An 84,870-nucleotide genomic window follows, 5' to 3' on the forward strand; every position below is an offset into this window, starting at 1 on the left:
CACGCCCGCCGCGCCGCTTGCTGAGTCGCGGTTTACGAGACGGCAGGTCGTTCATGATTTCAGCGCGTTCGCTGCTGTCCATCCTGGACCAGCGAGAAATCTCGTCAATCGTGCGGTAACATCCGGTGCAGATACGCTCGGCCGGATGGACAACACAAATCTGGACACAAGGGCTTTCGACCTCATTGCGCTTCCAAACCATATTCGTCATCGATCGGTCTCCGACCTGTTACAAAAAGCGCAGTCTGTCCAGTGCTCCCTGCAAGATATAACCTGCTGCAACGTGATCAATAACCTGTCCGCGACGTTTTCGTGACGTATCCGCCTCAAGCAGTGCTTTTTCTGCCGCAACCGTACTCAGCCGTTCATCCCAGAATCCGATTGGTAAATCCGTCAGACGGGACAGGTTTCGCGCAAATGCCCGCGTAGACTGGCAGCGCGGACCCTCTGTGCCGTCCATGTTTTTGGGAAGACCCAACAGAATGCCGCCAATATCGCGATCCGTAGCAATTTCGATCAACCGGGCGGAATCGAGTGTGAATTTCTTGCGCCTTACGGTCTCCAACGGGCTGGCCACGCCCCGCATTCGGTCGGAAACCGCGACGCCGATGGTCTTTTCACCCAGATCCAGCCCTATCAGCGCTTGCATCGGGGGAAGCGCATTGGCGAAGTCTTCGAAAACGTCGTGGATCATTGCGCAATCCCGGCCTGGAGGGCTGCGGCATCAATGATCTGCAACGCCTCGGTGTTTCCGGCAAACACCTCCAGCGCCTCATTGTGGATATCCATGGCCCGTTGGCCCTGGCCCAGAACACCCAGAGCGGAGATCAGACGAGCCCATTCTTCGGGCGCGCCGCCTTCCGTCGCCAGGCGGTCGGACAACTGATTCACCATTCCCTGAATCATCTGTTGCCGTTCCTCGGGGCTCATTTCCGCTGCTGCAGCCATGTCTTCGCGACTTGGACCAGACGGCGCGCTCAGGTCCGGTGGATTGAAAACCCCTGCCCGAAAGGCCAACTCATCAATCTGATCCCGGATCGCCCCCGCCCACGGCGCGCCTGCCGGGGCTTCCCTCAGCGTTTCGACCCAAATGCGGTAGGCAAGGTCCGGTCGACCTGTCTGAACCAGCATTTGCCCCCAATAATATCGTGCCGGGCCGTGATGGGGATCGCGATTCAAAGCTTCGGCAAGGGCCTTTTCAGCTTCGGGCGACACATATCCGCCCGCAGCCAGGATCATCATCTCGGCAAAATCCGCGTAGTGCTCGGCTGTGGCTGCGTCGCCTGACAGTTCGATCACCCTTTGTTGCGCGGTATATCCATCCTTGAAGTTCCCCGAATTGGTCTCATGCTGCGCCAAAAGCATCTGCCCTTGCAAATCATCCGGGCGGGCCGCAACGGTCTCTCGCAACTGCTTGAGAAGAGACGCGTAATTTTCGTCAAGCTGCGCCGTTTGAGGTGGGGTCGCCAGCTCTTCTGCGGCGCTCTGGGACGGACGATTGGCGCGCACCTCCTCGGCCAGTTCCAGCCGCGTGGTCAGGGGCATGTCGGGCAACCCGACGGCACCAATACGATGATACATCGCCATCGCGCCCCCAATGATGATCAGCATGACAACCGGGATCGTCACAATCGAGACGGTCCGCGATGGCCCAGCACCCGAGCCACCCTTTTTCATCTGTTCATCAGCGGCAAGAATTCGTCGAGAGATTTCGGTGCGGACCCGTTCCGCATCGGCCTCACCAATCACCCCGCGCGCCAGATCCCGGTCCACACCGGAGAGCTGTTCGCGATACACACGCAGATCGTAAGCCGCCGCAGGTTCATCCCCACGGCGTTTGCGCAGCAGTGTGAAACTCAAAAACACCGCGATCAACAGCGCGACAAGAAAAATCAGAACCCAGAACGTCATGGTCCCTCCGAAGATGCTGTCCTGACTTAGACCTGTGCGACGTCCAACAAAAGGGACAAATGGCCGCGAATGAACGACATGTCGCAATAGTGCGATATTGCGGCGTTGCGCGGCGCGGTTAAACTGTCGCCGCGCGGCATATCTGCGCGCAATCACCGAACCGGATGGATTCGCTTATGAAACACTACTCAGCCTTTGCTGTCGCGCGGGAGGCCCTGCGCTATCACACCGGATGGGAACGCGCTTGGCGTTCGCCCGAGCCCAAGAAACGTTATGACGTCATCATCATCGGTGCTGGCGGGCATGGTCTTGCGACCGCGTATTACCTTGGCAAGAACTACGGCATTCAGAATGTCGCGGTGATCGAAAAAGGCTGGCTGGGTGGTGGCAACACAGGTCGAAACACAACGATCATCCGATCGAATTACCTGCAGGACCCTTCGGCGGCGATCTATGAAAAGGCGCGTGGCCTATACGAGGATCTGAGCCAGGATCTGAACTACAACATCATGTTCAGCCCGCGTGGCGTGATGATGCTGGCGCAGACCCAGCACGAGATTCGCGGTTACCAGCGAACCGCACACGCTAACGCCCTGCAGGGTGTAAAGACCGAATGGATCACCCCCGAACGTGTCAAGGAACTGGTGCCAATCATCAACCTGGACGGCCCCCGCTATCCGGTTCTAGGGGCGCTGTGGCAGGAACGCGGCGGTACTGCCCGTCACGATGCCGTCGCGTGGGGCTATGCGCGCGCCTGTTCAGCCATGGGTATGGACATCATCCAGCAATGCGAAGTCACGGGTGTCCGATCTCAGGATGGCCGTGTCGTCGGCGTAGACACCACCAAGGGTGCCATCGATTGTGACAAGCTGGGTATCGTCGTTGCGGGCCACTCCGGTCAACTGGCCGAGATGGCGGGCTTCCGCCTCCCGCTGGAAGCCATTGCATTGCAGGCGCTGGTATCCGAGCCGATCAAACCCTGCATGGATGTGGTTGTCATGGCCAATACCGTGCACGGCTACATGTCGCAGTCCGACAAGGGCGAGATGGTGATCGGGGGGGGGACCGACGGGTTCAACAACTTCACCCAGCGCGGCAGTTTCCATCATATCGAGGAAACCGTCCGCGCCCTCGTCGAAACCTTCCCGATGATTTCACGCCTCAAGATGCTGCGCCAATGGGGCGGTATCGTCGACATGACCGGTGACCGCTCACCTATCCTGTCGAAAACTCCGCTGGGCGGGTGCTTTATCAACTGCGGCTGGGGCACCGGCGGTTTCAAGGCGATTCCCGGGTCCGGCTGGGGCATGGCACAGCTGATGGCCACAGGTCATTCGCCGTTGACCGAGGCCTTCTCGCTGGACCGCTTCAAGGAAGGCCGCTTCATCGACGAAAGCGTGGCCGCCGGGGTGGCACACTGAAGGTGGTTCCGAGGTTGCCAAATAACAGAATTCCGGTTGGCCGCTGCGCCAACCAACCGCCAAAAGGATGACAACATGCTGATCCTGAATTGCCCTTACTGCGGCGTTGATGCCGAAGAAACCGAACTGGCCGCCGGTGGCGAGGCGCATCTGAAGCGTTTTGGTCCCGGCTCGTCGGATGACGAGTTCCACGACTACCTGTTCATGCGCGAAAACCCCAAGGGCGTGCACTTTGAACGCTGGCGCCATGCCAATGGCTGCGGCAAGTGGTTTCATGCGGCACGATGCACAAGCACGCTGGAAGTGTTCGGCACTTACACGGCTCAGACCTCTGAGCCGCCGCAGGACATCAAAGAGGCCATCGCCGCAAAGCGCCCTGGATGGACCTGGAGAGAGTTCTCCTGATGCTTCATCTTTTCAAAAATACTCCCGCCGGAGGCTCCGACGCCTCCACCCGCGAAAGGTCCGCACAATGAGCACCCGTCTCGCAAAACAAGGCCGGCTGATTGATCGGTCGAAAAAGGTCACGTTTACCTTCAATGGAACTTCGATGCAGGGCTATGAGGGCGACACGCTTGCCTCGGCACTGCTGGCCAACGATCAGATGATGATGGGCCGGTCGTTCAAGTACCACCGCCCCCGCGGTGTCGTTGCAAGCGGCGCCGAAGAGCCGAACGCCCTGGTCGGGCTGGGGCAGGGCAACCGGTTTGAACCGAACCAGCGCGCCACCACGACCGAGTTGTTCAACGGTCTGACTGCGATTTCGCAAAACCATTGGCCTAACTTGGACTTTGATATTGGGGCAGTGAATACAGCCTTTGCCCGGTTCCTGCCGGCTGGCTTCTACTACAAGATGTTCATCCACCCCAAACCGTTCTGGAAGCATGTCTACGAGCCGTTCATCCGTCAGTCTGCCGGTCTGGGCAAAGCGCCCGACAAGGACAGCCGCGATGCCGATACCTATGAGCACTTCTATGCCTTCACCGATGTTCTGGTCATCGGTGGCGGCGTGGCTGGCCTACAGGCGGCAAAGGCGGCAGCAGCTTCGGGTGCCAAGGTTCTGCTGATTGAGCAGAGCGCACATTGGGGCGGTCGCGCTCCGGTTGACGGCGGCACGGTCAATGATGAGCCTGTGGATAAGTTCGTGGAGCAATTGGTTTCCGAACTCGAAACAATGGACAACGTCACCATGCGCTCCCGCTGCATGGGTGCGGGCGTATATGACCATGGTTACGTGCTGGGCTATGAACGCCTGACAGACCACACGCCGGGCGTGCAAGGCCCGCGCCACCGCCTCTGGCGTATCCGTGCCAAGCAAATTGTGACTGCAACCGGCGCAATTGAACGCCCGTTGTCCTTTGCTGGTAACGATGTTCCGGGTGTGATGCTGGCTTCTGCTATGCGCGATTATGCCGTGAACTGGGGTGTCACCCCGGGCGAGCGTGTCATCGTCGCCACCAACAATGACGACGCCTATCGCACCGCGATTACGCTGAAGCAAGCGGGTGTGGATGTTTTGCGTATTGTTGACGCACGGGCAACGGCTGGACCTTTGGCAGAGGAAGCCCGCCAGTTGGGGATCCGCGTTGATCCGGGCAAGGCCATTGCCAAGGTCAAGGGCGGCAAGCGCGTCAAAAAAGTCGCCATCTGCAACCAGGAAGGTGTTGGCGGCGCACGTGAAGAGGTTGAAGCAGATGCAGTGGCCATGTCGGGCGGCTGGTCGCCGGTCGTTCATATGTGGTCTCATTGCGGTGGCAAGCTGACCTGGGATGACGCGAATGCCTTTTTCCGCCCCGATCCCTCGCGCCCGCCGCTGGGCGCAAACGGTGAGGGCTTTGTTCTGGCCGCCGGGGCATCGAATGGTGCGTTGGCGCTGGGCGATGTTCTGACCGACGCCCACACGGCGGGAAAAGCCGCAGCCAAGGCCGCAGGTTTCAAGCCGAAAAACATCAAGGCTCCTGTTGGCGAAACCACTGCAGAAGCTCCTATGGAGGCTGTCTGGCTGATGCCAGCAAACGCAGAAATCCAGCTGCGCATGAAATCCTGGCTCGACTTCCAGAATGACGTCAAAGTCTCGGACGTCCAACTGGCTGCGCGCGAGGGCTATGAGAGCGTTGAGCACACCAAGCGTTACACCACACTTGGTATGGCGACGGATCAGGGTAAGTTGAGCAACATCAATGGTTTGGCAATTCTTGCTGATGCGTTGGAGTCCGAAATCCCGAAGGTCGGCACCACGACCTTCCGCCCGCCTTATACACCCATCTCGATGGGCGCAATCGGCGGTGAAGCGCGGGGTGAAGTGTTCCAGCCGATCCGACAGACACCAATGCACAACTGGCACGACAAGAACGGCGCCGATTGGGAGCCGGTCGGCCACTGGCGCCGGACCTACGCCTATGTCCGTCCCGGTGAATCCGTGCATGACGCCGTGAACCGTGAGGTGAAGAACACCCGCGAAAACCTTGGCCTGCTGGACGCCTCGACGTTGGGCAAGCTGATCGTCAAAGGCCCTGACGCAGGCAAGTTTCTGGACATGTTGTACACCAACATGATGTCCACGCTGAAGGTCGGAAAATGCCGCTATGGCCTGATGTGCTCGGAAAACGGCTTTCTGATCGACGACGGCGTGGTCGCACGCATCGATGAGGACACATGGCTGTGCCACACCACCACCGGCGGTGCCGAGCGTATCCATGGTCACATGGAAGAATGGCTACAAACCGAATGGTGGGACTGGAAAGTCTATGTCGCCAACGTGACCGAGCAATATGCTCAGGTCGCTGTAGTCGGCCCGAACGCCCGCAAGGTTCTAGAAAAGTTGGGCGGCATGGACGTCAGCCGCGAGACGCTGCCCTTTATGGAATGGCGAGATGGCAAGATCGGCGTGTTCGACTGCCGCGCCTATCGCATCTCGTTCTCGGGCGAGTTGTCCTACGAGATCGCCGTTCCCGCCTCGCAGGGTCAGGCGTTCTGGGATGCCCTGATGGAAGCAGGCAAGGAATTCGGTGTGATGCCTTACGGCACCGAATGTCTGCACATTCTTCGGGCCGAGAAGGGCTTTATCATGATCGGCGACGAAACCGACGGCACCGTGATCCCGCAGGATCTGGGGCTCCACTGGGCACTGTCGAAAAAGAAAGAAGACTACCTTGGCAAACGCGCCCATTCGCGCAGCCATATGGCCGACCCAGAGCGTTGGAAACTGGTCGGGCTTGAGACTGTGGATGGTTCTGTTCTGCCTGATGGCGCATATGCAGTGGGCGAGGGTGTAAATGCCAATGGTCAGGGCAACATGATCGGGCGTGTCACTTCGACCTATTTCTCAGCGAACCTTGGCAAAGGGATCGCTATGGGCCTGATCAAGCACGGCCCGGACCGGATGGGTGAAATCGTCGAGTTCCCGGGCACCGACGGCAAAACGTACAAAGCCAAGATCGTGGACCCGATCTTCTTCGACAAGGACGGGGAGAAGCAGAATGTCTGAACCCATCAGCGCACTGAACCACGCCAGCTATGATGGCATCGCTAATGTCAGGGAATGTGGCCTGCAAGGCATGATCACCCTGCGCGGCGACTTGTCCGACAAAAGCCTCGCCAAGGCCGTCAAGGACGCGACTGGGCAGAATGTGCCCGGTCAGCGCGCGGCGCTGGTCAGCGGCGATACCGGCGTATGCTGGATGTCACCAGACGAGCTGCTGGTGCTGGTCCCTTATGCCGAGGTCGAGGCCAAACTGGCCGCAATGATCAAAGCGTTGGGAAAAACTCACGCACTGGCCGTCAACGTCTCGGATGCCCGCGCGGTCTTCACGATATCAGGCGCCAGCGCACGAGAAGTGTTGGGCAAAGTCGCTCCGGTTGATCTGTCGACCGAGGCCTTCCAACCCGGCCAAATCCGCCGCTCGCGCCTGGCGCAAGTGGCAGGTGCGTTCTGGATGGACGATGCCGAAACCTTCCGCGTGGTCTGCTTCCGTTCGGCTGCGGATTACGTTTTCAAACTGCTGAAGGTTGCGGCGCAACCGGGCAGTGAGGTTGGCGTTTACTGACCAAAACTATTGCGCGTTAGAATTGAACCGTTCGCGATATGCGGGCGGTTTTTTCACGCTTACAGCCTACCATACAAAATCTGTAAGTTAGTGCTTTCCGTTGGTTCAGTGTTGAATTTGTGAGCGTCACACTCATAATCAGAGAAAGTTAACTAAAACTCGCGTATTGCATGTGGACAGCCTGAACTCTAAGTGTTTTTAAGCTAATCAAAAAAGTATACAGGAGTTTGACGTTTAATGAATTTTATCAAGGCAGTCGCATTTTGCGCCTCGATCGTTATTGCATTCCCCGCAGTTGCTATTTCCGAAACGTACAAAGAAAGCTTTGAATGTAATTTTGGCAAAGGTATTGCTAATCGCCCGACCCCTGAGCGCGTGGTCTTCTCAATAGATAGGCTTGGCCGTTCAGCGTTGTTGCAGGAAGTAGACATCCCCAAGATTGACACCAAGTTCAGCACTGGTGAAGTGAAACGCGACTCCCCAAAAGTGCTTTTGATTGGATGGGGCGCACAGAATTATGTTTATACAGCCAGTGGGCGAACATACGCGACGAATGAATCGCGATACGATGCGATTGACCTGCTAAATTTAACATTTACGCTGAATCTGAATCGGAACACAATGAAAGCCATTGTTAAGTCTACCTCCACTTCCAGCTACCTGCCACGTGACGGCTTTGCGAAAGGCAAATGCAAAGTAATCGTGGTACCGGCCTCTTGAAACGTGGGATTGGTATGATGAAGCTTTCTGTTTTTGTTCTGATCGCGGGGATGTTTGCGGCGACTGCGCAGGCTGATGTCAAGAACTACGCATGTGATCTCCATAGCATTGAAGGAAGGGGATGGATTCCTCCCAAGGTTTATCTGAGTGTGGATAGCGAAAACAAACGCGCCCGAGCTTTCGATGGTGCAATACGCGCTTCGAATGAACTAGCAGGCATTTCCCCAGAAACCCCGGCTAACACGAAATTCAAAGTAACGCGAAATGGTGAATATCATTTGTCTTGGCACTTGACCCTACAGGCTAAAGTGTCGGGTAGCTACAGGGTTGCTTACACGGCAACATTCGATCCCAATACCAGCAACTTAAAGCTCCGCGCCAGTTTCCCGCAAGCGAACGCGTCAAACCGACCAAGCGGCAGCGGGGCGTGTAAGCCCGTCTCGTCGCCGAGTTTGTACTGAGAGGCAGATCGGTTGAATCTCTGTTCGAGGGTTTCAACCGGTTAGCAAAAAAGTTTTGAACCCGGAGAGTGCGGAGGCGTCGGTAAAGCACTGTGATCCGGTTCCGGTCGCTTCACTGGTTCGGCAGGTTGGGTAAAATGTAAGAAGCTCTGCCAATTCCTCCATACGATCCAACCGCGTCTTCGAATCCAACAGTCCCGCATGTGTTGAAAGATAAAGGGCTGGGCGCTGTTCCTTCAGCCATGGCACCAGCGTCGGCAGCACGGAAAATTCGGCACCTTCGATATCCATCTTCACCAAAGACACGGCGGACAGATCGTTCACTGCGGCGAACTGATCCCAGGCAATCGTCAGGGTATCGGTTCCGTGCGCGCCGTCGTGCAGAAGGGAGCTGGTAGAATCTCCGGGCTCTCCACGAACCGAGGCCATGCGGGCGACACCGAACTTATCCGACAGTGCGACACCCAAAGCGGAAACGTTATGAATGTCATTCAGGTCGAGGTTCCAAGCCAGGTGACGGAACGCTGTGGGGTCGGGCTCAAAGCACCAGACATGGCGTGCCTTACGCGCACCATAAAGAACTGTGGGCCCGATCCATGCGCCGATATCCAAGTAATCGTTTTCAGGCGAGAGATACTGGTCCATCACGGCAAAGGTTTCAGGCTCCCACTGGCCAGTGGAGGCTTTACGCCAGAACTTTGAATGATAAGGGTCCAGACGAAACGGCTCGCCGTTCAGGTTGCCCGCATAGTAACCGCGGGCGCGGTAGAACATCTTGCGCGCCTGTGTCAGCATCGCCTGCCTCCGGGTTTTCTTGTCTCGGCCCTTGACCTGCGGCGGCTGCCAAAGCATTTAACCTTGGGAACCGCAACTCAAATTTAAACAGGGGGCCGACATGGCTTTTGAACTTCCTGATCTTCCTTATGCACATGACGCGCTGGCAGCCAAGGGTATGTCCGCGGAAACACTGGAATATCACCACGATCTGCACCACAAAGCCTATGTCGACAATGGCAACAAGCTGATCGCCGGCACCGAATGGGACGGCAAGTCGCTGGAAGAGATCATCGTTGGCACATACGACGCAAATGCCGTCGCGCAGAACGGTATCTTTAACAACATCAGCCAGCTGTGGAACCACAACCAGTTCTGGGAAATGATGGGCCCCGGCGACAACGCCATGCCCGGTGAGCTTGAGAAAGCTCTGACCGAAAGCTTTGGTTCGGTTGACGAATTCAAATCGCAGTTCAGTGCGGCGGGTGCCGGTCAGTTCGGCTCGGGCTGGGCGTGGCTGGTCAAGAATACTGACGGTTCGCTGGCCGTGACAAAGACCGAAAACGGCGTGAATCCGCTGTGCTTTGGCCAAACCGCTCTGCTGGGTTGTGACGTTTGGGAACACTCATACTACATCGACTTCCGCAACAAGCGTCCGGCTTACCTGTCGAACTTCCTCGACAATCTGGTGAACTGGGAAAACGTCGCGTCGCGGATGTAATGAATTGAACCGACGCTGGTTTATCAAGGGCCTGCTGGCGGTGACGCTGGCAGGCCTAATCACATCAGTCTACGGGTTTTTCATCGAACCCGCCCTACGGCTGCGCGTGCGAAAATGGCGCGTCCGCCGAGAGGATTGGACAGCGCCACCGATCAGGATTGCCGTGCTGGCCGATTTGCATCTGGGCGAGCCTTTGGTCGGGCTGGACCGAATAAAACAGGTGGTACGGCGCACGAATGCGCTTGCGCCGGATATGATCCTGCTTCTGGGTGATTTCTTCGCAAGCCACAAAGGCGTTTCACGTCCTGTCGAAATGAACGATCTGGCACCGGTTCTTGCTAAGCTTGAGGCCAAGAACGGCGTCTTTGCGGTACTTGGCAATCACGACTGGTGGGATGACCGGCAGGCGCAGCGCCGTGGTGCTGGCCCCAACCGATATGTCGATGCGCTGGAACAGAGCGGAATTACGGTTTTGTCGAATGCCGCCATCAAGCTAGAAGCTCTTGGTATCTGGTTGGCGGGTCTTGAAGATCAGCTTGCGATCTGGCGTAACGGTAAACCGCAGGGGCTGGATGATCTGTCGGGGACACTGGCACAAATCACCGACGACGCCCCGGTTGTGATGATGGCGCATGAACCCGACATCTTCCCTCAAGTGCCCGACAGGGTGGCCTTGACGCTGTCCGGTCATACGCATGGCGGTCAGATCCGCCTGTTTGGCTGGTCGCCGATCGTGCCCTCTAAATACGGCAACAGATATGCCTATGGGCATGTACGCGAAGGTGGGCGTGATCTGGTTGTGTCCGGCGGCATCGGATGTTCCATCCTTCCGGTTCGCTTTGGTGTGACCCCCGAGATCACGGTCATCGAACTGTCTGCCTAAAGGCTTGAGGCTTCGCCAAATCGACCAGCCCCATTTCTTACCCGCATATGTGCGGCAACGATGCACCGCAGCGTTCGGTCAAACACCTACGCGACCTGCCGGGTTTACCTCAGCTTGTCGCGCAGGGCTGTCATCGCTGTCTCCGCATCCTCAGCCCAGATAACAAAGTCGCCCAGTGACCGATCTGCAAATCCTTGGCCGATCACCTGGTGCAACAGGGTTTTCAACGCGTCCCAATAGCCGTTCACATTGACGATCACGATGGGTTTGTCGTGCAAGCCCAGCTGCCGCCAGGTCAGCGCTTCAAACAGCTCGTCCAGTGATCCTGGCCCACCGGGCAGGACCACGACGGCGTCAGAATTCATGATCATGACCTTTTTCCGCTCGTGCATGGTTTCGGTGATCACGAAATGGGTCAGGTCGGTCTTGCCGACCTCTCGTTTGACCAGGTGTACCGGAATGACGCCAAAGGTCTCGCCACCGGCCTGTTGCGCGGCACGGGCAACTTCTCCCATCAGCCCGACATCCCCAGCGCCATAAACAAGTCGCCAGCCTTCCTGTGCAAGCAGGTTTCCAAATTGTCGTGCGGTTTCAGAATAAGCCTTCTCGGCCCCATTGCGTGACCCGCAATACACACAGACGGATTTCTGAGACATGAAAGAGAGGCTCCGGGGTTGTGTCAGAGGTTTTGACCCGTGATAGCGGGATTGATAGATTGGCTCAACTGTCCGCTGGAAGGCTTTTGAAGACAAAGCTTTTGTACGGTGGGGTGAAAGGAAAACAATGGACGCCAAATCGGGAAACGGAAGCTCGGGCAATTTTGTCTGGGGTGTGATTGCGGGCCTGGTTGCCGTGCTGGGCGTTGGGGGTGTGTATCTGTCCGGCGCTTTCACCAAAGCGCCAGAGCCTGAGGCGGGCGCACCGCAGGAACCCGCATCTGTTGCGGCCACACAGCCGCAGGAACAAGTGGCCGAAGCGCCCGCAGGAACCACCACAACAGAACCAGCTGAGCAGGCCGCCGTAACACCGGATGCGGCACCAACCGCTGAACCCGCTGAAGATACGGCTGCAGCGACAGATGTGGTTCCAGACACAGAACCTGCAGCGGCCCCGACGGAAGAGAATGCACCGGCACCCGTGGCCCCCCCGGTTTTGGATCAGATTTTTGTTGAAGAAGACGGAACGGCGCTTTTGTCAGGTGACGCCGAGCCGGGCAGCCAGATTGAGGTTCTGCTGAACGGTGAAACCGTGCACACATTCACGGTGGACAGCAGCGGGCAATTCGCCGAGTTTGTCTCGATCCCCTTCAGCGATTCCGCGCAGGGACTAGTCCTGCACAGCAAAAGCAGCGGGCAAACAACCCGGTCTGATGACTATCTGATCGCCGCCCTGCCCAAGCCGGTCGAGGAAGAGCCGGTTGCGCAGCAAACTGATGCTGCCGATCAGGGCGAAACAGCCGAGAGTGATGAACAAATAGCCGCTGCAGTGGTCGACCCAGAGACCGAAACTCCTGCTGAGACCGAAACATCAGACCCTGTAGCGACCGCGCCGGATACCGGCGAAACGCAGGTTGCCGACGAAGCAGTAGAGACAACTGAAACTGGTCAGCAGATCGCGGTACTGCGGTCGGGCGAAGAAGGCGTTGAGCTCGTGCAGCCGCCCGTGGTTCGGGATACCCCGCCGGAACAGGTCGCGCTGGATACCATCGGGTATTCTGAAACCGGTGATGTCCAGTTGACCGGGCGAGTACAGGACGGCGCGGCCATCAGGGTGTATCTGGACAATCGTCTTGTTGCCGACCTCGCTCCGGAACAGGATGGATCCTGGCGGAGTGATCTGGACGGCATCGACCCCGGTGTTTACACGTTGCGTGTTGACGCGGTGAACACGGACGGGAAGGTCCTCAGCCGGGTCGAAACCCCCTTCAAGCGCGAGCCTGTTGAAGTTTTGGAAGCAGCATCAGGTGGCGGTGACGGAACGGCGGCGCAGGACACCCCGGCAATCCGGTCGGTCACTGTGCAGCGGGGAGACACGCTGTGGGCGATCTCGCGTGACCGCTTTGGCGATGGCATCCTGTATGTGCGCCTGTTCGAAGCCAACCGCGACTTGATCCGCGACCCGGATCTGATCTATCCGGGGCAAATCTTTACGATACCGGAATAATCAACGCGCTGGCCCGTCGCGGGCCAGAGCCTTTCTCTGACCGCAGACAAGGTACGTGATGAGACGAACATCTCCGATGGCCTCGAATGACGGGGTGCAGAGCGGCGGGCGCAGTTCAGGCTGGCGCACAATCCGCAAGGTTGCGCCCTACCTCTGGCCGCAGGACGAGGTTTGGGTAAAGCGCCGCGTGGTTATTGCCATGGCGATGCTGGTTCTGGCCAAACTGATCGCGGTTTATACACCGATCCTTTACAAAGGCGCCGTTGACTCATTGGCAGGTGAAGGCGTGCCGCCGCTAGCGCTGGGCGCAGTGGGTGTGACGGTTGCCTACGGCGTGGCGCGCATGATGACGGTTGGGTTCCAGCAATTGCGGGACGCCGCCTTTGCCCCTGTTGGACAGCGGGCCTTGCGGGCGCTGGCGCTGGAGACGTTCCGACATATCCATAACCTGTCCATGCGCTATCACGTCTCGCGCCGCACCGGCGGGCTGAGCCGTATCATCGAGAGGGGCGTCAAAGGCGTGGAATTCCTGCTGCGCTTCCTGCTGTTCTCAATCGGGCCGCTGATCCTTGAGCTGTTGCTGGTTGCGATCATACTGATGTGGTTGTTCGACGTCTGGTATCTGGTGGTCGTCGCCGTCACCATAGGCCTATATATCTGGTTCACTTTTGCCGTGACCGAATGGCGGGTAAAGCTGCGGCGTGAGATGAACGATCAGGACACCGAAGCCAATCAGCGCGCCATTGACAGTTTGCTGAACTTCGAAACCGTCAAATATTTCAACGCGGAATCCCGCGAAACTGCACGTTACGACGTGTCGATGAAAGCCTATGCCGGGGCGGCGCTGAAAACCGCCTATTCGCTGGCGTTCTTGAATTTTGGCCAATCCTTCCTGATCACCTGCGGCCTGATCGGAGTCATGGTTCTGGCCGCAATTGGCGTTCAGAATGGAAACCTGACCGTGGGCGATTTTGTCATGGTCAACGCGTATATGATCCAGATTACCGTTCCATTGAACTTCCTGGGGACGGTCTATCGCGAGATCAGGCAATCGCTGGTAGATATGGGGCAGATGTTTGATCTGCTCGAACAACCCGCCGAAGTCATCGATCACCCCGATGCACCCGACCTTGCGGTCAATGGTGGCGAGGTAACACTTGAAGATGTGCATTTTGGTTATGACCCTGAAAGGGAAATCCTCAAGGGTGTTTCCTTGACGGTTCCGGCCGGACAGACGGTCGCGATCGTAGGGGCGACGGGGTCTGGAAAATCGACCATCGGGCGGCTGTTGTTCCGGTTTTATGACGTGACCAAAGGCGCGCTGAAGATCGACGGGCAGGATGTTCGGGATGTGACCCAAACCAGCCTGCATGCCGCGATCGGCGTTGTGCCACAGGATACGGTGCTGTTTAACGACACCATTCGCTACAACATTGCGTATGGGCGCGACGATGCCACCCCGGAGGATGTCGAGGCCGCAGCCCGTGCCGCCCAGATTCATGACTTCATCACTTCGCTGCCTGACGGATACGACACCATGGTGGGTGAGCGCGGCCTGAAACTGTCCGGCGGCGAAAAGCAACGGGTTGGCATCGCGCGGACATTGCTGAAGAACCCTCCGATCCTGTTGCTGGACGAGGCGACCTCGGCCCTGGATACCGACACGGAACAGGATATCAAGGATGCGCTGGCGCGCGCTGGGGAAGGGCGGACCGTGATCACGATTGCCCATCGCCTCAGCACCATTGCCGAGGCTGATCGGATCGTGGTTCTGGAAGCTGGCGAGATCATCGAACAGGGCACCCATGACGAGCTGTTGGCGCGGTCCGGGCGATATGCTCAACTGTGGAACCGCCAGCAATCCGACAGTGAGGCCGCCTGAGGGGCTCATCTTGCCCTGCGGAATGTGCTAGGATGCGCCGTGCATGTAGGTGGACGCCATGATCAATGGATTAGCAAGACGATTAGTATCTGTAGCCGTTGTGGTTCTTCTCCCGGCTATGGTCGCGGCTGACCCGATTGAGGGCGTGTGGAAGACCGAACCTGATCGAAAGAACCTGATCTCGCATATCCAGATATCCGCCTGCGCGGACAAGTTCTGCGGCACGATACTTTCGGCTTTTGATTCTTCCGGCAAAGAAGTTCAAACGCCGAATATCGGGAAAAAGCTGTTCTGGGACGTGTCGAGCGAAGGCGGCGGAAAATATGGTGGGGGTGAGTTCTGGGTTCCCCTGATCGACGTTGATGCTGTTCCGCAGATGACGTTGCAGGGTGACAAGCTCATGGTCAAAGGCTGTGAACATTCGATTTGCGCGCACCAGACCTGGTCCCGACTGTGACGACAGAAAACGAAAAGGACCGGAAATCCCGGTCCTTTCATTCTTATTCTGCGGCTTTTAGCGGCGATCCAGGAATTTGATCCGTGGGCTCGTCTTGCAAACCGGTCTCGGATTGGTGCGGCTCATCCCACACAATCTCGGTCGCCTGTAGTTTGCGGGCCGAGCGACCAATAGCCATGTCCTGCGCGATCTTACTGGACCGCCCCGCGGTCATACGGGCAAGCCCGCGGCTGAGCCAGACAGCGTAAGTCGTCACCCAGACACGCAGCGCCAGAAGCGACGGCGTCACGATCAGGGTGAGAACAGTGGCGATGCCAAGACCAAAGACAACCGCTGTGGCCAGCTGTTTCCACCACAGAGCGGTGGGACTGTCGATGGAATAGCCGCCATTGATAAAGTCCAGCGAAAGCCCAAACATCATTGGGGTCAGACCTGCCATCGTGGTCAACGTAGTCAGCAGAACCGGGCGGATACGCGATTCCGCGGTGCGGACGATTGCCTCGATCCTTGGCATATAGGCGCTGTATTCCTGATAGGTATCGATCAGAACAATGTTGTTGTTCACCACAATTCCTGCCAGAGCAACGATGCCGGTGCCGGTCATGATGATCGAGAAGGGTTGCTCCATCACGATCATGCCGATCAGAACCCCGGTGGTCGAAAGAACAACTGCCAACAGCACCAACACCGAATTGTAGAACGAGTTGAACTGGGCGAGCAGGATCACGAACATCAGCCCCAAAGCACCCATGAAGGCATTCACCAGAAATGCGCCGGATTCTTCCTGCTCTTCCTGATCACCGGTCCATTGCCAACTGATCGAGTTGGCGAAGGGGCTGGTTTCCAGCCATTCGGTCAGTACTGCGATCCGCTCATTCGGGTTGATCAGGGCGAACTGCGCGTCTCCCGCGTCAATCACGCTACGTAGCTGGTCTATATTCTTTGCACCGGTCAGTTGAACCAGCTCGTAGGACTTTCCTACGTCGCCGTCCAACACGGTGCCGGTTGGAGTGTAGCCGTCGGTCACTTCGCGCATTATAGCCAGACGTTCTTCTTTCCCGTCCGGCCCTTTGGTCACAACCTTGCTCAGACCCGGTTCAACATCCGCTTTGACGTCATAGTAACGTTGCTGGTCGACACGGTTGATCTGGGCCAGTTTGGCCACGGGTTCCCGGGTCACGAAGTTCGACAGCGGAACCAACCCGTCCGGAGTGCGGACCTTGAGCGTATCCAAAGTCGACAGCACGCGATCCTCTTCCGGCAATCGGACACGGATCTCGATCTCTTCATCCGTATTGTCTGGGCGCATCTCACCCAACAGGATGCCGCGTGTCACAAGCTGCACCATGGCACCAACAGTGGCTACATCAGCGCCGAACCGACCAGCTTTGGCCACGTCGACATCGATCTGCCAATCGATACCAGGCAGGGGCAGGGTATCTTCGGTTTTGATCAGCCCCGGCGTTTCGTCAAAGACCTGGCGCGCGGCGACGGTGGCCGATCTCAATTCGTCCCAACCGTCCCCCTTGATACGCAGGTGAACCGGTTTGGCCGAGGCCGGGCCCTGTTCCAATGCCAGGATTTCAACAACGATACCGGGTATTGTCGCCAGTTTGGCATTAAGTTCGCCGATTACGTAATCGCCATCATATTCGGGTGCCACAAAGTGGCGCTCAAACAATCCCCACAAAGCGGATTCCGAAACGTTCGGACGATCTTCCCATGGGATAATTTCAAACTGGACCCGCCCCACCGTGTCCGCCGGTGCCTGCGCGCCGCCGGTATTCTGGTCAAGACCGCCTTCGCCGGCAAAGGAAAAGACGTTGATTACCGCCGGATGAGATCCAATGATCTGTTCGGCCTGCAGGACCATCTTGTCTTTTTCAGCCAGTGACAGGTTGCCACGGGCACGGACGTAAGCTGTTGCCTGTTCCGGTTCGCTTTCAACGAAAAATTCGACACCTCTTGATTCCTGTGGGAACCAGACGAAGGTCACAAAATACACGGCAGAGAAAACTGCCGCCAGCGACACGATCGGCATGATCGGGTTTCCGACAAGGAACCGGATCACATGCCCGAAAGGTGTGTGTTCGTCAGCGGTGTGGACGTGGTTTTCTTCCGCCCGTTCGAACTTGGCCGCGCTCAGTGTTACAGACCCGGCAAAGGCCCCGAACAGGAACAGCAGGGCACCAGCGACCACTCCTCCGGGCAGTAGATAGTCAGGGTTCAGAACCTGCATCGCACCCAGGAAGATCATATAAAGCGACGGGGGCACCATCACTGCCCGAACCCACCACCGGGTACGCGCACGGAGCCAGTTCGAAGACCGGTCGAAAACGCGGCTCAGACGCCCCGAAACACCGCCCATGACCGGCAGGTAGATCAGCGCCACAATCAGCGACGCCGACAGAACAAAGATCAGTGTGACGGGCAACATCCCCATGAATTCGCCCGGAACACCGGGCCAGAAGAGCATGGGCAGGAAGGCACATAGCGTCGTCGCGGTCGAGGATACGATGGGCCAGAACATGCGTTGGGCCGCCTCAACATAGGCATGCATCGGGCCGACGCCTTCCTTTATTCTCTTGTCAGCATATTCCACGACCACGATGGCACCGTCGACCAACATCCCTACGGCTAGAATGAGGCCGAACATCACAATGTTCGAGATACTGATGCCCATGACCGCCAGAAATGCGAAACACAGCAGGAATGAGGTCGGAATTGCAAAGCCCACCAAAAGCGCTGCCCGCGTACCCAAAGAGGCCAGAACCACGATCATCACCAGAGCGATTGCGGTCAGAACCGAGCCTTCAAGCTGGCTGACCATCGAACCGACAATGCGGCTCTGGTCGTTCGACGTTCCAAGCTCGACCGCGGCCTGAAGCTCGGGCGGCCATTTGGTCTTGGCCTGAGCTATGGTTTCTTTCACCTGCGTAACGGTGTCGATCAGGTTATAGCCCTTGCGTTTGACAACTTGCAGCGCGACGGTCGCCTCGCCGTTGAAGCGGGCGGTACCTTCGCGATCTTCAAATGTGTAGTTGATCTGCGCAAGCTCACCCAGCGTTACAACCCGGTCGCCATTGACCTTGATCGGCAAGCCATAAACATCCTGCGCCGTTTTGAACGACGATGGAATCTTGACCGAGAATGTACCCTGGGCAGTTTCGACCTCGCCTGCCGCGATCAGCTGGTTATTGTTTCGCACGACATTGATCAGCTCGTCTGCGGTCACGTTGTATGCTTCAAGCCGCAATGGGTCGATAACGACCTCAAGCAACTCGTCACGATTGCCCGCGATACCCGCTTCGAGAACGGAATCCAGCGCCTCAAGCTCGTCCTGCAAATCCTTGGCGACACGGGCCATTGTGCGTTCCGGAACGGCACCGGTCAGATTGACGATGACGATCGGGAACTCGGAAAAGTTGATTTCCGTCAGCGAGTATTGTTCCGCACCTTCGGGAAAATCAGCCTGGGCCGTGTTCATGGCATCGCGCACGTCCGCCATGATCGAGGTCTTGTCCCAGCCGAATTCAAACTCCAGCGCGACCCCGGCATAACCTTCGGCCGCAGTCGACGTCATTTCCTTGAGCCCGTCGAGATCCGCCAGTTCGGTCTCCATCGGCTTGACCAAAAGGTTTTCTGAGTCTTCCGCTGAAATCCCGGGAAACTGCACCGAAACGAAAAGGGCAGGGATTTCGATATCCGGCTCACCCTCTTTCGGAAGCGAGACATAGGCAAAGCCGCCTACGACCAGCGAAATGGCGATGAACGCCATTACCATTCGGGCCCTGCCTGCGGCCCATGCGACGATACCCGTCATTGCGAGGCTTCCCGATAAGTTGGTGCAACGGTAACACCGCGGATCACGAATTCCTGCCCGACCACAATGATATCAACCGTTTCCGGCAAGCCATCGATCCAGACACCTTCGGCTGTGTCGCGCAAAATGCGGACCGGCATGAAATCAACCACATTGCCTGCACCAACTGTGCGCACACCCAATTGACCTTCGTTGCTGAGTGTCAGCGCCGATTGCGGCAGCAGGTGGGCTTTCGTACCTTCAGCCGCGATGAGGATGGTGGCTGTCTGACCGTCGCGAATGGTCAAGTCGGGGTTCGGAACGGTGATTTCCACCTCGAATGTACGTGTTGTCTCGTCCGCTGACCGGCTGAGGAACGTGACCCGACCGCCCAATTGCCGACCGGTCACAAGCGTTGCCGAAGCCTCGGACCCGACAAGCACCCGGTTGACCTCGGTCTCGGGAACGAAGCCGACCAGCTTGATCGGGTCCAGTTGAATGACAGTCGCGCAAAGCGATCCGGGTTGCATTAGGCTGCCCAGTTCCGCGGTGTCGCTTTCCAGAAAACCTTTGAAGGGGGCTTTGATGGTCAGGCGGCCAATCTCTCGCTGTGCGGCCTCGACTGCTGCTGCGGCGGCTTCGATGCCCGCGCGCGTGGCCTCCAGCCCGGCTTCGGCGGATTTCACACCGGCTTTTGCAGAGCTCATCACAGCTTCGCTGGAAATCCGGCGGGTTTCCGACGCATATCCGGTTTCAGCCAGCTTGCGTGAGGCTGTCAGATTGATCTCGGCCTCGGCCACAAGCGCATGTGCCTCTATCAGGCGTGCTTCGGCTTCGGGAATGCGGCTTTGGGCTTCCAGCTTGCCCGCCATGGCCTCGGCCAGTTGTGCCGGGCGCGTGCCGGGGTCAAGTTCGCATAATATATCGCCCGCCTCAACAAACGCACCTTTGCGTTTGGGCTCAGAGACAACGGTGGACGTGGTTTCCGCAAGCACTTCGACCTGCCGGTTCGCCTTCGTCTGCCCGCGCAGCAGCACGGCGCTGTCAATTTCGCGCGCTTGCGAGCGCACGGCGACAACGCCCACGGCAGAGATATCGGAGTTTTCGGTTTCCGTGGCTTCGACTTGTGTTGCTTCCACGGCATCACCGCGTCCGGCAAAGGCGAACAAGGTGTCACGTTCAAACACCAGAAAATACAGTGCAACAATCACGAGAAGGGCGTTGATGAATGAAATCAAACGCATAAAGTGTTTCTCCTAAGAATCTGCGCCATTAATACTTGGGCTGTCACGCCATGAAATGGGGTCTGTTCGGCATCTTTTCCATACTGAACTGAATAGTTCGGTTTGCATTTTTTCGCAAGAGGGAAGCAAAGCGGTGAAAATGCGCATATTCGGACCCTTGGCTTGGCGTTGGTGCCGGGGTATGACATGGCGCACTAATACAAGATAGACAGCCCGGGGGCTTGGATGAGCGATATAGACAGTTTCATTGATGAGGTCACCGAAGAGGTGCGCCGTGACCGGATCTATCTGTTGCTGCGTCGCTGGGGCTGGGTGGGTGTCGTCGCCGTCGTGTTGATCGTCGGCGGTGCCGCTTTCAATGAATACCGCAAGGCGCGGGACACGGCGCAAGCTCAGTTATTGGGTGACACGATTCTTGCTGCATTGTCCGAAAATGACCCGGCGGCAAGGGCTGCTGGTCTTGCACAGGCAGAGGCGATGTCACCGGGCGGGAAAGCCGTGCTGGACATGTTGTTGTCTGCGTCACAGGTCGAATCCGGATCCCGAGAGGACGCGGTCACCAGCCTGAACGCGGTTGCCGTTCAGGGCGACCTGCCCGAGATTTACCGCGCGATTGCAAGCTTCAAGTCGCTGCTGTTGCAAGGCGATACCTTGCCTGCCGCCGACCGGCGGCAACAGTTCGAGGCGTTGGCGGCCCCCGGAGCGCCGCTGCGGCTGCTGGCGGAAGAGCAGTTGGCTCTGATTGACGTGGCCGAGGGGAATGTCGATGCTGCGCTGGATCGATTGCAGGCGCTACGGCAGGATGCAGAGGTTGGGATCGATCTGCAACAGCGCGCGGCGCAAATGATCATTGCTTTGGGTGGGGAACCTGAACCATTGGTGGCGCAGCAAGGCTGACCAGGCGGGACAAAAGACTTAACGACAGGCGAGTTCGGAATATCATGGTAACAAGATTTTTTTCCCGTACGGGATTGCCTTTTGCGGCTCTGGCCTTGACAGCACTTGCGGCCTGTGAACCGCCCGAAGCCATTCTGCCCGGTGAACGCGAGGATATTCGCCCTGTTTCAGATCTGGAAACGGTCGAAAAGCGCGGCTCGCAACCGATCAGCCTGCCGGCGCAACAGGTCAACGCCAACTGGTCACAAAGTCCGGGAACGTCCGCATACCGAACCACCCATGCCGCTTTGCGCGCAACACCACAACGGATCTGGTCTGTTTCGATCGGGCAGGGCGACTCGCGCAAGCAACGCATAACTGCCGAGCCGGTGGTTGCGGGCGGATTGATCTTTACACTGGATTCAGGAGCGTCGGTTTCAGCGGTCACCCAGCAGGGGCAGTTGGCATGGGAAACCGATCTGATCCCGCCAAGTGATGGCGACTCGGATGCAACAGGGGGTGGTTTGGCTTATGCCGACGGCGTCCTTTATGTGTCGTCAGGGTTCGGTCGGTTGACCGCGCTGGACGCCAAATCGGGTGCCGTGCGCTGGCAAAAACGCCTGGAAGCGACCGGCAGCGGCGCTCCGCTGGTGAACGACGGGCTGTTATACGTTGTGGCCGGAGATGAAACCGGCTGGGCTGTAAACACCAAGGACGGACGCATAGCCTGGCAATTCGAAGGCACACCCAGCGTCGGGAACGTTCTGGGTGCGCCTGCGCCTGCAATCGCATCTGATCTGGCGGTATTTGCCTTTGGCTCGGGTGACGTGGCGGCCACTTTCCGCCGCGGTGGTATCCGCCGCTGGAACGCGTCTGTTGCAGGGGGGCGTCGCGGGCGCGCCGCGGCGCAAATCGTCGATGTGACTGGTGGTCCGATGGTTGTCGGCAACAGTATCTACATCGGCAATCACTCGGGCCGGACCGTCGCATTTGATGCCGCTTCCGGTGAGCGCCGGTGGACAGCAGACGAAGGTGCGGTCGATACGGTCTGGCCTGCGGGCAACAGCATCTTCCTGATCAGTGATCGCAGCCAGCTGGTGCGTCTGAACGCGGCGGACGGGTCTGTCATCTGGGCGCAGGATCTGCCGGGCTTCGTCAAGGACAAGCGTGGCCGCCGGGGACCGATCTTTGCGCATTACGGCCCAATTCTGGCCGGGGGTCGTATTGTGGTTGCGTCCAACGACGGGTTTCTGCGGTTCTTCAATCCAGTTGACGGAACACTGGTTCATCAGGCTGAGGTTCCCGGAGGCGCGACAGCATCCCCTGTTGTGGCCGGGCAGACGCTGTATGTTGTTTCGACCAAAGGTGATCTACACGCTTTCCGTTGACGGCAAGATGCGTTAAAGGGCGCAACTTGAGTCTTGAAGGTAGAGTATCATGTCGCTGACCCTCGCCATCGTGGGGCGCCCGAACGTGGGCAAATCCACATTGTTCAACCGCCTCGTAGGCAAGCGTCTGGCGCTGGTCGACGATCAGCCCGGTGTGACGCGTGACTTGCGCGAGGGCGAAGGGCGTCTGGGCGATCTGCGCTTTACCGTGATCGATACGGCCGGACTTGAAGACGCGACAGATGACAGTTTGCAGGGCCGGATGCGCCGTCTGACCGAACGCGCGGTAGACATGGCCGATGTCTGCCTGTTCATGATCGATGCGCGGGTCGGGCTGACGCCCACGGACGAGATGTTTGCAGAAATCCTGCGCAAACGGTCCAAGCATGTAATCCTTGCGGCCAACAAGGCCGAAGGCAGCGCAGCGGATGCCGGGGTGCTCGAGGCATATAACCTGGGTCTGGGTGAACCTGTGCGTCTTTCTGGTGAACATGGCGAAGGGATGACAGATCTTTATGCTCGGCTTATGCCTTTGGCCGATGCAGCCGAGGAAAAGCAGGTCGAAGAAGCCCCAAAAACTGATATTGAGCTGGATGAAGACGGTGAGGGCGAAATGCCCCTGATCACGTCTGCCAAGCCGTTGCAGGTGGCCGTGGTTGGCCGTCCGAATGCGGGCAAATCCACGCTGATCAACAAGATCATCGGCGAAGACCGCCTGTTGACGGGGCCCGAGGCCGGGATCACCCGTGACGCTATCAGCCTGCGGATCGATTGGGCCGACCCGGACGGAGAAAGCACTCCGATGCGGATCTTTGACACAGCAGGAATGCGCAAGAAAGCAAAGGTACAGGAAAAGCTGGAAAAGCTTTCGGTGTCAGACGGCTTGCGCGCGGTGAAGTTTGCCGAGGTTGTCGTCGTACTTCTGGACGCGGCCATTCCATTTGAACAACAGGACCTGAGAATTGCCGATTTGGCCGAACGCGAAGGCCGGGCTGTTGTTGTTGCCGTAAACAAGTGGGACGTCGAGGAAAACAAGCAGGAAAAGCTGCGGGAACTGAAAGATGCCTTTGATCGCTTGCTGCCGCAGCTGCGCGGGGCCCCTCTGGTTACCGTCTCGGCGAAAACGGGTCGCGGGCTTGAGAGATTGCGCGCCGCCATCCTGCGCGCCCATGACGTCTGGAACCGCCGTGTGCCAACCGCGGCGTTGAATCGGTGGCTGACTGCCATGCTGGAACAACACCCGCCGCCAGCCCCACAGGGCCGCCGCATCAAGCTGCGCTATATGACCCAGGCGAAAACGCGGCCGCCGGGTTTTGTTGTGATGTGTTCTCATCCCGATAAGATGCCCGAAAGCTATACCCGCTATCTGGTCAACGGGTTGCGTCAGGACTTTGACATGCCTGGCACCCCAATCCGCCTGACGCTGCGCGGGCAGGGCGACAAGAACCCATATAAGGGTCGGCGCAAGAAAAATGCGGGCGCGCTGGCCAAGCATCTCAAGGGCCGCGCGTAACTGCGCCAATTTTCAGCATCTTACCTCACGGGGGCGTGACAGTTTCTGTTCTCCGCGCTAGCATTCATGCGTGTGCATTTGTTTGGGCACGCACTGCTTGCATGCGGACTAGCCGCACCTAGATTTGAACAGAAAACTGAACGGCCATCGTAAGGAGACGGCTGGATGGATTTGAGGGAATATACAAGACATTACGCGGTGCAGGACAACAGATTGGCCGCGGCAAGTTATTTTGGCACATTTGCGGTGTATTTCGCGTCGCTGACCCTTGCGATCACCTTTGTTGATCGCTGGTACATCATGATACCCGCCGGGATAGTGTTCGCCTTTGCCGCAGTACGGCTTTATGTGCTGCAACATGATTGTGGGCATCACTCTCTGTTTGAAACACGGATTCAAAACGAATGGGCAGGGCATGGTCTGTCACCTTTCACTTTCGCCCCGTTCGAGGTGATGAAGCAGAACCACAATCTGCACCATGCGGGCATCGGAAATCTTGAACATCGCGAGACAGGTGAAATTCATACGATGACTCTGCGAGAGTGGAATGCGGCTGATTGGAAAACGCGTTTTTTTTACAGGCTGTATCGCAATCCGTTCATCCTGGTTCCGGTCGGCGCGTTGTTCACCTACTTCATCCGATACCGCTGGCCCAAGAATACGGCGCGTTTTGGCGCTAAAGGTGTGGTGTTGCACAACCTGTCGATCATCGTGTTTCTAGGATTGTTGTATCTGATTGCGGGTATGACCGGCATTTGGGTCTGGTTGGTGTTTTCCTTTTTGGGTGGAATGCTGGGCGTCTTCCTTGTTTATCTTCAGCACAACTTCGAAGATACCTATTGGGATCGCCGCCCCGATCTGAACCCTCAGACAGCAGCGCTTGAGGGATCATCCGCACTGGATTTCGGATGGTGGTTCGATATGGCTGTGGCCTGCATCACGTTGCACGACATCCACCATTTCAACGCGCGTATCCCATCATATCGCCTGCGTGCCTGCCATTATAACCTGCCGCCGGAATACACCCCGCGCCGGATTAAGTTTCCCGAGGCCGTGGCCGCATTGAACCTGAAGCTATGGGACGAAGATGCCAAGCGCCTTGTACCCTTTCCGAGAGACAACCGAGCCGCTAGTCTTGCCCATAACTAAGCTGGCAGAACAGGGGTTATCACTACGCTGCTTGCTGCTTCGTATATCCGGTGTATATACGAAGTTATAGAACGACACAGAAAGGACCCATAATGACCGCAGTGACCGATATAAAAGGTGTAGGAGACTCGCTTGGCCAGGCCCTTGTTGCCAATGGCTTCAAGACCGCCGAGGCAATAGCCAAGGCCGCTCCTGCTGATTTGGTCAAGGTCCCTCGGATCGGTGAGGCGCGCGCGTTGGTTTTGATTGCATCTGCCAAAGAAGCCGTTGCCGCAAATCCGGTTGCTGCGAAGCCAACAACACGCCGAACTGCGGCCCGGACTCCGGCGGTACGCAGGCCTTCCGCACGCAAAGCCGCGTCCCGCAAAACAATCGCCGCAGCCGCAGCCGAGAAACGGGTCGAGGAAGCCGCACGCAAGGCGGCAGAAGAAAAAGCAGCGGCCGAAAAAGCCGAAGCTGCGGAAAAGAAAAAGGCCAAAGCCAAGGCCAAGGCTGAAAAAGCCGCGAAGAAGCGTAAAGAGATGGAAGCCGCCTTTTCAAAGGCGAAGGACAAAGTGAAAGCCAAATCCAGCAAGGACAAAAAGTCCAAGAAGGACGGGAAAAAGAAGGACGGCAAGAAAGGCGGAAAGAAGAAGGACAAGAAAAAAGCAAAGAAGTAAACTTCTTCGCCTTCTGCTGATGTCCTTACCGGTGCCCGACGGCGCCGGTTTTGTTTGTCAGGCCAAAGAACCGTCCGATTGCAGGGTCAGCTTGCCGCCCAGATAGGGGCCAAGTACCTCGGGCAGCGAAACAGTTCCGTCTTCATTCTGCCCATTCTCCAGAACAGCGATCAGGCAACGCCCGACAGCCAGACCGGAACCGTTCAGAGTATGAAGGAATTCGGGTTTGCCACCACTTTCTGGCCGGAAACGGGCATTCATTCGACGCGCCTGAAACGCACCTGTGGTCGAGACCGAGCTGATCTCGCGATAGGTGTCCTGTCCGGGCAGCCAAGCTTCGATGTCATAAGTGCGGCGCGCGCCAAAGCCCATATCACCGGTGCACAAAACAACAGTGCGATAGGGAATACCCAACTGTTCCAGCAGATCCTCGGCGCAGCGCAACATGCGCTTTTGCTCGTCATCTGACGCGTCGGGATGGGTGATCGAGACCATCTCGACCTTTTCGAACTGGTGCTGGCGCAGCATCCCTGCGGTGTCCTTGCCTGCACTTCCGGCCTCGGACCTGAAACAGACGGTATGGGCGGTCATACGGATGGGCAGGGCAGACTCTTCGAGAATGTCACCAGCCACTGAATAGGTCAGTGTAACCTCGGAGGTCGGGATCAGCCACCAGCCATTGGTCGTCTGATAGCTGTCGTCGCCGAATTTAGGCAATTTATCCGTGCCATACATCGCCTCATCCCGGACCAGAACCGGTGTCTGCATTTCTGTCAGACCGTTCTTGTCGATATGCGTGTCCAACATGAACTGGGCCAGCGCGCGGTGGATGCGGGCAACCCCCTTGGACAGATTCACGAACCGGCTGCCGCTTGTTTTAGCGGCGGTTTCGAAATCCATCGCGGCTGCGACGGCGGGAATGTCGTAATGCTCTTTCGGTGCAAAGCTGAAATCACGCGGGGTGCCCCAGCGGTTGACTTCGACATTGTCGTTTTCGTCCGCGCCTTGCGGCACGTCATCGGCGGGCAGGTTGGCGATGCGGGCCAGTTGATCGGTCAGCAAGGCATCCAGATCCTTGGCCTCGGTCTGCATCCGGGCGACTTCGGCCTTTTTCTCGGCGACAAGCGCGCGCAGGCGTTCGAATTCAGCCTCGTCGCCGCGTCCCTTAGCAGCGCCGACTTCCTTGCTGGCCTTGTTTTGTTCGGCCTGTGCAGTTTCGGCAGCCAGAATCTTGGCACGCCGGCTTTCGTCCAGCCTCAGCAGATCTGACGACACCGGCGCGTCCCCACGGCGCGCTAGGGCGGCGTCAAAGGCGGCAGGGTTTTCGCGAATGGCGCGGATGTCGTGCATGTCTCAGATCCTTGAATGCGTGAATCACTGAACCCGCTTATGCACCATCTGCAGGGCAGGGTGTAGCACCGGTTACGACTTATCAGCGTCTTCGTGGGTTTCATGCGTCAGGTGGCCATCCCATGCCCCGGCCGGTATTTTTGGCTCGGGCGGGTCGGCCACATAAGAAGGCGTCATGATCTGCACATTGTTCTCGTTAAATACAGCGACAATGTTTCGATGCAGGTCCGAGCGGATTTTGGGGATGATGCTGCCACGGGTGGTGTAGCCGTTGATCTGATAATTGATCGAGTAATCGGCCAACGCGGTCCACAACACAAAAGGTTCGGGATTGACCTTGATACCTTTGGTGCGGTTGGCGGCCTCGATCAGCATCGCCTCTACCTTCTCAGGGGGTTCTTCGTAGCCGATGCCGACGGTCGTGTGCAATAATAGTCCGTCACCATTGGTTTTCTTTGAAAAGTTAACGACATCTGAGTTCATCAATTGTGCATTGGGGATCGAGATCAGCTCGTTCTTGATCGACTTCAGGTGGGTCTCCATCAGTTTTATCTGAACCACATCGCCGATGTGGTCCCCGATCTGGATACGGTCGCCGATTGAGGTAGACCTGCGGTAAATCACAAACAGCCCGGCCAGCATGTTGGACACGACTGAATTCGCGCCTAAAGACAGCATGGCGCCAACCAGAATGGTCAACCCCTGGAACGCGGCAGAATCTGAGCCCGGAATATAGGGAACCGCAAACACCAGCGCGATCAAAATAACGACGACACGGGCGATGTTGAACGTCGGGTTGACCCAGTGTTTTTCGAAATCACCCATTTCGAACGAACCGGCTTCGACCGCATCAAAGAACACGCGCAGCCCTTTGATGATGTACAACGTGACCCATGTGATCAGGCCCAGCATGATCAGATTGGGGATATAGCTGAGGATGCCCCGGAAGATAAGCAGCACGGGCTCTGTCAGATAGGTCAGCAGAAGCTGTGCGAAATATCTGGTTTCCGCAAAAGCCAAAAGAACAAAGGACAGGTAATAGTAGAAACCGAGAAAGAAGATGATCAGCAGCACGAAGTTCAGACCATAGCGGATAAGGGCCGCGATTGCTTCGGCCTGAACGCTTTTGGCTGTCGCCGTTTCGACATCCTTTAAGTAGCGTTTTACCAGCTTCAATGTGCGACGCCTGATCCGACGGTGCAGCCACAGGATAGTGACAACAAACAGGGCAAATCCCAACGTCCAGGCAGCCGCTTCAATAGCACCGGAAACGCGCGCCTGATCGGTTCGGTTGGCTCGATACGCCTCAATGGATTGTTTGATCGCATTGCCATGCAAAACGCTCAGAACACTTAGTTCCATCTGATCCAGTTCAGCGTCAGCTTTAGTAACGATCGAGATTTTTTGGCCATCGGCCAGAATCCAGATGCCAAACTCGGTCTCTTCATATGTGATCTCGACCAAAGGTGCTTCCGACGCTTCCGCAACCACAATGATCTTGTCCTGTACGCCCTCGGCGCGCTCCGGAGCAGGCAGGGCGCTTGATCCGCGCACCTGAAACAGAATGTCCCCGTCTACTATGACCGGGGCCATGAACGTGTCCGATCCCGCAGTCTCGGACAGGGGGGATTCCGCGGGTGCTTCCTGCGACAAGGCCGCACTGGACAGCCACACGCTCACCGACAGGGCAGTCAGTAAATAAAGCAACGAAAGGAAAGGTTTGAGTGGCCGCGTCATGTGTCCCCCTTCGGATAAACTATACCCGGTATTGGTTATGTTCCTAGGGCATATCTGCAACGTTTTGCCCGTGGTTGCCGGGACATGCCCGTTTTCAGGTGAGTTACATGACCGCCTTTGCTTGCAAACCGACATTTCAAAGCATAGGTTCCGCCCAAATTTGCGGAACTGTGCCGCAAGACTAGAACAAAGGAATGTCCCATGGATGGTGGCGCAATCGCCCAGTTTCTCCCGCTGATCCTAATCTTTGCGATCATGTATTTCCTGCTGATCCGTCCGCAGCAAAAGAAGATGAAGGAACATCAGGCCATGGTTGATGCCGTGCGTCGCGGTGATCAGGTGATCACTCAGGGGGGCGTGATCGGCAAGGTATCGAAGGTCAAGGAAGGCGATAACGAGATCGAGGTCGAAATCGCCGAGGGCGTCAAGATTCGCGTGGTCAAATCGACCATCGCCCAGGTTCTGAACAAGACTGAGCCGGCGAAGTAACTTCGCGCGACAATTCCTTGAAAAGGCAGGGTAATGCTGCAATTTGATACCTGGAAGCGGGTTCTGATCTGGCTGGTCTGCGTGACCGGCCTGCTCATGGCCCTGCCAAACGCATTTTACACGCGGGTCGAACAATCCAACGACGCCAAGGCCGCGATCGAGTTGGGCAACGACACACCCCAGATGCAGGCTGAAGCCGCGCAATGGCCGAGTTGGTTGCCGTCATCCCTGGTCAATCTTGGCCTCGACCTGCGCGGCGGCGCGCATTTGCTTGCCGAAGTACAAGTACAAGACGTCTACGGCTCCCGGATGGAGGCGATGTGGCCGGAAATCCGCGACGCCCTGCGCGATGAACGTGCCACGGTGGGAACCATCCGCCGTCAGGACTCGGCTGCGGATGAGATTCGCGTGCGCATTAGCCAGCCCGAAGGAATGCCACAGGCATTGGAGGTTGTCCGCGGTTTGGCCCGGCAAGTGCAGACCCTGACAGGTGTAGGAGCCACAGATATCGAAGCCCGCGCGGATGGTGACACAATTGTTGTTCAACTGTCCGAAGCAGAAAAACTGGCCTCGGATGACCGCACGGTGCGTCAGGCGTTGGAAATCATCCGCCGCCGGATCGACGAAGTCGGTACACGTGAGCCCACAATTCAGCGTCAGGGGACGGATCGTATCTTAATTCAGGTGCCGGGTATCGGCAGTGCGGGTGAACTGAAGGAAATTATCGGAACAACAGCACAGTTGACCTTCAACCCGGTTGTCGGGCGCGGAACCGATCCGGATGCCGTTGCAGGCGTCGGCGAAAAAATCGTGCCGTCGATTGACGAAAACGGCGTTTATTACACCATCGAATCCGCTCCGGTCGTGACAGGAGAGGAACTGGTCGACGCGCAGCCATCCTTCGATCAGAACGGCCGCCCTGCGGTCAGCTTCCGATTCAACACATCCGGGGCACGCAAGTTCGGGGATTATACCCGTGACAATATCGGCGCACCCTTTGCAATCGTTCTGGATGACGAAGTGATCTCGGCCCCCGTGATCCAAAGCCATATCCCAGGCGGATCGGGTATCATCACCGGTAATTTCACCGTTGAGGAAAGCACCAATCTGGCCGTCCTGTTGCGTGCAGGTGCTTTGCCTGCAGGGCTGGAATTCCTGGAAGAACGCACCATCGGGCCCGAACTGGGGCAAGATAGTATCGACGCAGGCAAAGTTGCCACAATCGTGGCCTTTGTCGCCGTGCTGGTATTCATGGCGCTCAGCTATGGCCTGTTCGGTGTCTTCGCCAACATCGCGCTGATCATAAACGTGGGCCTGTTGTTCGGTTTGCTGTCCCTGATCGGCGCAACCCTGACTCTGCCGGGGATTGCAGGGATCGTTCTGACGGTCGGTATGGCGGTGGATGCCAACGTACTGATCTTTGAACGCATCCGCGAAGAACTGAAATCCGCCAGAGGTCCAGCCCGCGCCATCGATCTGGGCTATGAAAAGGCGTTGTCGGCCATTCTGGACGCCAACGTAACCACTTTCATCACCGCCGTTATCCTGTTTGCCATGGGCAGCGGCCCTGTGCGCGGGTTCGCGATCACTCTGGGCCTGGGTATCCTGACATCGGTCTTCACCGCGATCTTCGTGACGCGCCTGATGGTTGTCATGTGGTTCGAACGCCGCCGACCGAAAACGATCGAGGTTTGATCATGAGACTGAAACTCGTACCGCAGAACACCTCGTTCGACTTTTTCAGTCGCTGGAAGATTTGGTTGGGCATTTCTGCTCTGATGGTGGTCGTGGCCTTTGCTTCGTTCATGCTGCAAGGGCTGAACTTCGGCATCGACTTCAGGGGTGGGACCACGATCCGAACCGAAAGCACACAGCAGATCGACGTAGGCGCCTATCGCGACGCCATCGCGCCGCTGGAGCTGGGCGATGTAACGATCACCGAAATATTTGATCCAAGCTTTGGCCCGGATCAAAATGTCGCGATGATCCGCATTCAGGCCCAAGAAGGTGAGGAAGCAGTTACTGCCGATACGATATCTCAGGTCGAGCACGTGCTTGCCGGTGCGACTGGAAGCAAGATGATCGTGACTTTCGAGGGGCAGAACGGAGGAGCGGTCGATTCCGCTGCGCTGGCCTCAGCTGTTGAAGCTTTGGGTGGTGTCGCAGACGGCGATAGTGAACGACAATTTGTTTTCCCGGCCGGAAGTTCCTTCGAATTGCGTGATCAAATCTCCAATGCAGCAAAATCAGAAGCTGCAATTGGGACGATCACGTATTCTTACGACAATATGAGCTTTCCCTCTGTCGAATCCGTTGGCCCAAAAGTGTCGGGCGAGTTGATCCAGACGGCTGTGATCGCGGTTGTCTTGGCCATCGGTGCCGTCCTTGTCTACATCTGGCTGCGCTTTGAATGGCAGTTTGCACTGGGGGCAGTTGCCGCATTGGTGCACGATGTGATCCTGACCATCGGCATCTTCTCGGAACTGCAAATCCGCTTCGATCTGGCGATCATCGCGGCGCTGCTGACCATCGTCGGCTATTCGCTGAACGACACGGTTGTCGTCTTCGACCGGGTGCGCGAGAATCTGCGGAAATACAAAAAGAAGGACCTGAAAGAGGTTCTGAACGTATCGATCAACGAAACTCTGAGCCGGACGGTGATGACCTCGGTCACAACTTTGCTGGCGCTGATCTCGCTTTATCTGCTGGGCGGGGACGTCATCCGCGGATTCGTCTTCGCGATGATCTGGGGTGTCGTCGTCGGGACCTATTCGTCGGTCTTCGTGGCTTCGACCATCCTGCTTTGGCTGGGGGTCAAGCGCGACTGGTCCAAACCGTCGAACACGGCGGGCAACCAGTTTGCCAATATTGATGCGTGAGGCCCTGCAACAGGCCCTGGCCCTGCCGGGCCTCACTTGGCTGATCCTGACTATCGGAGCCGCGGGACTTGTCCGCGGCTTCACAGGTTTTGGCACCGCGATGATCTTTGTGCCGGTGGCGACCCAGTTCCTGCCTATTGCAGATGTGGTCTTTCTGATGGCCGCCACCGGAATCGCATCAACATTTGCCTTGGCGCCTCAGGCGTGGCGGGATTGCGACAAGGTCGAAATCAGCACTCTGGGCTTTGCTGCAACCGTAACCGTTCCATTGGGGCTGTGGATCATGGTGCAGGTGGACTCGGTTGCGTTGCGCTGGGTTGTCTGTGGCATCACCGGTCTGACCTTGCTGGCCGTGGTTACCGGCTGGCGATGGGAGGGGAAACTGGGACTACCCGGACGTCTCGCCATCGGCGGCAGCGGAGGCATTATCGGCGGCATGACCGGGCTGACCGGTCCGGTTGTCATCGTGTTCTATCTGGCCAGTTCTACAGACGTCCGCAAGATTCGCGCCAACACCATCATTTTTCTGGCATTGCTGGACGTTGTCATCGTTTTCAACATCCTCATCAGCGGTGCCGCAGATTTGTCGATCCTGTGGATTGTGCTGCTGCTGTGCGTGCCTTATCTGATCACTACGCTTATCGGCAAAGCACTGTTCGACCCGAGACTCGAACAGATCTATCGGCTCGCGGCCTATTCGGTCATCCTGATCGCCGTCATTTCCGGGCTGCCGCTTCTGGATTGAAGAAGGGACATCATGCGTCTGAATCAGATTACTTTTACAGATGCCAAACCCGTTGACGGTTATGGCCCCGGTTTTTTCCGAATTGGCGGTGATGTCTTCCACGGCGCTATCCTGACAGGCCCGGCAGGCCCTGCAGAGTGGGGCGGTTATGACGACCGACACCCCCTTCTGGAATTGGTGGGCAGTATCGACGTCCTGCTCATCGGTACGGGCGCGGACATGGCCCACATCCCTCTATCCCTGAGGGTTGAGCTGGAGAATGCCGGACTTGGTGTCGAAATCATGAACTCCCCTGCCGCCTGTCGCACCTACAACGTGCTGCTCGCTGAAGGCCGTCGTATTGCACTCGCGCTGATCCCTGTCTGACGGGATCCTCTTCATCTGGCCGAAAATATCCCGGGGAGTGTGAGGGGCTGGCCCCTCACTCCGACATGAGGCAGCGGTGGTGCGCTGGCATCCTGCGGCAAATCTCGCCTTTTGCCCCTGCTGACAATCCGTTAAGCGGGTCTCATGACTTTGACTGTAACAGATCTGTCGATCACTCGTGGCGGTGTTCCCGTCCTTGAGGGCCTCAGCTTTCAGCTGCCGCCGGGCAAAGCTCTGATCCTGCGCGGCCCGAATGGTATTGGCAAAACGACCCTACTGCGTACGTTGGCTGGCTTGCAGCCTCCGCTGGAAGGCAAGATCGAAGGGGCCGATGACCAGATCGCCTACGCGTCCCATTCAGACGGGCTCAAACCGACGCTGTCAGTGACGGAAAACCTGACATTCTGGGCCTCGGTCTTTGGCACATATGACATCCAGCCGGCGCTGGACGCATTTGACCTGAACGAACTCGCCGACCGTCACGCCGGCAACCTGTCGGCAGGTCAGAAACGGCGTCTGGGGCTGGCGCGGATGCTGGTCACAGGGCGGCCGATCTGGATGCTGGACGAGCCGACCGTCTCGCTGGACAGAAACGCTGTGCAAATGTTTGCCGACGCTGTGTGGGCACATCTGGGGCAGGGTGGGTCAGCCCTGATCGCCACCCATATCGACCTTGGCCTAGATGGCGAGGTTCTGGACGTCGGTCCGAACAAGGCCAAACCCAAACCCATCGACGATTTCGACGGAGGTTTCCTGTGATCGCCCTGTTGCTGCGCGACCTGAAACTGGCTTTCCGCGCGGGCGGCGGGTTTGGGCTGGGTCTGGCCTTTTTCCTGATCGTGACCGTGATGGTGCCGTTTGCGGTGGGGCCGCAATCCTCGCTTCTGTCCACGATTGCGCCCGGTGTGCTCTGGCTGGGGGCCTTGCTGGCCTGCCTTCTGTCGCTTGACCGCCTGCTTGCACTGGACTGGGAAGACGGCTCGCTGGACCTGCTGGCCACGGCACCGCTGCCACTTGAATCGGTTGTCACTGTCAAGGCGCTGGCCCATTGGCTGACCACTGGTTTGCCGCTGGTTCTGGCCGCGCCGTTTCTGGGCGTACTTCTGAACCTGCCGGTGCCGGGGTTCTTCTGGCTGGTCATCTCGCTGTTGATAGGTACCCCGGCCATGAGCGTCATCGGGACATTTGGTGCTGCGCTGACCGTTGGTCTGAAACGTGGCGGGCTATTGCTGTCGCTTCTTGTGTTGCCGCTTTACGTCCCCACCCTGATATTCGGGGCCGAAGTTGCCCGACGCGGTGCAACAGGGATGGAGGTGCAGACACCACTGCTGATGCTGGCCGGGATCACGGCGGCGACCATTGCATTGTTGCCCTTTGCCAGCGCTGCCGTGCTACGTATCAATCTGCGGTGAACCGCGACAAGTTTGATGGATGTCAATTGAGAACCACCCCAACTCGGACTAGATAGGGCCCATGTCAATCGCAGCCAAAGCCAACGCCCTCTGGGAATATGCCAACCCTCGCAAGTTTCTTGAAACCAGCGAACGGGTCCTGCCGTTTTTCTGGATTGTCTCGACCATCTGCATCGTTGTCGGTCTGACATGGGGCTTTTTCTTTACACCGGACGACTACAAGCAGGGGTCGACCGTCAAGATCATCTATCTGCATGTTCCGGCGGCCCTGATGGCGATCAATTGCTGGCTGATGATGCTTGCCACCTCATTGGTTTGGCTGGTGCGTCGCCACCATGTCAGCGCGCTTGCGGCACGCGCTGCTGCACCGATCGGGATCGTAATGACCCTGATAGCGCTGCTGACGGGGGCCATCTGGGGACAGCCCATGTGGGGCACATGGTGGGCCTGGGATCCGCGCCTGACATCGTTCCTGATCCTGTTTCTGTTCTACCTTGGCTATGTCGCCTTGTGGGAAGCTATCGAAGATCCGGATACCGCAGCCGACCTGACCTCGGTTCTGTGTCTGGTGGGGTCGGTCTTTGCGATCCTCAGCCGGTATGCGGTGAATTTCTGGAATCAGGGCCTGCATCAGGGCGCATCGGTCATGCGGGCGGGGGCCGTTACCGGGGCGGATACGGAAGAGAAGGTCAGCAATGTCTTTTTCTACCCCCTGCTGGCCTGCATCATCGGATTTGTTCTGCTGTTCATCGCCTTGGTGTTGTACCGCACCGGAACGGAAATTCGCGCCCGTCGTATCAAGGCGCTACAGGCACGGGAAAGGGTAGGCGGATGATCCCCGATCTTGGAAAATATGCAGACGCCGTTTTGTCGTCTTATGCCGTTTCCATTGCCCTTATCGTGGCACTGGTTGCGTTCAGCGTGATGCGCGGGCGCAAGGTGCGTGCGGAAATGGAGAAGGTCGAACAGAGGATGTCGCGCAATGGCTAAAATCTCGCCCCTGATGATTGCGCCGCCTCTGATTTTTGGCGCATTCGCGGTTCTCGCAGGCATCGGCATGTTTCGCGAAGATCCCAACGCCTTGCCCTCGGCCCGCGAAGGGCAACCGGCGCCGCCCGTGGTTCTCACCGAGTTTCCGGGAAAGACCCTTTTCGACGATGAAACGCTGCGCAACGGAGAGGTCAAGCTGGTCAACTATTGGGCCAGTTGGTGCGCGCCATGCCGCGCCGAGCACCCCAACCTCGAGGCTCTGGCGGCTGAAGGCATCCCGGTTTACGGCATCAACTACAAAGACAAGCTGAGCAATGCCGAGGCTTTCCTGGATGACCTTGGTGATCCGTACACCGCCATGGGCCGCGACGAACAGGGCCGAATGGCGATTGACTGGGGTCTGTACGGCGTTCCCGAGACCTACGTGATCGACGGTGACGGAACGATCATTCTGCGCTTTGCTGGCCCGATTACGCAGCGTGTCATTGCAAGCACCATCCGGCCTGCGCTTGAGAAAGCTGCGGGCGGTTCATAAACGATAGCCTCCCGTTACGGACAAAACTTCACCTGTGATGAACGAGGCCGCGTCCGACGCCAGAAACCTGATCACTTTGGCTATATCCTCGGGCCGTCCGGCCCGGCCCAACGCAGTATCCTTCACGAAAAGTTCTGTCAGTTCTTCCGAACGAGGCGCTTCAGGAATGTTGATCGCACCGGGGGCCACAGCATTGACGCGTATCCCGTTTGGCCCCAACTCTTTGGCCATGGCACGGGTCCACAGGTTCAGAGCCGCCTTGCTGGCACCATAAGTGACAGCATCACGGGGCGGCAACACTGCATTCATCGACGAGATACTGACAATGGCGGCGCCCCGTTCCAAATGTGGCAAAGCTGCAGCCAGCAAAGCAGCGGGGGCTAGCAGATTCATATCCAGAATGGCGCGATGCTCCTCCGCTTGGAACTCCTCTTTTGGCGTCGATCGAACCAACCCAGCATTGTTCACGATCACATCAAGTCGTCCAAACCGCTCCATCACTTGCGCAATCACCGCCGCAGGTTGATCAGGAGCCGTCAGATCCGAACGGATCGCCAAAGCTTCCCCCCGCAATAGCCTCGCCGGAGGGTTGGTGGACAACCAAGTGAACGCCACCCTATGGTCGCGGCTCAACTCCTCTACGATGGCGTGTCCAATACCCCGCGCCCCGCCTGTTACCAACGCCACCTTTTCCATAACCACCTCCTGTTTTCAGAGTGCCGCGTATATCCAACTTCTTCTGCTGAATAAAACTTCGGAGGGCGAGGCAGAGCCTTGCAAAAGAAAGGACGCCCGAAGGCGCCCTCAAAACTTACTTATTCGCTGCGTACCTCAGCCAGCCTTCGCCAGATTTCTCAGCACGTAATGCAGCACGCCGCCGTTTTCGATGTATTCGATCTCAGGCGCGGTATCGATCCGGCATTTCAACTGGATGGTCGTCTCAGCCCCATCTGCATAGGTGATGGTGCAGGGCACGATCTGCAACGGCTCGACCGTATCCAGACCGTGGATCGAGACGGTTTCGTTCCCCTTCAGACCCAGGGTTTTGCGGGTATCTCCACCGGTGAATTCGAACGGGATAACGCCCATGCCAACCAGATTGGACCGGTGGATTCGCTCAAAGCTTTCCGCAATCACGGCTTTGACACCCAGCAGTGCGGTGCCCTTGGCCGCCCAGTCACGGCTTGAGCCCGCGCCGTATTGTTCGCCACCAAACACGACCAGCGGGGTGCCATTGGCCTGAAAGGCCATCGAGGCGTCGTAGATTGATGTCTGTTCGCCATCCGGGCCTTTGGTATAGCCGCCCTCAACTCCGTCCAACATCTCGTTCTTGATGCGGATATTGGCAAAGGTGCCGCGCATCATGACTTCGTGGTTGCCCCGTCGCGAGCCGTACGAGTTGAATTCGCGCGGTTGAACCTGACGGTCGGTCAGGTATTTGCCTGCTGGCGTCGTTGCCGCGAATGACCCCGCGGGTGAGATATGGTCGGTGGTCACCATGTCGCCCAGAATGGCCAGAACTTTGGCGCCTTCGATATTCGAGATCGTGCCCGGTTCCGCCCCCATACCCTGGAAATAGGGCGGGTTCTGGATGTAGGTCGACGTTGGCGGCCAGTCATAGGTTTCCTGTTGCGGAACCTCTACGCTTTGCCATTTCTCATCGCCCTTGAAGACGTCCGCATATTTCGACTGGAACGCTTCGCGGGTTACGGTCGCTTCAACCAGTTCTGCGATTTCGCTTTGGGTCGGCCAAATGTCCTTCATGAAGACGTTGTTGCCGTTCTTGTCCTGACCGATAGGTTCGGACGTCAGATTGATGTCGAGCGTACCTGCCAGCGCATAGACAACAACCAACGGCGGCGAAGCCAGATAGTTGGCGCGGACATCCGGTGAGATACGGCCTTCGAAATTACGGTTGCCGGACAGAACCGACGTGGCGACCAGATCGCCCTCGGAAATGGCTTCAGAGATTTCTTTCTGGATCGGGCCCGAGTTGCCGATGCAGGTGGTGCAGCCGTACCCAACAAGGTTGAAACCGACCTTGTCCAGATCTTCTTGCAGTCCAGCGGCCTCAAGATAGGCCGATACAACCTGCGAACCGGGTGCCAGCGAGGTTTTGACCCAAGGCTTGCGGTTCAGACCCAGCGCTGCGGCTTTGCGGGCCACAAGGCCTGCACCGATCATCACGTAAGGGTTCGACGTGTTGGTGCAGGAGGTGATCGAAGCAATTACAACCTTGCCCGACTCCATGGTGTAGTCTTCGCCCTTGACCGCGACTTCCTTGCCCATCGGGCGCTTGAAGGTCTCTTTCATTTCCTTGGTGAAAGCGGCCTTGGCGTCGGTCAGCGCGACGTAGTCCTGCGGGCGTTTCGGGCCTGAAATTGCTGGAACGATTGTGCCCATGTCCAGCGACAGAGTGTCGGTGTAGATCGGTGCATAATCCGGGCCTCTCCAGAACCCGTTTTCCTTGGCGTAGGCTTCGACCAGCGTGATGCGGTCTTCGTCGCGGCCGGTGTTGCGCATGTAGCGAAGGGTTTCGCCGTCGATCGGGAAGAAGCCGCATGTTGCGCCGTATTCCGGCGCCATGTTGGCAATGGTTGCACGGTCAGCCAGCGGCAGGCGGTCCAGCCCCTCGCCATAGAACTCGACGAACTTGCCCACCACGCCCTTCGCGCGCAACAATTCGACAACCTTCAGAACAAGGTCCGTACCGGTGGTGCCTTCGACCATCGAGCCGGTCAACTCAAAACCGATCACCTCAGGGATCAGCATCGAGATCGGCTGACCCAGCATTGCAGCCTCCGCCTCGATTCCGCCAACACCCCATCCCAAAACGGCCATGCCGTTGACCATGGTGGTGTGGCTGTCGGTGCCAACCAGCGTGTCGGGATAGGCAACTTCTTCGCCGTTCTGATCGGTGTCGGTCCAGACCGTCTGCGCCAGATATTCCAGGTTCACCTGATGGCAGATACCGGTGCCGGGAGGCACAACGCGGAAATTGTTGAACGCGTTCTGACCCCATTTCAGGAACTGATAGCGTTCCATGTTGCGCTCGTATTCGCGGTCGACGTTCATCTGGAACGCACGCGGGTTCCCGAACTCGTCGATCATGACCGAGTGGTCGATAACCAGATCGACCGGGTTCAGCGGGTTGATCTTCTGTGCGTCACCGCCCAGGCCTTTGATCCCGTCGCGCATGGCGGCCAGATCGACCACCGCGGGAACACCGGTGAAGTCCTGCATCAGCACACGGGCAGGGCGGTACGCAATCTCGCGCGGGTTCTTGCCGCCATTGGCACCCCATTCGGCAAATGCCTTGATGTCATCGACCGAGACCGAAAAGCCGCTGTCTTCAAATCGGAGCATGTTTTCCAGCACGACTTTCAACGCGGCAGGAAGGTTGGAGAAATCACCCAAACCGGCCTGCTGCGCGGCGGGGATCGAATAGTAGGAAATGGATTTGCCATTCACGTTCAGGCTGCGGCGTGTCTTGGCGGTATCCTGTCCGACTTTAATGGGCATCTGGTGGCCTCCCTTCTCAAATGGCTTGGATTTCGGGCATCGCTGAGTGTTATCTGCATCACCCAAGCCGTTGGTTCAAGGTTCAATAGCACTGGATTTGCAATTTTGTATACCATTGCACACATTTAGGCGGCGAATTGCAGAAGCCGCCCTCAAGAAACGTTGATTGGCGGTTGAGCGGCAAAACGGCTATCCCAGAGAACACCCGTTCAATCCGAGAGTTTTTATGTTCAAATCCGCTGCTTTGACCGCCCTCGTATCCTGCCTGTTCGCCACCCAAACCATGTCCGGTGAGGATCCTGTGGTGGTTGAGCTGTTCACCTCACAGGGGTGTTCATCTTGCCCGCCGGCGGACCGGATCATGCATGAGCTGGCGAAACGCGACGATGTCATCGGGCTGGCACTGCATGTCGACTATTGGGATTACATCGGCTGGAAGGACGAATATGCCGATCCTGATCACACGTTCCGGCAACGGGCTTATGCCCGCGAAAACGGAAAATCCATGATCTATACGCCCCAGATGATCATAAATGGTCAGCACGATATCGTCGGCGCTCAGGCTCAGGAGCTCGATCGTCTGATTGATGCGCATCTAACGGCCGCCCCCGAGGCAGCGGTGACCGCGACCCGAGACGCAGACGAAGTGACCGTGAGTGTGACACCTGTGGAATTGCCCGAAGGTGAGACCTATGACGTGCGTATCGTTCAGTATTCGCCCCTGCGCCATGCCTCGATCCGTCGTGGAGAGTTAGCCGGGCGGGAGTTGGATTATGCCAATGTTGTCGAAACCTGGCAGATTGCGGGCCAGTGGGATGGGCAAACACCGCAGACTTACTCGGCGCAGCTGGAACCAGACTTGCCAGCCGTCGTGCTTGTGCAAAGGGCCGGTCACGGGCCGATTGTTGCCGCGACATGGGCCAAGTGATCAGGGCAGGTTGTCCGGTTGGACGCCAAGCCCGTTCCAGCTTTTCCAGCGCCGATGGATCCAGAACCACTGCCCCATATGCTGCCGCACTATCTGTTCCAGATCGTCATTGGTGAACTGAGTCATCGTCTTTGGGTCCGTGTGCGGAACGGGATCATGCAGGATGATTTCAAAGTCGATGCCATTAGGCTGGCGCACGGCATAGCACGGTATAAGTACGGCCTTGTACTTGATGGCCAGTTCTGCGTTCAACACGGATGTCACGGCAGGCTTGCCGAAGAATGTCAGCTCTTCGCCCCCCAACGCATGCAGGTCGGATACGATAGCGATAATTCCACCGTTCTTGAGTGACCGGACCATTTCGACCATACCGCGCCGCCCCTGTTCGAACATCGGCGCGCCGGTTTTGTAAAAAGCTTCGACATAGGCGTCGTTGAAATAAGGATTGGCCATCCGCCGGTAAAGGCATCCTATCGGTTTGCCGCTGTGTTTCTGCAGGGCGACGCGTGCGGCCAGATAGTGACCGAAATGCGCCGTGATCATCATCACCGGGCGCCCTTCGGCGATCGCGGCGTCAAATGCAGCAATACCGGGCCCGGATATCTTGGCGTTCACCTGACGTTCGATAAAACCTTCGGGTGAGAAATGCTCCATTATTGCCCGACCGGCATTATCCGACACGTCACGATAGATCTTTGTGATCTCGACGTCAGACAATTCAGGGCAGGTGAGCTTTAGATTCCGGCGGACGCGGGTGCGAAATCCAACGACGGGTGCAAGGGTTTTCATGATTGCACCCATGGTCTCTATGCGCCTTTCATAAGGAAGCAGGCGCATAGCGCTGATGATTCCCTGCAGGAACAGATTGGCGACATAGTATTTTCCAAGCTCAAACCGGCTGAGCTCCGACTTTTCGACGGGCATGGAGGTGTCTCACCGCGTGTTGCGAAATGTTGCCTAAGACATACAACCCGGTACCCGTAACCTCAAGCACCCAAGCGAAATGGCCGCCCCAACGATTTTGTGGGAGCGCCTGTTCCTGCCTCAACCCGTGCTTTCGTCTTCTTCCTTTTCAATCAGCGTAATTGTTCCGGCGTCAGACAGGGCACGAACCGCCCCAACAATCTGGGTCATGGCATCTTCGGCCTCAGATTGCTTGACCCGCCCGCGTTCCGCGATTTCCTCGCGCAGGTTTTCTGCCATACGAGAGGAGATATTCGACAGCAGAAACTCGACAGATGCCTTGTCATCATCCGCGGCGGCACCAGCCAGGGCCGCGACCAGAACAGGCTGATCGACTTCCCGCAATATCGCTGGAACATCACGGGGCGAAATCCGGCTGGAGATATGGGCGAAGGTAAAGATCGACCGGCGCACCAGATCGGCAAAATCAGCGTCGTCCTCATCCAGCGCGTTCAGCAGGTCGTCGCGCGTGGCGGACGCAGACTGGTTCAGGATTGCACCCACCCGCGCGCCCGGACCGTCATTGAAGGCCTGAACAGGCCGCTGATCCAGCTGAGCAGCCAGTGACCAGCCAATACGCTCAACCGCTTCGGGTGTGACATTTGCTGTTTTCGAGATTGCGTAGGTGATCCGCCTCGCCACCGGACCCGGCATGTGGCCCAGCATCTGCGCCGCCTGTGCCGTATCCATTTTCGATAGCATCACAGCGGCCACTTCGGTGCTTTCCGCCTGTGCCATGGCCGCAAGGTCATGGGCTGGAATGTCGCGCAACCTTTGCCAGGGATCACCGATCTGACGAACTCCGGCAATTTTGCGCAAACGTGCCGCTGTTGCGGGTGTGATTTTTCCACTGACGGCATCCAAGGCCCCGGCAAGCCCATGTGGAAAGGCCAGACCGACATTGTTCAGGGCTTCGCTGAACTCCTGTGCCACGGCACCCAGGGTCACGCGATCCACAAGACCCATTTCCCCCAATTGATGTGTCAGTTTTTCTTGCAGGTCGTCGGGAAGCTCCTCCAACGGAAGATCGGCGCCTTCGTTCAACAACAGGCGCACGACGACGGCCGCCTTCTGACGGCTGGTTAAAGTCCGGGGAACAAGGCGCGGGCTGTCGCCACCCCCTGCGGGAAACGGAGCCGAAGCCCCTTGAACCGTTTGAATTAATGCGTTGGTGTTTTGCATCTGCCTGTGGAGCCAAAGTTTTCGAACCACAGGCAGATTAGAGAGAGTCGGGTTAAATAACCCTGAACCTTAATAACTGTATGTCAGACCCGTTCGGATCGCTTCACGCAGCGACGCCTCGGCCCAGGTGCCTTCTCCGCCACGGGCCTTTATTTCGCGCCATTGCTCGATCGCCAGATCGGTTCGGCCTTCGGACACAAACCCCTGCGCCATGTAGCTGCGCGCCATAAGATTGTCTGGGTTGGCATTGATCGCGTTTTGATAAAAGACATTTGCCAGTCCAAGCTCGCCCATCTTGCGATAGGTGAAACCCCAATAGGTCAGGACACGATCGTCGTCCTGATCCATGATGCGCAGAATGTCCTGAGCGTGCCCGTATTGCCCGTCATAGGCCAGTTCGCGGACCGCATTATACAGCTGATCATCTGTCAGGTTTGACTTGTCAGGTTTGACGCATTTTCCACGGGTTTCGTCATATACACGGCCGAACAGGCATTTCTTGGTTGTATTCGTCGGTTTCGGCGGGCTGCTGCTGTCACCGCCTGCAGCATGGACAGCAGGCGCGAAGGCAAAGGCTTGCAAGGCAAGGGCAGAAGCTAACAAAAGGCGCATTTCTTTACTCCGTTCTCGGGGCTCTTATTGAAATCATAGTGCGATCTACAAAAAAGCTAACAGGGGAACGGACGCTTTTATTCACGAACTGGACAAAAATTGTCAGCTGTTGACAGATTTCGCGCAGCTTTTTGTTTCAGTATCCCACGCCGTACCGGGAGCGCAGGATTGGGTCTGTTTGGAATGCTGCTCGCAGGCAAGCCCGGCCGAGGCCACAAGAACCAGTGCCAATGCGCTTAGGATTGTTCGGATCATGATGTTTCCCTCGTATGGAAAAAGCACATGCAGGATACCGCATTTCCGTTGATCTGGCAAAAAGCAAGGGGGTGCTCTGCACGCGGCAGAGCACCCCCGGCTAACAGACTGAAAAGATGTCCGTTATTCTCCAAACACGCGCGCAAAGATCGTATCGACATGCTTGGTGTGATACCCGAGGTCGAATTTCTCTTCGATCTCCGCAGGGCTGAGTGCGGCAGTTACATCAGCATCCGCCAACAGTTCCTCCTTGAAGTCGGTGCGGTGTTCCCAAACCTTCAACGCGTTGCGCTGTACCATGGCATAGGCGTCCTCACGGCTTACGCCCGCTTGTGTCAGTGCCAACAGAACCCGCTGACTCATGACAAGGCCGGGAAACTTGTTCATGTTCTCGATCATGTTCTCGGGGAAGATCAGCATCTTGTCGACCACGCCTGTTAGCCGTGCCAGCGCAAAATCCAGCGTGATCGTGGCATCCGGACCGATCATGCGCTCGACCGAAGAATGCGAGATATCGCGTTCGTGCCAGAGCGCAACATTCTCCATCGCCGGTATTACGGCCGCGCGGACCATGCGCGCCAGACCGGTCAGGTTTTCGGTTAGCACCGGATTTTTCTTGTGCGGCATCGCCGAGGAGCCTTTCTGGCCCATCGAGAAGAACTCAGCCCCCTCCAGCACCTCGGTCCGCTGCATGTGGCGGATTTCGATGGCAATGTTTTCGATGCTGCTGGCGATAACGCCCAGCGTGGCAAAGAAGGCCGCGTGGCGGTCGCGCGGAATGACCTGCGTGCTGATCGGCTCAGGCACCAGCCCCAGCTTGTCACAGACATGTTCCTCGACCGCGGGATCGATATTGGCAAAGGTACCAACCGCACCGCTGATCGCTCCGGTGGCGATTTCCGCACGCGCATCGCGCATCCGGGACAGGTTGCGGTCCATCTCGGCGTAGAAGCGGGCAAAGGTCAAACCCATGGTTGTCGGTTCGGCGTGGATGCCGTGGCTGCGTCCGATACGAACCGTGTTCTTATGTTCCATCGCGCGGCGCTTGAGCGCGGCCAGAAGCCCTTCAAAATCGGCAATCAGGATGTCGGCAGCGCGGGTCAGCTGTACGTTGAAACAAGTGTCCAGCACGTCCGAGCTGGTCATGCCCTGATGCACAAAACGCGCCTCTTCACTGCCGACATGCTCTGCAAGATGGGTCAGGAAGGCGATAACGTCATGCTTGGTGACGGCCTCGATCTCGTCGATGCGGGCGACATCGAATTCCACATCCTTGGCTTTCCAGACAGCGTCCGCATTTTCGCGCGGGATCACGCCCAGATCCGCCATGGCGTCGCACGCGTGCGCCTCGATCTCGTACCAGATGCGGAACTTGGTCTCAGGCGACCAGATGGCGACCATGTCGGGGCGGGAATAACGGGGAATCATAGGCGACGGCACCTTTTTGCAGATTGGATGAGGCGTTGGCGCGGGGTTTAGCTGCGTGCGAGGTAGGGAACAAGATGCGAGAGCGCATATGAGACGGTTTGCCCTGATTCTTGCCGTCTGTTCGGGCTTTTCAGCAGCAGACGGGTTCGGGAAACTGTATTGCAAAGGACTTGGTGTGGCAGTGACGGGCAGGGTGCCGCTACAAGGCAGGTTTTGTACCCGCATTAGTTCTCACCGGATCATGCCGCCAGTTGGGGTTGATGCCCGTCTTGACCTTGCTGCCAAGCGATGCTGGACAAACAGCACATTGACTGTTCAATCTGAAAGGAAGGAAATAATCAGGTTATTGAGATATGCGTTTGTTTTCACGTTCGATACTTGCCCTCTGTGGTGCTTTTTGCGTCGGCGCAGCTGCACCAGCACTGGCTGACACACCCGTGACCTACACCGAGGAAGGCCGAGCGCTTTTTCGGTTTGACGTACCCGACTTCTGGATCCTTCGCACCGGCGGCCCGCGCGAGATTGAGGATACCGAACTGGGCGATGCCCGCGCGGTCGCGCGGGTTATGGGGCTCCGGCCGGTGACAGACGACGCAGTGTGGATGGGTTTCGTATCACCTTCGGGGGTTGGAACAATTCAGGGCGGCGTCCGGTACTTGCAGGATATCGACAAGTTTCTGGTCAAAGACCCGACGACGACCAGCACCAGCGATACCCGTATTGGCGGGTTGCCAGCCCGCGTGTTTCGGGGCACCGGGCACCGGGACGGCAAGGGAGTAAGCTTTTCCGCCACCGTCATTGACCTTCCGCAAGGCCGGGTTGCCATCGCAGTTGCCATTCTGCGGGACGGGGCGGACCCGAGTTATGCAGATGATCTTAACGCCGTTTTCGCGTCGTTCCGGGCACTTCAGTGAGGGAGGGAGCGATGAGTGTTAGACTGATCAAACGGATGTCCCTTGCGCTGGGGTTTGGGATCGCGACTTTGACGCTGTCGGCCTGTGACGGTGTGACGGTCGGGGTCGGGTACGGGTATGACCCGTTTTACGACTCGATGCTGTGGAACGACTATTACCATGACGTTAATGTGGATATTGACGTTGATCGTCCCAACCGGCCTGATCGACCAGTGCGCCCCGAGCGTCCGAAACCGCCTGTGGCCAAACCTCCCGCGCGCCCGCGCCCACCTGTGGCGCGCCCACCGGTTGCCCGCCCGCCCATTCATCGACCGGGCCCGCGACGCTAAGGAACAAAAGGCCGCCTGTCAGGCGGCCTTTCTTATGAAAGAAGCTCGGTCGTTATGTGGGCCGAGCCTTCGAGCGTCCGGTGAACCGGGCACTTGTCCGCAATCTCAAGCAAACGTTGCCTTTGCTCCTGATCCAGCGGGCCGCTCAGGCGGATTTTCCGGCGAAACTGGTCCACCTTGCCGTCATTCACCAATCCGGCATCCTGCGCATGAACTTTGTCATGACACACATCGACGCTGACATTTGTCAGGGGCCAGCCTTTGCGCCTGGCGTACATGCGTATTGTCATCGATGTGCAGGCCCCCAAACCGGCCGAGACAAAGCCATAAGGCGACATGCCCTTGTCCGTACCGCCATAGGATGCGGGCTCATCCGCGACCAGATGGTGGTTTGGACCGGCCTGAATATCCTGCATGAACCCGCCCGGATCTGCTTCTGTTATGCGCACAACGCCCTCTGGCGCACCCGGTGGCGGAGCGGGCGGGCACAGTTTCACATAGCGCGAAACCCAAGCGGCGATGACATCTGCTGCATATTCGGCGTCAGAGGCGCGCGTGATCAGATGATCGGCATCGTCGAGAGTTACAAAGCTTTTGGGGTGTTTCGCGGCCATAAAGATCGCGCTCGCATTGTCGATGCTGACCGTTTCGTCGCGTGGAGCATGAAGGATCAACAGGGCAGCTTTGAGGTCGGCGATTGCAGATGACAGGGCTGATTTGGCAATATCGTCCACAAAAGCCTTACCAATTCGGAAGGGGCGACCACCCAGAGAGACCTCGGCACTGCCGTCCTCTTCGATCTGAGGCAGCGCCGCCTCAAAGTGATGCGATACATGGGCGGGGTCCGCCGGAGCACCCAATGTCACGACGGCTTTTACAGTCGGAATACCAGCCCGCGCCCGCAGCACCGCCGCGCCACCAAGCGAGTGGCCGATCAGCAGTGCAGGTGCCATGTTTCGACCGGCCAGATATTGCGCGGCTGAAATCAGGTCCTCGACATTCGAAGTGAAGGTCGTGTTGGCGAATTCGCCTTCTGAATGGCCCAGCCCGGTGAAATCGAACCGAAGCACCGCGATACCCATGGCAGCCAGACGGGCAGAAATGCGCCGGGCGGCCGGGATATCCTTGGAACAGGTAAAGCAATGGGCGAACAGGGCCGTTGCCAGCACTGGTCCGTCCGGCAAATCCAGTCGCGCCGCCAATTGGCTGCCGTCATGTCCGGCAAAAGTGATGCGTTCCGTGGGCATGTCGGCTCCTTAAGTGGTACGGGGGAACACGCCCAATACTGTGTATTTGACCCTTCGGTCACAACCCTTAAGTCACACGCGTAACGGGAAGGTGAGAACGAATGGGTGTTTCACAGACTGCACAAGATCCCCGCCGTTTTCGTGTTGCACGGCGGCGGAACTCTCACTTTCTATTAATATCAAGAACGATGATGACAATCAGAACAAACATTCGTTTCACTTATGTCTCTGCACATCCCATCTGTAGTTCATGAAAGCTGAAACAGGAGACACAGATGTCACATGCAGATATTGCGCCCCAGATACCCGACCTGCGTTCACGTATGATCCTGGCCATTATTCTGGCCGGCGTTGCCGGGTTCGCGGTCGGCCAATCCTGGCCCGCACCCCAAGGTGGTTCACAGGTTCAGATCAGCCCTGCCACGGAAGACTGGCATGGAAACGTCCGCCGGTCCCATTGGTCGGAGTGAAGGCCCGGCCTTATTCGATCCCCATCAATTGGGGGTCAAAGGGATATCTGGACAGGTTCTCATACCCGGTTTCGGTAATGAGAACCTGATCCTCAAGCTTGATGCTGAAATCGCCACCGACTTCGCCGACACAGGCTTCGACGCACAACACCATGCCTGGCTCCAGCGGATAGTCATAGGCGCCTTCGACGGCTTTGTCCGGATACGCGACCAGCGGCCATTCATCACACAATCCCACTCCGTGCATCAGGCAGCCGTATTTCTGCGCCTGAAACTTGTCGTCAAGCCTGTGCGACATGGCCGTAAGTTCCGGGATCATCACACCGGGCTTCAGCATTTGCATGTTGGTCATGATGTGTTCATGCGCGTGCTGCATGGCATAGATCATGTCAGGGCGGGGCTTTTGGTCACCAATCCACCATGTACGCGAGATATCGATGCAAATCCCGTAAGACCCGATCAGGTCGGTGTCGAAGGCGATGATTTCGTTTTGCTGCGTGATGCGCGGGCCGCATTCCTGGAACCAGGGGTTCGTGCGTTGGCCTGACGCCAACAGGCGGGTCTCGATCCACTCGCCACCGCGCCGGATGTTTTCCGCGTGCAGAACAGCCCAGATATCATCCTCGGTTGTCCTGCCATTGCCGACATTGGCGCGCGCAAAGCTCTCCATTTCCGCTACAGCGGTTTCACAGGCGTGATTGGCACAGCGCATGGCCAGAATCTCATCTGGCCCCTTCACGGAACGGGTCTTTTCGGTCAGCTCTTCGCCTTCCATGACTTCAAAGCCCTGCGCCTCAAGCGCGCGCAGACCGTGCAACATGATCTTGTCGACAGCCAAACGTTTATTGCCGCCGCCATGCGCATCGATCAGCACGCGCACCTCGTTCGAGAAGACATCTGCCGCTATATTCACCTTGTCGCCACGGTCGAAGTAAAACAGATCCGCGCCTGAACGCTGCTCGCGCACCAGCGGATTGAACGTGCTGAGGAAAGGCGAGTTCTTGTAGTCCCAGATCACCATATAGCCATCGGCACATAATAGCACCGCGCGAAACGGGTTATGCGTATTCCACAACTGCATGTTCGTGCTGTCGGTCGCATAGCGGATGTTCAGCGGGTCAAAAACCAGCAAACCACCATATCCGCGATCAACGATGGCCTGCGTTAGTCGCTTCCAGCGGTGTTCCCGCATCCGTGCAAGATTGGGCAATTCCAGACCTGCCGCAGCCCATTCGTCAAAAGCCAGCTGTGTCGGCCCGATCTCGATCCGGTCATTCTCATTTGGCGTGCCATCGCCCAGCGTAGCGCCTCGGCTGGGGTCAATCTTGCGCGTGTCTCGGTAATGCTTGTTCATGACGGACCTCGTTGCTTGTTCGGTCAAACCTAAGGTGCCCATGTGGATCGTCTTGGAAAAATGCGACGGCGAACCTGTCGTTTTCGACCGACAAAAATTTCGACCTATGCTAAGTCGCTGGTATGAATAAAGTTCTGCAGGAAAAAATACCATATGATGTCGGCAACCCGCGTGCTTTACCGGGTATACAGCCTGCAACGATGGAAAACTGGTTGCATCGGGACGAGGCTTTTGCCGGTCAGATGCAACGCCGGGAGAAGCTGCTGACAGAACGCCGCGATGACGTTCTGGCGCTTGATCCGCAGGCTGAATCCGCTGCTCGGGAACTGCTCGACCTTGTGGTGTCGCAGGTCTATCCCAATGCGGGTAAGGAGGTCGTCAGACCCGATGGTGTAACGGTCGCAGTCGACCGGGCGCAGCCGCTTGATACATTGTGCAGGCTGGTTCAGGAGGATTTTTGCATCCTTCAAAAGCGCGGAACTGAACATGTATTGACTGGCGCAATCCTGTGTTTCCCGGCCAGCTGGCTTTTGTCCGAGAAATTCATGCGACCACTGATCGACATCCATGTGCCTGTTGCAAGTTACGACGACAATATCGCCAAGCGGGTGCAGCGCCTGTTCGACGGGATACAGCCCGGTCGTCCGCTCTGGCGCTTTAACGCGCTTTGGTATGAAGACCCCGAACTGTTTCAACCCCGAAGCGCCAGTGACAGGCGGGGCGTCACAGATCGACGTAAAACGTCTTACCTGAGAAGTGAGCGGCAAACCCTGCTGCGCTTGCCGAAAACGGATGCGGTCGTCTTTTCAATCCACACTTATGTTCTGGCGGCGAACGCGGTTCCCATAATGGAAAACCCCGCCTGAAGGCGGGGCATCCAAGGAGGGTCTTCTGTAATTCTCTTATTGGCCCAAGGCGGCCGCAACATCGGCAAACGCGTTTGTTGCGTTCAGGGCAACTATCGCGAAGGTAAAGACAAGCACCTGGGTGTTGAGGCGAAAATCCTCACCCCGGATCAGATTCACTGCAGCCATTGACAGGGCAATCGGGGTCGAAACGCCTGCCAGTACACCCGTCATGCACCAACTGCTGAGACGCAGAACGTCGCTTGGCTTTACGACACCATCGTCGTCATCGAACGTTTCCTGACCTGGCATGTTTGTATCTTCACTGCGAAACGCGATGCTGAGCAATTGTTCATCTGTCAGCTGGATCGGGCGGGACGTCGAAGTATGAAGTACACTTAAGGTGTCACCGTTCTCTGGCACATTCACTGCCGAGAATTGCCCGGTCAGCGACTGAAAAATTTGTTTTCTGTCGCGTGATCGGCTGGGGGCCAGAGTGTCAAAGGCGCTCATAAACTGCTCGACCGTCAGAACCGTGTGTGGCGACAGCCATTCAACGCGCCGGGTCGAACAAATGTCGACCATGCGATACAGAATGACGACCATCATCAGTTCCGAAATCTCGGAGTCATCCAGCAGGGGTGAGACCGGCGTGATTGAAAGAACCAATCTGTTTTGCGGATTTGCGGCGCGGGGTTTTGTTATCGTTTTTAGCCCCGCGGCGCGATCCATACGCTCGTACCGGTCTTCCTGCTCGGGGGTGCCTGTATCCAAGGTCAGTCGCACAAGATACTGACTTGAAACAATGCTGGCTTCAGAATTGCTCAGCAACGCCTTGCGTTCGACCAGATGGCCGTAATCTTCCAGCGTCGTGGCAACGATTGTGCCAAAACGCTCGATCGCGCCATTCGCGTCGCCGTTAAATTGCAGGCCGCCATGGTAGCTGTGCTTCCGAGCCACTGCACTGTCCTTTTTGCGTACTGTTCAGCAAACACTGTAACAACCATTCGTGTGGAGAATTTGGCGGAAAATGCAAAAAAGGTGATTTTACTCCGGTATTGGTTACGCGTTGGAAACCAAGAAACTAAAGGCTTTTGTTTGTCACTGTGGCGGAAATGTGGCGAAAGCGGGTGCGGAGTGTGTTGTTGGTGCGACCGCCTATTGGTCGATTCGGGCGGCCATGATTGCTATGGATTGCTGATAAACAGAGGCCGCGTTCCACTGTTGCAGCACTTGAAAATTCGGCTCCCCTGGCTGATAGCCACGCCCCGGCTTCCACCCTTTCTTGCGAAGATAATTGGCGGTCGAGGCAAGCGCGTCGGTCATGTCATAGAAGTCCACCCGACGGTCGCCGGTGGCATCGACGCCATAGGTCAGGGCGTTGCCCGGCAGGAACTGAGTGTGGCCCAACTCGCCATGTTTTGCCCCTTTTGTCGCCACGGTAATGCTTCCTGCATCGACCAGTTTAAGTGCCCCGATTGCGTGCGGAACAAAGAACTCGGACCGGCGACAATCATAGGCCAGTGTTGTGATTGCGGAAACAACCTGACTGTCTCCCATAAAATTGCCAAAGCCGGTTTCCATGCCGTGAATGGCGATCAGAATGCCCGGCGGAACACCGTATTGCCGTTCAAGCGCAGCATAGAAATCGGGATTTGCAGCCTTGCGTTTGCGCCCCTGCGCGACGATTGCATCAGCGCCTCTGACACGCATGAACTTGTCCAGTGTGTATTTGAAGCTTTTCTGATTGCGGTCTGCCGCAATTGTGCCCGTGGCGTATTGAGCTTGGGCAAGCGCCTGAAGGCCCTTTTTTTTCACACCAGCCTTGCGGGCCTGCTGGGCGAAATCGGCCTTCCAGGCCTCGAACCCCGCGCTGGTATTCCCACAAGGCGCGGCCAGAAGGGGCGAGGACACAAGCAGGGCGAATAATACGTAAAGGCGAAACATGCAGGTAATCCGGTTGTGTTAAAATCTGAGGCCAGCCTACCTTGAGCTTTGAATTGGGCAAAGCAGTTCGTTGGAGTAGCACCAACCGCTCCTGCAAAAGCCTGTTGATTGGTCTGCAGAGCGCCTTTGAAGGGTTTCAGATCCTCAGCATCGGGCAGATAGCAAGGGCGAAGGTAAAAAGTGTGTATTCTGCGTCATGGCGCTCGAAAAGGCTGAACAGCGACAGACCGGCGCAAATGAAACAGGGGCGCCCGTTTGGGCGCCCCTGTAAATCCATGCCGTGCTGCTTAGCAGCTGTAATACATGCCGTACTCAACCGGGTGTGGTGTGTGCTCGTAGGTTTCGACCTCTTCCATCTTCAGGGCGATGTAGCCGTCGATCTGGTCCTTGGTGAACACGTCACCTTGCAGCAGGAAGTCGTGATCAGAAGCCAGCGCTTCCAGAGCTTCACGCAAGCTGCCGCAGACAGTCGGGATACCGGCCAGTTCCTCGGCAGGTAGATCGTACAGGTTCTTGTCCATGGCTTCGCCCGGATCGATCTTGTTTTTGATGCCGTCCAGGCCAGCCATCAACAGAGCGGCAAACGCCAGGTAGGGGTTCGCTGCCGGATCGGGGAATCGAGCCTCGACACGTTTTGCTTTAGGGCTCTCGGTCCACGGAATACGGACACAACCTGATCGGTTGCGGGCCGAGTAGGCGCGCAGAACTGGGGCTTCGAAACCGGGGATCAGGCGCTTGTAGCTGTTGGTTGCGGGGTTGGTGAAGGCGTTCAGTGTCTTGGCGTGCTTCAGGATACCACCGATGAAGTACAGCGCTTCGTCCGAAAGATCAGCGTATTTGTCACCCGCGAACAGTGGCTTGCCGTCTTTCCAGATCGACATGTTCACGTGCATGCCGGTGCCGTTGTCACCTGCGATAGGCTTCGGCATGAAGGTTGCCGATTTGCCGTACGCATGAGCCACGTTGTGGATGACGTATTTGTACTTTTGCAGTTCATCCGCCTGCTTGGTCAGGCTGTCGAAGATCAGGCCCAGTTCGTGCTGGCATGACGCAACTTCGTGATGGTGCTTGTCGACCTTCATGCCCAGACGCTTCATGGTGGACAGCATTTCCGACCGCAGGTCCTGCGCTTCGTCGATCGGGTTCACCGGGAAGTAGCCACCCTTGACGCCCGGACGGTGGCCCGTATTGCCCATTTCGTATTCGGTGTCGGTGTTCCATGATGCGTCAGTTGCATCAACTTCGTAGGATACCTTGTTGATCGTGTTCGAATACCGGACATCGTCAAACAGGAAAAACTCGGCTTCGGGGCCCATGTATGCAACATCGCCGATCCCCGATGCCTTCAGGTAGGCCTCGGCTTTCTGCGCTGTGCCGCGCGGGTCACGCTCATAGGCTTCGCCTGTATCGGGCTCGACGACCGTGCAGTGTACGCAAATGGTTTTCTCAGCGTAGAACGGATCAACATATGCGCTTTCGGTGTCGATCATCAGCTTCATGTCCGATGCTTCGATCGACTTCCAGCCTGCGATGGACGAGCCATCGAACATGAAGCCTTCGTCCAGGAAGTCTTCGTCGACCTGATCGGCCATCAGGGTCACGTGCTGCAGCTTGCCGCGGGGGTCGGTGAAACGGACGTCGACATATTCGGCGCCCTCTTCCTTGATCAGCTGAAGAACTGCGTCCTTGCTCATTCTCTTGATTCCTCTGACTTGAAGATTGGTATGTTAGAGCGCGTCCGAGCCGGTCTCGCCGGTACGGATGCGAATGGCTTGTTCAACCGGAGAGACAAAGATCTTACCGTCGCCGATCTTGTCGGTCTTGGCTGCCGACACGATGGCCTCGATGGCCGCATCGACCTGGTCATCGTCCAATACGACCTCGACCTTTACCTTGGGCAAAAAGTCGACAACATATTCCGCGCCACGATACAGCTCGGTATGGCCTTTCTGACGGCCGAAACCTTTGACTTCGACGACGCTGAGACCCTGAACACCTACGTCCTGCAACGCCTCTTTCACTTCGTCCAGTTTGAACGGCTTGATGATCGCTTCGATCTTTTTCATTCCGGCTCACCTTGAATGGTTGTCTCAGGCGCAGTGATCACGTCTAAGATCGGGCAGCAACGTGATTGCGGTATCGGTCGGGTCGGTATCCGTTGAAATCAGGCCCTGTGCTAATTTTTGGGCGGTTTGCACAAAAAGTAATCGAAACTGAATCGCGCGAGGGTGTGACATGTCCGAATTGCTGACAGCGGCGCAGATGAAAGCCATCGAGCTCGCGGCCATCGAGTCCGGTGAGGTCACGGGCTTGGAGCTGATGGAGCGGGCAGGGCAAGGCGTTGTCGAGGCGATCTTCGAGGAATGGCCAGATCTGGACAGGCGAGGGGCCAACCCCTCGCGCTCCCCGGAGTATTTGGAAAAAGATGAAGATAATCCGTTGCGCGCGGTCGTGCTGTGCGGGCCCGGAAACAACGGCGGTGACGGGTTTGTCGTGGCGCGTCTTTTGCGGGAACTGGGCTGGAAGGTTGAGGTATTCCTATATGGCGATCCTGACAGGCTGCCGCCGGACGCGCGGGTGAATTATCAGCGATGGGGTGAGTTGGGTGTTATCAACGCGCTTTCAAAAGAAGGCTTGAAGAATGACCGCCTGGCCAATTTTGGAATACTAAACGTTTTGGTGGACGCGATTTTCGGCACGGGGTTGACACGTCCGATTGATCCTGTGCTTGGGCAATTGTTGGAGTATTTTTGCAGCTTGTCATCACGTGTTCGCTTTGTGGCAGTCGATTCACCTTCGGGGCTGTGCATGGACAGCGGAAAGGTGCTTGGTGCCCGAGCAGGAATACTGACCGATGCCAGACCCCTTTCTGCGGATCTGACAGTAACCTTCGAACGAAGAAAACTTGGGCATGTGTTGAGCGACGGTCCGGCTTATTGCCGGAAAGTGAGCGTCGTCGAAATTGGTCTGAATGAAACGTCGGAGCGGCACTGGGGGCAGGTTATTTTGCAAGGAGAAAGAGCAGGCCGGGGTCCAGTCCGCAGCGTCACTCTGGACGACCAAAAGCTCGATAGCGGGCGGCGTGCAAGAACGCTTTTGACAAAGCAAAGCGATTTACCTTCAGTCGTTGCGCACAAATACACCCATGGCCATGCCCTGATCCTTTCGGGTGGCCCCGGCAAGACCGGTGCGGCGCGTCTGGCCGCGCGGGGGGCCTTGCGGATTGGGGCAGGGTTGGTGACGCTGGGGGTGCCATCCTTGGCGTTGGCAGAGGTGGCGAGCCGGATCACTGCCCTCATGCTACAGTGCATTGATGGTTCTCAAATGCTGTCAGACGTATTGCAGGACGTGCGGATGAACGCCCTTTGTCTGGGCCCCGGTTTGGGGTTGGAGCGCGCGCGGGACCTGGTGCCGGTCGCCCTGATTGCGAAACGTGCGACGGTTCTGGATGCGGATGCGCTGACAGCTTTTGCTGGTGATCCCGGAAACCTGTTCGAAATGCTGCATGACCGCTGCGTTCTGACCCCACATGGCGGAGAGTTTGCGCGGCTGTTCCCCGATCTGGCGGAAAAGCTGAGCGAAACGCCGGTCAGAGGCCCCGCCTATTCCAAGGTGGACGCAACGCGAGAGGCAGCGGCACGTGCGGGATGTGTCGTGTTGTTCAAAGGGCCGGATACTGTCATTGCGGCCCCGGACGGGCGATGTTCGATCAATGCCGCGTGCTATGATCGCGCCGCCCCTTGGCTTGCAACCGCCGGGTCAGGCGATGCGTTGGCCGGTTACATCGCCGGGCTATTGGCGCGGGGGGTCGATCCGATGACGGCGGCTGAGACAGCAGCGTGGCTGCACGTGGAATGCGCACGGCGTTTCGGGCCGGGATTGATCGCCGAGGATCTGCCTGAGCAATTGCCCGGTGTTTTCAAACAGCTGAATGTCTAGTTGTTTTGGGCAGAAAGCAGTTCAGGCTCTGTCTGAATCGCATGTTTTCGCTGTCAAGATGTGCGCGGATGCATACCGCATATTTGTCAGGTGCATAGGTAGGCATCACTATTCATTTGCAAGCTGCCAGTGGGGGCTGGAGTCGTATCTTGTAAGCTGATGAAAAATAATGTAAAATGGTAGAATTCTTTGTGTGTTCTGTTGCTAAAATACAATTCTTGCGTAAGACAAGGGGCAGACCACTGGAACGCTCGGATTCAGTAAACAAATGGGCAGTATCTGAACCCCGAACCAATTATGGTGAGTGAAATGACCCCAAATATCAAAAAGATATCGGTTGCTGCCTTTCTGACTGCCACGGTCGCTGTTCCGGCAGCCGCAGAGCTGAAATACGAAAATAACAGTGGCGGCTATGTGCTGTTGTACGGGCAGTTTAACCCAGCCTTGATTTCTGTTGATGACGGGCAAGATACCGAGACCCGGGTCCTCGACAACGATCTGTCGAACAGCCGGGTTGGCCTGCGCCTGATGCAGCCATTTGGCCAGAACGAGTTTACCTTTCGCTTGGAAACGGCGTTGGGCTTGCCGAACTCGACTGAATGGAACCAGAACGGTACAAATTTCAGCGGCTGGACTCGCGACGATATCCGATTTGTGGATTTTGCCTTGAAGGGCAGCTACGGCAAATTCTCGGCTGGTCAGGGCAGCATGGTGGCAGATGGTGCTGCCGAGGTGGACCTGTCCTATGTCGGCACCGCGCTGTATTCGTTCACAAACGATGAAAACTCGGGCTTTTTCTATCGTGGCACAAACGGTGTGTTGAGCGGTATTACGGTTGGTGACAGTTCCAGCAACTTTGACGGCTCACGTCGCGGGCGTGTGCGGTATGACACACCAACGGTTAACGGGTTCTCGGCCGCATTTGCATATGGTCAGAACATCCTGTCCAGCAGTGACGATGATGACTACTATGACGTCGGTGTGTTCTATGAAAACACCTTTGCAGGCGGAGTAGAGTTTGCGGCAGCTGTCGCGTATTCGGTGCGGGACCGGGATGACAATTCAGGGGATCGCAAAGATACCATCGGTTCGGCCTCGGTGTTGTTGCCCAGCGGTCTGGGTTTCACGATTGCCGGCGGCACGCGTGACGATGACCGGGCTGGCCAGACGGACCCGAATTACTGGTACGGCAAGGTCTCGTACGAAGGGAACTGGGTTTCCTGGGGTAAGACAGGTGTCGGCATCGACTATTTTGACGGCGCGGATTTCGAGACCAACGGGTCCGACACCAAGGCATGGGGTATCGCTGTCGTGCAGAAGGTCGAAGCGATCAATACCGATGTATACCTGAAGTATCGCAACCACGACTTCGATGATGGTTCATCCTTTGACAACAACGAAGCATGGGTTCTGGGCGCGCGCTGGAAGTTTTAATTGCCTTCCAGCGACCCAACACGAACGCCCCGAAAACCGGGGCGTTCTTTTTTGCCAAAACCAGGTTGATTCAGCCTTTGCCCCTTGCACGTTGGCGGCAGGGCAAATAGAAGGCGTCAAATTTGCCCGGCGCGCCCGTTTTGCGCGCCCCGAATCCTATGGGGACTACCAAAATGCAGGTTACCGAGACGCTGAACGAAGGTCTGAAACGCGGCTACAACATCGTTGTGACCGCAGCCGAACTGGACGACAAGGTCAATGAAAAGCTGACCGAAGCACAGCCGGAAATCGAAATGAAAGGCTTCCGCAAAGGCAAGGTGCCGATGACGCTGCTGAAAAAGCAGTTTGGGCAGCGCCTGCTGGGCGAGGCGATGCAGGAATCCATCGACGGTGCGATGAACAAGCATTTTGAGGACAGCGGCGACCGCCCCGCGCTGCAGCCCGAAGTCAAGATGACCAACGAGGACTGGAAAGAAGGCGATGATATCGAGGTCGCGATGTCCTACGAAGCGCTGCCCGCGATCCCTGAGGTCGATCTGAAATCGGTCGCGCTGGACAAGCTGATCGTCAAGGCGGATGACGCCGCCGTCGAGGAAGCGCTGAACAACCTGGCTGAAACCGCTCAGGACTTCAAAGCCCGCCGCAAGGGTTCGAAAGCCAAGGAAGGCGACCAGATCGTGTTCGATTTCGTCGGCAAGGTTGATGGTGAAGAATTCGAAGGTGGATCGGCGGAAGATTACCCGCTGGTTCTGGGCTCGAACAGCTTCATCCCCGGTTTTGAAGACCAGCTGGTCGGTGTGAAGGCCGAGGAAGAAAAAGACGTCAACGTGACTTTCCCGGAAGAATATGGTGCCGAACACCTGGCCGGAAAAGACGCGGTCTTCACCTGCACGATCAAGGAAGTGAAAGAGCCGGTTGCAGCGGAGATCAACGATGAGTTGGCGATGAAGTTTGGCGCCGAGGATCTGGCCGCCCTGAAAACTCAGATTTCGGAACGTCTGGAAGCAGAATACGCAGGTGCATCGCGCGCTGTCATGAAGCGGGCCCTGCTGGACGCGCTGGATGAGAAAGTGTCGTTCGACCTGCCGCCGTCGCTGGTTGAAGCCGAAGCCAAGCAGATTGCACATCAGCTGTGGCACGAGGAAAACCCCGAGGTAACCGGCCATGACCACGGTGAGATCGAACCCACCGATGAGCACAACAAGCTGGCCGAACGCCGCGTGCGTCTGGGTCTGTTGCTGGCTGAACTGGGCCAAAAGGCAGAGGTGGAAGTCACCGACGCCGAGATGACCCAGGCGATCATGAATCAGGCCCGTCAGTACCCGGGCCAGGAACGCCAGTTCTTCGAGTTCGTACAGCAGAACGCTCAGATGCAGCAGCAACTGCGCGCGCCGATCTTCGAAGACAAGGTTGTCGACTATGTGTTCGAGCTGGCCCAGGTCAGCGACAAGGAAGTCAGCAAGGACGACCTGCAAAAAGCCATTGAGGCATTGGAAGAGGAATAATCCTCTTCCTTCCCTCTTTGTTCAGAGAGGGGAAAAAACGGAGCCGCCTGTAAACAGACGGCTCCGCATGGGTGGCTTTTGTATCTATGAGGTGAGGGGGTCAGGCCTCATGAGCAAAAGCACGGGGGGTTTCTAACAAAGCGATCTTCTGCTCTGGTGTGAACGTATCCGAGAGCGCTTCGATCAGCTTCAGAACGTCCTGACGTTCAGCTTCGTTCCTCGCGGCGCTCATCTGTTCCACAAAATACTTCTCAAGATCAGTCAGTGGCTTGTGATCCTGATTGGCCGGGTTCTGGGTTGCGGCCTTCTTGGCTGCAAACAGTGCCAGTGCCTCTTCGTCGTCCATAAAGACGTTCTCATGGATGCCTGCAAATTCGCGCAGGCCCGAGATGCGTTCATCGGTACAATCCAACAGGGCGGCCAGTGCCGAGACTTTCCCCATGGGAACCGTTTCGCCGACATAGTCATATGGCGCGCAGTTCGACCGTTTCAGAACCCGGTCCATGACCGGATCGATTACGGTGATGATATCCTGAATGCCTGAGTTCTTGGCATATTCCAGAGAACCAATCATCAGCTCGCAGGTAGCATAAGAGACAGAATTCTTTTCCTTGCCACGCGTTAGGCGCTGCGTGTCCACGCAGAAGCGTGTTGATTCCCACATTGTTGCGCTGCGAAGTGGTGCTTCCCCGCAAAGGATTGCCGAAAACACATCCGACAACATATGAGGTCCTGTGGTCTGTAGGGCACGCACGGCTGCGACGACATTCCCCCCGTCGTCGAGTCCGATTACATATGCCGGGTCCAGATGATCGAATTCATCAATTTCCTTGCCGTCTTCGATCTTTACGTCCCATCCAAGACGTCCGCCAAAAACACGTGCTCTCAACTCGAACATTTCGTCAAGAACTTCGCTGAACATATGTCTGTTCAGGCCATCTACCACGATGATCATTTCTTCCCCCTTCGAGTGGTTGTTCGGTAATACTGACGTTACCGCTCTCGAAAGATTTTTCTATTGGGGGATTCCCGTATTTTGACGAAATTTGGGGATTTTTTTGTTTATCCCGGGGTAATAAGCCCGATCGCTATCGCCCGCCCTACAGCCTGAGGGGTGGTCAGCGCACTAAGCTTTTCCCGGCTCGAACGCAAGTGTACTTCTACGGTTCGGTGCGAAATAGACAAAATATCGCCGATATCCTGCTGCGACTTACCTGCGGCGACCCATTGCAGGATTTCCGCTTCGCGAGAGGACAATGTCGGATGATATAGTGCGTTGGTCAGCTGATCCGACGACACGACATTGTCGTGGATGTGTACGGCCATGGCCTGCAAATCGCCGATAAAGTTTGTATAGAGCTTACGCCACTCTTCCTTGCTGCAATTTCGGGTTGCGCTCAGCAGGCCAATATCGCCGTAAGGGCCACGTACCGGGATCGTAACTCCCTGACTGGGCAGGCCAAAATCATGAGCATCCCGGAACACACGCTGAAAATCCGGACTCCGTTCAAGACGGCTCCAATCCACCGGCGCAATACTGCGGCGGGCCATGTGGATGGTCGGGTCGATCATGATCAGACCCTGTTTCTGGTAGTGCTCGGTCCAGGCGTCGTCATAGGTGACAAAGCCAGCCACTGTTCCTGCCGCGGGATTCATACCAGCGTAGGCCGCATGATCCATGTCATGCTTCTCACAGATTTGCCTTAGAAACTCGGTATATCGAACTTCAGAATCCGGCAGAGTGCTCAGATCGACAATTTCCATGTGGCGCCTACCAGCTGTGGCCCATCTTGCCGCCCGATGGTGTCGTCGAGCATGCGTATTACACAGAGTGGAACCCGTTTACCTCACCACGTCAGAACATCATACTTTTCTAAACATGACAAGGAGAGGTCTTAATTGTCTGTGCAATACCGCATATTGCGACAACCAATAGAACATTTTTGTCACTATTCAGTTTCAAGTGCCAAATCCGGCCAATTTCTGACGCCAATGGACGTCAGGGCGCCGGTCTCAACCCGGTTTCGACCAGCATCCCCTTGGCTTTTGCCTCTGGATAGTAACCTTTGGCGTACAGGAAAATCGCCCTGCGTTGATCCCCGTCGGACAGCAGCCAGGCACCGCGCAGGTACTTTCCCGCAAACTCAAGGTTGGTGTCTGCGTCCAGCAAACCTTCGGCTTTACCGGTGTAACCCATCGAGCGCGCAGTGGCGGGTAGAACCTGTAGAAGGCCGTAATAGGGCTGGTTGACGGCCCATGGTCGGTGCGTGCTTTCACGTATGGCCAGCTTGTGAACCAGCTCTCGCGGAACCTGATAATGATCCGCCCATCTGTTGATCGAAGCTCTCAGCTCGGGCGTTTCATTTGGGTGAAGCGGCGGGTCAAAACGTGGCGTACCCGCCTTGGAGACTTGGTCTGCCCCGCAGGCAACCAACGACACAAATAGAAACAGTGCCAGGAAACTTTGGCGCAGATAAACAAGCATTTTTCGGTCCTCTGGATTTCGGCGGCAATGATACGGATCGACAATAAGCCTTCAAGCTTACCCCGGAAAATGGGCTGAAACTTGCCGGTACGACTTGTGAACACATAGGGAAAAAAGAAAAGGCCGCGCTTTGGCGCGGCCTTTGGAATGCTTACAAGCAGCCGGATCAGGCTTTGGCTTCGTCTTCTTCAACCGGTGCTGCGTCGGCAACCATGTCGTCGTCCGAAGCGGCCGAGCCGATGTCGTCGAACAGTTCGGCAATCTCGAATTCAGCAGCGGCTTCTTCTTCAGCAGCCAGTTCCTGGATCGATTTGCCCGACGCCTGAAGCTCGGCTTCTTCTTGCGAGCGGGCGACGTTCATTTTGATCTCGACTTCAACCTCGGGGTGCAGCTTAACCGCCAGAGAGTGCAGGCCCAGTTCCTTGATCGGAGCGATCAGAACGACCTGTTTTTTGTCGACGGTGAAGCCTGCTTCGGTTGCGGCCTCTGCGGCGTCACGCGGAGTGACCGAGCCGTACAGAGCGCCAGCATCCGATGCCGAGCGAATCACGATGAACTGCTGACCGTCCAGCTTTTCAGCCAGTGCTTCAGCTTCTTTCTTGGTTTCCAGGTTGCGCGCTTCCAGCTGTGCTTTCTGGGCTTCGAACGACGCAATGTTGGCGTTCGATGCGCTCAGCGCTTTGCCCTGGGGCAGCAGGAAGTTGCGGGCGTAGCCGGGCTTGACGTCAACGACGTCGCCCATCTGACCCAGTTTCGCAACGCGTTCCAGAAGGATAACTTGCATGTCAGTCTCTCCTTACTTCACGGCGTAGGGCAGCAGGGCGAGGAAGCGGGCGCGCTTGATAGCACGGGCCAGTTCACGCTGCTTTTTCGCCGAAACGGCAGTGATGCGCGAAGGTACGATCTTGCCACGCTCAGAGATGTAGCGCTGCAGAAGACGGGTGTCTTTGTAGTCGATTTTCGGCGCGTTCTCACCCGAGAACGGGCAGACCTTGCGGCGGCGGAAAAATGGTTTTGCGGCCATGGTTTATGTCCTTTCGTCAGGCGTTGATCAACGGCGCTCGCGGCGGTCGCCACGTTCGTCACGCTTCTGCATCTGAACCGACGGGCCGTCTTCGTGGCCGTCGACCTTGATGGTCAGAACGCGCATGACATCGTCATGCAGGCGCATCAGGCGTTCCATTTCCTGAACGGCACCCGAGGGGGCATCGGTCTTCAGGAAGGCATAGTGGCCTTTGCGGTTCTTGTTGATCTTGTAGGCCATCGTCTTGACGCCCCAGTACTCGCTGTCGACGAGCTTGCCGCCGTTGTCAGCCAGAACGGTGCCGAAATGTTCGACGAGGCTTTCTGCCTGCGCGTTGGACAGATCCTGACGCGCGATCATTACATGCTCATACAGTGGCATGTGCACTCCTGTTTCTATCAAGGCGCATTTCAAAGGCGGGGCCATCTGGTCCTTCGCGACCCTGCCACGAGAGGCTGCGCGATTCATACGACTGCGAAGGATGGCCCCGTATACACGTCTGAGCCGCAAGGGCAAGCCCTGCCACATATGCCTCTGAGACGCCGCCCAAATTCCTTTAGGCCGCCCAATTGCTGACGCTTTTCGGCTCAAAGTTGTTTTACATACCGGACATCAACCGGATCAACAGAATTTCGAAAGTAACCTTAAAAGGGTGACGTGTTATGACCGCTACTAACACAAACGCATATCAGGAAAACGTTGCCGGCTCGCGATTTGAAAATTCAGTGCCGGTAATGATCACGTTTGCACCGAACTGGAAGGCCCGCCTGGTCCTGGCGCGGATGGTCGGGGCGTTCCTGATCGTTTCCGCGTTTTCAATGTGGTTGATGCCCGGATCGGTCGTTGGCGCAGATGTTTGGCCGATCAAGATGGCGGCGTCCATGCTGTTTCTGGTCGTTGGCGTCGCCCTGCTGACAATCGAGGTTCTTGACCCGCGTCCTGACGCCTATTTCGACCCGATCCGTCGCGAAGTCCGGGTGTTGCAGAAGAACGAAGACGGGCGCCCTCAGACTGTCCTGCGCCGCAGCTATGACTCGCTGGGTGGGGCGCGTTTTGAAGAGAACGAAGTTCATCTGTTTGACGTGGATGGCAGCCTTTTGATGAAGCTGCCACTTGAATCTGCGGATGTCAGCCGGGCGCTGAAAGGTCAACTAAGCAAGAGCGTAACAATTTTCGGCTGAGTTTTATTCTGTTCAAAAACGAACAGAAGTTGTGAATCAAAATTGGTTGTGTGCTGCCCCTGGGCAGCACATTTTGCGTTCAAGCAATCCTGACGGATTGCAATCACAAAACCGCGGAGATTGATATGAAATCCACCTTTCTTGCTGCTGCATTGGCCGTGTCAGCGACTACGGCACTCGCCAGCGCCGAGAAATACGTATTGGACCCCAGCCACAGTCAGGTCATTTTCAGCTATGACCATCTTGGGTTCTCAACCACGACTGGCATGTTTTCCGGCTTTGTAGGCGAGATCATGTTTGATCAGGAAAACCCCGCCGCTTCGAGCGTGAGCGTGTCGATGCCCGTATTGGAGATGTTTACCGGCTGGAAACCCCGTGAAGATCACTTCATGACCGAGGATTTCTTTGGCGCGGCCGAAGGAGATTTGATCACCTTTACATCGACAGGAATCGAAGTGACCGGTGACAACACCGCGAACATCACTGGCGATCTGACGATGAACGGTGTGACCAAATCAGTTGTTCTGGACGCAAAGCTCAACAAGGCTGACACCCACCCGATGGCGAACCAGCCCTGGGCTGGTTTCAATGCCACGACAACGCTGGTCCGCAGTGAATTCGACCTGGGTCAGTTTGCACCGTTTGTCAGCGACGAAGTGCAAATCCAGATTTCGGTCGAGGCACAAAAAGCCGAGTAATCGCAGAATCACGAACAGAAAAACGCCGGTGATTTTATCACCGGCGTTTTTTTTGCCTTACTGACCGCGTATCGCAGTGAGTTCTACGGATACTGCGACGGTAAAGCCCAGCGAGTCTTCGGTAGGCTGCGATGTGCCTACATCAAACGCCAACCGGTTAAGCTCGATTGTGCCCGCCATGGTAGCAGTGTCGCCCTGCAGGTCCAGCGAGAAAAGCAAAACGACATCGATCGACTTGTCGCGAATAGTAAGCGGGCCGCGCGCCTCATAACCACTTTCGGTTTTATAAAGATCGGCCTTGAACTGAGCAGTGGGGAACCGGGCGTTGTCGAAGAAATCTGGCCCCATGGCCTGATCGGATACGGTTCCAAGACGAAGCGAGCCAATGGATATCGTGACATCGACAGATCCCGCCAGGCCCGGGTCTGTGGGCTCGTCAAAGGTAATTGCGGCAGTCCAGTCAGAAAACGAACCTGTCACGGGGCTGTTCAATTGCGAAATTGTAATCGACAGCGTGCCGCTCTGAACTTGCCATTCCGATTGAACCTCAGCCAATTGGACATCCGGGGCTTCCCCTATGTTAGGGGCCAGCTTCCCGGTTGCCCAGCCTCCGGTGACGACGACACCCCAGACCGCCAGTGCAGCGACGGCTGGAATCAGTGAATGGGTTTGATGTGGTGGTTCCGGCGCATCTGACAGACCCGGTAACATCCGACGCAATGTGCCGTCCTTGTCGATGACGTGATGTTTCAGCGCACCTGCAATGTGCAGGACAAGGGAAACAACCAGAACCCACATGAAGAGCCAGTGCAGAACTCCTGTAACCTCGGCCACGGCGGTGGATTTCGGTACAAAAGGCAGGTTTTGGCCGAAGGGCCAAAGGATTGGGGCAAAGCCCTCGGTCGCGGCGTGGTGAATCCAACCGGTCAGGGGCACAAGGACCAGCGAACCGTAAAGCAGCCAGTGGACGGTTTCAGCGGCGAAGGCTTCGGGTTTGTTGTCAGCATTCAGAAGGCCGGGCTTGGTTTGCGTGAACGCCCAAAGAATGCGGGCCAATGCCACGAAGAACACGGTAACCCCTACGGTTTTATGCAATGAGAACACGCGCGCTGCACGGGCAATTTCCAACTCGGTCGGGGCCGCTGCCGAGTGCAATACCGCATGTGCCAGATTGTCCGCGACCCAGCCGAGGGGCAAAGCCGTGAAGATCAGCAACGCGGTTAGCCAATGAAACGTCTTTGCGATGCTGCCGTAGCTTGAAAAGGAATTGGTCGATTGCATGTGTCGGACGCTCCGGGATTCTGGGTTGTGCCCAAGGTAAAGCCGGATGAAACAGACACAAGTGAGCGCGGGTGCACACAAAAGGTGCCACAATGCAGAAAGCAGGCAATGCTTGTGCCAGACGATCAGTCAGTTTACACCCCGCCGCAACCTGAAACCATCCATGAGGTTGCAATGACACTCGCGTTCGTTTTTCCGGGACAAGGCGCCCAGACCATAGGTATGGGCAAAGCTCTGGCAGAGGCCTATCCGGCGGCTCAGGCCATTTTCGATGAGGTGGACGACGCGTTGGGCGAGAAGTTGAGCAGTCTGATTTGGGACGGTGATATTGCTGACCTGACACTGACCCAGAATGCTCAACCCGCGTTGATGGCGACATCGATGGCAGCCATGCGTGCTTTGGAAGCCGAGGGCGTATCCGTCAGCATGGCGGCTTTTGTGGCGGGGCATTCACTGGGTGAATACTCGGCTCTGGCCGCGGCGGGGGCCTTGTCTGTTGCAGATACAGCGCGTTTGCTGCGCACCCGTGGTCAGGCTATGCAAAGCGCGGTACCCGTGGGCGAGGGGGCCATGGCCGCCATTCTGGGGCTGGATCTGGAGGCCGTACGCGCCGTGGCGGAAGAAGCCGCACAGGGCGAGGTCTGTCAGGCCGCAAATGACAACGATCCCACGCAGGTCGTCGTGTCGGGTTCAAAAGCGGCTGTCGAGCGCGCAGCCGAGATAGCCAAGGAAAAAGGTGCAAAACGTGCCGTTATGTTGCCGGTAAGTGCTCCATTTCACTGTTCGCTGATGAAACCTGCTGCAGATGTAATGGCAGAAGCGCTTGCTGCCGTCGAAATTAAGGCACCAGCCGTACCTTTGGTGGCCAATGTTCGCGCCGAGGCTGTCAGCGATCCGGATCTGATCCGTCAATTGCTGGTCGAGCAGGTGACCGGTTCGGTTCGCTGGCGGGAAAGCGTGCAATATATGGCGGCTCGAGGCGTGACTGAAACATGGGAAATCGGCGCTGGCAAGGCGCTGTCCGGTATGATCCGCAAGATCGATCGCGAAATCGCGGGCAAGGCCGTGGGCACACCGGAAGACGTTCAGAAGACCATTCAGGTCGAATCGTAAGCTCAATCCGCGTTGTAAGCGACGCAGCAAGAGGGAAACCGAATGTTTGATTTAACAGGTAAGAATGCGCTGATCACCGGTGCTTCGGGCGGTATCGGAGGTGACATCGCACGTGCGTTGCATGGCGCAGGTGCAACGGTTGGTTTGTCCGGTACACGCGTTGAACCGCTTCAGGCTCTGGCCGACGAACTGGGCGAACGCGCGCATGTTCTGCCCTGCAACTTAAGTGACCCGGAAGCCGTTGAAGCGTTGCCTAAGCAAGCGGCCGAGGCGATGGGATCGGTGGACATTCTTGTAAACAACGCCGGAATCACGCGCGACAACCTGTTCATGCGCATGTCCGACGAAGAATGGCAAAGCGTCATTGACGTGAACATGACCTCGACCATGAAACTGTGCAAAGGGGTGATCCGGGGCATGATGAAGGCGCGCTGGGGCCGTATCGTCAATATCTCGTCCGTGGTGGCCGCAATCGGCAATCCGGGGCAGGCGAACTATGCCGCGTCCAAGGCCGGTATGATCGGGTTTTCCAAGGCTTTGGCCCACGAAGTTGCGACACGCGGAATTACTGTGAATTCCGTGGCACCTGGATTTATCACAACTGCAATGACCGAGAAACTGACCGAGGAACAGAAAAAGGGTCTGTTGCTCAAGGTTCCGGCCGGTCGCATGGGCGATCCCGAGGAAATTGCAGCTGCCGTTCTGTATCTTTCCAGCCCCGAAGCGGGCTATGTTACCGGAAGCACCTTGCATGTGAACGGTGGTATGGCCATGTTGTGAGCGCGACAGGGGCGAGTGCGAAAGCGTTTGCCTCTTGCGTCGACTATGCTATAGGCGGCGCATCTATGCGGGGCCGGTCGTTCAGGTCGGCCTTCTATTTCCCGGTTCGCCGGGACCGAAACCGCCCAAAACGGGCAAACCAAAGCCAACCCGTGCGGGCAAGGGCAGAATCGGGCGGACCGCCCTGTAAAGGAATGAGGAATTGACATGAGCGACGTCGCAGATCGCGTTAAGAAGATCGTTGTTGAGCACCTGGGTGTTGAAGAAGATAAAGTCGTGGAAAACGCGTCCTTCATCGACGATCTGGGCGCAGATAGCCTGGACACAGTTGAGCTGGTCATGGCCTTCGAAGAAGAGTTCGGCATCGAGATCCCCGATGACGCAGCCGAGACAATCCAGACCTTTGGCGACGCCGTCAAGTTCATCAGCGAAGCGTCCTAAGCGTTTCTTTCTGATCAAAATCGGCGCTTCCGGGCAACGGGGGCGCCGTTTTTTTATGCCTGCCCGAATTTCGGACTTGCGTGGCTATTGTGGCCTGCGCACTGTTTCCACTGAGGCAAAACTCAAAGTGGACAGGGCATGATAAGATCCACTCCGATGATAAATACCGCGCGTTTGACGCTGTGCGCCATGCGCCCGGAAGACTTTGACCGGTTTGCGGAAATTTGGCGTGACCCTTGTGTCGTCCGGCATATCGGCGGCTCTCCCCGGTCGCGTGGCGAAGCGTGGGATTCGTTCCTGCGTAATGCCGGGCATTGGCAGATGGCCGGTTTTGGCCAGTGGGGCGTGATGCAACAATCGAATCGCAAGCTGATCGGGCAGGCCGGATTCTTCTATAGCAACCGATGCATGGGCGACGATTTCGACGGCTTCCCCGAGGCGGGGTGGGTGCTGGTCCCCGAAGCACAGGGGCAGGGATTGGGATACGAGGCAGCCAAGGCTGCGCATGACTGGTTTGATCGGGTGATTCCCGGACCGTTGGTCGCGATGATAAACGCGACGAACATGTCTTCGCAGAAACTCGCCAAGAAGCTAGGCTATGTTCTGATGCGGGAAGGGGTGTATAATGAAACCCCGGTGCATTTGTTACGACGCAACGGACCGCCAGCTCGCGCATAGATTCGCCACTTAAACAGTATGCCGCAAAATGGCCAAGCTGTGCCGATCCCGGTGATTTCGGGCGGGCGTTCTGGATGTATGCTGCCGGGGATTTTCAGAGCGATTGAGCGGAGGACCAAGCTCATGAGGATTTACCCCACGATGGAACTGCAGAACGGCCGGTGTGTCTCGCTGGACAAGGGTCGTCTGGAAGAAGCGATGATCTGGCACGTGAATCCGGTAGAAACCGCACGGAGCTGGGCAGAGGCGGGTGCCGAATGGATGCACCTGACGGATTTCGACGCGATCGAGGGTAAGGATACCAACGCGCAGCTGGTCGAGGATATCCTTCGCAAGGCCGAGATTCCGGTGCAGTTGGCGGGTGGCATGCGCTCGCGCGAGCAGATTGAGCGCTGGATCGACAAGGGCGCGGGCCGCATCGTGGTTGGCACGCTTGCTGCGCGTGAACCAAACCTGGTCAAGGATCTGGCCAAGCTGCACCCTGACCAGATCGTGCTGTCAGTGGATGTCTGGCAAGGCCTTGTTATGACTGACGGCTGGCGCAGCCAAAGTGCGTTCACGCCAGAAGCCTTTATCGACGCATTCGGCGATACGCCCTTTGCCGCCATCGTGGTAACAGATATCGACAGCGACATCGAAGATGTCGAGGCAAAGCTTGGTCTGATCTCGCGATTGGCAAACCATTCGCGTACTCCGGTGATTGCCAGCGGTGTCGTGCGCACAGCAGACGATATCTCACGGCTGGCATACATCCCCAACATCTCGGGCGCGATTGTCGGGCGTGCGTTGTTCCGCAAGACACTGGACTTGGCCAAAGCACTTGAAACTGCCAAATCGGCCCACGAGCCGGTCGCGCAGTTTCAGTAAGCAACTCCGCCCTTTCGGCTGGACGCGCGAAAGGGCGGTTTTGACAAGCGCCGAATTTCTGGTTTCCTTGGGCATTCGGCGACAGGACGCCGGGACGGAAAGAACCGTTGCTCTTGCCCCCGCACCCCGGGCCGGGGTATGAGCGGTTCTCATAAGAGGAAGCAGGCAAGAGGCACTTCATGCGCAGAGTCGTTGTAACCGGTCTTGGATTGGTCACTCCTTTGGCCAGCGGGGTCGAGGAAACCTGGTCGCGGCTGCTGGACGGAGAGTCCGGTGCAGGCCCAATCACGCATTTCGATGCAGAGGCAAGCGGGGTCGCAACGACCTACGCCTGCGAGGTGCCGCGCGGCGACGGAACCAACGGGACCTTCAATCCCGATGACTGGATGCCGCTGAAGGAGCAGCGCAAGATCGAAGACTTTATCCTGTATTCCATCGCGGCCGCCGAAATGGCCTGTAAGGATGCAGGCTGGCTGCCGGATGACGAAGAATCGCGCCTGCGTACGGGTGTTCTGATCGGCTCGGGCATTGGTGGTCTGGGATCGATTGCCAATACCGCGAACCTGATCCGCGACAAGGGTCCGCGTCGGGTATCTCCGTTCTTTATTCCAGGCGCACTGATCAACCTGGCCTCGGGTCAGGTATCAATTCGCCATGGGTTCAAAGGGCCGAACCACTCGGTCGTGACCGCATGTTCAACCGGTGCGCACGCAATCGGCGACGCCAGCCGCATCATCCGGGCGGGTGACGCAGATGTCATGGTGGCAGGTGGTGGCGAGGGCTGCATCTGCGAGATCGGTATTGCCGGGTTCAACGCATGTAAGGCGCTGTCGACCAAATACGCAGATAATCCAAAGGCTGCCAGCCGACCCTATGACGTGGACCGTGACGGTTTCGTGATGGGCGAGGGCGCCGGCATTGTGGTTCTGGAAGATTACGAACACGCCAAAGCGCGCGGCGCCAAGATCTACGCCGAGGTTCTGGGCTATGGTATGTCGGGCGACGCCTATCACATCACTGCGCCGTCCGAGGATGGCGATGGGGCCGAACGTTCCATGAGAGCGGCGTTGCGCAGCGCCGGGCTGGAGCCGAAAGACCTGGATTACATCAACGCGCATGGCACCTCGACCATGGCGGACACGATCGAACTGGGCGCTGTCGAGCGCCTGTTGGGCGAGCATGCCGGGAATGCGACGATGAGTTCGACCAAGTCGGCAACCGGTCACTTGCTGGGTGCTGCGGGCGCGATTGAGGCAATATTCTCAATCCTGGCAATCCGCGATCAGGTCGCACCGCCAACAATTAACCTGGATAACCCGGCTGTTGAAACTCCGATTGATCTTGCCCCCAACGCCAAGCGCGAGCGTGAAATCAATGTGGCGCTGTCGAACTCGTTCGGGTTTGGTGGAACCAATGCCAGCGTGATCTTCGGAAAGGTCAATTAAATGTGGCGGGCCATCGCTTCGAATGCGCTGACCATCCTGGTGGTCGGCCTGTTTCTGGTGGGCGGTCTGATCCTGTGGGGACAGTCGCAGTACAAGGCCGAAGGCCCGCTTGAGACCGCGATTTGCCTTCAGGTCAAAAGCGGTTCGAACATGACACGTGTCAGTCGCGATCTGGAAGATCAGGGTGCCATTCGAAGTTCAATTCTGTTTCGAATGGCCGCTGACTATACCGATCAGGCGCAGCGGTTGAAAGCGGGCAGCTTTCTGGTGCGCGAAGGTGCGTCGATGGCGCAGATCATCGAAGAAATCACCAGCAGCGGCGCCAGCACTTGCGGGTCGGAAATCGAATACCGTATCGGTGTGACACGCACCCAAACCCGCGTGCGTGAACTGGATCCGGCAACACTGGATTTTGTCGAGATTGCTTCATTTGATGCGGCAGAGGAACAAACGCCTGAAGCCTATACCGAGAAACGCAACGAGGCTGATACGCGATATCGCGTGTCGCTTGCCGAAGGTGTGACCTCGTGGCAGGTGGTTGAAGCTCTGAAATCATTCGAAGCGCTGTCGGGTGAGGTGACCGAGATCCCGGCTGAGGGCATGTTGGCCCCGGACAGTTACGATGTTGTGGCCGGACAGGATCGCAATGCGATTTTGCAAGCCATGCAGGACAAGCAACAACTGCGGATCAACGCGGTTTGGGAAAGCCGTCAAGGCGGGTTGCCGCTGGACACTCCTGAAGAGATGCTGATCCTTGCGTCTATCATCGAAAAGGAAACCGGTGTTCCGGAGGAACGCGGCCAGGTCGCCAGTGTGTTCGTGAACCGCCTGAAACAAGGGATGCGGTTGCAAACCGATCCGACCGTCATCTATGGCGTGACAAAGGGGCAGGGCACATTGGGTCGCGGGTTGCGGCGCAGCGAATTGAACCGTCCAACACCGTGGAACACCTATCAGATCGACGGGCTGCCTCCGACGCCGATTGCAAATCCAGGTCTGGCGAGCCTGGAAGCAGCGGTTGCGCCGGATGACACCAACTATGTGTTCTTCGTCGCTGACGGCTCGGGCGGGCATGCGTTTGCAGAAACCCTGCAGGAGCACAATCGCAACGTTGCCAAATGGCGCGAAATTGAAGAACAGCAGAGCTCGGGGAATTAAGCCGGGCGGATTGCTGGTTTTGTTAACAAAATACGCCGACGCCGGTATAAAAACTGGCGCCGGCGTTTTCTTTGGCAGCCTCTTCAGTCCTTAGGCGGCTGAGCGTCTTTTGTTGGGACGGCGCCGTCTGGAGTTGGAAGGTTTCCCATCGCCGTTGGCCGGCTTGGGCTTGAACCCGCGACGGCGGTTGTTTTGACGACGTGCAGGTTGCTGAACCTCGACCCCTTCCGGCATGGTGCCGCTTGTGACAGGGATTTCAATTTTCATCAGCTTCTGGATCTGACGCAACAGGTCGACTTCTTCCGGTGCACAGAACGCGATCGCTTCCCCTTCGCGCCCGGCACGGGCGGTGCGCCCGATACGGTGGACGTAATTGTCGGGCACGTCGGGTAGGTCGAAGTTGATGACATAGGCGACGCCGGGGATGTCGATGCCACGCGCGGCAACGTCGGTGGCCACCAGTATGTTCACCTCACCAGCGCGGAAGGCATTGATGGCCCGGTCACGCTGGCCCTGGCTTTTGTTCCCGTGAATGGACGCCGCGTTAAAGCCGTCGTCCACCAGCCCTTTCATCAGCCGTTCAGCGCCGTGTTTTGTGCGGGTGAAGACCAGTGTCAGCGCATCCGCGTCCTGCGACAGGATTTCGCGCAACTTAGACGGTTTTCCGGGTTTCGAAACAAAGTGAAGGGACTGGGTGATCTTGTCAGCGGCCTTGCCCGGGGGCGAAACCTGCACCCGCTGCGGATTGTTCAGATAGGCACGGCTGAGCTCCTCCATCTGTTTCGGCATTGTGGCCGAGAACAGCATGGTCTGGCGGGGCGTGCCCAGTGCAGGCGCGATGCGACGCAGAGCGTGAATGAAGCCCAGGTCAAGCATCTGATCTGCTTCGTCCAATACCAGATGGCGCACCGAACCAAGGTCAACAGCGCCCCGTTCCATCAGGTCAATCAGGCGGCCCGGGGTGGCGACCAGAATATCGGTGCCGCGTGCGAGGAACATCACTTGTTTGTTGATCGACTGGCCACCAACAACTGTAGCGACCCGCAGCTTTGTTCCTTTGGTGAGGGTGCGCAAACTGTCGGCGATCTGGTTCACGAGCTCGCGGGTGGGGGCGAGGATCAGTGATTTGGCTGTTTTGGGATCGGGCTTGCCGGGCTGCGCCAGCAGGTGGTCGATCAGGGGCAGGCCAAAGGCCAGTGTCTTGCCGGTGCCGGTTTGGGCCAGCCCGAGGATGTCATGCCCGTTCAGGGCCAGCGGAATGGCCTGGTTCTGAATCGGGGTGGGTTGAGTGAAATTGGCGCGTTTCAACGCGTCGTTCAGTGTCGGCGCGAGGCCGAGCATATCGAAGTCGAACAAAAAATTATCCTTTACGGCCCGCAGGTTAAACCCCACGAGCAGGTGGTGACTGGCCACGTTCATGTGACCGGCAGGGTTGTGCGAGACCTCGGGATGCGCGAGCGAATCCAGCGCCATCCGGCCATCGCGTAAAGAACCCTGCGTGAAGGGGAACCGGGAGTAATGTGCTGGCGCTGTGGGGCCTGAAGCCCGACGATGCTCACGCGGTGGCGCCGTGATTAAGGGCACATGAGGGTTTCGGGAGGGAATGTCAAGGACTGGTTTTGCCGCGGGCAGGTTGCGCGCAGGACCTTGACGCGTCGAAATCGGGTGATGCGGGCGATTTTGAGCGCGATTTCGGAAAATGTCAGGTTTGTACACGCGTCAAGGTGGGGAGTGTGCAATTTGTACACGCTGAAAGCGGCACGGGGGTAACCCTGTGTTAATCCCTCTGGTCGGTGAGGCGGTCAGGGCTTGGAAGGCTAAAGGGCGGGGCGGCGTTTTGGCCGAGGGTTACCATGGCCGGAAATTCACTGTCCGTTAACCCGCACCGTACGATCCCTGTTGCGCGCCTGTTGCGTAAATCCTTGACTTTACGCGCTTTATCCCGTATTGGTTGTGTCATGCTAGAAGAAGTGGGCGAACGGCCTCGGGGCGACCCGGTGGCCGTTTTTTCGTTTCTCTCGTGCGGAGAACACTCACGCATGAGGTCACAGGCAAACATGACTTTGATTACCCCGGAAGAGCGGATTTCCCAGACGGCTGAACTGTTGCAGTCCCTGGAAAGGTCTATTCGCGATCTGCGGCAAGCGGCAGAAGACCTGCGCAAACAGATCGGTGCCGGGGAGGATGCAGATCTTGCTGGTTCAGCCAAGCAACTCGGTCAGCTGGAGGGGCTGATCCGAAGTTGCCAGAAAGTGGAGACAAGCTTTGTCGAACAACATTACAGACAAGCCGGAATTGCCCAAGGGGGCTATGCGCTCGACCTTGCGCGGGCCCGATTTGAGATCGGGTGCAGGCTGGCTCGCCTCCGCCGATGCTGCGGTGCGGGAGAGATTTCTGAGTGAGATCGGGGAGGGGGGGCTGTGTGCCCTCCCTTTCCTGTTTGAATTCTGGGCGCTGCCACATCAATTGCCGCCCGAGGGCGACTGGCGGTCCTGGGTGATCATGGGCGGGCGTGGCGCGGGCAAAACGCGGGCCGGGGCCGAATGGGTCAGATCGATGGTCGAGGGGCCGAAACCGCTGGACAAGGGCGAGGCGTGCCGCGTGGCGCTGGTGGGTGAAACATTCGATCAGGTGCGCGATGTGATGATCTTTGGCGACAGCGGGATATTGCAATGCTCGCCCCCGGATCGTCGGCCCACGTGGAAGGCATCGGAACGCAAGCTGATCTGGCCCAACGGGGCCGAGGCACAGGCGTTTTCAGCACATGATCCCGAAGGGTTGCGCGGGCCGCAATTTGATGCGGCCTGGGTGGATGAGCTGGCCAAGTGGAAGAAGGCGGGTGAGACCTGGGACATGCTGCAATTTGCGCTGCGCTTGGGCGAGCGGCCTCGGGTCTGCGTGACCACAACGCCGCGCAATGTGAAGGTTTTGAAGGAGTTGCTGGCGTCACCCTCTACCGTGCAGACCCATGCGCCGACCGAAGCGAACCGGGCCAATCTGGCGGCGTCGTTTCTGGAAGAAGTGCGCGCGCGCTATGCGGGTACGCGGCTGGGGCGGCAGGAGCTGGACGGGGTGCTGCTGTCAGACGCGGAAGGAGCGCTGTGGACGGGTTCGATGCTGGAGGCGGCGCGCTGTACGCAGGTGCCCGAATTGGATCGCATCGTGGTAGCGCTGGACCCGGCGGTGACATCCGGGTCAGGCGCGGATGCCTGCGGGATCGTGGTGGTTGGGGCGCAAGTGCAAGGCCCGCCTGAGGCGTGGCGGGCGTTCGTGCTGGCTGACCGGACGGCGCAGGGCGTTGGCCCGGCGGGCTGGGCGCAGGCGGCGATTGACGCGATGGATGAGTTCGGGGCCGAACGGCTGGTGGCCGAGGTCAATCAGGGCGGGCAACTGGTGGAAGAGGTCGTGCGGCAGGTGGACCCTCTGGTCCCATATCGCGCGGTGCGGGCGTCACGCGGCAAGGTCGCGCGGGCCGAGCCTGTGGCGGCGCTGTACGAACAGGGGCGGGTGCGCCATGTGGCCGGGTTGGACGCGTTGGAGGAGCAGATGTGCCAGATGACCGCGCGCGGGTTCGAGGGGCAGGGCTCGCCCGACCGCGTCGATGCGCTGGTCTGGGCGCTGCATGAGTTGGTTGTGGGGCCTGCGGGGGTGTATCGGCGACCTAGGGTGCGGGCGTTGTGAGGGCAAGGTCTGGTTTGGCAATTCTTGTATACGGCATTCGAAACCAATAACTTGCTTGCAAACCGATGGTGAGAAAAAACTTGGATGAGATTGTTGACCTGTCGTTCCAACTGCGAGAACAGTGTATCACGTCCGTCAGGAACTTGGCTGGCCAATTCGACGAATCCGAAGATGCCCCACCAATTTCAGCCTTCAACATGGTCCACAATGAGGCAACTATCACTATCGAGTTGTTGCACTATTACAATTCTGTTTGGCGAAAAGCTCAAAAGATCAGTGCAGAGGAACGTGACCGAGCAAAGGAGGAAAACGCTCAACGTGTGATGATGGTCACGGCAAGGACCTTCATTTCGTCGCTTTCAGCTATTGAATATGTTACTAAACTGGCGCTGAAAGGTCATGCCAATTTGCTATCCATCGATTGGGGTCAGAGGGTCTATCTCGGTAAGGTTTTAGAAAAGTCCAATGCTGCCAGATGGATCGACGACGATATGGTGAGAAATATGAAAGATCTTTTGTTTGTTAGAAATTGCCTCGTACACAACAATGGCGTCTCAGACGAAGACCGCAAACTATTTCATCCAGCTGATAAGCCTTTGGAAGCTAAAATAGGTCAAATGATCCAATCCGACCTGAAGTTGCTTTTGGAATACACCTGCTACGCATGTTATGTGTTCGAAAGTTGGTCTGAGAGTTTCCTAATCAATAAGTAGCGCGGACCGCGACAACCTTATCATCTAAGATGTTGAAATTCCAGTGATCTGATCGGTTATTCAACTAAGCAGCAATGCTGTATTCGATCGCTGTATAGGATGGAGACAACCCGTTGCCCACCCCCCGTACGCCCCATTCCCAAGCCCTAAACGTCTTTCCGTCATAACTCCTTTCAACAAGCCGAGCAGAGCGGCGGCAGAAAGGAGCACAGATGGTATTCGATTTCTTACGTCGTGGATCGGCTGGGAGCGCGCCCGAGGCGAAGGCGAGCGCGACCGGGCCTGTGGTGGCGTGGCAGACCGGCGGGCGCGTGGCGTGGAGCCCGCGGGACACGGTGTCGCTGACACGGACGGGATTTTCGGGCAATCCGGTGGGGTTTCGGTCGGTCAAGCTGATTGCTGAATCGGCGGCGGCTCTGCCCTTGATTTTGCAGGGTCAGGGGCAGCGCTTCGATGCGCATCCGATCCTGGCCCTGTTGCGGCGCCCGAATGCGGCGCAGGGGCGGGCAGAGATGCTGGAGGCCCTGTTCGGGCAGCTGCTGCTGTCGGGCAATGCTTATGTCGAGGCGGTGCAGGTCGAGGACGGGCTGCCGGTTGAGCTGCATGTTTTGCGTTCGGACCGGATGAGCGTGGTGCCGGGGGCGGATGGGTGGCCCAAGGCCTATGATTACAGCGTCGGTGGCAAGACGCACCGGTTCTCGGCCGAGGCCATCTGCCATATCAAGACGTTCCACCCGCAAGATGATCATTACGGGTTCTCGCCGATGCAGGCAGCGGCGACGGCGATTGATGTGCACAACAGCGCCTCGCGGTGGTCGAAATCGCTGCTGGACAATGCCGCGCGGCCCTCGGGGGCGCTGGTGTGGAAGGGCGGTGATGGTCACGGAATGATGGCCGAGGAGCAGTTCCGCCGCCTGTCCGACGAGATCGAGCAGAACTATCGCGGGGCGCGCAATGCCGGCCGTCCGATGGTTCTGGAGGGGGGGCTGGATTGGAAGCCGATGGGCTTTTCCCCCTCGGATATGGAGTTTCAGAAGACCAAGGAAGCCGCCGCCCGCGAGATCGCGCTGGCCTTTGGGGTCCCGCCGATGCTGCTGGGGATACAGGGCGACGCGACCTATTCGAACTATCAGGAGGCCAACCGGGCGTTTTACCGCCTGACCGTGCTGCCCCTGGTGACGCGGGTGGCGGCGGCGGTGTCGGAGTGGCTGACGGGCTTTACCGGCGAGGATCTGATGCTGAAGCCGGATCTGGATCAGGTAACAGCCCTGTCTGCCGAGCGGGATGCGCAATGGGCGCGGGTCAACCGGGCGGAATTCCTGAGCGATGTGGAAAAACGCAGGTTGCTGGGGCTGCCGGAGCGTGCAGATGGCTGAGGGGTATCCTCCGTTCGAATGCGCGCCGGGGCTACGTCTGGCCGCGCATGAGCGGGTGGCCGAGATCCAGCATGCGCATCTTTGCAGGCGGCTGGATCAGATCGAAGAGATGATGGAGCGGCTGGAGAAACGGCTGTGGCTGACAGTCTATGGTGTGGCCGCAGTGATCCTGGCGCAGGCGTTTCAGTCATTCCTGGTGGTAACGCCATAAGTTCAGTGGGTTACATGGAGAAGTTCATGGATTTGGAGCATAAGTTCGCAGGGTTCGGTGACATCCTGTCGGTGACCGAGGATGCGATGATCGAAGGCTATGCCAGCCTGTTCGGGCAAGTCGATCATGGCAGTGACATGGTGCAGCGCGGGGCCTATCGCGCCTCGCTAGAGGGGCTCGCCAAGGCGGGTCAGCGGGTCAAGATGCTGTGGCAGCACGACCCGGCGCAACCCATAGGCGTCTGGGACGAGGTACGCGAGGACGACAAGGGCCTGTGGGTCAAGGGACGTCTGCTGGAAAGCACCCAGAAAGGCCGCGAAGCGGCCGAGCTGATCCGCGCGGGTGCGATGGATGGCCTGTCGATCGGCTATCGCACCAAACGGGCCGTGAAGAATGACAAGGGCCAGCGGGTCCTGACGGAACTGGAGCTTTGGGAGGTGTCGCTGGTGACCTTCCCGATGCTGCCCAGTGCGCGGGTGGCGGCAAAGGGGAGCGACCCCGATGCCGAGAATACCTGGCGCAGTATTGCCGAGGTGTTCAACGACGCCCGGCAGGAGCTGGCGCGGACCTAGCGCGCCTCAAACCCACCCAAAAACAGGACATGCTGATGAGCAAGACCGAGATACCGGCCTTGACCGGAGAGGGTGCGCCCCTGGTTCAGGAGGTGAAGCAGGCGATGGCTGGCTTCGTGAATGAATTCAAGGGCCTGAAGGCTGAAGTTAAAACAAAACTGCAACAGACAGAAGAGCGACTGACCATGCTGGATCGTAAATCAACCATCGCGGCGCGCCCGCATCTTGCGGCCTCGACCCTGGACGGTGCACCGCACCAGAAGGCGTTCGACGCCTATGTACGCTCGGGCGAGGATGACGGGCTGCGCGGGCTGGAGATGGAGAGCAAATCGCTGTCCACCGCCGTCAACAGCGATGGCGGGTATCTGGTCGATCCGCAGACCGCCGAGACGATCAAGTCGGTTCTGAACGCAACCGCGTCGATCCGCTCGATTGCGTCGGTGGTGAATGTCGAGGCGAATTCGTTCGATGTGCTGATCGACCATACCGATGTCGGTGCCGGCTGGGCTGATGAGAATTCGTCCACTTCCGAAACCGGAACCCCGTCGATCGACCGCATCTCGATCCCACTGCACGAGTTGAGCGCGCTGCCCAAAGCCTCGCAACGTTTGCTGGATGACAGCGCGTTCGATGTCGAGGGCTGGCTGGCCGGTCGGATTGCCGACAAGTTCGCCCGTGCCGAGGCGGCGGCCTTTATCGCGGGTGACGGTGTGGACAAACCCAAAGGTCTGATGATCCACCGCGCGGTATCCGACGACACCTGGTCCTGGGGCAGCCTGGGGTATGTTGCCACCGGCATCGATGGCGGTGTCGACGCGGATGCGATTGTCGATGTGGTTTATGCGCTGGGCGCGCAATACCGGGTCAATGGCACATTCGTCATGAACTCGAAAACGGCGGGTGTGATCCGCAAGCTGAAGGACAGCGATGGCCGTTTCCTGTGGTCGGACGGTCTGGCCGCTGGTGAGCCCGCGCGCCTGATGGGCTATCCGGTACTGATTGCCGAGGACATGCCGGATGCGGCCTCGGACAGCTTCTCGATCGCGTTTGGCGACTTCAAATCCGGTTACACCATCGCCGAACGCCCCGATCTGCGCGTGCTGCGCGACCCGTTCAGCGCCAAGCCGCATGTCCTGTTCTATGCGACCAAACGCGTGGGCGGTGATGTGAGCGACTTTGCAGCCATCAAGCTGGTGAAATTCGGCATCGCATAGGCGGTGGCGAATCCGGGGGGCCATCAGCCCCTCGGGCGGCGGGCACGGGCCGGGGTGAGATCCCCCGCGTTGTCTAGCTGCTCCCCTCCGTCCGAGCAACGTGGGGCGGCGAGTGCCCGTCATTTTCCTGACTGAGGCCCCCGGTGGGGTCCGAGATTGCGGAGTGAATGGATGATGTTGATCGAAGAAACCGCCATCGCGGATGCGGCGCTGCCGGTGGATCAGTTCAAGGCGCATCTGCGGCTGGGCAGGGGCTTTGCCAAGGATGACGTTCAGAACGAGGTGCTGAAGGGGTTCCTGCGGGCGGCCATGGCCGCGATTGAGGCGCGCACCGGCAAGGTTCTGATCGAGCGCGACTTTTCATGGAGCCTGAGCGGTTGGCGCGATCCGTCGGGCGAGGTTTTGCCGGTTGCTCCGGTGACATCGGTGCTGTCCGTGACGCTGACCGATGCGGCAGGTTCTGAAACCGTTGCGGATGCGGCGGTGTATCGGCTGGAACGCGATGGCCAGCGCCCGCGGTTGCGGCCGGTCGGGTTGGTCCTGCCTGCGATTGCAACGGGGGGTGCGGTGAAGATCGCCTTCACGGCCGGGATGGCCACGGACTGGGCCGGTTTGCCTGCCGATCTGGGCCAGGCGGTACTGTTACTGGCGGCGCATTATTACGAATACCGGGACGAGACCGCGCTGGGCGCGGGGTGCATGCCGTTTGGTGTCACCAGCCTGATCCAGCGCTATCGGATGGTGCGCTTTGGTGCGGGGGTGGTGCAATGAACACCCCGCGTCTGAACCGCAAGCTGGTGCTTGAGGCCCCGATGCGCAGCGCTGACGGGTCCGGGGGATATACCGAGGCTTGGGCCGCGCTGGGAACGCTGTGGGCCGAGGTCACGGCGCGCAGTGGTGCGGAACGGCAGATCGCTGGCGTTTCCGTCTCGCGCGTGGGGTATCGCATCGTGGTGCGGGGCGCCCCCGAAGGGTCGACCATGCGCCCGGCGCCGGATCAGCGGTTTCGCGAGGGCAATCGCCGTTTCGTCATCCGCGCCGTGGCAGAGCGTGACGCGCGCGGCCAGTACCTGATCTGTTTCGCGGATGAAGAGGTGGCGGCATGAGCTATGGCGTATCAGCCGCCCTGCAGGCGGCGGTGTTTCAGCACCTGACCGCGGATGCGGATGTCAGCGGCCAGTCCGGCGGCGCGATCTATGACGCGGTGCCCACGGGAACGGTTCCGCAGACCTATGTGACATTGGGCCCGGAAGAGGTCCGCGACGCCTCGGACCGGTCGAGCGCGGGTGCGATCCACCGCTTTACGGTTTCGGTGGTGTCCGAAGCCGCCGGGTTTGGCGCGGCAAAGACGCTGGCCGGGGCGGTGTGTGACGCGCTGGACAACGCGCCGCTGGTTCTGAGCCGCGGGCATCTGGTCGGGCTGTGGTTCGAGCGCGCCTCGGCCCGGCGAACCGGGACAGGCGGCAGCATCCGCCAGATCGACCTGAGATTCCGCGCCCGCGTGGAAGACGACTAAGCAATCAACGGAGAGAGCACATGGCTGCCCAGAACGGAAAAGACCTTTTGGTCAAAGTGGACATGAACGGCACGGGCCTGTTCCAGACCATTGCGGGCCTGCGGGCCACGCGGATCAGTTTCAACGCCGAAAGCGTGGACGTCACCAGTCTGGAAAGTCAGGGGGGGTGGCGCGAGCTGTTGTCGGGGGCGGGGGTCAAATCGGCCTCGATCTCGGGTTCGGGCGTGTTCAAGGATGCTGGTACGGACGAACGTGCGCGGCAGCTGTTTTTTGACGGCGAGACCCCGGCGTTTCAGGTGATCATCCCCGATTTCGGCATTGTCGAGGGGGCGTTTCAGGTGACGGGCATCGAGTATGCAGGCTCACACAACGGTGAGGCGACCTATGAGATGAGCATGGCAAGCGCCGGTGCGCTGAGCTTTACGGCGCTGTAATCGCATGGCCAATCCGTGGACGGGCGAGGTGGCACTGACCATCGATGGAGAGCGGCGGGTGCTCAAGCTGACGCTGGGCGCTTTGGCGGAACTGGAGCAGGAGCTGAACACCGGATCCCTGGTCGAGCTGGTGCAGCGGTTCGAGGGTGGCGCGTATTCCAGCAGTGACGTGCTGGCGCTGATCGTTGCCGGGTTGCGGGGCGGGGGCCGGGATACCAGCCGCGCCGATCTGTTTCATGCCGAAATCGCGGGCGGCCCCATGGCTGCGGCCAAAGCGGCGGCCGAGCTGCTGGCCCGCGCCTTCATGGTGCCGGAAACGACATGAGCGGGTTCGACTGGCCCGCCCTGATGCGGGCCGGGTTTCTGGGGCTGCGGCTGTCACCGGATCATTTCTGGCGTCTGACCCCGGCGGAACTGCGGCTGATGCTGGGGCAGGGCGCCGGGATGCCCGCGATGAACCGGGCAGGCCTTGACGCGCTGCTGGCCGCCTTCCCGGACAAGCAACAAGGAGAGCGTGATGACGGATCGTGACGGGTTTGACGACTTGCAGGAACGGGGCGCAGCGCTGGGCGATGCCCTGGGTGATGCTGCGACGATGGCCGCGGCGTTTGACAGCCAGATGAAGCGGATCAGCGCCGCGTTCGAGGAAACCGGCAAGGATGTCGCCACGTTGGAGCGGGGCATGTCCAGCGGTTTGCGCAAGGCGTTCGATGGTGTGGTTCTGGAGGGGATGAGCCTGTCGGGCGCGCTGGATGTGCTGAAGAACTCGCTGATCCAAACGGCTTATGCAGCCGCAATCAAGCCGGTGACGGATCACTTCGGTGGGTTGCTGGCAAACTCGGTCGGCGGGTTGGTGCAGGGTCTTCTGCCCTTTGCCGATGGCGGCAGTTTCAGCCAGGGCCGGGTGATGCCCTTTGCCAATGGCGGCGTGGTCAGCAGCCCGACGATGTTTCCAATGCGGGGCGGCACCGGGCTGATGGGCGAGGCCGGCCCCGAGGCGATCATGCCGCTGGCGCGCGGCGCGGACGGCAAGCTGGGCGTGCGCACGCAGGGCGGCGGGCGTTCGGTGAATGTGGTGATGAACATCACGACCCCGGATGTGCAGGGGTTCCGCCGCTCGCAGGGGCAGATTGCAGCACAGATGAGCCGTGCGTTGGGGCGCGGCAATCGCAACAGGTAAATCAAGGAGCAGGTGATGACTTTCCACGAGGTGAGATTTCCCGCCAGCCTGAGCTTTGGCTCGGTCGGGGGGCCCGAGCGACGCACGGATATCGTGACGCTGGCCAACGGGTTCGAAGAACGCAACACGCCCTGGGCCCATTCCCGGCGCAGGTATGATGCGGGGCTGGGGATGCGCTCGCTGGACGATATCGAGACGCTGATTTCGTTCTTCGAGGCGCGGCAGGGCCAGATGTATGGGTTTCGCTGGAAGGACTGGTCGGATTTCAAATCCGGCAAGGCCACGCTGGATGTCGATGTCGGAGATCAGGTTATCGCACGCGGCGACGGTGTGCGGACTGAGTTTCAGCTGATCAAGACCTATAGCTCGGGCGGGGTCAGCTATGCCCGCCCCATCGTCAAGCCGGTGCTGGGGACGGTGCGTCTGGGGCTGGATCAGGATGAGATCCGGGAGGGTGTGGAATTCGAGGTCGATCTGGCAACCGGCCGGATCACCTTTGCCGACCCGCCACCGGAAGAGGTGGATATCACCGCCGGGTTCGAATTCGATGTACCAGTACGGTTTGACACCGACAAGATCCATACCAGCGTCGCCAGTTTTCAGGCCGGAGAGGCGCCGAACGTTCCCGTGGTCGAGGTGCGTGTCTGATGGCTGTGGATGAACAGGGCCTGCACGCGCATCTGCAAAGCGGAATGACCACTGTGTGCCGGTGTTGGGCGATCAGACGCCGGGATGGTCAGGAATACGGGTTCACCGATCATGATCTGGAACTTGGCTTTGACGGATTGACGTTCAGGGCCAGCACCGGATTGACGGCGGCGGCCATCGAACAGGCCACCGGCCTGTCCATTGACAACACCGAAGCCATGGGCGCGCTGTCGGATGCGGCCATTCGCGAAGAGGATATCGAGGCGGGGCGGTTCGACGGGGCCGAGGTGCGCGCGTGGCTGGTCAACTGGGCCGACCCGGATCAGCGTATCCTTCAGTTCCGGGGCTCAATCGGGGAATTGCGGCGCGCAGGCGGCGCGTTTCACGCCGAGCTGCGTGGCCTGACCGATTTGCTGAACCGCCTGTTGGGGCGCGTGTATCAGAAACCCTGTACCGCCGTATTGGGAGACCGGACCTGTCGGTTCGACATGGATACGCCCGGCTATTGGATCGAGGGCGCCGTCACCGGTTTCGATGGCGGAACCGTTCTGCTTGTGGCAGGCGGGGGAACCATCGATGACGGGTGGTTCGAGCGCGGCAGGGTCGACGTAGTGTCGGGAGCGGCGGAAGGGCTCTGGTCATCGATCAAGCACGACCGGCAGGTGGCGGAAGGGCGGCAAATCACGCTCTGGTCCGGTTTCGGGGAAAGCCTGGTGCCGGGTGACAT

General features: G+C 58.0%; 89 protein-coding genes. 59 read left to right on the plus strand and 30 right to left on the minus strand.

The features are described 5' to 3' along the window. From AC2FLZ_RS06080 to ccmI, 3 genes are all read right to left on the minus strand, one after another. The coding region (locus AC2FLZ_RS06080; protein ID WP_496881944.1) for a DUF1289 domain-containing protein at window positions 1–211 on the minus strand (211 nt) is incomplete at its 3' end. A gap of 18 nt (window positions 212–229) precedes the next feature. Beyond that, entirely contained in the window at window positions 230–694 is a 465-nt protein-coding gene (gene ruvX / locus AC2FLZ_RS06085) for a Holliday junction resolvase RuvX (protein ID WP_480517551.1), read from the minus strand. Further along, window positions 691–1,911: a c-type cytochrome biogenesis protein CcmI gene (ccmI, locus tag AC2FLZ_RS06090; protein WP_496714853.1), complete on the minus strand. Its 1,221-nt coding sequence runs from the start codon at window positions 1,909–1,911 to the stop codon at window positions 691–693. Before ccmI ends, ruvX begins: the two co-directional genes overlap by 4 nt. Window positions 1,912–2,087: 176 nt before the next feature. Here ccmI and AC2FLZ_RS06095 point away from each other — a divergent pair, with 176 nt between their 5' ends. From AC2FLZ_RS06095 to AC2FLZ_RS06120, 6 genes are all read left to right on the plus strand, one after another. Beyond that, on the plus strand, window positions 2,088–3,332 hold the full coding sequence (locus AC2FLZ_RS06095) for a sarcosine oxidase subunit beta family protein (RefSeq protein ID WP_480517547.1): 1,245 nt from the start codon (window positions 2,088–2,090) through the stop codon (window positions 3,330–3,332). Window positions 3,333–3,407: 75 nt separating this feature from the next. Continuing rightward, entirely contained in the window at window positions 3,408–3,737 is a 330-nt protein-coding gene (locus tag AC2FLZ_RS06100) for a sarcosine oxidase subunit delta (protein ID WP_480473438.1), read from the plus strand. Between the two features lie 67 nt (window positions 3,738–3,804). Further along, window positions 3,805–6,819 carry a sarcosine oxidase subunit alpha family protein gene (locus tag AC2FLZ_RS06105; RefSeq protein ID WP_496881945.1) on the plus strand — a complete coding sequence of 1,005 codons (3,015 nt, stop codon included), beginning with the start codon at window positions 3,805–3,807 and terminating at the stop codon, window positions 6,817–6,819. Further along, window positions 6,812–7,378 carry a sarcosine oxidase subunit gamma gene (locus AC2FLZ_RS06110; RefSeq protein ID WP_480517543.1) on the plus strand — a complete coding sequence of 189 codons (567 nt, stop codon included), beginning with the start codon at window positions 6,812–6,814 and terminating at the stop codon, window positions 7,376–7,378. The genes AC2FLZ_RS06105 and AC2FLZ_RS06110 overlap by 8 nt, the downstream gene beginning before the upstream one ends. Window positions 7,379–7,615: 237 nt before the next feature. Beyond that, the gene (locus AC2FLZ_RS06115; protein ID WP_480517541.1) at window positions 7,616–8,098 is read left to right on the plus strand and encodes a hypothetical protein; all 483 of its coding nucleotides are present in this window, start codon (window positions 7,616–7,618) and stop codon (window positions 8,096–8,098) included. Window positions 8,099–8,112: 14 nt separating this feature from the next. Further along, window positions 8,113–8,559, plus strand: coding sequence for a hypothetical protein (locus tag AC2FLZ_RS06120; protein WP_480517539.1), 447 nt, complete (start codon window positions 8,113–8,115; stop codon window positions 8,557–8,559). 33 nt (window positions 8,560–8,592) lie between these two features. On the opposite strand, the gene AC2FLZ_RS06125 is transcribed toward AC2FLZ_RS06120, so the two are convergent. Beyond that, window positions 8,593–9,354 (minus strand): FkbM family methyltransferase, encoded by a 762-nt coding sequence (locus AC2FLZ_RS06125; RefSeq protein ID WP_480517537.1) that lies wholly within the window; start codon window positions 9,352–9,354, stop codon window positions 8,593–8,595. A 100-nt stretch (window positions 9,355–9,454) separates the two neighbouring features. Here AC2FLZ_RS06125 and AC2FLZ_RS06130 point away from each other — a divergent pair, with 100 nt between their 5' ends. Next, entirely contained in the window at window positions 9,455–10,054 is a 600-nt protein-coding gene (locus tag AC2FLZ_RS06130; protein WP_480553810.1) for a superoxide dismutase, read from the plus strand. A gap of 4 nt (window positions 10,055–10,058) precedes the next feature. After that, window positions 10,059–10,937: a metallophosphoesterase gene (locus AC2FLZ_RS06135; protein ID WP_496881946.1), complete on the plus strand. Its 879-nt coding sequence runs from the start codon at window positions 10,059–10,061 to the stop codon at window positions 10,935–10,937. A 104-nt stretch (window positions 10,938–11,041) separates the two neighbouring features. On the opposite strand, the gene AC2FLZ_RS06140 is transcribed toward AC2FLZ_RS06135, so the two are convergent. Next, the gene (locus AC2FLZ_RS06140; protein ID WP_480553808.1) at window positions 11,042–11,593 is read right to left on the minus strand and encodes an LOG family protein; all 552 of its coding nucleotides are present in this window, start codon (window positions 11,591–11,593) and stop codon (window positions 11,042–11,044) included. Between the two features lie 127 nt (window positions 11,594–11,720). Here AC2FLZ_RS06140 and AC2FLZ_RS06145 point away from each other — a divergent pair, with 127 nt between their 5' ends. From AC2FLZ_RS06145 to AC2FLZ_RS06155, 3 genes are read left to right on the plus strand one after another with little or no spacing between them, the layout of a single operon-like run. Further along, window positions 11,721–13,100: a LysM peptidoglycan-binding domain-containing protein gene (locus AC2FLZ_RS06145; protein WP_496881947.1), complete on the plus strand. Its 1,380-nt coding sequence runs from the start codon at window positions 11,721–11,723 to the stop codon at window positions 13,098–13,100. Between the two features lie 58 nt (window positions 13,101–13,158). Beyond that, window positions 13,159–14,982, plus strand: coding sequence for an ABCB family ABC transporter ATP-binding protein/permease (locus AC2FLZ_RS06150; protein WP_480492940.1), 1,824 nt, complete (start codon window positions 13,159–13,161; stop codon window positions 14,980–14,982). 58 nt (window positions 14,983–15,040) lie between these two features. Then, entirely contained in the window at window positions 15,041–15,439 is a 399-nt protein-coding gene (locus AC2FLZ_RS06155) for a DUF2147 domain-containing protein (RefSeq protein ID WP_480473428.1), read from the plus strand. Between the two features lie 43 nt (window positions 15,440–15,482). Here AC2FLZ_RS06155 and AC2FLZ_RS06160 read toward each other — a convergent pair whose 3' ends face one another. After that, the gene (locus AC2FLZ_RS06160; protein WP_496881948.1) at window positions 15,483–19,262 is read right to left on the minus strand and encodes an efflux RND transporter permease subunit; all 3,780 of its coding nucleotides are present in this window, start codon (window positions 19,260–19,262) and stop codon (window positions 15,483–15,485) included. Further along, a complete protein-coding gene (locus tag AC2FLZ_RS06165; protein WP_496881949.1) occupies window positions 19,259–20,485 on the minus strand; it encodes an efflux RND transporter periplasmic adaptor subunit in 1,227 nt (408 codons plus the stop codon). Before AC2FLZ_RS06165 ends, AC2FLZ_RS06160 begins: the two co-directional genes overlap by 4 nt. A gap of 225 nt (window positions 20,486–20,710) precedes the next feature. On the opposite strand from AC2FLZ_RS06165, the gene AC2FLZ_RS06170 reads away from it, so the two are divergent. From AC2FLZ_RS06170 to AC2FLZ_RS06190, 5 genes are all read left to right on the plus strand, one after another. Continuing rightward, entirely contained in the window at window positions 20,711–21,382 is a 672-nt protein-coding gene (locus AC2FLZ_RS06170) for a hypothetical protein (RefSeq protein ID WP_480473425.1), read from the plus strand. Window positions 21,383–21,426: 44 nt separating this feature from the next. Next, entirely contained in the window at window positions 21,427–22,749 is a 1,323-nt protein-coding gene (locus AC2FLZ_RS06175; protein ID WP_496881950.1) for a PQQ-like beta-propeller repeat protein, read from the plus strand. 49 nt (window positions 22,750–22,798) lie between these two features. Continuing rightward, window positions 22,799–24,262 (plus strand): ribosome biogenesis GTPase Der, encoded by a 1,464-nt coding sequence (der, locus tag AC2FLZ_RS06180; RefSeq protein WP_480603195.1) that lies wholly within the window; start codon window positions 22,799–22,801, stop codon window positions 24,260–24,262. Window positions 24,263–24,427: 165 nt separating this feature from the next. After that, the gene (locus tag AC2FLZ_RS06185) at window positions 24,428–25,411 is read left to right on the plus strand and encodes a fatty acid desaturase (protein WP_480492943.1); all 984 of its coding nucleotides are present in this window, start codon (window positions 24,428–24,430) and stop codon (window positions 25,409–25,411) included. Between the two features lie 92 nt (window positions 25,412–25,503). Beyond that, complete coding sequence (locus tag AC2FLZ_RS06190; RefSeq protein ID WP_496714859.1) at window positions 25,504–26,070, plus strand: helix-hairpin-helix domain-containing protein; 567 nt, start codon at window positions 25,504–25,506, stop codon at window positions 26,068–26,070. A gap of 57 nt (window positions 26,071–26,127) precedes the next feature. Here the strand turns inward: AC2FLZ_RS06190 and serS are convergent, their stop codons facing one another. Beyond that, window positions 26,128–27,420, minus strand: a complete 1,293-nt coding sequence (serS, locus tag AC2FLZ_RS06195; protein ID WP_480553803.1) for a serine--tRNA ligase — start codon at window positions 27,418–27,420, stop codon at window positions 26,128–26,130. A gap of 72 nt (window positions 27,421–27,492) precedes the next feature. Beyond that, window positions 27,493–29,157 carry a mechanosensitive ion channel family protein gene (locus tag AC2FLZ_RS06200; protein WP_496714860.1) on the minus strand — a complete coding sequence of 555 codons (1,665 nt, stop codon included), beginning with the start codon at window positions 29,155–29,157 and terminating at the stop codon, window positions 27,493–27,495. Window positions 29,158–29,358: 201 nt separating this feature from the next. Here AC2FLZ_RS06200 and yajC point away from each other — a divergent pair, with 201 nt between their 5' ends. The 10 genes from yajC to AC2FLZ_RS06250 all read left to right on the plus strand — a co-directional run bounded on the left by yajC (window position 29,359) and on the right by AC2FLZ_RS06250 (window position 36,573). Beyond that, window positions 29,359–29,646 (plus strand): preprotein translocase subunit YajC, encoded by a 288-nt coding sequence (yajC, locus tag AC2FLZ_RS06205; RefSeq protein ID WP_209503494.1) that lies wholly within the window; start codon window positions 29,359–29,361, stop codon window positions 29,644–29,646. Between the two features lie 33 nt (window positions 29,647–29,679). After that, entirely contained in the window at window positions 29,680–31,341 is a 1,662-nt protein-coding gene (gene secD / locus AC2FLZ_RS06210) for a protein translocase subunit SecD (RefSeq protein ID WP_480492947.1), read from the plus strand. Between the two features lie 2 nt (window positions 31,342–31,343). After that, window positions 31,344–32,525, plus strand: coding sequence for a protein translocase subunit SecF (gene secF, locus AC2FLZ_RS06215; RefSeq protein WP_480492948.1), 1,182 nt, complete (start codon window positions 31,344–31,346; stop codon window positions 32,523–32,525). Then, entirely contained in the window at window positions 32,518–33,270 is a 753-nt protein-coding gene (locus AC2FLZ_RS06220) for a sulfite exporter TauE/SafE family protein (protein WP_496881951.1), read from the plus strand. Before secF ends, AC2FLZ_RS06220 begins: the two co-directional genes overlap by 8 nt. A gap of 12 nt (window positions 33,271–33,282) precedes the next feature. Next, window positions 33,283–33,636 (plus strand): Mth938-like domain-containing protein, encoded by a 354-nt coding sequence (locus AC2FLZ_RS06225; protein ID WP_496881952.1) that lies wholly within the window; start codon window positions 33,283–33,285, stop codon window positions 33,634–33,636. A gap of 144 nt (window positions 33,637–33,780) precedes the next feature. Beyond that, entirely contained in the window at window positions 33,781–34,395 is a 615-nt protein-coding gene (gene ccmA / locus AC2FLZ_RS06230; protein WP_496881953.1) for a heme ABC exporter ATP-binding protein CcmA, read from the plus strand. Continuing rightward, window positions 34,392–35,048 carry a heme exporter protein CcmB gene (ccmB, locus tag AC2FLZ_RS06235; RefSeq protein WP_480473413.1) on the plus strand — a complete coding sequence of 219 codons (657 nt, stop codon included), beginning with the start codon at window positions 34,392–34,394 and terminating at the stop codon, window positions 35,046–35,048. The genes ccmA and ccmB overlap by 4 nt, the downstream gene beginning before the upstream one ends. A 61-nt stretch (window positions 35,049–35,109) precedes the next feature. Further along, window positions 35,110–35,883 (plus strand): heme ABC transporter permease, encoded by a 774-nt coding sequence (locus AC2FLZ_RS06240; RefSeq protein WP_480473412.1) that lies wholly within the window; start codon window positions 35,110–35,112, stop codon window positions 35,881–35,883. Further along, the gene (gene ccmD / locus AC2FLZ_RS06245; protein WP_209503508.1) at window positions 35,880–36,038 is read left to right on the plus strand and encodes a heme exporter protein CcmD; all 159 of its coding nucleotides are present in this window, start codon (window positions 35,880–35,882) and stop codon (window positions 36,036–36,038) included. The genes AC2FLZ_RS06240 and ccmD overlap by 4 nt, the downstream gene beginning before the upstream one ends. Further along, window positions 36,031–36,573 (plus strand): DsbE family thiol:disulfide interchange protein, encoded by a 543-nt coding sequence (locus AC2FLZ_RS06250; RefSeq protein ID WP_480492951.1) that lies wholly within the window; start codon window positions 36,031–36,033, stop codon window positions 36,571–36,573. The genes ccmD and AC2FLZ_RS06250 overlap by 8 nt, the downstream gene beginning before the upstream one ends. On the opposite strand, the gene AC2FLZ_RS06255 is transcribed toward AC2FLZ_RS06250, so the two are convergent. Beyond that, window positions 36,568–37,269 carry an SDR family NAD(P)-dependent oxidoreductase gene (locus tag AC2FLZ_RS06255; protein ID WP_480517509.1) on the minus strand — a complete coding sequence of 234 codons (702 nt, stop codon included), beginning with the start codon at window positions 37,267–37,269 and terminating at the stop codon, window positions 36,568–36,570. The two genes, AC2FLZ_RS06250 and AC2FLZ_RS06255, sit on opposite strands and share 6 nt — an antisense overlap. A 135-nt stretch (window positions 37,270–37,404) precedes the next feature. Beyond that, window positions 37,405–40,095, minus strand: a complete 2,691-nt coding sequence (acnA, locus tag AC2FLZ_RS06260; RefSeq protein WP_496881954.1) for an aconitate hydratase AcnA — start codon at window positions 40,093–40,095, stop codon at window positions 37,405–37,407. 226 nt (window positions 40,096–40,321) lie between these two features. On the opposite strand from acnA, the gene AC2FLZ_RS06265 reads away from it, so the two are divergent. Continuing rightward, a complete protein-coding gene (locus tag AC2FLZ_RS06265) occupies window positions 40,322–41,023 on the plus strand; it encodes a DUF1223 domain-containing protein (protein ID WP_480473408.1) in 702 nt (233 codons plus the stop codon). On the opposite strand, the gene AC2FLZ_RS06270 is transcribed toward AC2FLZ_RS06265, so the two are convergent. The 5 genes from AC2FLZ_RS06270 to purB form a co-directional block, all read right to left on the minus strand. Continuing rightward, on the minus strand, window positions 41,024–41,947 hold the full coding sequence (locus AC2FLZ_RS06270) for a lysophospholipid acyltransferase family protein (RefSeq protein WP_480517503.1): 924 nt from the start codon (window positions 41,945–41,947) through the stop codon (window positions 41,024–41,026). A gap of 120 nt (window positions 41,948–42,067) precedes the next feature. Next, window positions 42,068–43,168: a flagellar motor switch protein FliG gene (locus tag AC2FLZ_RS06275; RefSeq protein WP_480553796.1), complete on the minus strand. Its 1,101-nt coding sequence runs from the start codon at window positions 43,166–43,168 to the stop codon at window positions 42,068–42,070. Between the two features lie 69 nt (window positions 43,169–43,237). Then, entirely contained in the window at window positions 43,238–43,780 is a 543-nt protein-coding gene (locus tag AC2FLZ_RS06280) for a tetratricopeptide repeat protein (RefSeq protein WP_480517499.1), read from the minus strand. Between the two features lie 102 nt (window positions 43,781–43,882). Further along, window positions 43,883–44,035, minus strand: coding sequence for a hypothetical protein (locus AC2FLZ_RS06285; RefSeq protein WP_480517497.1), 153 nt, complete (start codon window positions 44,033–44,035; stop codon window positions 43,883–43,885). Between the two features lie 123 nt (window positions 44,036–44,158). Continuing rightward, window positions 44,159–45,463, minus strand: coding sequence for an adenylosuccinate lyase (purB, locus tag AC2FLZ_RS06290; RefSeq protein WP_480553795.1), 1,305 nt, complete (start codon window positions 45,461–45,463; stop codon window positions 44,159–44,161). Window positions 45,464–45,816: 353 nt separating this feature from the next. Here purB and AC2FLZ_RS06295 point away from each other — a divergent pair, with 353 nt between their 5' ends. Both AC2FLZ_RS06295 and AC2FLZ_RS06300 read left to right on the plus strand, forming a co-directional pair. Then, entirely contained in the window at window positions 45,817–46,377 is a 561-nt protein-coding gene (locus AC2FLZ_RS06295; protein ID WP_480517493.1) for a hypothetical protein, read from the plus strand. 11 nt (window positions 46,378–46,388) lie between these two features. After that, the gene (locus AC2FLZ_RS06300) at window positions 46,389–46,706 is read left to right on the plus strand and encodes a hypothetical protein (protein WP_480473402.1); all 318 of its coding nucleotides are present in this window, start codon (window positions 46,389–46,391) and stop codon (window positions 46,704–46,706) included. 32 nt (window positions 46,707–46,738) lie between these two features. On the opposite strand, the gene AC2FLZ_RS06305 is transcribed toward AC2FLZ_RS06300, so the two are convergent. Next, window positions 46,739–47,953, minus strand: coding sequence for a bifunctional alpha/beta hydrolase/OsmC family protein (locus AC2FLZ_RS06305; protein ID WP_480473401.1), 1,215 nt, complete (start codon window positions 47,951–47,953; stop codon window positions 46,739–46,741). A 275-nt stretch (window positions 47,954–48,228) separates the two neighbouring features. On the opposite strand from AC2FLZ_RS06305, the gene AC2FLZ_RS06310 reads away from it, so the two are divergent. Further along, window positions 48,229–48,423: a hypothetical protein gene (locus AC2FLZ_RS06310; RefSeq protein WP_480473400.1), complete on the plus strand. Its 195-nt coding sequence runs from the start codon at window positions 48,229–48,231 to the stop codon at window positions 48,421–48,423. Between the two features lie 10 nt (window positions 48,424–48,433). On the opposite strand, the gene dddP is transcribed toward AC2FLZ_RS06310, so the two are convergent. Then, complete coding sequence (dddP, locus tag AC2FLZ_RS06315) at window positions 48,434–49,777, minus strand: dimethylsulfonioproprionate lyase DddP (protein ID WP_480553793.1); 1,344 nt, start codon at window positions 49,775–49,777, stop codon at window positions 48,434–48,436. A gap of 122 nt (window positions 49,778–49,899) precedes the next feature. On the opposite strand from dddP, the gene AC2FLZ_RS06320 reads away from it, so the two are divergent. Beyond that, window positions 49,900–50,643 carry a heme-dependent oxidative N-demethylase family protein gene (locus AC2FLZ_RS06320; protein ID WP_480517488.1) on the plus strand — a complete coding sequence of 248 codons (744 nt, stop codon included), beginning with the start codon at window positions 49,900–49,902 and terminating at the stop codon, window positions 50,641–50,643. A gap of 36 nt (window positions 50,644–50,679) precedes the next feature. Here the strand turns inward: AC2FLZ_RS06320 and AC2FLZ_RS06325 are convergent, their stop codons facing one another. The 4 genes from AC2FLZ_RS06325 to AC2FLZ_RS06340 form a co-directional block, all read right to left on the minus strand. Then, window positions 50,680–51,582 carry a hypothetical protein gene (locus AC2FLZ_RS06325; RefSeq protein ID WP_480473397.1) on the minus strand — a complete coding sequence of 301 codons (903 nt, stop codon included), beginning with the start codon at window positions 51,580–51,582 and terminating at the stop codon, window positions 50,680–50,682. Between the two features lie 198 nt (window positions 51,583–51,780). Then, window positions 51,781–52,569, minus strand: a complete 789-nt coding sequence (locus AC2FLZ_RS06330) for a lytic murein transglycosylase (protein WP_480473396.1) — start codon at window positions 52,567–52,569, stop codon at window positions 51,781–51,783. A gap of 287 nt (window positions 52,570–52,856) precedes the next feature. Continuing rightward, the gene (gene glnA / locus AC2FLZ_RS06335; RefSeq protein WP_480473395.1) at window positions 52,857–54,263 is read right to left on the minus strand and encodes a type I glutamate--ammonia ligase; all 1,407 of its coding nucleotides are present in this window, start codon (window positions 54,261–54,263) and stop codon (window positions 52,857–52,859) included. 33 nt (window positions 54,264–54,296) lie between these two features. Then, window positions 54,297–54,635 (minus strand): P-II family nitrogen regulator, encoded by a 339-nt coding sequence (locus AC2FLZ_RS06340; RefSeq protein WP_209503542.1) that lies wholly within the window; start codon window positions 54,633–54,635, stop codon window positions 54,297–54,299. A 169-nt stretch (window positions 54,636–54,804) separates the two neighbouring features. Between AC2FLZ_RS06340 and AC2FLZ_RS06345 the strand changes: the two genes are divergently transcribed. From AC2FLZ_RS06345 to tig, 3 genes are all read left to right on the plus strand, one after another. Next, window positions 54,805–56,508 (plus strand): NAD(P)H-hydrate dehydratase, encoded by a 1,704-nt coding sequence (locus AC2FLZ_RS06345; protein ID WP_496881955.1) that lies wholly within the window; start codon window positions 54,805–54,807, stop codon window positions 56,506–56,508. 309 nt (window positions 56,509–56,817) lie between these two features. After that, complete coding sequence (locus tag AC2FLZ_RS06350; protein ID WP_496808699.1) at window positions 56,818–57,942, plus strand: porin; 1,125 nt, start codon at window positions 56,818–56,820, stop codon at window positions 57,940–57,942. A 173-nt stretch (window positions 57,943–58,115) separates the two neighbouring features. Then, entirely contained in the window at window positions 58,116–59,447 is a 1,332-nt protein-coding gene (gene tig / locus AC2FLZ_RS06355) for a trigger factor (RefSeq protein ID WP_496881965.1), read from the plus strand. Between the two features lie 100 nt (window positions 59,448–59,547). On the opposite strand, the gene AC2FLZ_RS06360 is transcribed toward tig, so the two are convergent. The 6 genes from AC2FLZ_RS06360 to rpsF form a co-directional block, all read right to left on the minus strand. After that, window positions 59,548–60,402 carry an acyl-homoserine-lactone synthase gene (locus tag AC2FLZ_RS06360; protein WP_480517482.1) on the minus strand — a complete coding sequence of 285 codons (855 nt, stop codon included), beginning with the start codon at window positions 60,400–60,402 and terminating at the stop codon, window positions 59,548–59,550. A 107-nt stretch (window positions 60,403–60,509) separates the two neighbouring features. After that, window positions 60,510–61,211: an autoinducer binding domain-containing protein gene (locus AC2FLZ_RS06365; protein ID WP_480473391.1), complete on the minus strand. Its 702-nt coding sequence runs from the start codon at window positions 61,209–61,211 to the stop codon at window positions 60,510–60,512. Window positions 61,212–61,446: 235 nt separating this feature from the next. After that, on the minus strand, window positions 61,447–61,932 hold the full coding sequence (locus AC2FLZ_RS06370; protein ID WP_480517480.1) for a transglycosylase SLT domain-containing protein: 486 nt from the start codon (window positions 61,930–61,932) through the stop codon (window positions 61,447–61,449). Between the two features lie 166 nt (window positions 61,933–62,098). After that, window positions 62,099–62,716: a 50S ribosomal protein L9 gene (gene rplI / locus AC2FLZ_RS06375; RefSeq protein ID WP_496821929.1), complete on the minus strand. Its 618-nt coding sequence runs from the start codon at window positions 62,714–62,716 to the stop codon at window positions 62,099–62,101. A 12-nt stretch (window positions 62,717–62,728) separates the two neighbouring features. Next, window positions 62,729–62,956 (minus strand): 30S ribosomal protein S18, encoded by a 228-nt coding sequence (gene rpsR / locus AC2FLZ_RS06380; protein ID WP_005608650.1) that lies wholly within the window; start codon window positions 62,954–62,956, stop codon window positions 62,729–62,731. A 27-nt stretch (window positions 62,957–62,983) separates the two neighbouring features. Further along, window positions 62,984–63,337 carry a 30S ribosomal protein S6 gene (gene rpsF, locus AC2FLZ_RS06385; RefSeq protein WP_152458335.1) on the minus strand — a complete coding sequence of 118 codons (354 nt, stop codon included), beginning with the start codon at window positions 63,335–63,337 and terminating at the stop codon, window positions 62,984–62,986. A gap of 353 nt (window positions 63,338–63,690) precedes the next feature. Here rpsF and AC2FLZ_RS06390 point away from each other — a divergent pair, with 353 nt between their 5' ends. Together AC2FLZ_RS06390 and AC2FLZ_RS06395 are read left to right on the plus strand one after the other, a co-directional pair. Beyond that, on the plus strand, window positions 63,691–64,137 hold the full coding sequence (locus tag AC2FLZ_RS06390) for a hypothetical protein (protein WP_480603237.1): 447 nt from the start codon (window positions 63,691–63,693) through the stop codon (window positions 64,135–64,137). Between the two features lie 125 nt (window positions 64,138–64,262). Further along, window positions 64,263–64,835: a YceI family protein gene (locus AC2FLZ_RS06395; protein WP_496716027.1), complete on the plus strand. Its 573-nt coding sequence runs from the start codon at window positions 64,263–64,265 to the stop codon at window positions 64,833–64,835. Between the two features lie 57 nt (window positions 64,836–64,892). Here the strand turns inward: AC2FLZ_RS06395 and AC2FLZ_RS06400 are convergent, their stop codons facing one another. After that, window positions 64,893–66,116: a cytochrome b/b6 domain-containing protein gene (locus tag AC2FLZ_RS06400; protein ID WP_496881956.1), complete on the minus strand. Its 1,224-nt coding sequence runs from the start codon at window positions 66,114–66,116 to the stop codon at window positions 64,893–64,895. Window positions 66,117–66,290: 174 nt separating this feature from the next. On the opposite strand from AC2FLZ_RS06400, the gene fabD reads away from it, so the two are divergent. The 7 genes from fabD (at window position 66,291) to mltG (ending at window position 72,598) form a co-directional block, all read left to right on the plus strand. Beyond that, entirely contained in the window at window positions 66,291–67,229 is a 939-nt protein-coding gene (fabD, locus tag AC2FLZ_RS06405) for an ACP S-malonyltransferase (protein ID WP_496716030.1), read from the plus strand. A gap of 42 nt (window positions 67,230–67,271) precedes the next feature. Continuing rightward, a complete protein-coding gene (gene fabG, locus AC2FLZ_RS06410) occupies window positions 67,272–68,009 on the plus strand; it encodes a 3-oxoacyl-[acyl-carrier-protein] reductase (RefSeq protein WP_480473386.1) in 738 nt (245 codons plus the stop codon). 207 nt (window positions 68,010–68,216) lie between these two features. Beyond that, a complete protein-coding gene (locus AC2FLZ_RS06415; RefSeq protein ID WP_050602116.1) occupies window positions 68,217–68,450 on the plus strand; it encodes an acyl carrier protein in 234 nt (77 codons plus the stop codon). 138 nt (window positions 68,451–68,588) lie between these two features. Beyond that, entirely contained in the window at window positions 68,589–69,128 is a 540-nt protein-coding gene (locus AC2FLZ_RS06420; protein WP_480473385.1) for a GNAT family N-acetyltransferase, read from the plus strand. 123 nt (window positions 69,129–69,251) lie between these two features. After that, complete coding sequence (locus tag AC2FLZ_RS06425; RefSeq protein WP_480473384.1) at window positions 69,252–69,995, plus strand: 1-(5-phosphoribosyl)-5-[(5-phosphoribosylamino)methylideneamino]imidazole-4-carboxamide isomerase; 744 nt, start codon at window positions 69,252–69,254, stop codon at window positions 69,993–69,995. Window positions 69,996–70,174: 179 nt separating this feature from the next. Beyond that, on the plus strand, window positions 70,175–71,440 hold the full coding sequence (gene fabF / locus AC2FLZ_RS06430) for a beta-ketoacyl-ACP synthase II (RefSeq protein ID WP_496881957.1): 1,266 nt from the start codon (window positions 70,175–70,177) through the stop codon (window positions 71,438–71,440). Next, entirely contained in the window at window positions 71,441–72,598 is a 1,158-nt protein-coding gene (gene mltG / locus AC2FLZ_RS06435) for an endolytic transglycosylase MltG (protein WP_480517470.1), read from the plus strand. 90 nt (window positions 72,599–72,688) lie between these two features. On the opposite strand, the gene AC2FLZ_RS06440 is transcribed toward mltG, so the two are convergent. Beyond that, a complete protein-coding gene (locus AC2FLZ_RS06440; protein WP_496716040.1) occupies window positions 72,689–73,954 on the minus strand; it encodes a DEAD/DEAH box helicase in 1,266 nt (421 codons plus the stop codon). Window positions 73,955–74,655: 701 nt separating this feature from the next. Here AC2FLZ_RS06440 and AC2FLZ_RS06445 point away from each other — a divergent pair. The 16 genes from AC2FLZ_RS06445 to AC2FLZ_RS06520 form a co-directional block, all read left to right on the plus strand. Then, window positions 74,656–75,000 carry a hypothetical protein gene (locus AC2FLZ_RS06445; protein ID WP_496881958.1) on the plus strand — a complete coding sequence of 115 codons (345 nt, stop codon included), beginning with the start codon at window positions 74,656–74,658 and terminating at the stop codon, window positions 74,998–75,000. Further along, window positions 74,909–76,279, plus strand: a complete 1,371-nt coding sequence (locus tag AC2FLZ_RS06450) for a DNA-packaging protein (RefSeq protein ID WP_496881959.1) — start codon at window positions 74,909–74,911, stop codon at window positions 76,277–76,279. Before AC2FLZ_RS06445 ends, AC2FLZ_RS06450 begins: the two co-directional genes overlap by 92 nt. A gap of 80 nt (window positions 76,280–76,359) precedes the next feature. Next, complete coding sequence (locus AC2FLZ_RS06455) at window positions 76,360–76,992, plus strand: hypothetical protein (RefSeq protein ID WP_496881960.1); 633 nt, start codon at window positions 76,360–76,362, stop codon at window positions 76,990–76,992. 212 nt (window positions 76,993–77,204) lie between these two features. Then, window positions 77,205–78,368, plus strand: coding sequence for a phage portal protein (locus tag AC2FLZ_RS06460; RefSeq protein ID WP_480621959.1), 1,164 nt, complete (start codon window positions 77,205–77,207; stop codon window positions 78,366–78,368). Further along, the gene (locus AC2FLZ_RS06465; protein WP_267365006.1) at window positions 78,361–78,579 is read left to right on the plus strand and encodes a GTA head formation protein, RCAP_rcc01685 family; all 219 of its coding nucleotides are present in this window, start codon (window positions 78,361–78,363) and stop codon (window positions 78,577–78,579) included. Before AC2FLZ_RS06460 ends, AC2FLZ_RS06465 begins: the two co-directional genes overlap by 8 nt. Before the next feature lie 14 nt (window positions 78,580–78,593). Further along, the gene (locus AC2FLZ_RS06470; protein WP_480517462.1) at window positions 78,594–79,151 is read left to right on the plus strand and encodes an HK97 family phage prohead protease; all 558 of its coding nucleotides are present in this window, start codon (window positions 78,594–78,596) and stop codon (window positions 79,149–79,151) included. A gap of 35 nt (window positions 79,152–79,186) precedes the next feature. Then, window positions 79,187–80,365, plus strand: coding sequence for a phage major capsid protein (locus AC2FLZ_RS06475; protein WP_480517460.1), 1,179 nt, complete (start codon window positions 79,187–79,189; stop codon window positions 80,363–80,365). A 171-nt stretch (window positions 80,366–80,536) separates the two neighbouring features. Then, entirely contained in the window at window positions 80,537–81,136 is a 600-nt protein-coding gene (locus tag AC2FLZ_RS06480) for a head-tail connector protein (RefSeq protein ID WP_496881961.1), read from the plus strand. After that, window positions 81,133–81,471 carry a phage head closure protein gene (locus AC2FLZ_RS06485; RefSeq protein ID WP_480473374.1) on the plus strand — a complete coding sequence of 113 codons (339 nt, stop codon included), beginning with the start codon at window positions 81,133–81,135 and terminating at the stop codon, window positions 81,469–81,471. The genes AC2FLZ_RS06480 and AC2FLZ_RS06485 overlap by 4 nt, the downstream gene beginning before the upstream one ends. Next, window positions 81,468–81,881 carry a DUF3168 domain-containing protein gene (locus AC2FLZ_RS06490; protein ID WP_480473373.1) on the plus strand — a complete coding sequence of 138 codons (414 nt, stop codon included), beginning with the start codon at window positions 81,468–81,470 and terminating at the stop codon, window positions 81,879–81,881. Before AC2FLZ_RS06485 ends, AC2FLZ_RS06490 begins: the two co-directional genes overlap by 4 nt. A gap of 20 nt (window positions 81,882–81,901) precedes the next feature. Continuing rightward, window positions 81,902–82,315 (plus strand): phage major tail protein, TP901-1 family, encoded by a 414-nt coding sequence (locus AC2FLZ_RS06495; protein WP_267364994.1) that lies wholly within the window; start codon window positions 81,902–81,904, stop codon window positions 82,313–82,315. Between the two features lie 4 nt (window positions 82,316–82,319). Next, window positions 82,320–82,640 (plus strand): gene transfer agent family protein, encoded by a 321-nt coding sequence (locus tag AC2FLZ_RS06500; protein ID WP_496881962.1) that lies wholly within the window; start codon window positions 82,320–82,322, stop codon window positions 82,638–82,640. Continuing rightward, window positions 82,637–82,846 carry a rcc01693 family protein gene (locus AC2FLZ_RS06505; RefSeq protein ID WP_496881963.1) on the plus strand — a complete coding sequence of 70 codons (210 nt, stop codon included), beginning with the start codon at window positions 82,637–82,639 and terminating at the stop codon, window positions 82,844–82,846. Before AC2FLZ_RS06500 ends, AC2FLZ_RS06505 begins: the two co-directional genes overlap by 4 nt. Next, window positions 82,833–83,495 (plus strand): RcGTA-type gene transfer agent tail tape measure protein, encoded by a 663-nt coding sequence (locus tag AC2FLZ_RS06510; RefSeq protein WP_496808708.1) that lies wholly within the window; start codon window positions 82,833–82,835, stop codon window positions 83,493–83,495. The genes AC2FLZ_RS06505 and AC2FLZ_RS06510 overlap by 14 nt, the downstream gene beginning before the upstream one ends. 15 nt (window positions 83,496–83,510) lie before the next feature. Next, complete coding sequence (locus AC2FLZ_RS06515; RefSeq protein WP_267364987.1) at window positions 83,511–84,143, plus strand: phage distal tail protein, Rcc01695 family; 633 nt, start codon at window positions 83,511–83,513, stop codon at window positions 84,141–84,143. Further along, on the plus strand, window positions 84,143–84,870 hold a 728-nt coding region (locus AC2FLZ_RS06520), incomplete at its 3' end, for a phage/gene transfer agent baseplate hub protein (protein ID WP_496881964.1). The genes AC2FLZ_RS06515 and AC2FLZ_RS06520, both read left to right, overlap by 1 nt.

The sequence above is a fragment of the Ruegeria sp. YKSF131 genome, assembly GCF_059612645.1.

Coding starts and splice junctions, on each gene's coding strand:
- ruvX (WP_480517551.1), bottom strand. CDS start 694: ATGATCCACGACGTTTTCGAAGACTTCGCCAATGCGCTTCCCCCGATG.
- ccmI (WP_496714853.1), bottom strand. CDS start 1,911: ATGACGTTCTGGGTTCTGATTTTTCTTGTCGCGCTGTTGATCGCGGTG.
- AC2FLZ_RS06095 (WP_480517547.1), top strand. CDS start 2,088: ATGAAACACTACTCAGCCTTTGCTGTCGCGCGGGAGGCCCTGCGCTAT.
- AC2FLZ_RS06100 (WP_480473438.1), top strand. CDS start 3,408: ATGCTGATCCTGAATTGCCCTTACTGCGGCGTTGATGCCGAAGAAACC.
- AC2FLZ_RS06105 (WP_496881945.1), top strand. CDS start 3,805: ATGAGCACCCGTCTCGCAAAACAAGGCCGGCTGATTGATCGGTCGAAA.
- AC2FLZ_RS06110 (WP_480517543.1), top strand. CDS start 6,812: ATGTCTGAACCCATCAGCGCACTGAACCACGCCAGCTATGATGGCATC.
- AC2FLZ_RS06115 (WP_480517541.1), top strand. CDS start 7,616: ATGAATTTTATCAAGGCAGTCGCATTTTGCGCCTCGATCGTTATTGCA.
- AC2FLZ_RS06120 (WP_480517539.1), top strand. CDS start 8,113: ATGATGAAGCTTTCTGTTTTTGTTCTGATCGCGGGGATGTTTGCGGCG.
- AC2FLZ_RS06125 (WP_480517537.1), bottom strand. CDS start 9,354: ATGCTGACACAGGCGCGCAAGATGTTCTACCGCGCCCGCGGTTACTAT.
- AC2FLZ_RS06130 (WP_480553810.1), top strand. CDS start 9,455: ATGGCTTTTGAACTTCCTGATCTTCCTTATGCACATGACGCGCTGGCA.
- AC2FLZ_RS06140 (WP_480553808.1), bottom strand. CDS start 11,593: ATGTCTCAGAAATCCGTCTGTGTGTATTGCGGGTCACGCAATGGGGCC.
- AC2FLZ_RS06145 (WP_496881947.1), top strand. CDS start 11,721: ATGGACGCCAAATCGGGAAACGGAAGCTCGGGCAATTTTGTCTGGGGT.
- AC2FLZ_RS06150 (WP_480492940.1), top strand. CDS start 13,159: ATGAGACGAACATCTCCGATGGCCTCGAATGACGGGGTGCAGAGCGGC.
- AC2FLZ_RS06155 (WP_480473428.1), top strand. CDS start 15,041: ATGATCAATGGATTAGCAAGACGATTAGTATCTGTAGCCGTTGTGGTT.
- AC2FLZ_RS06160 (WP_496881948.1), bottom strand. CDS start 19,262: ATGACGGGTATCGTCGCATGGGCCGCAGGCAGGGCCCGAATGGTAATG.
- AC2FLZ_RS06165 (WP_496881949.1), bottom strand. CDS start 20,485: ATGCGTTTGATTTCATTCATCAACGCCCTTCTCGTGATTGTTGCACTG.
- AC2FLZ_RS06170 (WP_480473425.1), top strand. CDS start 20,711: ATGAGCGATATAGACAGTTTCATTGATGAGGTCACCGAAGAGGTGCGC.
- AC2FLZ_RS06175 (WP_496881950.1), top strand. CDS start 21,427: ATGGTAACAAGATTTTTTTCCCGTACGGGATTGCCTTTTGCGGCTCTG.
- der (WP_480603195.1), top strand. CDS start 22,799: ATGTCGCTGACCCTCGCCATCGTGGGGCGCCCGAACGTGGGCAAATCC.
- AC2FLZ_RS06185 (WP_480492943.1), top strand. CDS start 24,428: ATGGATTTGAGGGAATATACAAGACATTACGCGGTGCAGGACAACAGA.
- AC2FLZ_RS06190 (WP_496714859.1), top strand. CDS start 25,504: ATGACCGCAGTGACCGATATAAAAGGTGTAGGAGACTCGCTTGGCCAG.
- serS (WP_480553803.1), bottom strand. CDS start 27,420: ATGCACGACATCCGCGCCATTCGCGAAAACCCTGCCGCCTTTGACGCC.
- AC2FLZ_RS06200 (WP_496714860.1), bottom strand. CDS start 29,157: ATGACGCGGCCACTCAAACCTTTCCTTTCGTTGCTTTATTTACTGACT.
- yajC (WP_209503494.1), top strand. CDS start 29,359: ATGGATGGTGGCGCAATCGCCCAGTTTCTCCCGCTGATCCTAATCTTT.
- secD (WP_480492947.1), top strand. CDS start 29,680: ATGCTGCAATTTGATACCTGGAAGCGGGTTCTGATCTGGCTGGTCTGC.
- secF (WP_480492948.1), top strand. CDS start 31,344: ATGAGACTGAAACTCGTACCGCAGAACACCTCGTTCGACTTTTTCAGT.
- AC2FLZ_RS06220 (WP_496881951.1), top strand. CDS start 32,518: ATGCGTGAGGCCCTGCAACAGGCCCTGGCCCTGCCGGGCCTCACTTGG.
- AC2FLZ_RS06225 (WP_496881952.1), top strand. CDS start 33,283: ATGCGTCTGAATCAGATTACTTTTACAGATGCCAAACCCGTTGACGGT.
- ccmA (WP_496881953.1), top strand. CDS start 33,781: ATGACTTTGACTGTAACAGATCTGTCGATCACTCGTGGCGGTGTTCCC.
- AC2FLZ_RS06240 (WP_480473412.1), top strand. CDS start 35,110: ATGTCAATCGCAGCCAAAGCCAACGCCCTCTGGGAATATGCCAACCCT.
- ccmD (WP_209503508.1), top strand. CDS start 35,880: ATGATCCCCGATCTTGGAAAATATGCAGACGCCGTTTTGTCGTCTTAT.
- AC2FLZ_RS06250 (WP_480492951.1), top strand. CDS start 36,031: ATGGCTAAAATCTCGCCCCTGATGATTGCGCCGCCTCTGATTTTTGGC.
- AC2FLZ_RS06255 (WP_480517509.1), bottom strand. CDS start 37,269: ATGGAAAAGGTGGCGTTGGTAACAGGCGGGGCGCGGGGTATTGGACAC.
- acnA (WP_496881954.1), bottom strand. CDS start 40,095: ATGCCCATTAAAGTCGGACAGGATACCGCCAAGACACGCCGCAGCCTG.
- AC2FLZ_RS06265 (WP_480473408.1), top strand. CDS start 40,322: ATGTTCAAATCCGCTGCTTTGACCGCCCTCGTATCCTGCCTGTTCGCC.
- AC2FLZ_RS06270 (WP_480517503.1), bottom strand. CDS start 41,947: ATGCCCGTCGAAAAGTCGGAGCTCAGCCGGTTTGAGCTTGGAAAATAC.
- AC2FLZ_RS06275 (WP_480553796.1), bottom strand. CDS start 43,168: ATGCAAAACACCAACGCATTAATTCAAACGGTTCAAGGGGCTTCGGCT.
- AC2FLZ_RS06280 (WP_480517499.1), bottom strand. CDS start 43,780: ATGCGCCTTTTGTTAGCTTCTGCCCTTGCCTTGCAAGCCTTTGCCTTC.
- AC2FLZ_RS06285 (WP_480517497.1), bottom strand. CDS start 44,035: ATGATCCGAACAATCCTAAGCGCATTGGCACTGGTTCTTGTGGCCTCG.
- purB (WP_480553795.1), bottom strand. CDS start 45,463: ATGATTCCCCGTTATTCCCGCCCCGACATGGTCGCCATCTGGTCGCCT.
- AC2FLZ_RS06295 (WP_480517493.1), top strand. CDS start 45,817: ATGCGTTTGTTTTCACGTTCGATACTTGCCCTCTGTGGTGCTTTTTGC.
- AC2FLZ_RS06300 (WP_480473402.1), top strand. CDS start 46,389: ATGAGTGTTAGACTGATCAAACGGATGTCCCTTGCGCTGGGGTTTGGG.
- AC2FLZ_RS06305 (WP_480473401.1), bottom strand. CDS start 47,953: ATGCCCACGGAACGCATCACTTTTGCCGGACATGACGGCAGCCAATTG.
- AC2FLZ_RS06310 (WP_480473400.1), top strand. CDS start 48,229: ATGTCACATGCAGATATTGCGCCCCAGATACCCGACCTGCGTTCACGT.
- dddP (WP_480553793.1), bottom strand. CDS start 49,777: ATGAACAAGCATTACCGAGACACGCGCAAGATTGACCCCAGCCGAGGC.
- AC2FLZ_RS06320 (WP_480517488.1), top strand. CDS start 49,900: ATGAATAAAGTTCTGCAGGAAAAAATACCATATGATGTCGGCAACCCG.
- AC2FLZ_RS06330 (WP_480473396.1), bottom strand. CDS start 52,569: ATGTTTCGCCTTTACGTATTATTCGCCCTGCTTGTGTCCTCGCCCCTT.
- glnA (WP_480473395.1), bottom strand. CDS start 54,263: ATGAGCAAGGACGCAGTTCTTCAGCTGATCAAGGAAGAGGGCGCCGAA.
- AC2FLZ_RS06340 (WP_209503542.1), bottom strand. CDS start 54,635: ATGAAAAAGATCGAAGCGATCATCAAGCCGTTCAAACTGGACGAAGTG.
- AC2FLZ_RS06345 (WP_496881955.1), top strand. CDS start 54,805: ATGTCCGAATTGCTGACAGCGGCGCAGATGAAAGCCATCGAGCTCGCG.
- AC2FLZ_RS06350 (WP_496808699.1), top strand. CDS start 56,818: ATGACCCCAAATATCAAAAAGATATCGGTTGCTGCCTTTCTGACTGCC.
- tig (WP_496881965.1), top strand. CDS start 58,116: ATGCAGGTTACCGAGACGCTGAACGAAGGTCTGAAACGCGGCTACAAC.
- AC2FLZ_RS06360 (WP_480517482.1), bottom strand. CDS start 60,402: ATGATCATCGTGGTAGATGGCCTGAACAGACATATGTTCAGCGAAGTT.
- AC2FLZ_RS06365 (WP_480473391.1), bottom strand. CDS start 61,211: ATGGAAATTGTCGATCTGAGCACTCTGCCGGATTCTGAAGTTCGATAT.
- AC2FLZ_RS06370 (WP_480517480.1), bottom strand. CDS start 61,932: ATGCTTGTTTATCTGCGCCAAAGTTTCCTGGCACTGTTTCTATTTGTG.
- rplI (WP_496821929.1), bottom strand. CDS start 62,716: ATGCAAGTTATCCTTCTGGAACGCGTTGCGAAACTGGGTCAGATGGGC.
- rpsR (WP_005608650.1), bottom strand. CDS start 62,956: ATGGCCGCAAAACCATTTTTCCGCCGCCGCAAGGTCTGCCCGTTCTCG.
- rpsF (WP_152458335.1), bottom strand. CDS start 63,337: ATGCCACTGTATGAGCATGTAATGATCGCGCGTCAGGATCTGTCCAAC.
- AC2FLZ_RS06390 (WP_480603237.1), top strand. CDS start 63,691: ATGATCACGTTTGCACCGAACTGGAAGGCCCGCCTGGTCCTGGCGCGG.
- AC2FLZ_RS06395 (WP_496716027.1), top strand. CDS start 64,263: ATGAAATCCACCTTTCTTGCTGCTGCATTGGCCGTGTCAGCGACTACG.
- AC2FLZ_RS06400 (WP_496881956.1), bottom strand. CDS start 66,116: ATGCAATCGACCAATTCCTTTTCAAGCTACGGCAGCATCGCAAAGACG.
- fabD (WP_496716030.1), top strand. CDS start 66,291: ATGACACTCGCGTTCGTTTTTCCGGGACAAGGCGCCCAGACCATAGGT.
- fabG (WP_480473386.1), top strand. CDS start 67,272: ATGTTTGATTTAACAGGTAAGAATGCGCTGATCACCGGTGCTTCGGGC.
- AC2FLZ_RS06415 (WP_050602116.1), top strand. CDS start 68,217: ATGAGCGACGTCGCAGATCGCGTTAAGAAGATCGTTGTTGAGCACCTG.
- AC2FLZ_RS06420 (WP_480473385.1), top strand. CDS start 68,589: ATGATAAGATCCACTCCGATGATAAATACCGCGCGTTTGACGCTGTGC.
- AC2FLZ_RS06425 (WP_480473384.1), top strand. CDS start 69,252: ATGAGGATTTACCCCACGATGGAACTGCAGAACGGCCGGTGTGTCTCG.
- fabF (WP_496881957.1), top strand. CDS start 70,175: ATGCGCAGAGTCGTTGTAACCGGTCTTGGATTGGTCACTCCTTTGGCC.
- mltG (WP_480517470.1), top strand. CDS start 71,441: ATGTGGCGGGCCATCGCTTCGAATGCGCTGACCATCCTGGTGGTCGGC.
- AC2FLZ_RS06445 (WP_496881958.1), top strand. CDS start 74,656: ATGACTTTGATTACCCCGGAAGAGCGGATTTCCCAGACGGCTGAACTG.
- AC2FLZ_RS06450 (WP_496881959.1), top strand. CDS start 74,909: ATGCGCTCGACCTTGCGCGGGCCCGATTTGAGATCGGGTGCAGGCTGG.
- AC2FLZ_RS06460 (WP_480621959.1), top strand. CDS start 77,205: ATGGTATTCGATTTCTTACGTCGTGGATCGGCTGGGAGCGCGCCCGAG.
- AC2FLZ_RS06465 (WP_267365006.1), top strand. CDS start 78,361: ATGGCTGAGGGGTATCCTCCGTTCGAATGCGCGCCGGGGCTACGTCTG.
- AC2FLZ_RS06470 (WP_480517462.1), top strand. CDS start 78,594: ATGGAGAAGTTCATGGATTTGGAGCATAAGTTCGCAGGGTTCGGTGAC.
- AC2FLZ_RS06475 (WP_480517460.1), top strand. CDS start 79,187: ATGAGCAAGACCGAGATACCGGCCTTGACCGGAGAGGGTGCGCCCCTG.
- AC2FLZ_RS06480 (WP_496881961.1), top strand. CDS start 80,537: ATGATGTTGATCGAAGAAACCGCCATCGCGGATGCGGCGCTGCCGGTG.
- AC2FLZ_RS06485 (WP_480473374.1), top strand. CDS start 81,133: ATGAACACCCCGCGTCTGAACCGCAAGCTGGTGCTTGAGGCCCCGATG.
- AC2FLZ_RS06490 (WP_480473373.1), top strand. CDS start 81,468: ATGAGCTATGGCGTATCAGCCGCCCTGCAGGCGGCGGTGTTTCAGCAC.
- AC2FLZ_RS06495 (WP_267364994.1), top strand. CDS start 81,902: ATGGCTGCCCAGAACGGAAAAGACCTTTTGGTCAAAGTGGACATGAAC.
- AC2FLZ_RS06500 (WP_496881962.1), top strand. CDS start 82,320: ATGGCCAATCCGTGGACGGGCGAGGTGGCACTGACCATCGATGGAGAG.
- AC2FLZ_RS06505 (WP_496881963.1), top strand. CDS start 82,637: ATGAGCGGGTTCGACTGGCCCGCCCTGATGCGGGCCGGGTTTCTGGGG.
- AC2FLZ_RS06510 (WP_496808708.1), top strand. CDS start 82,833: ATGACGGATCGTGACGGGTTTGACGACTTGCAGGAACGGGGCGCAGCG.
- AC2FLZ_RS06515 (WP_267364987.1), top strand. CDS start 83,511: ATGACTTTCCACGAGGTGAGATTTCCCGCCAGCCTGAGCTTTGGCTCG.